Raw genomic sequence first — 102,710 nt, 5'->3', positions numbered from 1 at the left:
TACTGCCCGTTAGACTGCGATCAAAAAGGGCTGCAAGTGCTGCAGCCCTTTTTAATAAGTTTTTCCATAGAACATTTAAGAGCCGGATGAGACAAACGAAAGAGCTGGCATTAAATTCATTTTGAAAAAATATTAAAATCGTATTGCCAAAAGCGATTAATTTTGTTATGCTTTTCTTCGTTGTGATAAAAGTTATTCGTTTGACACGGAATCATTCTTTGTGATATAGTAGCTAAGGTAAATTGAATACAGTTTGAGGAAAAGAAGAAGCACCCGCTTCTCACCTGATTGACGCAAAGCGCAGTTGGCAGGTTTTACGTGAACATTTTCTGTTTATATACGTAAGTGTGGGTGTTTTCATCCGCACTTTTTTATTTGGTTAAAAACAGCTCTGATTCCGTCACGGAAGAGAAATGTTTCATAACTTGCGATTCAGCTTTGGTCCGGTGCAGCTTACAGCTTTAAAGTTGTCTGCTAAGCAGGCGCTTGCGCTTTTCTTGACCCAAACGTTGTGTTCGCATTAAACCTTGGAGGTGTCTAGCTATTAGCAAAGATATGTTGTTAAACGAGGGCATTCGCGCCCGCGAAGTCCGTCTTATTGACCAAAACGGCGAGCAGTTAGGTATTAAATCAAAATTCGACGCACTTGAAATCGCTTCTCGTGCCAATCTTGATCTTGTTCTGGTTGCACCGAGTGCGAAGCCTCCGGTAGCCCGTATCATGGACTACGGAAAGTTCAAATTCGAGCAGCAGAAGAAAGATAAAGAAGCTCGCAAAAACCAGAAGATTATCAGTATTAAAGAAGTTCGTCTTAGCCCGACTATTGAAGAGCATGACTTTAATACTAAACTTCGCAATGCTATTAAATTCCTTGAAAAAGGCGATAAAGTAAAAGCATCGATCCGATTCAAAGGTCGTGCCATTACGCATAAGGAAATTGGCCAGCGTGTACTAATTCGATTCGCACAAGCATGCAATGAAGTTGCAATAGTGGAATCACATCCAAAAATGGATGGCCGAAGCATGTTTATGGTCTTAGCACCGAAAAACGACAAGTAAGAGGAGGAATTCCCAATGCCAAAAATGAAAACTCACCGCGGCGCTGCTAAGCGTTTCAAAAGAACAGGTTCTGGTAAACTGAAGCGTTCTCACGCTTACAGAAGCCATATGTTCGCGAACAAATCTCAAAAGCAAAAGCGTAAGCTTCGCAAAGGAACTCTTGTTTCTTCAGGCGATTACAAGCGCATCCGTAACTTATTAGTAAATCTTAAGTAATATCTCGAAATTAGGAGGGAAATAATATGCCACGTGTAAAAGGCGGTACAGTTACTCGCAAACGTCGTAAAAAAGTCATCAAATTAGCTAAAGGTTATTTCGGTTCAAAACATACATTATACAAAGTTGCTAACCAGCAGGTTATGAAATCCCTAATGTATGCTTACCGCGACCGTCGCCAGAAAAAGCGCGACTTCCGCAAACTTTGGGTTACTCGCATTAACGCAGCAGCTCGCATGAACGGTCTTTCTTACAGCCGTTTAATGCACGGTTTAAAGCTTGCTGGCATCGAAGTTAACCGCAAAATGCTTGCTGAATTAGCAATCGCTGACGAAAAAGCATTTGCTGAATTAGCATCAGTTGCAAAGCAGCAGCTTAGCAAGTAATAATTTATACAATAGCCATTCCCTAGGGGGATGGCTTTTTAATTTGCTTTTGATGGACAGAAAGCTTCTTTTTCATTTAAGCTCAATACAGACTTAATACATATAAAGGAGAAAGCTCATGATTAAAACAATTGCTCTTATCTATCTGATCATGAATGTGATTGGCTTTTACCTGATGAAGCTTGATAAAGAAAAAGCAAAACGGAATGAGTTCCGTATAAGTGAGAAGAACCTCTGGATGACAGCCTTTTTGAGCGGGGCAGCGGGAATGACTTTGGGTATGAAGACCTTCAGGCATAAAACGAAGCATGTTCAGTTTAAATGGGGACTGCCTTTCTTGGCATTGCTTGAAGCAGGGCTGCTATTGTACCTGGTTATTCAATTGTCATAAACAGTCAGTGCCATCCATAAGCTTTAGGGAACAGCAGGAAAGTCATCGGGGAGAGGTGAAGGCATGAATGATCAATTGACTTTATTGTTTGCTATGGCAAAGACTGCTGGAATTCTTGCTCCCATTGCTTTTATCTTTTTTCATATCATCCGGCAGTTTCTATTTATTCCGGTACCGCTTGTCTGCATAACGGGGGGAGTTCTTTTTGGCAGTTTTTTTGGCTCTGTTTTCTCTCTTGCAGGGTTAATGATCAGCAGCATTCTATTTTATTTTCTAATCACAAAAATGCCGGGGACGCATGAAAAGCTTTCTTTATTAAAGAAGCGGTGGTTTGGAGAGTATCGGAATTTAACTGTCGGCCAGGTTGCAGTTTTAAGGCTTATCCCTTTTATTCATTATCATTTGCTGAGCTTTTGCCTGATGGAAAGAAACAAGGGATTTAATCAGTTCCTTAAAAATTCATGGATCACTAATTTGCCGCTGGCTGTTTTTTATACCGTTTTCGGAGAATTCATCAGCAGATTTACTCCTTCAATGATTGTCCTGATTGTGCTGTCACTTTCTGTTTTAGTATTTGTACTGAGGGAAAAGGTTACAGTTATTAAATGGAAGGAATTCTTCAAAACAGCATAAAAAAACGTTCGGGGCTGCCGAACGTTTTTTAAAGATGATCTTTAATTTCCTCGCCTGGAGAAGCTGTTTTGTGCATGAACTCCTTCACAGGGCTTTTCCAGTCAATTTTTGCAGTAGGATAGGCCTCGGTTATCTTTCTTTCGATAAAAAGAAAATCCTCCCTTACCATCCCTTTAAGGGCCGATGTATTGTGCGGCCAGAGGAAAATGGAGACCACATCAAAAGCATTATCAGTGGTACCCAAATACTTTTCTCCTTCAAACAAAACCCCTTTATACGTAATCAGGAAGTTCTTCCTGACATTTTCCTGGTCATCCCAAAAATAATATCGTTTCTGTTCGTGGGCAAGCTCTAGCTTTCTCTTGGAATTGAGCAGATATTTAACCGCTGTGTATATAAGAAAAAGAATCAGAGCAAACAATAGCATACGCAGGAGCCACATAGTAACCAGCCCTCCATCTTTATTTTCCTTACTATACGGATGAGATTAAAAAAAGTTTCAACTTTTTATTAATTTGTCATTTTTTTTTGTAAAATATAAAATAGGATTATTGAAATATAGATAGGATGAGAAAAATGGATTTTGAAAAGCTGTTTGACATGCAGAGACGGTTAAACCAGCATATCGAAAGAACCCATAAATTAACAAAAGAAGATTTGTTTAATAAAAAAGTTCTAGCACTAATTGTAGAATTGGGTGAATTGGCAAATGAAACAAGAAGTTTTAAATTTTGGAGCATAAAGCCTGCATCACCTAAGGAGAAAATTGTAGAAGAGTATGTTGATGGTATTCATTTTATTTTGTCGCTTGGTATCGAGTGTGGTTTTGATCGAGAAACCATCTATTCGATAGGACATGAGACTGAAAAATCAATTAGTGATCAACTTTTAGAAGTCTATGAGCTAATTTGTGAATTTCGTAATAGTCGTACATTATGTGACTATAGAGCAGTATTCTTAGCGTATTTGCAACTAGGCAAAATGCTTGGATTTACGCCTGCTGACATTGAAAAGGCGTATATTGACAAAAATGAAGAAAACTATAAAAGGCAGGCTGAAGGATACTAACTTGTAGTTCCGTCTGCAGGTGGAGAGAATATCCGTCTGATAATTCTTTTTATTAGTTCCCATGTTCTGTATAATAAGGTTAAATAAATATTAAGGGAGTCGAAATGATGGCTAAATTAGATGAAACGTTAACCATGCTTAAAGACTTGACGGATGCCAATGGAATTCCGGGCAATGAGCGCGCACCGCGCGAGGTTATGAAAAAATACATAACAGCCTATGCTGATGAAGTGTCAACAGATGGACTGGGCAGTTTGATAGCCAAAAAGACCGGCAAGGAAGGCGGTCCTAAAATCATGGTGGCCGGCCACTTAGATGAAGTTGGCTTCATGGTGACGAACATTGATGAAAAAGGATTTCTTCGCTTTCAGACTGTTGGCGGCTGGTGGTCACAGGTTATGCTCGCGCAGCGGGTGACGATTGTAACGTCAAAAGGGGATGTTACTGGGGTAATTGGTTCAAAGCCACCGCATATCTTGTCTCCGGAAGCGCGCAAAAAGCCTGTTGAAATTAAAGATATGTTCATTGATATTGGCGCTTCAAGCCGTGAAGAAGCGAAAGAATGGGGAGTAAAACCAGGTGACATGGTGGTTCCTTATTTCGAGTTTACGGTGATGAATAATGAAAAGATGCTTTTAGCAAAAGCATGGGATAACCGCATAGGCTGTGCAATCGCAATCGACGTTCTTAAAAAATTGAAAGATGCTGATCATCCGAATGAAGTATATGGTGTAGGCACAGTACAGGAAGAGGTTGGACTTCGCGGAGCCCGCACTTCTGCCCAAAAGATCCAACCGGACATCGCGTTTGGTGTAGATGTGGGAATCGCAGGTGACACACCGGGTATTTCTGAAAAAGAAGCCATGAGCAAAATGGGCAAAGGGCCGCAAATCATTCTTTATGATGCATCCATGGTTTCGCACAAAGGTCTCCGTGATCTTGTAACTGATACTGCGGATGAATTGAATATCCCTTATCAGTTTGATGCCATCGCTGGCGGCGGCACTGATTCAGGGGCTATTCATGTTACTCATAATGGAGTTCCTTCACTTTCCATCACAATTGCAACACGCTATATCCATTCTCATGCAGCAATGCTTCACCGAGATGATTATGAAAATGCGGTAAAACTAATAACAGAAGTTATTAAGAGATTGGATAAAGAGACAGTTGATAAAGTAACATTTGAATAAATAATTAAGATACTCTGATTAGTAATCAGAGTATTTTATTTGAATTTTAGTTATTTTGAATGGAAATATTAGTATATAATATAAATGTTCTAGTCTTATTAGGAGGTATTCAAGTGATTCTGTCTGGGAAAGAGATTGAGAAAAATCTAGGAGAGGAGATAATAATAACTCCTTTTGTAAAAGAACAGCTAAATCCCAATAGTTATAATTTAAGGTTACATAATGAGCTACTAATATATAATGAACATACCTTGGATATGAAAAAAGAAAATAAAACATCAAAAATAAGAATTCCTGAGGATGGGCTTATTTTATTGCCAGGAAAATTATATCTGGGAAGAACAATTGAGTATACAGAAACCAAAACTTATATTCCATTTATTGAAGGTAGATCATCAGTAGGTAGACTTGGTTTATCGATTCATATATCCTCACCATACGGTAATGTGGGATTTAAAGGATATTGGACTTTGGAAATTAGTTGCCTACAACCAATTAGAATATACCCCGAAATTAACATTTGTCAGATTTATTACCAAACAATCAAGGGAGAATTTGATTCATACAGTAGTTTGAAATATCAAAATAATAAAGATGTTCAATCTAGTAAGTTGTTTAAAGAATTTGAATAAGGAGAATGAAAAGTGTCTATTGTTCCTTTTATATTTGATGGGGAAAACAGGAATGTAACTAAAGATAAGGAAGAATTTAAAATTGAAGGTGAGTACATCCTATTACAAAATATTGACCAAAAACAAGTAGATCAATCTGATGATGCTAATACTTCTTATGATTTACGGATTGGTGGGCAATATTTGGACCATAGGGATTTACATCAAACTAAGCTTTCTGAGGGAGGAGTAATAAAACTCCAACCGCAGAATGCGATAATAATAGAGACACAAGAAGTAATATATTTACCTAAGACCCGGTTTGGACAAATTTTACCAAAGGTGAAATTACTGCAGAAAGGCCTGTCAAATACAACATCTAAAGTTGACCCAGGATATAATGGTCATTTGTTAATTACTGTGTTTAATCTAGGTAAAAACGAGATCCCTCTTCATTATGGTCAAAAATTCTGCTCTTTGGTTATTTCAGATACACAAGCTCAAGGAGTAAAAGCCTATAATAAACCACCTAAAAGGATAGATGGGAATGAAAAAAAAGGTTGGTTAAAAAGGCAGAGAGATGTAATTGAGTCAAATGCGGGTATTATTTCAATTTTGGCGATTCTTGCTACAGCTTTTTTAGGTATCTTACAAATTATTGCTTTTTTTAAGTAATATATGAATCTAAAAATAAAATTTTAATAGGTTTGAGTTTAAATATGTTAAGAATAAGTCAATCTCAATCCTGATATTTATTCATTCCTAAGTGGAGTAAAGTAAAATTAATTATTGGAAACAGCCCTCTAATTGTTATATATGTCTGACGATAGAGGGCTGTTAAATTAATTACCCAGTAATTCTCTGTTATTTCAGCCCACTCTCTAAAGTTTGAAGCATTTCCAGCTTGTCTTCTTCAGAGGAGTTTTTCCAGATTACCTCAAATAATACACCTAAGCCAGGCAGCATTTTTTCTTCCCCATTTTGAATTGCATCCACGATTGTATCTTTCAGTTCATCTTGAGAGTTGCCTGATACATTGTGTAAAATGGCATTGCGCAGGTTTAAATTCACCTTAATGCACTCCTTCCAGATTTAATTCGTTATTATCTTCTCTAATTTTGCTTTTATTATGTATTTCAAATAAGCTATAATGAAAAAACTGTACAGAAAAATTCCGGTTGTACGGGATTTTCTTTAAAAGGAGAGACCGTGTTGAAGCATATACAATCTGCAAAAAATCCAAAAGTTAAAGAATGGAAAAAACTTCTGGCCAGAAAAGAGCGTGACAAAACAGGTACCTTTTTAGTTGAAGGTTTTCATTTGGTGGAAGAAGCACTTAAAGCCAATCAAATAGAAGAAATAATCATTAGTGAAAATAAAAATATGCCTCCCGGCTGGGATTATGGCGACATCCCTGTAACAATGGTTACTGATGACATCATCGGACTGCTGGCGGATACGGAAACACCACAGGGAATTTTTGCTGTCTGCAGCCAGGAGCCATCCACTGAGGAAGTGAAAGGAAAACAGTTTTTATTAATTGATGCCGTACAGGATCCCGGCAATCTGGGTACGATGATCAGGACGGCAGATGCTGCTGGAATTGATGCTGTTATTGTGGGTGAAGGCAGCGTTGACGCATATAACCCAAAGGTGCTCCGCTCTGCACAGGGCAGCCACTTTCATTTGCCGATTTTAAGAGGAAATCTTTCTGACTGGGTCGTCAGATTGAAAGAAAGTAATGTACCTGTCTATGGAACCGCTTTGGAAAATGCCCGGGAATACACACGATATGAGTCCCTTGATTCCTTCGCACTTCTCGTTGGAAATGAAGGGAACGGGGTAAATAAAGAACTCCTCGCTAATACAGCAGCAAACCTTTATATACCGATATTCGGGAAAAGCGAATCACTCAATGTGGCGGTGGCTGCCGGAATTCTTCTTTATCATCTAAGAAAATAGAAAATGGGCGGCAATTTTATGAAAACCGTTTGAAACAGCCTTGAGAATGTAATATAATTAACAGCAAAATTATAAAAATAAAACGATGACGGAGACCAGTACCTTGCAGTCAGCCTTTTCAGGGAGAAAATGCCTAAGACTGAAAGCATTTTTACAGGAAATGCAAGAGAAGTTTCACCTCCTGAGTTGGCATCGGGACCATTGAAAAGTAATGTTGGCGCTCTGCTGAGCGAGCCGCTTCCCTTTTCGATGTAAAGATGTACCGGCATAAGCCGTTATCCCAATGAAGTGAACACGTGCATGAAGTACATATATGTGTTAAAAAGGGTGGTACCGCGAAACCTCGTCCCTTTATGGGGATAGAGGTTTTTTATTTTGGCCAAAAAAGTAAAAGTATTAATTTCAAGGAGGATTTTTAGATGCAAGAGCGTTTAAAGGAACTGCAAACTGAAGCGTTAGAAAAGATCAGCACAGCCGCTGATTTAAAAGAGCTAAATGATATCCGTGTATCCTATTTAGGCAAAAAAGGCCCGATTACTGAAGTGCTTAAAGGAATGGGGAAATTGTCTGCCGAAGAGCGTCCAAAAATGGGGGCCCTTGCGAATGAAGTTCGGGACAGCATTGCTGCCGGAATTGAGAAAAAGCAAAAGCACCTGGAGGAAGCGGCTGTTCAGGAAAAACTGGCTGCAGAAAAAATTGATGTCACTCTTCCGGGAAGACCTGTTAAATCAGGAAACCACCATCCGCTGACACGAATAATTGAAGAAATTGAAGATTTGTTCATTGGAATGGGTTATACAGTAGCTGAAGGCCCTGAAGTTGAAAAAGATTATTATAATTTTGAAGCATTGAATCTTCCTAAAGGCCATCCTGCCCGGGATATGCAGGATTCCTTCTATATTACAGAAGACATTCTTCTTCGAACCCATACTTCGCCGGTACAGGCAAGAACAATGGAGAAGCATGAAGGCAAGGGACCAGTTAAAATCATTTGCCCTGGTAAAGTATATCGCCGTGATAATGACGACGCTACTCACTCCCACCAGTTCATGCAAATAGAGGGCCTTGTTGTAGATGAAAACATCCGAATGACTGATTTAAAAGGAACATTGGAAGTCTTTGCAAAGAAAATGTTCGGTGATGACAGGGAAATCCGTCTTCGTCCAAGTTTCTTCCCGTTTACAGAGCCATCTGTGGAAATGGATATTTCCTGTAAGATCTGCGGCGGAAAAGGCTGCAGCGTATGTAAAGGCACTGGCTGGATTGAAATTCTTGGTGCCGGAATGGTTCATCCAAATGTCCTGGAGATGGCAGGCTTCGACTCTAAGAAATACACAGGCTTTGCATTCGGAATGGGTCCTGAGCGAATTGCCATGCTTAAGTATGGTGTAGACGATATTCGTCATTTCTACACAAATGATGTGCGTTTCTTGAAGCAATTTTCAATTCATGAATAATTAGAAAGCCCGGAGCTGGACAATAACTAAGGAGGATCACAAATGTTCGTTTCATATAAATGGCTGCAGGAATATGTTGATTTATCAGGCGTTACACCTGCAGAGCTTGCAGAAAAGATTACTAAAAGCGGTATTGAAGTTGAAGGCGTAGAGGTTTTGAATGAAGGCATCAAAGGTGTGGTTGTAGGGCATGTCCTTGAAAGGGAACAACACCCAAATGCCGATAAACTGAATAAATGTTTAGTTGATACAGGTGCTGGTGAGCCTGTACAAATCATCTGCGGTGCCCCAAATGTGGATAAGGGACAGAAAGTGGCCGTGGCTACAGTAGGAGCTGTTCTTCCAGGCAATTTTAAAATAAAGCGTGCCAAGCTGCGCGGCGAAGAATCGAATGGAATGATCTGTTCGCTTCAAGAGCTCGGCATTGAAAGCAAGCTGATTGCAAAGGAATACTCTGAAGGCATTTATGTTTTCCCTAATGATACAGAGGTTGGCCAGGATGCTCTTGAGCAGCTTAATCGTGACGACCAGATTCTGGAGCTTGGATTGACACCTAACCGTTCTGACTGCTTAAGCATGCTGGGTGTTGCATATGAAGTGGCAGCTATTTTAGGAAGGGAGGTAAAGCTTCCTGCACCTCAAGCTGAGACTTCTTCCGAGAGGGCATCTGATTACATTGATGTTCAGGTGGACGCAAAGGAAGATAATCCTCTTTACGTTGCGAAAGTAGTAAAAAATGTAAAGGTTGGCCCGTCTCCTGTATGGATGCAGGCGCGTTTAATGGCAGCAGGCATTCGTCCTCACAATAATGTGGTGGATGTCACAAACTACATTTTGCTTGAATACGGGCAGCCGCTGCATGCTTTCGATTATGACCGGCTGGGATCGAAGCAAATCCTTGTCCGAAGAGCAAATGATGGCGAAGTGATTGTTACTCTTGATGATGCAGAGCGTGAGTTAACATCAGATCATCTTTTAATAACAAATGGGACAGAGCCAATTGCACTTGCGGGTGTCATGGGCGGGGCAAATTCTGAAGTGCAGCCTGACACTAAAAATGTGATTATCGAATCAGCTTATTTTAAAGGTGCAACAGTAAGAAAAGCATCAAAAGACCATGGCTTAAGAAGTGAAGCAAGTGCCCGCTTTGAAAAAGGTGTGGATCCAAACAGGGTTAGAGCTGCTGCAGAAAGAGCTGTTCAACTGCTTGCACAATATGCGGGCGGAGAAGTACTTGAAGGTTCTGTAGAAGCTGATGCACTGCAAGTGAAACCTGCCGTGGTGTCTGTAACGCTTGAAAAAATCAATCGTGTCCTTGGCACGGAATTATCCATGAAAGAAGTAGAGGATATTTTTGCCCGTCTTCAATTTGCGACGAATACTGATAACGATACAATTACGGTTACAGTTCCCACTCGCAGAGGCGACATCACGATTGAAGAAGACCTGATTGAAGAAGTTGGCCGTTTATTTGGCTACGATAATCTGGTATCGACTTTGCCGATTGGATCGTCTACACCAGGGCATCTTACCCAATACCAGAATAAACGCAGATTGGTCCGCCGCTTTCTTGAAGGTGCGGGGCTTTATCAGGCAGTAACTTATTCATTAACAAATGAAGCAAAAGCGGCTCAATATGCACTGGAAGAACGCAAGCCTGTGCAGCTGGCAATGCCTATGAGTGAGGACCGCAGCCTGCTTCGGTTAAGTATTGTTCCTCAGCTTCTGGAGGTATTAAAATATAATTCGGCACGCCAGAACGACAGCCTGGCTGTTTATGAAACAGGAGCAGTGTTCCTCTCCAATGGAGAAGAGGAATTGCCTGAAGAGCGTGAGCATCTTGCCGGTGCGGTTACTGGCCTATGGCACAGCCATCCATGGCAGGGAGAAAAGAAGCCGGTTGATTTTTACGTTGTAAAAGGTATCCTTGAAGGGTTATTTGAAAAGCTGGGACTTTCTGATAAGATTGAATTCCGTCAAGCGCAAAAGGATGGAATGCATCCTGGCAGAACAGCAGAAGTATTGCTTTCCGGGGAATCAGTGGGATTTGTCGGCCAAATCCATCCGACTGTCGAAAAAGAACTTGATTTGAAAGAAACCTATGCATTTGAGCTTTCATTAAAAGCGATTCTGGAAGAAGAAGTTTCACCTTTGCAGTATGAAGCTATTCCGCGTTTCCCTTCAATCACAAGGGATATTGCACTTGTGGCAGATCAGGGAACAGCAGCAGGTGAGCTTAAAGGGATCATTAAAGAAGCTGGCGGCAAATTATTGAAAGACGTCCATGTTTTTGACTTGTACGAAGGCGAACGGATGGAGCCAGGCAAAAAATCGCTTGCTTTCTCCCTTAAATACTTCGACCCTGAACGTACTCTGACGGATGATGATGTAACAAAAGCGCATGACAAAGTATTAGAAGCTGTGAAGGAAAAAGCCGGAGCAGTATTGAGAGGATAAATTGAGGAAGGCAGCCTAGGGGCTGCCTTTTCTTTGTTTGGCCGATAAACTCTGATTATTAGCCGAAAGTACTCAAAAGGATGAAGGTCTCTTAAACTGTAAAAAAGCATCCAATCTCCTTAGATTGGATGCTTCATTATCAGTTATATTTCCTGTTATACAGCTTCATTGCCTTTTCAGTATTCGCAAAGTGCAGTTTTACAAAAGAAGGCAATACCTCTCGTCCTTTTTCCTTGATAAGCCGGGCAGCCGACTCATCAACCTTAGGACCTGCACCTTTAGTGAGCCGAAAACCGGCCTTTGTGCTCAGGTTTTCAAAGTGGCGCACAAATGCATACCGTGCCAGGATGGATGCTGCTGCAACTGCCAGATGAATTCCTTCAGCTTTTGTACTGAAAAAGACACGCTCCCTCTGTATGGTCTGCTGGTTTTTCAAATAGTTGAAGTAAATCTCTTCCTTGGCAAATTGGTCAATCAGAATGGCTTCAGGCTTTTCAGGAGAGATTTTCCCTAATACATGCCCGATTGCCTGATTGTGCAGCAATGCTTTGATTTTCCCCTGCGACATCCCTGATTGCTGAAGTTTATTATATTTTTCATTATGCAGTGTTAACAGGCTGTGGGGAACGATATCTTTGATCTGCTTTGCGATTTCAATGATTTTTTCATCTCCCAGATTTTTTGAATCCTTAACTCCAAGCTCCTTCAGCAAAGGAATTTGATCTTTCTTTACGTAAGCTGCAACCACCGTAATGGGGCCAAAATAATCCCCGGTACCCACTTCATCTGAACCAATAACAGAAAGGGAACTGATATTTTCAGGCAGGCTGGCTGCGGCAGGGCTGGTTTTTTTGCTGGGCTGTGCACTGCGGGCGGTATCTCCCCACTTTTTAGCCTCTGCTTCACATCCGCTCCCTTGGAAGAGAACCTTTCCTGATTTATAGGCAGTGATCGAACATCCTGGCACTTTTGCAGCAAATACGCTTCCTGGTGGCTGCTTGTCATTTAGGCTGCCTGAATAATGGGCCTTCATTTTTGAGATTTCACTTGTTTTTTTTAAAAGTACTACCTGGCTCATATTAATTCTCCTCATCTTTAATAACTGTTTGAATCTGCTGCTTTTTTTTGGAAGTAATACAAAGCTTTTGAACTTGAATAACTGTCTAGCTCCAGCGCCTACCCCCTCGAGGTCACAAGCCAAACCTCCCAAAAAGGCAAAGAACGCCTTTCCGGGCGGCTCGTCTTGTGCTTGTCGGGGGTGGGCAAGGCGCTTCCGCTTTTCTTAAGAACTGAGCTCATCTGACATGCTTTGACTTCCCACCAATATGCGTTCGTGTTATGATATTGATTAGGATTCTTTAAAGAAGGGGGCATGGACGTTGTCAGAGATACAAAGAAACCGAACAAGTGTAGATATTTATGGACAGCAATATGTAATAGTTGGCTCAGAAAGCTCCAGCCATGTTCGCCTTGTCGCTTCGCTGGTTGACGATAAAATGCGTGAGATCAGTTCGAAGAATCCTTCACTCGACATTAGTAAGCTGGCCGTGCTGACCGCAGTCAATGCAGTTAATGATTATATAAAGCTAACAGACCGTCTGGAACGGCTGGAAAACGAATTAAATAGAGTAAAGGACGGAAAGTAGTCATGCTGGATCTTGCAATTATCATTATTTTGGTTTTTGGTTTTTTAATAGGCTTGAAAAGAGGGTTTATCCTCCAATTAATTCATTTGACCGGATTCATTATTGCTTTCATTGTTGCCCGTATGTATTACGGTGAGCTTGCGCCTAAGCTGACCTTATGGGTGCCATATCCAAGCTTTAGCAGTGACTCGGCGATTAAGACGTTATTTGAGAATGGGGATCTTGAAGATGCTTACTATCGCGCCATTGCATTTGTCGTGATTTTTTTTGCGGTAAAAATATTACTGCAGATTATTGGAAGCATGCTCGATTTTGTTGCCCATCTTCCGGTCCTGAAACAGCTGAATGTTTGGGCTGGCGGAATTCTCGGATTTATCGAAGTCTATCTTATCATGTTTATTCTATTATACATAGCAGCACTCGTTCCAATCGAAGTCCTGCAGGGGCCGATCAATAATTCATTTATGGCAGAATTAATGGTTAAGAATACGCCTGTTCTCTCTAACCAGCTCAAAGAAATGTGGGTTGAATATATGGCTGCGTAACTTCTCTATTTCTAGAGAAGTTTTCTTTTTGAAAGACTGTTTATAAGTTTTGTGGATTTAAATCTACAAACCAGCTAATTCAACTGAGTTGGTTGGAGCGGAGGATGCTTGATCCTCGAAAATGCGTGCGGTGTTGCTCAGGGAAGGTTATTCAATGTCCTGCGGGAGGCTCCCGTTCCTCCCCGCGGAAAGCAAGTATCCGCAACGGAAAACAACGGGCAATGTTAAAAGGGAAAATAACTTATTTAAGTAAGAGGCTTTAGAGATAGCCATGATTTGAAGTTGCACTGCAAAATAAGAGATAATACGGATACGAATACAGTTACGGGCAGGTGGTTTTCATGAGTATAAATAAAAAAGATGTTGTCAGACTTTTAGAAACAATCGCTGTTTATATGGAGTTAAAAGGAGAAAATCCGTTCAAAACTGCCGCCTTCCGAAAAGCGGCACTCGCACTTGAATCAAATGATGAAAGCTTGACTGAAATTGATGATTTTACAAAGCTATCCGGCATCGGAAAAGGAACCGCTGCTGTTATAGAGGAGTACATCAAAGAAGGTAAGTCTTCAGTTCTGGATGAACTGAAAGAAGAAGTCCCTGCCGGATTAATTCCTCTGCTTCAGCTCCCGGGACTTGGCGGCAAGAAAATAGCCAAGCTATATAAAGAGCTGGGTGTCGAAAATGCTGCAGACCTTGAGGAAGCGTGCCGCAATAAGAAGGTCCGGGGACTGGCAGGCTTCGGGGAAAAATCTGAAGATAAGATACTCGCTGCCCTTGAAAATGCAGGAACCAGACCGGAACGGCTCCCGCTTGCATTCATGCTGCCGATAGCAGAAGGCATAGAAGCAGCCCTGGCTGAAATGAAGGATATAGAAAAGTATTCAAGGGCAGGAAGCTTAAGGAGAATGAGGGAAACAATCAAAGACCTCGACTTTATCATAGCTACTGACAATCCTGCTTCTGTCAAAGAACAGCTATTAAGTCTAGCCGGCATCAAAGAAGTAATTGCTGCAGGAGATACAAAGGTTTCCGTTGTCTTTCAGCACTCCTATGATATATCGGCCGATTTCCGATTAGTTGAGCCGCATGAATTTGCCACAACACTTCATCATTTTACTGGATCAAAAGACCATAATGTCAGAATGCGCCAGCTCGCAAAAGAGCGCGGGGAAAAAATCAGTGAATATGGAGTCGAAAATACAGAAACAGGTGAAATTCTTACGTTTAATAATGAAGAGGAATTTTACGCGCATTTTGGGCTTCCGTTCTTCCCTCCTGAAATTAGGGAAGATGGGAAAGAAGTAGATGAATATACGCAAGACATGGAGCTCATTTCTCTTGAAGATATTAAGGGTGATCTTCATATGCACTCAACCTGGAGTGATGGCGCTTATTCCATAGAGGAAATGATCGAAGCGTGCCGTGCCCGCGGCTATAAATACATGGCTATAACAGACCATTCCCAGTACCTGAGAGTGGCGAACGGTTTGACAGCCGAAAGGCTTCGCAGTCAGAAAGAAGAAATAAAGCAGCTTAATGAGCAATTCGATGATTTCACCATATTATCAGGGGTAGAAATGGATATTCTGCCTGACGGATCGCTCGATTATGACGATGAACTTCTGGAGGAGCTGGACATTGTCATTGCTTCCATCCATTCTTCTTTTTCACAGCCGAAGGAAAAAATCATGGCCCGCTTGAAAACGGCGCTGCAGAATGCCCATGTTGACATTATTGCCCACCCTACGGGAAGATTGATCGGCCGCAGGGAAGGCTATGAAGTAGACATGGAAATGCTCATCGAGCTCGCCAGGGAAACAAATACAGCCCTTGAGCTGAATGCAAATCCGAACCGGCTTGATCTTGCTGCCGAACATATCAGACAAGCTCAGGAAGCCGGTGTGAAAATAGTTATTAATACAGATGCACATAAAATAGACACTTTAAATCATATGGAAATCGGTGTTTCTGCGGCAAAGAAAGGATGGATCAAGAAAGAATCCGTTCTAAATGCCTTAGAAACAGAAGATTTGCTCAAATTTCTGAGAGAACGCCATTAAGAAAATTGAGCATGAAAGGGGAAAGTCCTCATGCAAGAAAGAGTATTGAAGATACTTGAGTTCAATAAAGTGAAGGAACAGCTGCTGGAACATGTTTCTTCATCCTTGGGAAGAAAAAAGGCCTTAAATATTCTTCCTTCAACTGACTATGAAGAAGTAATCCGCAGGCAGGAAGAAACAGATGAAGCCGTAACAGTGCTTAGAATTAAAGGGAATGTACCGCTTGGCGGCATTTTTGATATCCGCCCTCATGTGAAGCGGGCGGTTATTGGCGGAATGCTTAGTCCCCAGGAACTTAACCAGATATCCAGCACGATTCATGCAAGCAGGCAGATGAAACGATTTATCGAGGAATTTGCCGAGGAAGAAAGCAGTCTGCCGATCCTGTTGGGATATACAGATAAAATTATTGTTCTGGCCGATTTGGAAACATCTATCCGCAATGCGGTCGATGACAATGGGGAAGTTCTTGACAGTGCGAGCGAGACTCTCCGTTCCCTTCGAAATCAGCTTCGTACAAAAGAATCGCGTGTAAGGGAGCGGCTGGAGAGCATGATTCGGTCTTCAAACGCACAAAAAATGCTTTCCGATGCGATTATAACGATCCGAAATGACCGGTTTGTCATACCGGTTAAGCAGGAATACCGGGGCCATTATGGAGGCATAATCCATGACCAAAGTTCATCCGGCCAGACATTATTCATTGAGCCCGCGTCCATTGTTCAGCTGAACAATGAATTACAGGGCATCAGGGTAAAAGAACAGCAGGAGATTGAACGGATTCTTATAGCGCTATCAGGACAGACAGCTGAGAATAGCAGTGAACTGGAAACCATTGTAGATGTGCTCGGAGAAGTCGATTTTACGTTTGCGAAAGCCAGATACAGTAAACGCATAAAAGCTTCCAAGCCAAAAATTAATAATCAAGGGAAAATTTCATTATTCAAAGCCCGGCATCCGCTAATTCCAATTGATGAAGTGGTGGCAAATGATATAAAGCTGGGAGATGATTATTCAACCATAGTCATAACGGGACCTAATACCGGCGGTAAGACAGTTACCTTAAAAACAGTAGGGCTTTGCACATTGATGGCTCAGGCCGGTCTGCAAATTCCGGCGCTTGATGGTTCTGAAACGGCTGTCTTCGGAAATGTTTATGCTGATATCGGAGATGAGCAGTCAATTGAACAAAGCTTAAGTACCTTTTCTTCTCATATGGTTAATATCGTGGATATTCTTAACCAGGTTGATTTCAATAGTCTGGTTTTATTCGATGAGCTTGGTGCAGGCACAGATCCGCAGGAAGGTGCAGCTCTCGCGATTTCCATTCTTGATGAAGTATACAAGCGGGGTGCAAGAGTTATTGCCACAACTCATTACCCTGAACTGAAAGCCTATGGCTACAACAGAGAAGGAGTTATCAATGCCAGTGTAGAATTTGATATTGAAACGCTAAGCCCAACCTATAAGCTGCTGATTGGGGTTCCGGGCCGAAGCAATGCTTTTGAAATATCCAAACGGCTTGGGCTCAATGATCAAGTGATTGAGACAGCACGATCTTATATCGGAACAGATACAAATCAGGTTGAGAATATGATTGCTTCACTGGAGGAAAGCCGCAGACAGGCAGAGGCTGATATGGAAGAAGCCAATGACTTTTTAAAAAGCGCTGAAAAACTCCATAAAGATCTGCAAAAGCAAATGGCTGAATTTTATGAGCAAAAAGATGCTATGCATGAGAAGGCTGCAGAGAAAGCAGGCGATATCGTTGAGAAAGCCAAGGCTGAAGCAGAAGAGATTATCCGTGACTTAAGAAAGATGCGGATGGAGAAACATGCTGAAGTGAAGGAACACGAGCTAATTGAAGCAAAGAAACGCCTCTCAGATGCTGCACCCCAGATGAGCACAGCCAAAAATAAACTAAAGCCCAAGAATACTAAGCACGTTTTTGAAGCAGGAGATGAAGTTAAAGTTCTGAGTTTTGGGCAAAAAGGACATTTGCTTGAAAAGGTGTCTGAGAACGAATGGCAGGTTCAGATTGGTATCCTGAAAATGAAAGTGGCCGAAAAGGATCTGGAGTACATTAAAAGCCCAAAACCTGTGGAAACAAAACCAGTGGCAACGGTGAAAGGAAGAGATTTTCACGTCAGCCTTGAGCTTGATTTACGGGGCGAGCGCTATGAAAACGCGCTCTTAAGAGTCGAGAAATATTTAGATGATGCCCTGCTGGCTGGATATCCCCGTGTCTCAATCATTCATGGTAAAGGGACCGGTGCATTGAGGCAGGGTGTTCAGGAATATCTGAGAAATCACAAATCTGTAAAGAAAATCCGGTTTGGCGAAGCTGGAGAGGGCGGTACAGGGGTTACAATCGTTGAATTCAAATAAGCTTCCCTTCCCCTTATGATTATTCAAAGGGGAAGGGGATTTAATACCGGCGGGGAGAATATAAATGAAAGAATTTTGGGAAAATGAGTTTATCCAGACAGCTGCTTATTACAGTGTTGTCATTTTGTGTATGATTGTTTTTTTAGCCGTTTTTGAATTAGTCACCAAGTATCGCAATTGGGACGAAATAAAAAACGGGAATCTTGCTGTAGCGATGGCGACCGGCGGGAAAATTTTTGGGATCGCCAATATCTTCAGGCACTCCATTATGCATAATGATACCTTGCTGACAATGATTACCTGGGGAGTTTTTGGCTTCTTTCTTTTGTTAATAGGCTATTTCATATTTGAATTTTTAACACCAAAGTTTAGAATAGACGAAGAAATTGAGAATAATAACAAAGCTGTCGGCTTTATTTCTATGGTGCTGTCAATCGGTTTGTCTTATGTCATTGGTGCAGGTTTAGTATAAGGAGAGAATTAACATTGGAAAAGTTAGCAAAGGTTCTGCTGGTTCTTAGCGGATTATTTCTTCTTATTGGGGCCATTTATATATTTTTCATTGCATAATGTTTTTGTGAAATAGGGAAATGAAGAAATCGCCAATTCATATGGCGATTTTTTTTATTTTATTCATTAGAAGAATATTACAGATAGAGTGGACAGCCTATGCAAAAATTTCTTCCTAAGTGGAAGGTCTTATTCTAATTGTCATAGATCCAGCATTATATTATAATAAGAACGAACAGTTAGAATGTTCAAAAAGTTTAGTAGGAGGATATCGCTTTTCTGAAGTTTTAGCAAGAATGAAGGAGGGACAAAATGGCAGAAGCAAAACCATGGCTTAAGCAATATCCGGAAGAAATCCCCTCAACTTTGTCATATCCAAAACAGCCGGTACAGGATTATTTGAAAAATGCTGCAGAAGAATTTCCGGAAAAAATAGCAATCCACTTTATGGGGAAGGAATTCACATATAAATATATATACGAATCTTCCCTGAAGCTAGCTGCATATTTGCAGAGTCTTGGAATTCAAAAGGGAGACCGTGTAGCGATCATGCTTCCGAATACTCCTCAGTCCGTTATCAGCTATTACGGAATTCTGATGGCTGGCGGGATTGTTGTCCAGACAAATCCGCTGTACATGGAACGGGAACTGGAATATCAAATGAAAGACTCAGAAGCAAAAGCGATCATTACAATGGATATCTTATTTCCCAGAGTGACCAAAGTGATGCCGCATACAGAATTGAAGCATATAATTGTAACGGCAATCAAAGATGCACTTCCATTCCCTAAAAATTTAATATATCCTTTTATCCAGAAAAAACAATATGGAATCGTTGTTAATGTAAAGCATGAAGGTCATAATCATTTGCTGACAGAAATATTAAAAAGACCGGCTGAGCCTCTTAGAATCCATGACTTTGATTTTGAAGAAGACTTGGCATTATTGCAGTACACAGGCGGCACGACCGGTTTCCCTAAGGGTGTCATGCTATCTCACAGCAACCTGGTATCCAATACAGCGATGTGCAAGGCCTGGCTTTATAAGTGCAGGCGCGGCGAGGAGACGGTGCTTGGCATACTTCCATTCTTTCACGTGTATGGAATGACAACAGTCATGATTTTATCTGTAATGGATGCGCATAAAATGGTCCTCCTCCCGAAGTTTGATCCCGAAACTACCCTGAAAACCATTCATAAACAAAGGCCGACCTTATTTCCTGGAGCACCTACTATTTATATTGGGTTATTGAACCATCCGGATATAAAAAAATATGATCTATCTTCTATAGACTCCTGCATTAGCGGATCTGCTGCCCTGCCAGTTGAAGTCCAGCAGAAATTCGAAGAAATAACAGGAGGAAAGCTTGTAGAGGGCTACGGTCTGACTGAATCATCACCTGTTACACACGCAAACTTTTTATGGGACCGCCCCCGCGTCAAAGGCAGTATAGGTGTCCCATGGCCTGATACAGATGCAGCAATTTTCTCACTGGAGACAGGAGAAGCACTTCCGGCAGGAGAAGTTGGCGAAATTGCGGTTAAAGGGCCTCAGGTAATGAAAGGCTATTGGAACCGCCCCGAAGAAACGGACCAGACCTTAAGAGATGGCTGGCTGCTCACAGGTGACCTGGGCTATATGGATGAGAAGGGATATTTCTATGTAGTGGACAGGAAAAAGGATATGATTATTGCAGGAGGATTCAATATTTACCCGCGTGAAATAGAAGAAGTACTATATGAGCATCCAGCAGTACAGGAAGTGGTTGCTGCCGGAATACCGGATCCTTATCGCGGAGAAACAGTAAAAGCTTATATTGTGCTGAAGGAGGGAAAAGAGGCAACGGAAGCTGAACTGGATCAGTTTGTAAGAAAGCATCTGGCAGCTTATAAGGTTCCACGGCTATATGAATTCCGCAGAGAGCTTCCTAAGACGGCAGTTGGAAAAATACTGAGAAGGGCATTAGTGGATGAAGAAAAGAAGAAATTTAAAGAAGAAGAGGAAAAGCGGGCTTAGCTTCAGAGACCGATTTTCAATCGGCTCTTTATTTTTGAATCAATAAGCTTGTCCAGATATAAAGGAAATGTAATAATAAAATATATTTAAAGGGAAATTCTTGACACAAATGAATTGTCCTACTATTATAAAAATATGAATGATTATTCATTCATTTTAATTTAAAAATAATAAACCAAGTGGATTGGCTGATCCCGGCAGCAGGAAAGGAATTTACCCGCACTGCTGCCTGTTAGAAATCAATGCCCCGTTTATCGCAGTCTAACGGGCAGTAAGACCCCCACTTCAAGACTCAGAGGAATCAAAGGAGGATAAGTGGGGTCAAACTGCCCGTAAAGGCCCGTAAAGAAGAACAAAGACTAAGAACGCCACGTCCTGTGGCCACGTCTTTGTGACCCACTTCCTGTGGGCCTCAACTAACAATCAGTGGGGGTTAAGGAACCCCCCCACTGATTGAAGTTTCACTTTATTCTGAAAGGAGGGAGCCACATGAAAAAAACAAAGCCTAAATACCGGCAAATTATTGATGCTGCTGTAGTTGTGATCGCTGAAAACGGCTATCACCAGGCTCAGGTATCAAAAATTGCCAAACAGGCTGGTGTCGCTGATGGCACGATCTATTTATATTTTAAAAACAAAGAAGATATATTAATATCCCTCTTTCAGGATAAAATGGGCTACTTTGTTGAGAAAATTGAGGAAAAAATTGCAGGAAAAGAGAAAGCTGCAGAGAAACTATTAATGATGGTAGAATCGCACTTTAAAATGCTCTCGGAAGACAAGCACCTGGCAATTGTAACCCAGCTCGAGTTGAGGCAGTCAAATAAGGACCTGCGCCATAAAATTAATGAGGTGCTCAAAGGTTATCTCACTTTAGTGGAAAGGATTCTTGATGACGGCAGGGAGAGCGGCGAATTCTCAGCTGATCTTGATATCAGGCTGGCGCGTCAGATGATTTTTGGCACTATGGACGAAACAGTGACTACATGGGTAATGAACGAGCAGAAATATGATCTTACAGCATTGGCAGGACCTGTTCATAAACTTTTAATCAGCGGGTGCGGAAAACCTTGAAAATGTTAAAGTGCTCAATAATATAGTAGGAGGGATACGATGGAATACCTTAAATGGTCCCATAACGACTTCGTAGCAACGATTACAATTGAACGTCCGCCTGCGAATGCTCTTTCATCAGGTGTATTAAAAGAGCTTTCAGCTGTTCTGGATGAAGTTGAAGATAATAGTGAAGTTAGAGTTATTCTAATTCACGGAGAAGGCAGATTCTTTTCAGCAGGAGCTGATATAAAAGAATTTACAACTATTGAAAGCGGAGAGGATTTTTCAAGCTTAGCGACCTATGGACAGAATCTCTTTGAGCGAATGGAAAAGTTCCCTAAGCCAATTATTGCAGCCATTCATGGTGCAGCACTTGGCGGAGGCCTGGAGCTTGCGATGGGCTGTCACTTCCGTCTTGTAGCTGAAAACGCAAAGCTCGGTCTTCCGGAGCTTCAGCTTGGATTGATTCCCGGTTTTGCCGGAACTCAGCGGCTTCCCCGCTATGTAGGCACTGCTCGTGCAGCTGAAATGCTGTTCACAAGCGACCCGATCACCGGGCTTGAAGCAGTTCAATATGGTTTGGCTAACCATGCCTTTCCTGAGGAGCAGCTTTTGGAAAATGCCTATAAGATGGCAAAGAAAATAGCGAAGAAGAGCCCAGGCTCAATTAAGGCAGCTATTGAGCTATTAAACTTCGGAAAAACAGGACAATTCTACGAAGGTGTAAAGAAAGAAGCGGAATTGTTTGGAGAAGTATTTGTATCTGAAGATGGGAAGGAAGGCATATCTGCATTTATTAATAAGCGGGAGCCAAACTTCACCGGAAAATAGCAGTTAAAAGAATTGAGCTGAAAGATTACATTCATTCTAATAATCTATTATAATAGACATGTAAGCGTTTGATTTAATCTTCAGAAGATTCATTGGTTAAATCATGGTCTGTGAGCGAGCGCCCGCTCAATTTTAAAATAAGCGGGCAGTTCCAAGCAGATGAACCTTTCTGTACGCATTAAATATTTTCAATCTTTCGAAGTGAAGAAATGTTTTAATTAATGGCTTTGTTATATGACAATGCTTAATTACTAGGAGGGAAATCATGAACATCTACGTATTAATGAAGAGAACATTTGATACTGAAGAAAAAATTACAATCTCCGGCGGCAAAATCAATGAAGATGGCGCTGAATTTATCATTAATCCCTATGATGAATATGCAATTGAAGAAGCAATCCAGGTTCGTGATGCGAATGGCGGAGAAGTAACAGTTGTTTCTGTGGGAACAGAAGAAGCTGAAAAGCAGCTCCGTACCGCTCTTGCGATGGGTGCCGATAAAGCTGTTTTAATAAATACAGAAGATGACGTTGAGAATGGGGATCAGTTCACGACGGCAAAAATCTTATCTGAATTCCTGAAAGACAAAGAGGCTGACTTAATCATTGCTGGGAATGTAGCAATTGATGGGGGCTCCGGACAGGTTGGACCGCGTGTAGCAGAGATTTTGGGAATTTCATATGTAACAACGATCACTAAGCTTGATATTAATGGCAGCTCTGCCACAGTAGTGCGTGATGTTGAGGGGGATTCAGAAGTAATTGAGACATCTCTTCCATTATTGGTCACTGCCCAGCAGGGTCTGAATGAGCCTCGCTATCCATCCTTGCCAGGAATTATGAAGGCGAAAAAGAAGCCTCTTGATGAGCTTGAGCTTGACGATCTTGATCTTGATGAGGACGATGTTGAAGCTAAGACAAAGACAATTGAAATCTATATGCCGCCTAAAAAAGAAGCAGGAAAAGTTCTTGAAGGCGAATTGGAAGATCAAGTTAAGGAACTGGTGAAGCTTCTTCATACTGAAGCTAAAGTTGTCTGATCATCATAACTGATTAATAATAACGCAGGGGGTAAAACATATGGCTAGAAAAGTATTAGTGTTAGGTGAAGTCCGTGACGGTTCATTGCGTAATGTATCCTTCGAAGCTGTTGCAGCCGGTAAGACTGCATCAGAAGGCGGAGAAGTTGTAGGAGTTTTAATTGGTGATTCTGTAAGCGCTTTAGCTAATGAAATGATTCACTATGGTGCTGACCGTGTTGTAACTGTTGAAGATGAGAAGCTGAAGCAGTATACGCCTGATGGTTTTTCACAGGCTCTAATGGCTGTGATTGATTCTGAAAGTCCGGATGGCCTTATTTTTGGGCATACAGCAATGGGGAAAGATCTTGCTCCTAAAATTGCTGCCAAGCTTGAGTCTGGTTTAATCTCTGACGTAACAAGCCTTGAAGAAGCAGGCGGCAATCTGGTCTTCACACGCCCGATTTATTCAGGAAAAGCTTTTGAAAAGAAGATTGTGACAGATGGCCTTCTTTTTGCCACAATACGTCCAAATAACATAGCTCCTTTGGAAAAGGATGAATCAAGATCAGGAGATGTTGCTTCTGTTGCAGCAGAAATCAAGGATCTTCGCACAATCATTAAGGAAGTTGTCCGCAAAGCGAGTGAAGGCGTTGACTTATCCGAAGCTAAGGTTATTATTGCCGGCGGCCGCGGTGTTAAGAGCGAGGAAGGCTTTGAGCCATTAAAAGAGCTTGCTTCTGTTTTAAACGGAGCTGTAGGTGCATCACGAGGAGCTTGTGATGCTGATTATTGCGACTATTCACTGCAAATTGGACAAACGGGTAAAGTGGTAACACCAGACCTGTATATTGCATGCGGTATCTCCGGAGCTATTCAGCACTTAGCGGGTATGTCCAATTCCAAAGTAATCGTAGCGATTAACAAAGATCCGGAAGCCAATATCTTTAAGGTAGCTGATTACGGTATTGTCGGAGACCTGTTTGAGGTTGTTCCACTGTTAACAGAAGAGTTCAAAAAGCTTAAAGTAAACGCATAAAGTACAAATGGGCGGCAGATGGCCGCCCATTATACATAAAGTCCATAATAAAGAAAGCGAATAATCTGCTTTACATAGGGTAAATTACGATCGAGCAGATTATTCGCAACATAGTATAAACGATGATATACTGTCGTTAGTATTTGAGTTAAATTTTAGGAGGCATATCAAATGGCTATTACACACGCAACTGACCAAAATTTCACTGCTGAAACTGGTTCGGGATTAGTATTGGCAGATTTCTGGGCTCCATGGTGCGGCCCTTGTAAAATGATCGCTCCTGTATTGGAAGAACTTGATTCTGAAATGGGCGATAAAGTCAAAATTGTAAAAATCGATGTTGACGAAAACCAGGAAACAGCCGGCAAGTTTGGCGTAATGAGCATCCCAACTTTGATCGTACTAAAAGACGGTGAAGTGGTGGATAAAGCGGTTGGCTTCCAGCCGAAAGAAGCTCTTGCTGAATTACTTTCAAAGCATGCTTAATCTATAAGAAATTTCCCGGTGTCCCATGCGGACATCGGGATTTTTTTATCGCAGTCTAACGGGCAGTAAGACCCCCGCTTCAAGACTCAGAGGAAACAAAGGAGGATAAGCGGGGGTCAAACTGCCCGATCTAGCTGCGGCTCCTAGGGGCTCGAGGTCATAAGCCAATCAGCTGATGGGAAGAAAAGCACTCCCCACCATCTGCNNATTGAAGTTTCACTTTATCATGTGTGTTTAGCAGTTATGCTGCAGGTTTACCAGCTGATATAATAAGATGGGGATGCAGTGCTTTTATTATGCAGACTAAGCTTCATGACCAGCTTGTATGCCAAGTGATTATGAAAATTTTAAATTAATGTTATATAAAATCTTTCCTAAGGAAGCCTTTCAATTAGAAAAATATAACCTGGGAGGTGGAGTGCCATGAATGAAACGATAAAAAATAAACTGATGCTGCTGCCTGCGCAGCCAGGCTGCTATTTAATGAAAGACAGGCAGGGGACCATCATCTATGTGGGGAAAGCCAAAATTCTCAGAAACCGGGTCAGGTCCTACTTTACAGGCTCACATGACGGGAAAACATTAAGACTTGTTAATGAGATCGTGGACTTTGAGTACATTGTCACATCTTCAGATATGGAAGCATTGATTCTTGAGATGAATCTGATCAAGAAATATGATCCCAAATATAATGTAATGCTGAAGGACGATAAAAGCTACCCTTTTATCAAATTGACGGCCGAACGCCATCCCCGTCTGATAACAACCAGAAAAGTAAAAAAAGACAGGGGAAAATACTTTGGCCCTTATCCCAATGTGCAGGCTGCCAATGAAACAAAAAAGCTGCTCGACCGTATTTATCCTCTCCGCAAATGTTCAACTCTTCCGGACAGAGTTTGCCTTTATTATCACTTGGGCCAATGTCTTGCACCTTGCGTAAAGGAAGTAAGTGCAGATCAATATAAGCAAATGACAGATGAAATTGCGAAATTCTTAAATGGCGGATACAAAGAGATTAAAAAAGAACTTACTGCAAAAATGACAGCCGCTGCAGAAGAATTGGACTTTGAACGAGCAACAGAGCTCAGAGATAAAATTGCCCATATAGATGCAACGATGGAAAAGCAAAAAATGACGATGACAGATTTTACAGATCGGGATGTATTTGGCTATGCGGTTGATAAAGGGTGGATGTGTGTCCAGGTCTTCTTCATCAGGCAGGGCAAGCTGATCGAACGGGATGTATCAATGTTCCCGATTTATAATGAGCCGGAAGAAGAAATTTTAACGTTCCTCGGCCAGTTTTATACTAAAGCAAATCATTTTAAACCACGTGAAATATTGGCACCCGATTCCGTTGATGCAGTCATGGCAGAACAGCTTCTTGATGTGAAAGTGCTAAAACCGCAGCGCGGGCAAAAAAAGGACCTGGTGAAGCTTGCTTATAAAAATGCAAAAATTGCTCTCCAGGAGAAGTTTTCTTTAATAGAGCGTGATGAAGAACGGACTATTAAAGCTGTTGAAAATCTGGGTGATCAGCTTGGAATTTATACTCCTCACCGGATTGAAGCATTTGATAATTCAAATATCCAGGGGTCGGATCCCGTTTCTGCCATGATCGTCTTCATTGATGGCAAAGCGGAGAAAAGAGAGTACCGAAAATATAAAATAAAGTCCGTCAAAGGTCCTGATGATTATGAATCCATGAGAGAAGTCACCCGACGCAGATATACAAGAGTACTGAAAGAAGAACTGCCGCTTCCGGACTTAATCTTGATTGATGGAGGAAAAGGGCATGTTGAAGCTGTAAGGGATGTGCTGGAAAATGAACTCGGTCTGGATATTCCGATTTCTGGCCTGGTGAAGGATGAGAAGCACAGAACTTCACAGCTTTTATATGGTAATCCGCTTCAAATTATTCCACTTGCAAGGAACAGCCAGGAATTCTACCTGCTGCAGAGAATTCAGGATGAAGTTCATCGCTTTGCAATTACTTTTCACCGCCAGCTTCGCGGAAAAAGTGCCTTTCAGTCTATTCTGGATGAAATTCCGGGCATAGGCGAAAAGCGAAAGAAACAGCTGTTGAAGGCCTTTGGGTCTGTAAAGAAAATGAAAGAGGCATCAATTGAGGAGTTTAAAAAAATAGGCATTCCTGCGATTGTTGCAGAGGAGTTAAAGCAGAGGCTTGAGGAACAAAATGGAAACTCTGAGTCTTAAATGGATATAGACATAAAAAGTCAGACATGTTATACTAATTGAAACTTTATATCAATATCACTTTATAGCGATAAAGCGCATGTCCATATGTTTAAACTGAACTATTGGACATAATCGTTAAGTGAAGGTAGAGGTGCGAACTTCATCAGTAAAAGCTTGGAGAAGAATGAGCTTCCATGAAAAGCTTTGAAAGGGTATGTTCGCCGAAGTGGAGAAAATCTCATCATTTTTTCTGCTGGTTTTGCATTGAATAAATGCAGGATTGTCAGGACATTGCCGTCCTGGAGAGCTATCTCACTGTGTTTGCTCACATATACATTTTGGCTGCACAGCAATGGGATAGTTAAACTATTCCATTGCTTTTTTTATTGCCCAAAAGGGGTATTTTAGATTTAAGGCCATTGTCAAATACAGCCGAGTGGACTGTCTTGCTTCACTTACATAGGACGGCAATTCATAAAATTACGAGTTCTTTAGAAAGAAGGGAAAGCTGTGGGAATCATAGTGCAGAAATTCGGAGGCACCTCCGTGGGGACTGTAGACAGAATACAAAATGCCGCTAATCGGGTAATTGAGGAAAAAAACCGTGGAAACGATGTTGTTGTGGTTGTTTCGGCAATGGGCAAAACGACTGATCAGCTGGTTGGCATGGCAAGGGAGATTTCCCCATCACCAGATAAAAGGGAAATGGACATGCTGCTTACAACCGGCGAACAGGTGACCATCTCTTTATTAGCAATGGCATTAAATGCGAAAGGGCATCACGCTGTTTCTTTTACAGGGTGGCAGGCAGGTATTAAAACAGAAGCAGTCCATGGTAATGCGAGGATAGTAAATATTGATCCAGCCACCATTCAGGGGGAGTTAAATCAGGGGAAAATTGTAATTGTAGCAGGCTTTCAGGGGATGACAGAAGATGGTTCAATTACCACGCTTGGCCGCGGAGGATCTGATACAACTGCTGTTGCACTGGCTGCAGCACTTAAAGCTGATAAATGTGATATTTATACGGATGTTACAGGTGTGTTTACAACCGACCCCCGCTTTATAAAGAATGCCAGAAAGTTACATTCTGTGTCCTATGATGAAATGCTTGAGCTGGCCAATTTGGGGGCTGGAGTGCTCCATCCAAGAGCGGTTGAATTCGCTAAAAACTATGGACTTCCGATTGAAGTGCGTTCAAGCCTTGAAAAGGAAGCCGGAACAATCATTGAGGAGGAAGTAAAAATGGAACAAAATTTAGTGGTGCGCGGTGTGGCTTTTGAAGATGACATAACAAGAGTAACAATCATTGGTCTTCCTAATTCACTGACTGGGCTGTCTACTATTTTCTCGGCGCTCGCCAAAAACCACATTAATGTCGATATCATTATTCAGAGCATGACAGAAGCTCAGACAACTAACCTGTCCTTCTCAATTAAGAATGAAGATCTGACGGATACAGTGAAAGTTTTAGAAAAGCATAGAGATCAATTAAATTATGACCGCATTGAGTGGGAATCAGGGCTTGCAAAGGTTTCAATTGTCGGCTCAGGCATGATTTCAAATCCGGGTGTGGCTGCAGAAATGTTCGAAGTGCTTTCAGCGAATGAAATTCAGGTGAAAATGGTAAGCACGTCAGAAATTAAAGTATCAGCGGTTGTGGAAAACAGTAAAATGATCGATGCTGTTGATGCTTTACACGAGGCATTCAAGCTGTCTGTTTCTGCTGTTAAGGCTTAATTCCGAAGCTATAAACAATAAGCTATCAGAAATTGATAGCTTATTGTTTGTACGTATTAGATGTTACTCAGCAGGATCCTTTTTATCCCACTTCACAGTAATAAGGATTTTGCCGGTTTTCTTGCGGGGATGTTCAAATGCCTCACAAATAACTTCTTTTTGAAATTCTATCTGCTGGGCTATAAAACCAGCTTCGAGCTGAAATGTGCAGTTATTGTTTTTTTGCAAGCGGCCAGCAATCAGCGGGCTTGATAATATCATTTCAAGTTCATGTTTAGATTCGTTTGCGATGGAAAGGTTGCCCCAGCCGGCATTTGTGAAAAATTCGGCAATCTGTCCGGCTGTTTCCAGAGGATACATGCGTGCAAGCCTTTTGCCGGCCCAATATAAAATTTCGGGTGCTTCATTTCCTAAAAGGTCATGCAAAAGAACTGCCCGGATTAGTTCATACCCAAATACCGGTACAGACTGTATGTGATCTTCATTAGATTTCGCAGATGCTAATTCGCTCAATAGTCTCCCCTCTTTCTATGATTCTATTATATACAATATGCTTGGGGAGTTAATATCAATTCAGTAAAAAATAGAACGATTTGCATAGAAATAATTACTATTTCAGTATATTGGAGACCGGCAATTAGGTCATATTGAACCGCAGGATAATATATGTTTTTAACCCGTTAATATTTTTTAAAAATTTTATTAATATGGAACATTTTATGTATCCGTTTTCTTGACGCTCTATTATCTTGGGAGTAAAATGGACATGTCACATAATTGTAAGAAAATGAATAACATTTTCGAGATGATGTCCTGAGCGGGGGCTCAGCATCGTTTTTTTAAAATCAGGGGGGGAAAGTTTATGGCAGGTAATCGTGAGTTTTTTAATCGCAGATTGCATTCATTGCTTGGCGTAATACCAGTTGGATTGTTTTTGGTGCAGCACCTTGTAGTGAACCATTTTGCAACAGGGGGAGAGGAATCTTTTAATAATGCAGCGCATTTTATGGAAAGTCTTCCATTTAGAATATTCCTTGAAACGTTTGTAATCTATTTACCTTTGCTGTTCCACGCAATCTATGGCCTTTATATTGCTTTTACTGCGAAAAATAACACAAGCAGATACGGATATTTCCGCAACTGGATGTTTATGCTTCAGCGTGTTTCAGGTGTCATTACGCTTGTTTTTGTTGCATGGCATGTTTGGGAAACACGTGTACAGGCTGCCTTTGGAGCAGAAGTTAACTTTCAGATGATGGAGAACATCCTGTCGAATCCATTTATGTTCTGGTTCTATATTATTGGAGTCATTTCTGCAATTTTCCACTTTGCTAATGGGCTTTGGTCATTCCTTGTCAGCTGGGGACTTACAGTATCTCCTCGTTCACAAGTTATTTCCACTTACGTAACAATCGGAATTTTCATTGCACTATCTATTGTTGGCGTACGTGCTCTTACAGCATTTATTTAATAGACATGAGAGATTATTAGACTTGATCGGATAAAAAGGGAATTGGGCAGCTGCCCGGCTCCGCATTATTGAAAGCGCAAAGGCAAAATCAGCACTTTTGGCAGAGTAAACGCCATCGGAAGGCCTCAAGGGGACCGGTAAGCGGGTGCTGGCGCTTTTCTTACAAGTATTAAGGGAGTGAGTCACGATGGGTAAAGGAAAAGTTATAGTTGTCGGCGGCGGACTAGCCGGTTTGATGGCGACAATTAAAGTAGCAGAATCTGGGACTCCGGTTGAATTATTTTCTCTGGTACCGGTTAAACGTTCTCACTCTGTTTGTGCCCAGGGCGGCATCAACGGAGCGGTAAATACAAAAGGGGAAGGCGATTCTCCTTGGATTCATTTTGACGATACAATTTATGGCGGGGACTTCCTGGCAAACCAGCCGCCTGTAAAAGCAATGGCAGAGGCTGCACCTGGCATCATTCATTTATTTGACCGTATGGGTGTTATGTTTAACCGTACACCTGAAGGTCTGCTGGACTTCCGCCGCTTCGGTGGAACACAGCATCACCGTACTGCGTTTGCCGGTGCTACAACTGGGCAGCAGCTGCTTTATGCAATGGACGAGCAGGTCCGCCGCCATGAAGTGGCAGGATTAGTGACAAAGTATGAGGGATGGGAATTTCTAGGGGTTATAATCGATGATGACGGAGCTTGTAAGGGTGTCGTTGCCCAGAACCTGACTTCTATGGAAATTAAGTCTTTTGCTGCAGATGCAGTTATTATGGCATCCGGCGGACCGGGAATTATTTTCGGAAAATCCACTAACTCTGTCATAAACACAGGCTCAGCGGCTTCAATCGTTTATCAGCAGGGCGCTTATTACGCAAATGGGGAATTTATTCAGATCCATCCAACCGCCATCCCTGGAGATGATAAGCTTCGCCTAATGAGTGAATCTGCACGCGGTGAAGGCGGACGAGTATGGACATATAAAGATGGCAAACCATGGTACTTCCTTGAGGAGAAATATCCGGCTTACGGAAACCTGGTGCCTCGTGATATTGCAACGCGTGAAATTTTTGACGTTTGTGTTAACCAGAAGCTTGGCATTAACGGGGAGAACATGGTATATCTGGATCTTTCCCATAAAGATCCTAAAGAGCTTGATATTAAGCTTGGCGGAATCATTGAAATCTATGAGAAATTCCAGGGTGAAGACCCTCGTAAAGTGCCAATGAAGATCTTCCCTGCTGTCCACTATTCAATGGGCGGATTATGGGTTGACTATGATCAGATGACAAATATTCCTGGCTTGTTTGCAGCTGGTGAATGTGATTATTCACAGCATGGTGCCAACCGTCTTGGCGCCAACTCACTGCTATCAGCCATTTATGGCGGTATGGTAGCAGGCCCGAATGCAGTCAAGTATATCAGCGGATTAGATAAGAGTGCTGAAGATCTGCCATCATCACTATTTGACCGCCATGTAAAACAGGAAGAAGAAAAATGGAATAATATCATGTCTCTTGATGGCACAGAGAATGCATATGTCCTTCATAAAGAGCTTGGTGAGTGGATGACAGACAATGTAACGGTTGTCCGCCATAATGACAGGCTGTTGAAAACAGATGAAAAAATTGTTGAACTTATGGAGCGCTATAAAAACATTAATATTAATGACACTGCGAAGTGGAGCAATCAGGGTGCAAGCTTTACGCGCCAGCTGCAGAATATGCTTCAATTGGCACGTGTTATTACAATTGGTGCTTATAACCGTAATGAAAGCCGCGGAGCACATTATAAGCCTGATTTCCCTGAACGTAATGATGAGGAATTCATGAAAACAACAATGGCGAAGTTTGTTGATGCAAATTCCGCTCCGGCATTCCATTACGAGGAAATTGATGTAAGCTTAATTCCACCGCGTAAGCGTGACTATTCCAAAAAGAAAGGGGAGAACTAAACCATGCAAGAAACAAAAACGAAAACAGTCCGTTTTGTAATCAGCCGCCAGGATACTCCTGATTCAGCCCCTTATCAGGAAGAGTTTGAAATTGATTACCGTCCGAACATGAACGTTATTTCAGCCCTTATGGAGATTCGCCGTAATCCGGTTAACGTGAAGGGTGAAGATACTACTCCAATCGCATGGGATATGAACTGCCTTGAAGAAGTCTGCGGTGCTTGTTCAATGATTATTAATGGAAAGCCCCGCCAATCATGTACGGCACTTGTAGATCAGCTGGAACAGCCAATCCGTCTTGAGCCGATGCGCACGTTCCCGGTAGTCCGTGACCTGCAGGTCGACAGAAGCCGTATGTTTGATTCCCTGAAAAAGGTTAAAGCATGGATTCCAATCGATGGCACGTATGATTTGGGACCTGGACCGCGTATGCCTGAGAGAAAGCGCCAATGGGCTTATGAGCTTTCAAAGTGCATGACATGCGGTGTTTGTCTGGAAGCATGTCCGAATGTTAACAGCAAATCTGACTTTATCGGACCGGCTCCTTTATCACAGGTTCGCTTGTTCAATGCTCACCCAACTGGTGAAATGAATAAAGCTGAACGTCTGGAGCAAATCATGGGTGACGGCGGACTTGCCAATTGCGGAAACTCTCAAAACTGCGTACAGTCCTGCCCGAAAGGCATTCCTTTAACAACATCCATTGCGGCACTAAACCGCGATACAACATTCCAGTCTTTCAAAAACTTCTTTGGAAGCGACCAGATCTAAACTTGAAAAACCCCTTTCCTTTTGGAGAGGGGTTTTTAGTCTATATTCGCATAATCTATTATTTAACACAGATGAAAGGTTTTCAAATAATTCAAAAAACACTATAATGAAATACAACAGAGTGAATGCTCATTCATAAAAAATTGGGAGGGACCAGCATGAAAAAATTGAGCTATATAGACGATTTTAAAAAATGGGAAGAAGAATTCATTTTCTTTCATCCAGTAAAAGTCAGATTTTCTGAAACTGATATGTTTGGACATTTGAACAATACCATTCCATTTACATACTATGAAGAAGCAAGGATAGAATTTTTCAAAAGCAAGGGCTTTATGCAGGACTGGGTAAAGCATGATAGTGAAACCATACCAGTCGTAGCAGACCTCCAATGCGATTTTATCAGCCAGGTTTTCTTTGATGAAGAGATACAAATATACGTAAAAGCTGCTTCAATAGGGAATTCTTCTGTTGATCTTCATTATATGGGCAGGAAATCAGACGGTTCAGTTTGCTTCACCGGCAGGGGGACGATGGTGCAGATATCAAAGGTGACAGGCAAGGGTGTGCCTTGGACCGAAAATATGAAAGAAATGCTGAAAAGCGGGGTTAAAGTCCGAGCCTAGCGGCACAATGGCACATTTCCTGAAAATAACTTTCTCCTTTCACTAAATATAGTCACTTCGGCTGTTTTGCTGACATATGATATGGTGACTAAATATATACCCATCCCGCGGTTCATAGCTGGCGAAAGGCAAGGAGGGTTACAATACTTGAAGGAGAATGAATATACTCACAAGCCGTTACTCACCAAACGAGAAAGAGAAGTATTCGAATTGTTAGTACAAGATAAAACAACAAGGGAAATCGCTGGTGAATTGTTTATAAGTGAAAAAACGGTTCGGAACCACATTTCTAATGCCATGCAAAAGCTTGGTGTAAAGGGGCGATCACAAGCTGTTGTAGAGCTCCTTCGAATGGGAGAGCTAGAACTTTAATTTAGACCGGCTATCCTTCTGGGAGGCCGGTTATCACATTTATATAGGGAATATTTCATTATTGGATTTATTTCTGTCTTGAAATTTATGCGGAAAAAGGTGAAAATAAATGCACAAGGGCAGAAAACATCGTAAAAGCTTAAATGGGAGTGTTTATGAATGAAGCTGGAAGATCCTAAAACAAATGAAATAAATGATGTTGTAGCTGATATTGAAAAAGACTTAAGATACATATCCGGCATTATCAAGCAAAAGGGAAGGGAAATTCTAAGTGATTTTACCATTACCCCTCCTCAGTTTGTGGCATTGCAATGGCTGTTTGAAGAAGGTGATATGACTATCGGCGAGCTGTCAAATAAAATGTATCTTGCATGCAGCACGACAACAGATCTTGTTGACCGAATGGAGAAAAACAGCCTTGTGAAAAGAGTGAAAGACCCAAATGACCGAAGAGTAGTCCGGATTCATCTGCTTGAAGAAGGAGAGCGGATTATTGAAGAAGTTATTAAAAAACGCCAGGATTACCTAAAAGAGGTTCTTAAAAATTCTTCACATAATGAGGTCTTGTTCTTAAAAGATAACTTAATGAAATTACACCATGATATGCGCGGAGAATGAGGCGGTACTTTTGAAACAACCTATAGGAATAATTGACTCCGGAGTGGGGGGCTTAACGGTCGCGAAAGAAATCATGCGGCAGCTGCCAAATGAAGATATTGTATACCTCGGAGATACAGCACGATGCCCGTACGGCCCGCGGCCTGGTAAAGAGGTGAAATCCTTTACCTGGCAAATGACGGAGTACCTGCTGAAAAAAAACATTAAAATGCTTGTTATAGCCTGTAATACAGCTACTGCTGTCGCTCTGGAGGAAATACGCAGGGAACTGCCGATACCGGTTATCGGTGTCATTTTCCCAGGCGCAAGAACAGCTATTAAAGTGACGAAAAACCATATAATTGGTGTCATTGGCACAGAGGGCACAGTCAAAAGCAAGGCATATGAAAATGCGCTGATTCAGATAAACAGCAGGTCTGCCGTGCATAGTCTGGCATGCCCCAAATTCGTTCCTCTTGTAGAGAGCGGGGAGTACGAAGGTTCAGTTGCCAAAAAAATAGTGGCTGAGACGCTTCAGCCCTTAAAAGGAAAAGGAATGGATACACTCATTCTTGGATGTACTCATTATCCTTTACTAGAACCGATTATTAAAAATGTAATGGGTAAAGATGTAAAGGTCATCAGCTCAGGTGAGGAAACAGCAAGGGAAGCTAGTACCATTCTGCATCACCATGGCCTGCTTAAAGCTGTGGATGAAAATCCGGAATATAAATTCTGTACAACTGGCTCCACGGCCATTTTTTCTAAAATTGCTTCCAAGTGGCTTGGGGTTACTGTCGATGCTGTAGAAAAAATTTCCCTTTAATAAATGCAGACACCTTCTGAATTTTTTCAGAAGGTGTTTTTTAAGAAATCTCCACGTTACTTTTAGATTACTTTTTAAAAAAGCTCTGGTATCATGAAATTGAAGAAAAACTATACTTAATTGAGTTGGTGATCAATTTGCTGGCACAAGCCGAAAACTATTTAAAAAAATATTTTGGATATACTTCTTTCCGCCCCGGCCAACAGGAGATTATTCAGAATATCCTCTCACAAACCAATACTCTTGGAATTCTTCCAACTGGAGGCGGAAAGTCAATCTGCTTTCAAATACCCGCTCTTGTACTCCCCGGAACGGCCATTGTGATTTCTCCCTTAATTTCCCTGATGAAAGATCAAGTAGATGCCCTTAGCACTGCAGGCATCCCGGCTGCTTATATAAACAGCACGTTGTCTTCTGCCGAGTATCAGCACATTGTGGCTGGAATACGCAATGAAGAATATAAGCTCGTGTATGTGGCGCCGGAACGATTTGGGTCCATGGCCTTTTTGCAATTATTAAACGATATTTCAATCAATGCGATTGTCTTTGATGAAGCACATTGTATTTCACAGTGGGGGCATGACTTCCGTCCAAGTTACCGTTCCGTAGTCTCAGAGCTTAGCAATCTGCACCAGAAACCTGTAACTGCTGCTTTGACTGCAACAGCAACACGGGATGTCGCAGAGGATATCCGCAGGCTTCTAAACATCGGCGAGGAAAATACGTTTATAACTGGTTTTGCAAGGGATAACCTCTCCTTTCACGTATTGAAAGGTGTTAACAAAAGAGACTTTATATTACAGACCCTAAATAAACATAAAAACGAAGCAGGAATCATTTATACGTCAAGCCGCAGGGAGACAGACCAGCTGTACCAGTTCCTAAAAGGCAAGAACTGCTCAGTTGCTAAATATCATGCAGGCTTAAAGGAAGAAGAACGGAAAAAAGCACAGGATGCCTTCGTATACGATGAATCAAATATTATGGTCGCAACAAATGCTTTTGGAATGGGGATTGATAAATCCAATGTCAGATATGTCATCCACTATAATCTTCCGCGGAACATTGAAGCTTATTATCAGGAAGCGGGAAGGGCAGGAAGAGATGGAGAGGATAGCATATGTTATTTGCTGTTTGCTCCTCAGGATATCCAGCTGCAGAAATTTTTGATTGAGGAGAGCAGTCTGGATCCCCGGAAAATGGAGCAGGAATACAGCAAGCTAAAGGATATGGTTAATTACTGCCACACAGAAAAATGCCTTCAATCCTATATCATCGATTATTTTGATGAGAATGCCGAACCGATCCTCTGCGGCAAATGCAGCAGCTGCCTGGATGAACGGACAAGCATCGATATTACTCAGGAAGCTTTAATGATTTTTTCGTGCATTAAGCGGATGGAAGAAAGATTTGGCGTTACTTTGACTGCACAGGTTTTGAAAGGCTCAAGTAATAAAAGAATCCGAGAGCTTAATTTTAATAAACTTTCCACATTTGGGCTGATGAAAAACCGCAAAGAAAAAGAGATTTCAGAGATGATCAACTATCTGCTGGCTGAGGATTATCTGGTTTTAACAGATGGTAAATATCCGACCGTTAGGCTGTCAGCAAATGCAATTCCTGTCTTGAAAGGACAGAAAAAACTATCCATGAAAATTAGTGTGCCTGTATCTGTTCAGGAAGCAGATGAAAATATTGAACTTTTTGAGATCCTGAGGAAGCTCAGGAAAAAGATTGCAGATGAAGAAAATGTTCCTCCTTTTGTGGTGTTTGCTGATACCGCATTGAAAGAAATGTGCCGTTATTTTCCTGTGAGCAAAGACATGATGTTAAATATTAAAGGTGTAGGGCAAATGAAGTTTGACAAGTATGGGGAATATTTTATTGAGGCAATCAAAGAATTTGCCGAAGAACATAATATTTCCCCTATGCCTGCAGCAGATACGCCTTCAGTGTCAGAGGAAGTACAAGATGACCGTCCAAGCTACCAGATTACCTTTGATTATTATAAGAATGGAAATACCATAACGGAAATAGCCAAAAAGCGAAACTTTTCCCCAATAACGATTCAGGAGCATATCTTCCGCTCGATCAAAGAAGGCAATGCAATTGACTGGTCAGATATTTTCAATGAGACGGAAGAAAAGCTTGTTTTACAGGCAGCGGAAAAAGCAGGAAGAGAAAAACTGAAGCCAATTAAAGAAGAACTTCCGGATGAGATAGATTATTTTAAAATCAAAGCCGTCCTGGTAAAAGACGAACTGCAGAAGCAAAATTGAAGCTCCTTATTGGGGCTTCTTTTAATATGTCTCTATGGCAGCCATACTTCAGATTGTCCGAATTTGTCAAAAATCTATTCACACTTTTATCCCAAAAGACGGTCTAAATTACAGATAGGCTCGTATACATGTAGTACAAACTGTCTCAGGGGGGATTATGTATGTCTATAAATAAAAAAACGTCGATAGTGTCAGCTGTGCTGGTTTCATCTGTATTATTATCAGGCTGCGGATTGTTCGGAAGCCAGGGGAAAGAAAAGGTCGATCCGCCAAAAGCAGTATCTTACACCGATGAAGGCGAAAGTGTTGCTGAGGAAACAACAGGAAAAGAAACAGCTGAAAATGAAGAGGGTGTTACGGCAAATCTTAAAACAGAGCTTTACTTGATTGATAAAAATGGGTATGTTGTTCCCCAGACGATCGATCTTCCAAAAACGAATTCAGTTGCTACACAGGCGTTAGAGTACCTGGTGGAAAACGGTCCTGTTACAGAGCTTCTTCCTAATGACTTCCGAGCAGTCCTTCCGGCTGATACAAAAGTTTCTGTAAATATTAAAGATAAAGTGGCAACCGTCGATTTTTCAAAAGAATTTCAGGAATATGCTAAGGAAGATGAAAAGAAAATTCTCCAATCCGTTACCTGGACACTTACACAATTTGATTCCATTGATAAAGTTAAGCTGACATTAAACGGACATGAATTAAAAGAGATGCCTGTGAATGGCACTCCGGTCAGTTCGGCGTTAAGCAGAGCCAATGGAATAAACATGGATACAACGGAAGTAGTGGATATCACGAATACGAAGCCGGTGACCGTTTATTATCTGGGCGGGGATGAAGAAAACTATTATTATGTGCCTGTTACCAAGCGTGTAAGCAATGATATGGACAATAAAGTTGAAGCGGTTGTATCCGAACTGATAAAGGGGCCGAACTATGCATCCAATCTGGTGACAGACTTCCTTCCGGATGTAGAGCTGCTTGAAGCTCCAAAAATTGAAGAAGGAAAAGTCACATTAAACTTTAATGAGAATGTTTTCAGCAGCTTCGAAGAGAAAATGATTTCCAAGCACTTGCTGAATGCACTCGTTCTTTCACTGACAGAACAAAAGGGTATAGAAAGCGTGGCTGTCACTGTCGATGGCGAAGCAGAGATTGTCAATGAGGATGGCCAAAAACTATCCGAGCCTGTAACCCGCCCTGAAAATGTGAATACAGGAAGTTTTTAATATAGCAGATTTTGTTATACTATATAGTAACAGGAAAAAGAGGTTGGCATATAATGCCGCCTCTTCTTTGTTGGTAAAATAGGCATGCCAATATTACTGGGCAAATGCCCAGGTTCAATATAAGCAAATGAAGGGGGAAATCGCTTATGCGCGCAGATGGACGTGAACCAAAGCAGCTTAGGCCAATACATATTGAAACTGATTATTTAAAGCATCCTGAGGGCTCTGTACTCATTACAGTGGGAGACACGAAGGTGATTTGTACAGCAAGCATTGATGAAAGGGTCCCGCCTTTTATGAGAGGACAGGGGAAGGGCTGGATAACAGCTGAATATTCCATGCTGCCGAGGGCTACAGAACAGAGAAATATCAGGGAATCAGCAAAAGGAAAAATTTCAGGGAGAACAATGGAAATTCAGCGCCTGATCGGCCGTGCACTCCGGGCAGTAGTAGACCTTGATGCGCTTGGCGAAAGAACGCTATGGCTTGATTGCGACGTAATACAGGCTGATGGGGGGACACGGACAGCTTCCATTACAGGAGCTTTTATTGCAATGGCACAGGCGATGGATAAGCTTTACAGCAGCAAGAAGCTTCCAAGCTATCCAATCAATGATTTCCTTGCGGCCACAAGCGTGGGGATTCTTACTGACAAGCAGGCTGTTGTGGATTTGAATTATATTGAAGACTCCTCTGCTGAAGTGGATATGAATGTCGTCATGACCGGGAGCGGGGAGTTTGTAGAGCTTCAGGGAACCGGAGAAGAAGCGACTTTCTCTTATGGACAGCTGCAGGAAATGCTTGGTGCTGCACAGGAAGGGATATCAGAGCTGCTTGAACTTCAGAAATCGGCACTTGGAGAGAATATCTCAGGAAGCATTCAAAGCAAAAGAGAAAAGCTTGCGGGGAGGGCATAATATGCAGGAAGTCATAATAGCTACTAAAAACGCAGGCAAAGCGAGAGAGTTTGAGAGAATGTTCAAGCCTCTTGGCTATCAAGTAAAAACCCTTCTGGATTATCCAGATTTTCAGGATGTTGAGGAGACAGGCAGCACGTTTGAAGAGAATGCCATTCTTAAAGCGGAAGCCGTGTCTAAAGCTTTTGGAAGAATGGTCATTGCCGATGATTCAGGGTTGATCATTGATGCGCTTGGAGGGAAGCCGGGCATCTATTCCGCCCGCTATGCAGGCGAGGAAAAAAACGATCAGAAAAATATGAACAAAGTTCTCGATGAGCTCGAAAGCATTCCGGATGATAAGCGCCAGGCGCGGTTTTATTGCGCGCTAGCAATCGCTGCTCCCGGAAAAAGGACTGAAACAGTTGCAGGAACTTGTGAAGGCCGTATCTTAAGAGAAAAAAGAGGGACTTATGGATTTGGCTATGATCCTATTTTCTATTCAGAAGAAAAAGGCAAGGCAATGGCAGAATTAATGCCGGAGGAAAAAAGCGAAATCAGCCATAGGGCGAAAGCTCTCCAAAAGCTGGAGGAGCTGCTTCCTTCTTTCCTGGCCGGAGCAGAAAACTCATGAAAGTTCTGATTGTCAGTGATAGTCATGGGTTAACCTCAGAACTCAGCCAAATTCGTGAAATACATCCTGATATGGATATAATGATTCACTGCGGAGATTCGGAACTTCAGGCAGATGATGAATCACTAAAGGGCTACGCTGCAGTAAGAGGAAATTGTGATTTTGACGCAGATTTTCCGGAGGACAGAATAGAAGAGGCTGGAGGATTCCGCTTTTTCGTCACACACGGTCATAAATATTCCGTTAAGTCCACTTTAATGAATCTGTCATACAGGGCACGTGAATTGAAGGCAGATATCGTATGTTTTGGCCATTCACATAGTCTGGGAGCAGAAATGTCTGAGGGGATATTGTTTATCAATCCTGGAAGCATTAGGCTCCCCAGAGGCAGGAATGAACGGACATATGTCATACTGGAAAACAGGGGAGAAGATGTTACACTGGATGTGTATGACTTTTCTAATGGAAAGATTCCTGATCTGACACAAAAATTTTCACTGGTAAAAAGATATTAATTTGAATATAATAATTGAGGGAAGCCCGGTCTTCCCTCAATAATAAAAAAATATTTTACAAAGTGTTGACTTCTTAACATTTGTTTAATATAATAAATCTTGTCGTTAAGTTAATACATCTCAATCACGAAAATAATATCAAAATGTCCCAGTAGCTCAGCCGGATAGAGCAACGGCCTTCTAAGCCGTCGGTCGGGAGTTCGAATCTCTCCTGGGACGCCATTTACACATCTGGAAACACTACATATCTTACCGAATTTTTACTCACCTTTTTGGTGGGTTTTTTTGTTTTAATTTTTAATGGCAGCAACCTGCCAGTTGTTTTTAAATTGCCTCTATAAACCTCATCAGATGTTTTTATCTCCCTTATCAAAAAAATATAAAAAAAATTTTGTCATATGAAATGTGAATATATCAACAATGTAAGCGGATACACGATAACAGATTAATCTAAATTATCAAATAATTCATTAAAAGGGTGTTGACGGCTGATAAAAATGGGCGTAAGATAGTCCTCAATATAAGAAATTTACACCAACAACTATAAACTTCATCCAAGTGAAATTTATCTCGCAATATGAAAATTTGGTTTTTTTTAATCTATCAATTCAATGGTTTAAAGCGTTATTGTGTTGAGGTTAAATCTCAGAATAGGAAAAGCGTAGAAGAGGATAAGTAGTTTTATGACAGGCATTCACAGAGAGCCGGATCTGCTGAAACCCGGTAATGCCCTCCTAAAATGAACTCACCTCTGAGCGCAGTCCTGAAAGTGTATCGACTAGGGGCTGCCGGGTGTTCTTCACCCGTTATCAAAACGAACAGCACATCGCTGTTCATGAGTGCACGCATCATAAGCGTGAATCAGGGTGGTACCGTGGAACAGGTGATCAAAGCCTTTTCATCCCTTATACCTACAATCGTTAGGTTTCTTTAGGGGTGGAAGGGCTTTTTATATTGGAGTTTAAAAACATGAGGAGGTTATCAACAAATGCTGCAGGAAGCTGCCTTAACAGAAACAAAAACGGAGACATATCCTGTCACCGGCGCTGATCTGTTATTAAAAGCCTTGGAGAAAGAAAATGTTGAAGTGATTTTTGGTTATCCTGGAGGAGCTGTTCTTCCACTTTACGACAAGCTGTATCATTCAAAAATTCTTCATGTGCTGCCGCGCCATGAACAGGGAGGAATTCATGCTGCTGAAGGGTATGCCCGGATATCTGGAAAGCCTGGTGTTGTAATTGCCACTTCAGGACCAGGAGCCACTAATATTGTTACCGGTCTTGCAGACGCAATGATGGATTCACTTCCGCTGATTGTATTTACAGGCCAGGTAGCAACTGGAGTCATTGGGTCAGATGCCTTTCAGGAGGCAGATATCCTGGGGATAACCACTCCAATTACAAAATACAATTATCAGGTCCGCAGCATTGAAGATATTCCGAGAATCGTTAAAGAAGCTTTTTATATAGCTTCAACCGGCAGGCCAGGACCAGTGCTGATTGATATCCCTAAAGACATCGCTGCAGGAGTTTCGAATAGGCCTGAGAAAGAAACGGAAGTGAATCTGCCGGGCTATCAGCCGACATTAAAACCAAATTACCTTCAAATAAGAAAATTAACAGAAGCAGTCAGCAGATCGAAAAAGCCTGTCATCCTGGCTGGTGCCGGCGTGCTTCATGGAAGAGCATCCAAAGAGTTAAAAGATTACGCAGAGCAGCAGCAAATACCTGTTATCCACACACTTCTGGGCCTCGGCGGATTTCCTGCCAGTCATCCATTGTTCATCGGTATGGCAGGTATGCACGGCTGTTATGCAGCCAATATGGGACTTACAGAATGTGATTTGCTGATAAATATTGGAGCCCGTTTTGATGACAGATTAACAGGGAATTTACAGCATTTTGCACCACATGCAACAGTCGCCCATATTGATATTGACCCCGCTGAAATCGGCAAAAATGTTCCAACGTCCATCCCGATTGTGGCAGATGCAAAAGAAGCTCTTGAGCAGCTGATTCTGCAGGATGGAAAGCCGCCGGCCCATAAAGAATGGCTGGAAACCATTTTGAGGTGGGAGGAGGAATATCCATATTACTATGATAAAGAATCCGGACGTCTGAAACCCCAGCAAGTAATGGAAATGCTCCATTCAAAAACGGAAGGGAATGCCATCGTTGTAACAGATGTGGGACAGCATCAAATGTGGGCAGCCCAATACTATCGCTTTAATAAAGCAGACAGATGGGTGACATCAGGAGGACTTGGAACAATGGGATTTGGTTTCCCTGCTAGCATCGGAGCTCAGCTGGCTGATCCGGAAGCATGCGTACTCGCCATTTGCGGAGATGGAGGATTCCAAATGTCAACACAGGAGCTTGCTATCATTCAGGAAATGAATCTCCCGGTGAAAATTATTATTTTTAATAATATGGCCCTTGGCATGGTCCGGCAGTGGCAGGAGATTTTTTATGAATCCCGGTTCTCACACAGTAAAATCCCGGTACAGCCATCTTTCGTTAAATTGGCAGAAGCCTACGGGATAAAAGGATATGTCATCCAATCTAAAGCAGAGGCTGAAGAAGTATTGGATGAGGTGCTTCATAACCGTGAACCAGTGCTTATTGATTTCAGGGTTGATCCGGATGAAAACGTGTATCCGATGATTGCACCAGGAAAAGGACTTCATGAAATGGCAGGTGTAAAACCATGAAACGAATCATATGCCTGACTGTTATGAATCGGCCGGGTGTTCTAAACAGAATTACTAATCTATTTTCAAAAAGAAACTTTAATATTGAAAGCATTTCAGTCGGCCTGTCTGAACATGAAGGGATGTCGCGAATCACATGTGTGGTCCATGTTGAGGACTCCGGTGCCAGCGAACAAATTACGAAGCAGCTGAACAAGCAAATCGATGTGATAAAAGTAACGGATATCACGGATCAGTCGATTGTCGCAAGAGAGCTTGCCCTTATTAAAGTTCAGGCAGTCCCATATACAAGAAATGAGATTTACTCTTTAATTGAACCTTTCAGAGCTTCTGTGATAGATGTCAGCAAGGATAGCATGACCGTTCAGATTACAGGTGAATCTGATAAGGTTGAAGCCTTCATTGAACTCATTAAACCATATGGAATCAAAGAGCTTGCCAGGACGGGAACAACGGCCTTTCCAAGAGGAACACAGCGTACTTCCCAGCAGTCCAAGTCATACTCTATTGTTTAAAAAAACCATTATAAATATAAAAAACTTATTCGGAGAGGGAGATAAAACATGGCGAAAATGTATTATAACGGAGATGCAAATGCAGCGTATTTAAACGGAAAGAAGGTAGCGGTCATCGGATATGGATCCCAAGGACATGCACATGCGTTAAATATGAGGGACAGCGGGGTTGAGGTTGTCATCGGCCTGCGGAAAGGGAAGTCATGGGAAAAAGCAGAAGAAGACGGTTTCCAGGTATATCCGGTCGGTGAGGCAGCTGCTCAATCTGATGTAGTGATGATCTTATTGCCGGATGAACTCCAGCCAAAGGTATACAAGGAAGAAATCGAACCCAATCTATCAAGCCAGGCATTAATGTTTGCCCATGGATTTAATATTCATTTTAATCAGATCGTGCCTCCAAAAGAATGTGATGTACTGCTTGTAGCACCGAAAGGACCAGGCCATTTAGTCAGAAGAACATATGAACAAGATGCAGGTGTTCCAGCCTTGTTTGCAGTCCATCAGGACGTTACAGGGGAAGCAAAGGAACTGGCCCTTGCTTACGCTAAAGCCATTGGATCTCTACGTGCAGGTGCCCTGGAAACGACTTTTAAAGAAGAAACCGAGACAGATTTATTTGGCGAACAGGCAGTGTTGTGCGGAGGGCTGACTTCATTGGTGAAAGCAGGATTTGAGACTCTGACAGAAGCAGGCTATCAGCCGGAACTGGCATACTTTGAATGTTTACATGAACTAAAACTCATTGTTGACCTTATGTATGAAGGCGGCCTTGAAGGAATGCGCTATTCCATCTCAGATACAGCTCAATGGGGAGATTTTGTCAGCGGCCCACGGGTAGTTGACGCAAGAGTGAAAGAAGAAATGAAGGCAGTGCTGAAAGATATCCAGGAAGGGAATTTTGCAAAAGGGTGGATTTTGGAGAACCAGGCAAATAGACCGGTATTCAATGCCGTAAATCAGAGAGAAAATGAGCACCCGATCGAGCAGGTGGGAAGAGAACTCCGTAAAATGATGCCGTTTGTTAATAGCAGCAAGAAGAAAGAAGTGGTCGTAAGTGGCAATAATTAAAATATTTGATACTACATTAAGAGATGGCGAGCAATCTGCCGGTGTAAATCTTAATTTCTCCGAAAAATTAGAAATTGCCAGGCAGCTGGAGCGTTTGAACGTTGATATTATTGAGGCAGGTTTCCCGGCAGCGTCGAAAGGGGATTTTGCATCCGTACAGAATATTGCCCAGACGATTAAGAATTGCTCGGTCACAGGATTGGCAAGAGCAGTTATCTCTGATATAGATGCTGCATGGGGAGCTTTAAAGGATGGAGCTGAGCCAAGGATACATACATTCCTGGCAACCTCTCCAATCCACAGGCAGTATAAGTTAAGGAAGACGAAAGAAGAAGTGGTTGAAACAGCAGTTGAAACTGTTAAGTATGCTGCTTCCAAATTCCCGATCGTCCAATGGTCTGCAGAGGATGCTACCAGGACAGAACTGCCTTTTCTTGTAGAGATCATTGAAAAAGTCATCCAGGCCGGTGCAAGAATCATTAACATACCGGATACAGTTGGATACACAACACCACAGGAGTACGGTGAAATTTTTCAATATTTAAGAAATCATGTTCCTTCTATTGATAAAGTATCCTTGTCAGCACATTGCCATGATGACTTGGGAATGGCCATAGCGAATTCGCTGTCAGCTATAAAAAATGGAGCAACACAGATTGAGGGCACAATAAATGGAATTGGTGAAAGAGCCGGGAATGCGGCACTTGAGGAGCTGGCAGTAGCCCTTTATATCCGAAATGATCATTATCAGGCTTCAACCCGTCTGAATCTTCAGGAAATCAGCAGAACGAGCAGTTTGATCAGCAAGCTGACAGGTATGGTGGTGCCAGCCAACAAAGCAATTGTTGGCAGGAATGCTTTTGCACATGAATCAGGAATACACCAGGATGGGGTATTGAAGGAAAAAACAACGTATGAAATTATTTCCCCTGACCTAGTCGGATTCCAATCCAATTCCATGGTGCTTGGAAAACATTCCGGACGCCATGCATTTAAAAACCGCCTGAGTGAACTGGGGCTTGAAGTAGAAGATGAAGAAGCAAACCGGCTTTTCACAGTTTTTAAAGATTTGGCCGACCGCAAAAAAGAGATGACAGACGACGACCTTGCAGCAATCGTACTTGAAGAGAAGCTCTCTAAGGAGCAGAGGTTCTATGATTTGATCGGAATCCAAATCCAGTATGGCACGAACTCTGTTCCAACAGCAACTGTTACCCTGTCAGGATCAAATAACGAAGTAATCCAGGAAGCCGGTACTGGAGCAGGAAGCATTGAGGCGCTGTATAACACATTGGAAAAATGCCTGAATGGAACAGCTAACCTTCTGGATTACCGTATCCAATCCGTAGGGGCCGGAAGAGACGCTTTAGCCCAGGTTTATGTCAAGCTGAACTATGAAGGAATGGAAACAAGCGGCCGCGGTTTGGCCCAGGATGTGCTTGAGGCTTCCTCAAAAGCTTACTTGAATGCTGTTAATAGAGTCATATATATGAGAGAAAAAGTGCAGGCAGTAGAGGCAAATTGATCGGGGAAGCGGGAGATTCCGCAGACGGAGGCGGAAAGTCTCCTGTCCTTCCCCTGAAAAGCAAATGCGCCGCAGAAATAAAATATGAAAAAAATTTATAAAACAATAAATCAGACGGAGGGATTAAAATGAAAAAACGTATCGCAGTACTTCCAGGAGATGGGATCGGCAAAGAAGTGGTGAAGGGTGCAATTGAAGTCCTGCAGGCTGTTGGTGAACGGTTCGGACATCAATTCCAATTTTCATATGGCAGCATCGGCGGTTCTGCTATTGATGCAGCCGGAACACCGCTGCCTAATGAAACGCTTGAGCTTTGCAAAGAAAGCGATGCGGTCATGCTGGGAGCGGTTGGCGGGCCTAAATGGGACCGGCAGCCTCCCCACCTTCGTCCGGAAAAGGGTCTCTTAAGGATTCGCAAGGAATTAGATTTATATGCCAATTTGCGGCCAACTCAATATTATTCAAGCCTTTCCGATACTTCACCATTAAAAAATGAAGTAATTGAAGGCGTGGATATGCTGATGGTCAGAGAATTAACCGGCGGACTTTATTTTGGAAAGCCAAGCGAACGGACACAGCAAAACGGAAAAGATGCTGTTGTGGACACCTTGTTTTATCAAAAAGAAGAAATGCGCCGTGTCATTAAGCTGGCATTTGAACTTGCAGGAAAGCGGCGTGGCAAGGTGACTTCTGTTGACAAGGCCAATGTCCTGGAATCCAGCCGAATGTGGAGAGAAGTTGCAGAGGACATTGCAAAGCAATATCCTAATGTGGTTCTTGAACATATGCTTGTTGATAATGCCGCTATGCAAATGATTAAAAACCCGAAAAGATTTGATGTTGTCGTAACAGAGAATATGTTCGGTGATATTCTAAGCGATGAAGCCTCTGTATTGACCGGTTCTCTAGGTATGCTTCCTTCTGCCAGCATTTCGGAAAACGGGCCTTACTTATACGAACCAATTCATGGTTCAGCACCGGATATTCAAGGGAAGAATGCAGCTAATCCAATTGCCATGATTTTATCAGCAGCCATGATGCTCCGTTTATCCTTCGGGATGGAAGAGGAGGCTGAAGCGGTTGAAAATGCTGTTAATCAAGTGCTTGAAGCTGGCTATCGTACGAGAGATATTGTTTCATTTGGTAAAAAGGTTGTCACTACTTCTGAAATGATTGAAGAGGTGAAGGCTACCCTTTTGGATAATGAGGCTATTCTTAATATCATGGGGGCTTATGCATAAGAGCTGAGAGATGGATGCTGGACATGGTTCAGCTGATTTTAAACTTGAGACACGGCCATCATCGGCCGTGTTTCTTTTAAAAAGGAGTGGAGCAGAATGGGAAAATCAATAATAGATAAGATTTGGGAAAAGCATGTAGTCCACAGGGAAGAAGGAAAGCCGGATTTGATGTACATAGACCTTCACTTAGTGCATGAAGTTACATCCCCTCAAGCATTTTCCGGTTTAAGAATGAAAAACAGGAAAGTGAGAAGGCCTGATAAAACGTTTGCCACAGTTGATCACAATATTCCTACTGATAACCGCAAAGTCATCAATGATCCTGTTGCATTAAACCAAATGACGACTTTGGAAAAAAACTGTCTGGAATTCGGCATCCCTCTTGCCGGGCTGGATAGTCCTGAACAAGGGATTGTCCATGTCATCGGGCCGGAGCTGGGGCTAACACAGCCAGGCATGACGATTGTTTGCGGGGACAGCCATACATCCACACATGGAGCATTTGGATCAATAGCCTTTGGCATCGGCACAAGTGAAGTTGAGCATGTCCTGGCTACCCAGACTTTATGGCAGAGCAAGCCTAAAACATTAAAACTGGAGATAAACGGCGAGCTGAAAAAAGGTGTTACTGCAAAAGATGTCATCCTTTATATTATTGCCAAAAATGGAATTGGTTTTGGTACAGGCCATATTATTGAATATTGCGGGGAGACGATTGCAAAAATGTCAATGGAAGAAAGAATGACGATTTGCAATATGTCCATTGAAGGAGGCGCAAAAGCGGGGCTTGTTAGTCCTGATGAAACAACGTTTGCGTATCTTCATGGACGAAAGTATGCACCAAAAGGAGCAGGATTTGCGGATGCAGTCGAGAATTGGAAAGGGCTGGTATCTGATTCTGATGCACAATACGATAAAACTATTCAAATTGATGCCGCCGATATTGCGCCAATGGTCAGCTGGGGCACGAATCCATCAATGACTTCCAAGGTGAATGAACAAATTCCAAAACTTGAGGAATGCAAAAACGAGCTTGAACAAAAGTCACTATCAAGAGCTTTAGAATATATGGGACTGCAGGAAGGCCAAAAAATAGAAGACATTCAAATTCAGCACGTTTTTATTGGATCCTGCACGAATTCCCGGCTGGAAGACCTAAGACAGGCAGCTGAAATCATTAGAGGGAAGAAGGTTCATCCCCATGTCCGTGCACTTGTTGTACCAGGTTCACAGCAGGTCAAGAAGCAGGCAGAGGCAGAAGGACTGGACCTTATCTTTAAGCAGGCTGGGTTTGAATGGAGGGAATCAGGCTGCAGCATGTGTTTAAGCATGAATAATGATATTGTGCCAAACGGCGAGCATTGTGCGTCGACATCAAACCGTAATTTTGAAGGACGCCAGGGATCAGGGGCCAGAACACACCTTGTCAGTCCTTTAATGGCGGCAGCAGCCGCTATATACGGACACTTTGTTGACGTAGGTGCCTTGCTAAGTGCAGAGACTGTCCATTAAGAAGGAGGAGAACTAAATGAGCGGATTTAAAACACTTCAGGGAAAAGCAGCTGCAATGGATAGAGCCAATGTGGATACAGATCAGATTATCCCCAAGCAATTTCTAAAAAGAATTGAGAAAACGGGATTTGGGCAATATCTTTTTTATGACTGGAGATTTACGAAAGAAGGGCTGCCTAACCCGGAGTTTGAGCTGAATAAGACGGAAAATCAGGGTGCTTCCATCCTCATTGCAAATGAAAATTTCGGCTGCGGATCTTCCCGGGAGCATGCGCCATGGGCTTTAGGAGATTATGGCTTCAAAGTAATTATTGCACCTTCGTTTGCGGATATCTTCCATCAAAATTGCTTAAAGAATGGGCTTTTGCCAATCACTCTGCCGGCTGAAACAGTCGAATATTTGCTCGAACGAGCCAAAAACCAGCCGTATGATTTGAAGGTTGATTTGCAGAATGGAATAGTTGAAGATGAATATAACTTTTCAGCATCATTCACAATTAATGAATACTGGAAAAAAATGCTGATAAACGGCTGGGATGAAATAGAGATTACTCTTCAATTGGAAAGCAGCATTTCAAGTTTCGAAGAAAAACGGTTTGCCGTAAAGTAGATACCTATGAAAGATTCATGGCATGAAACCATGAATCTTTTTGTTTTTGTTCTATTTCATGCTACACTAACTTCAAAAATAATAGTTGAGGCGGTTTTAGCATGGGAAAGCGGGAACAGAAAAAACAAAAAAATAAAATCATTCTATTTCCCGGCCTTGAGAAACGACTGCTGGAAAAGGGGCTTGAGTCCTTTCAGCAGAAAAGGTATAAAGAATCAATCCGGTTCTTTGAAGAAGCGCTGGATATGGAGCCTGAGAATACGGATGTTCATATTGGGCTCGTTTTGGCATATTATGAAGCCGGAGCTTTGGAAAAGGCAAAAGAACTGGCTAATAAAATGCTCCAGACAGGCATAGGGGATTACATACAAGTAATGGATCTTTATTTAATGATCCTTGTGCAGCTGCATCAATACAGTGAGATTGCAGCAACAATCGAGGTTTTGCTTGAAGAAAGGGAGATTCCGAAGGAGAAATTTGAGCATTTTAACAGAATGCTTGAGTTCAGCAGAAAGATGGCTGCTTCACCTTCTGAAACTGAGATTGAAGCACCCGATCTGGAGGAATTTAACGGCAGGAAGCTCGATCTGTTTTCCTGCCAGGATCAGCATGAACAAATGCAGATTGCTGCACAGCTGGCAGTACATAACATCAGGCCTTATCTCGAAGATATTAAAGCCTATTTGGAAGCGAAGGATGGAAATCCTTTTTTTAAAACGATGCTGTTAAATGTACTTTCTGAGCATGGGTATGAAAAATATGTAACGATTCGGAAGTTTGATAAAAGCCTTCGGGTAAATCCTGCTGAACTAGCACCTGTTCATCAGCAGCCGATGCTGTTAAAAATAGTCAATAAACTGGAGAATCAGCTCGAGCAGGAAGACCCGGTACTATTTGAAAATACAAAGAGCATTGCAGAAAGGCACTTTTTCCTGCTTTATCCGCATGAAGCCCCGCCGGAGAATGCTGCGTCCTGGGCAGCGGCATACCATATGCTCTCAAATGAGTATCATGGCTTAAACAGCTCGATAAGCAAGCTAGGTAATATTTATGATGCTCCTGAAGAGGAAATAGAAGAGGCTCTTGCCTTTATAAGAAAGATAGAAGAAATTTCTTATCCCAATATTTAGCCTTCAATGTTGAAAGACAGGGAGTGTGTGTTATAATATAATGGTTGTATTATGTGTATATATACATTTTAATTAAATGGATATGACTTGAAAAAACAAGAGATATTCATAACATTCTGTCATGAATGAAATGATAATAGATTTTTGGAGGGAAATGATTGTATGTCTGCTAAATTTGAAAAGTTAGAAGGGAACCGCGGGGTTCTTACAATTGAAGTAGATGCAGAGAAAGTAACCGAAGGTTTAGACGCTGCATTCAAAAAAGTAGTTAAGCAGGTAAATGTACCTGGATTCCGTAAAGGTAAAATGCCTCGCGGAATGTTTGAAAAGCGTTTCGGAGTTGAATCTTTATACCAGGATGCAGTGGATTATCTTCTTCCAGAAGCATATGCTAATGCAATTGATGAAACTGGCATTGAGCCTGTTGATCGTCCTGAAATCGATGTTGAGCAAATCGAAAAAGGAAAAAGCCTTATCTTCAAAGCTACAGTAACTGTTAAGCCTGAAGTAAAGCTTGGCGAATACAAAGGTGTTGAAGTTAAGCCGCTTGAAACAAACGTTACTGAAGAAGATGTTAACAATGAGTTAACTTCCCTTCAGGAAAGACAAGCTGAACTGGCTGTTAAAGAAGAAGGTAAAGCAGAGAACGGCGATACAGTTGTTATGGACTTTGAAGGATTCGTTGATGGTGAAGCTTTCGAAGGCGGAAAAGCTGAGAACTACTCTTTAGAACTTGGTTCAGGACAATTCATCCCTGGATTTGAAGAGCAGCTGATTGGTACTGCTGCTGGAGAATCTAAGGATGTTGAAGTTTCTTTCCCAGAGGAATACCATGCGGCTGAGCTAGCTGGTAAGCCTGCAACTTTTAAAGTAACTGTACATGAAATTAAAACAAAACAGCTTCCTGAGCTTGATGATGAGTTTGCTAAAGATGCAGACGAAGAAGTTGAAACTTTGGATGCATTAAAAGAAAAAATTAAAACTCGCTTAGAAGAAAGCAAAAAGCATGAAGCTGAGCACCATGTCCGCGACACTGTTGTTGAAGCAGCTGCTGCTAATGCAGAAATGGAAATCCCGGCTGCAATGGTTGATACTGAAGTTAACCGCATGATGCAAGAGTTCGAACAGCGTCTTCAAATGCAAGGCATGAACCTTGAACTATACTTCCAGTTCTCCGGACAGGATGAAGCTGCACTGCGCGAGCAAATGAAAGAGGAAGCTGAAAAGCGCGTCCGCGTTAACCTGACTCTTGAAGCAATCGCAAAAGCTGAAAACATCGAAGTAAGCGATGAAGAAGTTTCAGAAGAACTTAACAAAATGGCAGAAATGTACAACATGTCTGCTGACCAGATCACACAAGCTCTTGGAAGCCTTGAAGGCTTAAAAGCAGATCTTCAAATTAAAAAAGCAGTAGATTTCCTTGTGGAAAATAGCAAGACTGTTGCATAATAGAAATAGTAGTAAACAAGGCGCGAGTTTATCGTGCCTTGTTTTATACCATCAAGACCTTACATAATAAAAATCTCCCTTGTACCTTTTGCCTCGTGAAAAGTTTTACGGCATATTGCACATGGACAGGAATACAAATACATATAAATAGATAATTTAATTATCGGTCCAGAGGGCCGACTTAATTTAGCCATTTTTGGTTAAGCTTATGAAAGTACATATAAAATTCAGCCTGGTTTATCTTTGCGAAGTCCCATCACATGCATGCATACATAATTGAAATGTTTTAAGAGTTATCATTTCCTGTCCACTGTAAAAATGTGTTACAATGCAATACATAACTGCTGAAGGTTTTGATTTTTACGAAAGTGTGAATGATTAAAGAGGCCTGTTTGCAAGTGCAATGACACAGTGTCCGCTTTCATTCCCAACCTTTCTATGGCTGAACAAAGAACTAAATGCATGTGATTTCGCAAGCTTTATATATCGTTTTGAAGTTTTTTCAAGGGGTGAAGGATTTGTTTAAATTTAATGACGAAAAAGGGCAATTGAAGTGTTCTTTCTGTGGCAAGACACAGGATCAGGTCCGCAAACTTGTTGCTGGGCCTGGAGTATATATATGTGATGAATGCATTGAGCTTTGCACTGAAATTGTGGAAGAAGAACTGGGAACAGAAGAAGAAGTGGAGTTCAAAGATGTGCCAAAGCCGGCTGAAATCCGCGATATTCTGGATGAATATGTAATTGGCCAGGAGCAGGCGAAGAAATCGCTGTCTGTTGCAGTATATAATCACTATAAACGCATCAATTCCAACAGCAAAATTGATGAAGTTGAACTATCTAAAAGTAATATTGCCATGATCGGGCCGACTGGAAGCGGTAAAACCTTGCTGGCTCAGACATTGGCTCGTATTCTTAATGTTCCATTTGCCATTGCAGATGCGACATCATTAACTGAAGCCGGATATGTCGGGGAAGATGTTGAAAATATCCTCCTAAAACTTATTCAGGCAGCAGATTATGATGTGGAAAAGGCAGAAAAAGGAATCATTTATATTGATGAGATTGATAAAGTTGCACGTAAGTCGGAAAATCCGTCTATAACTCGTGATGTATCTGGTGAAGGTGTGCAGCAGGCGCTGTTGAAAATTCTTGAAGGAACAGTTGCAAGCGTACCGCCACAAGGCGGCCGCAAGCATCCTCATCAGGAATTTATTCAGATTGACACGACCAATATCCTGTTTATTTGCGGCGGAGCCTTCGATGGCATTGAGCAAATTATTAAACGCCGTTTAGGCCAAAAGGTAATTGGCTTTGGTTCCGACCAGAATCAAAAAGAAATCGAGCCAAAGGATCTTCTTGCAAAAGTGCTTCCTGAAGACTTGCTGAAATTCGGATTAATTCCTGAATTTATTGGACGTCTTCCAGTTATTGCAAGCCTTTCCCAGCTTGATGAAGCGGCTTTAATTGAGATTTTAACTAAACCTAAAAATGCACTTGTCAAACAATACCAAAAAATGCTTGAATTAGATGATGTTGAGCTTGAGTTCGAAGAAGGCGCACTTGAGGAAATTGCTAAAAAAGCAATTGAAAGAAAAACAGGTGCCCGCGGACTGCGCTCCATTATTGAAGGTATTATGCTGGATGTAATGTTTGATCTTCCTTCGCGCGAAGATATTAAAAAATGCATTATTACGAAAGAAACGGTTATCGATAACGGTTCTCCTAAGCTTGTTTTGGAGGACGGTACAGTCGTAGAAGAAGAGCGCAAGACTTCAGCGTAATTGAAAAAATGGCCAGTCCCTGCGGGGCATGGCCATTTTTTTGCGCCTTTTTGACCCCTTTTCTTACCTTACTTTTAAATGAATTCCTTGTTTATTCCAACTCAGTCAGGGAGATACTAGCATTATTAACGAGAACAATAATGCAGGAGGGAACACAATGAGTTGGACGGGGATCGCTTTATTTATCCAATTGTTTTTTGGAATTGTCATTGGGCTATATTTTTGGAATTTGCTTAGGAGCCAGCGGACACAGAAAGTTTCTATCGACCGTGAATCAAGGAAAGAAATGGATGTATTAAAAAAGATGCGTTCCATTTCATTAACTGAACCTTTATCAGAAAAAGTTCGTCCATCCAGTTTTGCTGACATTGTGGGGCAGGAAGATGGAATTAAATCTCTGAAAGCAGCATTGTGCGGACCCAATCCTCAGCATGTTATTATTTATGGTCCACCGGGCGTGGGAAAAACGGCTGCGGCCAGATTGGTTCTGGAAGAAGCCAAGAAAAATGCAAAATCACCCTTTAAGGCAGCTTCTGTTTTTATCGAACTGGATGCCACTACTGCGAGATTTGATGAGAGGGGTATTGCGGATCCCCTGATAGGTTCTGTTCATGATCCTATCTATCAGGGGGCAGGGGCGATGGGACAGGCGGGAATTCCGCAGCCTAAACAGGGTGCTGTTACAAATGCACATGGCGGTGTGCTTTTTATTGATGAAATCGGTGAGCTTCACCCCATTCAGATGAACAAGCTCCTGAAAGTGCTTGAAGACCGGAAAGTATTTCTGGAAAGCGCTTATTATAATGAAGAAAACACTCAAATACCAACCCATATTCATGATATTTTTAAAAATGGCCTGCCTGCGGACTTCCGCCTGATCGGTGCAACTACCAGAACACCTAATGAAATTCCGCCTGCCATTCGTTCCAGATGCATGGAGGTATTTTTCAGGGAGTTAGCTGAAGAAGAGATAGTAGCTGTAGCTGGAAAAGCTGCGGAAAAGGTCAATCTCGCTGTTAGTGAAAAGGGGCTTGGCATTCTTGCTAATTATGCAAGAAATGGACGCGAAGCGGTAAATATGATTCAAATCTCTGCGGGTTTGGCAATTACTGAGGACCGTGATTACATAAAAGATGAAGATATTGAGTGGGTTGTCCAATCGAGTCAGCTTTCACCGAGAATGGAGAGAAAAATCAATTCCCATTCTGCTGTTGGCCTTGTCAACGGACTGGCGGTATATGGGCCGAACACAGGTGCTCTGCTGGATATTGAAGTTACTGTGATTCCTGCAAAGGAGAAGGGCAGCATTAATATTACAGGCATAGTGGAAGAAGAAAGCATTGGCGGCCAAGGAAAGTCAATCCGGAGAAAAAGTATGGCCAGGGGTTCAATTGAAAATGTTATTACCGTTCTGAGATCGATGGGCGTCCCGGCTGACGAATATGATATTCATGTCAACTTCCCTGGCGGAGTTCCAATTGACGGTCCTTCAGCCGGCATTGCCATGGCGACAGGGATTTATTCTGCCATTTATAAACGGCCAGTTGACAATACTGTTGCTATGACCGGGGAAATCAGCATTCATGGGTATGTAAAGCCAATCGGAGGCGTATATCCAAAGGTGAAGGCTGCCAAAAAAGCGGGAGCACAGACAGTAATCATTCCAAAAGAAAATATGCAATCCATCTTAAAGGAGATAACAGGAATTAAGATCATCCCGGTATCTCATTTGAATGAGGTATTTGAGGCAGCGCTTCAAAAAGAGTATCTCAAAGAGCAGGCTGTAACTGCTTCAATCGAATTAAAGAAAAAAGAAAGCATATGATGTGTGGCCCGGTTTGCAGTTGCTGAAAGCCCGCTGTATAAACGCCTCCGCTAATCGCGGTCAGAAACTTCGGTTTGCAGTTTAGGCTACAAACCGAAGTTTTATTTGCGTAAAGAAGGATAAAGTGTAATTATAAATGAATATCATTGAAATACGGCTTTCCGCTATTTCTCTTTAATAGACACTGCTATTTAAATACGATAGAATTGTACAAAGAAATTATTAGCAATAATGGGGTTAAAAAGATGCATTTTGGAGGTGCAATGGAATGGCGAAAAAGAAAGAAATCATCGTCCCCCTCCTGCCGCTTCGGGGCTTGCTCGTTTATCCGACCATGGTTCTGCATTTGGATGTAGGCCGTGAGAAATCGGTTCAGGCTCTGGAAAAAGCAATGGTAGATGACCATTTAATTTTCTTAACAACACAAAAGGATATATCTATAGATGAACCATCAGAAGATGATCTTTATGGAATGGGCACGCTCACACGTGTCAAGCAGATGCTCAAGCTTCCAAACGGTACAATCCGTGTTCTTGTTGAAGGGCTTAAGAGAGCGCAAATCATTGATTTTCAGGACGAAACTGTACATTATTCCGTTAGTGTGAAGGTTTTTGAGGATCCTGAGACAAAGGACGTAGAAGATCAGGCATTGATGAGGACTATGCTTGAATATTTTGAGCAATACATAAAGGTATCGAAGAAAATATCAGCCGAAACTTACTCTTCTGTAGCAGATATAGAAGAGCCGGGGCGTATGGCAGATATCATCTCTTCCCACTTGCCTTTAAAGCTAAAGGAAAAACAGGAAATACTTGAAACCATTGATGTTAAAGAGCGCATGAATCAGGTTATTGAAATCATCCATAATGAAAAAGAAGTTCTGAACCTTGAAAAAAAGATTGGCCAGCGTGTAAAAAAATCAATGGAACGTACGCAGAAGGAATATTATCTGCGTGAACAGATGAAGGCAATCCAAAAAGAACTTGGGGATAAGGAAGGCAAGACAGGAGAAATCGCTGAGCTGACGGAAAAGATTGAAAACGCCGGTATGCCTGAACATGTCCAGCTTACCGCTTTAAAAGAACTGGATCGCTACGAAAAGGTTCCATCCAGTTCAGCCGAAAGCGCGGTTATCCGTAATTATATTGAGTGGCTTGTCACATTGCCATGGTCGAAGTCAACTGAAGATGACCTGGATATTCAGAGGGCTGAGAGAATCCTGAATGAAGACCATTACGGTCTTGAAAAAGTAAAGGAACGGGTTTTGGAATATCTTGCAGTGCAAAAGCTGACGAACTCCCTTAAGGGACCAATCCTATGCCTTGCAGGGCCTCCAGGTGTCGGTAAAACAAGTCTTGCACGTTCTATTGCAACATCGCTAAATCGTAATTTCGTCCGAGTATCACTCGGCGGAGTCCGGGATGAGTCTGAGATTCGCGGACATAGACGAACTTATGTTGGTGCCATGCCTGGCCGCATCATTCAGGGCATGAAAAAGGCAGGGACGATTAACCCTGTATTCCTGCTTGATGAAATCGACAAAATGTCCTCTGATTTCCGCGGGGATCCTTCATCTGCAATGCTGGAGGTTTTAGACCCTGAGCAGAACCATAATTTTAGTGATCATTACATTGAAGAAACCTATGATCTTTCAAAGGTCATGTTCATAGCCACAGCCAATAATCTTGGCACAATCCCTGGCCCGCTGCTGGACAGAATGGAAGTTATCACGATTGCAGGCTATACAGAGCAGGAGAAGATCCACATAGCTAAAGACCACCTGCTGTCTAAGCAAATTAAAGAGCATGGTCTTTCGAAATCCCAGCTTCAGATTCGTGAGGATGGACTTCAGAAGGTAGTCCGCTATTATACCCGTGAGGCAGGAGTCCGCGGTTTAGAGCGCCAGCTGGCTACTATCTGCAGAAAAACGGCTAAAATTATTGTATCCGGGGAAAAGAAGAAAGTGATTGTGAATGCAAAAAATGCTGAAGAGTTTCTTGGGAAGCCAAAATACCGATATGGTCAGGCTGAGCTTGAAGACCAGGTTGGCGTTGCGACAGGGCTTGCCTATACAACAGTTGGCGGCGATACCCTTCAAATAGAAGTATCCCTTTCTCCCGGAAAAGGAAAGCTCGTTCTTACAGGCAAACTGGGGGATGTGATGAAAGAGTCTGCTCAAGCGGCATTCAGTTATGTTCGTTCAAAAGCTAAAGAACTGGGCATTGATGAGAACTTCCATGAAAAGCATGACATTCATATCCATGTTCCCGAAGGTGCTGTCCCGAAAGACGGCCCATCTGCCGGAATAACAATTACAACCGCCCTGGTTTCTGCTCTTTCAGGAAAACCAATCCGTAAAGAAGTGGGAATGACTGGGGAAATTACTTTAAGAGGCCGGGTGCTTCCTATTGGCGGCTTGAAAGAAAAATCTTTGAGCGCCCATCGTGCAGGATTGACGAAGATCATCCTCCCTAAAGATAATGAAAAAGACATTGAAGATATCCCTGAAAGCATCAGGGAAGAACTTGATTTCGTTTTGGTATCACATGTGGACGAAGTCTTGAAACATGCCCTGAATGGCGGTGCACAAGCATGAAAGTAACCAGCTCAGAAATAGTCATCAGTGCTGTTAAGCCTGATCAATATCCTGAAAGTGATTTGCCGGAATTTGCCCTAGCCGGCCGTTCAAACGTCGGCAAATCTTCTTTCATAAATAAAATGCTTAATCGAAGAGGACTTGCCAGAATATCCTCTAAGCCAGGGAAGACACAAACCCTGAATTTTTACCTTATTAACGAAATTCTTCACTTTGTTGATGTTCCGGGCTATGGGTATGCAAAGGTATCCAAAAAGGAACGTGAAGCTTGGGGAAAGATGATAGAAACATACTTAACAAACAGAGAGCAGTTAAAAGCAGTTGTGCTGATTGTTGATTTGCGCCATCCCCCTACAAGTGACGATGTCATGATGTACAACTTTTTAAAGCATTATGAAATTCCCTGTGTTGTAATTGCCACAAAAGCGGATAAAATACCGAAATCCAAGTGGCAAAAACATATGAAAATCACGAAAGAAACATTGGATATCGATCCGAATGATCAGATCATTATGTTTTCCTCTGAAACAGGTTATGGGAAAGACCAGGCCTGGTCGGCATTAAAAAGCTATATGTAAATAAAAATCCCGCAGCATTTGCAGCGGGATTTTTTATTTTCTCCATTCAGGTCTTTCGTCCTGGAAATGGGTATTTGAGATAACCTGTATTTCACTGCGCATTTGTTATTAACTGTATATTAATTTTGTCGAAAGGTAAGGAATCTCAAGGATACGGGAGAATATGGAGTTATGTTGGAGTCTGCAGATGATCAGTTAATGAGAACAGCTTATATACTTTTATTTCATAAATTATCATAAAATATGAATTTTGAGAATATTCATAAATGATGATAGAGTTAAAGGGCACATAAAAAAGAGAGATACTGAAGGGGGAATTTAGACTAGTGAGACATTGGTTAAAAGGAATCATAGCAGCTGCTTTTGTATTGGTCCTGGCTGCATGCGGATCAGAGGAAGCTTCTAAAAGCGGAATGGATCTAGTAGACGAAGACAAATTTACATATGCGGCTTCGGGAGAGTTCAAACCTTTTAGTTATACAAATGATGATGGAAGCATGAGCGGCTTTGATATTGATGTAGCAGAGGCTGTAGCAAAAGAACTCGGGCTTGAGCCGGTTCAGAATAAATTTAAGTTCGGCGGTATAGTGGAGGGAGTTAAGTCAGGCCGTTTTGATGCAGCGGTAGCCAGCCACACTATTACTGAAGAACGTTTGAAAGCAGTCAATTTTTCAACTCCATATTACTATTCAGGCCCGCAAATATATGTGCGTCCGGATAGCACGATTGAGACACTGTCTGATCTTGAAGGCAAGGAGATTGCAGTATCAAAAGGATCAACATACACATCAAATGCAGAGGAAGTGACAGATAACATTCAGTTTTATGACAGTGATGTTGTCGCCCTGGAAGCATTGAGCAAGGGAAAACATGATGCTGTTATCACTGATTTTGTTACAGGCAAAGAAGCAATTGGCGCCGGAATGAAAATTGAAGGCAAAGAGCTGCTTGGCCGCAGTGAGCAGGCAATTGCAGTTGCAAAGGATAATAAAGAGCTGCTCGAAAAAGTGAATGAAGCTCTTGAAACACTTCGCGAGAATGGAACACTCACAGAAATCAGCAAAAAATATATCGGTGAAGATATAACAGTTGATCCTGAGAAGGAATAACATTGCGGGCGGATGTGTATTAGACATTCGCCTGTTTTGTTTTTTTACACAGAATGAAATTGCCATCTGAAGGGGGATTTTTGTGGATTTATTTACAAAGTTTATTGATACATATCCCGTATTTTTAAAGGGGATGCTCTTAACCTTTCAATTAACCATTGTATCGGTGTTTATTGCTATTTTTATCGGGTTGTTTTTTGCTTTTTTAAAGATATCAAGAGTGAAAGTTCTGGAATGGATTGCAGACATCTATATTTTTCTTGTGAGGGGAACGCCTCTTGTTGTCCAGATATTCATTTTCTATTTCGGATTGACAGCGCTGGATATTTCACAGTTTTGGTCGGTTGTGCTTGGACTTGCTTTTCACAACGGTGCCTATATAGCCGAAATTTTCAGGGGCTCCATTCAATCCATCGACAAAGGACAAATGGAAGCAGGACGTTCACTGGGTATGACTGCCGGCCTTGCGATGAGAAGAATCATTCTTCCTCAGGCATTCCGCCGGGCTATGCCGCCTCTTGGGAATCAGTTTATTATTGCATTGAAGGATTCCTCACTGGCTTCCTTCATCGGCATGTACGAGCTCTTTAACGTGGCAACAACATATGGTTCCAATGAATATGACTACATGAGCTATTTGCTGATTGTAGCTGTTTACTATTTAGTACTTGTACTTATTTTCTCCATCCTTGTAAATATGATTGAGAAAAGAATGGCAAGCAGTGATTGAGGAGGAATGAGGAATGAGTGAATCGTACATGATCAAGGTAGAAAAATTGAACAAATCATTCGGGGATCTCCATGTCCTGAAAGACATTGACATAACAGTGAAGGAAAGCGATGTTGTTTGCCTGATTGGTGCCAGCGGGTCCGGAAAAAGCACACTGCTCCGCTGCTTGAACTTTCTTGAATTAAAGGACAGCGGCAATATCATTTTTGAGGGTGAAAAGGTTGAGAAAGAAACACATGACCTAAATAAAGTAAGAGAAAAAGTAGGAATGGTCTTTCAGCATTTTCATTTATTTCCTCATATGACTGTTCTCGAAAATGTGATGGAAGCACCTTTGCATGTGAAAAAGCTTCCTAAGGATCAAGTGAAAAAAGATGCCCAGGAGCTATTAAAAAAAGTTGGGCTTTCTGACAAGGAGAATGTATACCCATCAAAACTTTCAGGCGGACAAAAGCAGCGTGTAGCCATTGCAAGGGCACTGGCGATGAAGCCCGATATCATGCTTTTTGATGAGCCGACATCGGCACTGGATCCGGAGCTGGTGGGGGAAGTGCTTTCCACAATGAAGGAGCTGGCCCTGGAAGGCATGACAATGGTCGTCGTCACGCATGAAATGGGCTTTGCAAGAGAAGTGGCAGACTGGGCTGTCTATATGCATGACGGAAGAATTGTGGAAGTGGGACACCCGGAGGACTTGTTTAACAATCCAAGAGAGCAGAGAACCAAAAATTTCTTGGATTCGGTTCTTTAGACAGTTTGAATGGTAAAAGACAGGGAAAAGCTAAATATCCCTGTCTTTTATTTTTTCTTTGATAATAAAAAATATAATCCAATTAACATTAATAGGATTGGCCAAAACTGCCAAACATCAGAGACGCCATTTTCAAGAAGTCCCATCCACTCAGCTACTCTGTCATAAAACAGGAGCAATGCGGCAAGAATTAAGAATAAGATGCCCTGGAATAATCCTGCACCTGTTTTCTGATGCCGAAGGAGGAAGCCGAGAGCAATTATAAGAATGAATGTACCAATATGATCCGGCCAAATTTCGAGGCGGTTCACCACATGAAAATGCAGGCCAAATCCGGTTAAAATAACCCCTGGCAATATGGAGTCATAATCCCTGGCGCCATATCCCTGAGTTAAAAAAGCTGCTCCGACGATAATGAGAAGAGTCGGCCAGGAATAATAAGACTGTAAGGCAGTAAATCCGCTCTGCTGGAGAAAAAAGTAGGCTCCAAATCCGAGTAAAATAATTCCGGGGAAAATACGCTGATTTTTCATGAAAAACACCACTTCCAATAAGGTTCACTTGAATCCGGCAAGTTTTTTTGTTACTGTACATAAGGGAGTATTTGTCTATTTTAAGATTACCTTAATACAAGGCTCCTGTTTAAAATATAGTATCATATGTGTTCATTATCTGTTCACATTTAAGCATTAATTGAAAAAATAGAAATGATATAATTAATATTAATGAACTAGGCAATAATTCTGGGGGTGTCAATTTCAATGCATATCTTAGTCGTCGGTCTTAACTATAAAACTGCCCCTGTTGAAATCCGTGAACGTCTAACCTTTAATCCTTCACAATTGGGCGAGGCAATGAAGACTTTAAATGACAAAAAAAGCATTTTAGAGAATGTCATTCTGTCTACTTGCAATCGGACCGAAATTTATGCAGTTGTGGACCAGCTTCATACTGGCCGCTATTATATAAAGGAATTTTTGGCAGAACATTTCAATATGGATCAGAATGAATTTTCTCCATTCCTATTTATTTATGAAGGGGATGGGGCAATAGAGCATCTATTCAAAGTAGCATGCGGCCTAAACTCCATGATCCTTGGCGAGACACAGATTTTAGGACAGGTAAGGTCTAGTTTCCTGGGAGCTCAATCGGAAAATTCAACCGGTACCGTCTTTAACCACTTGTTTAAGCAGGCAGTAACGCTTGCTAAGCGTGCACACTCCGAAACGGAAATAGGAGCAAATGCAGTATCTGTCAGCTATGCAGCAGTGGAACTGGCTAAGAAGATTTTTGGATCACTCGAAAATAAACATGTTCTAATATTAGGAGCCGGTAAAATGGGTGAGCTGGCAATACAAAATCTTCATGCCAACGGAGCCAGCAAAGTAACAGTAATTAACCGTACATTTGAAAAAGCACAGAATCTTGCAAGCCGCTATGCGGGCCAGGCAAAAACGCTGCATGAGCTTCAGTGTGCTCTTGTTGAAGCTGATATTTTAATCAGTTCTACAGGGGCCAAAGAATTTGTTGTCACAAAGGATATGATGGCTTACGCAGAAAGAATGCGTAAAGGCAAGCCTCTATTTATGGTTGATATTGCTGTTCCAAGAGACCTGGATCCGAAACTGGCAGACCTGGACAGTGTTTTCCTATATGATATTGATGATCTTGAAGGCATTGTTGAAGCGAACCTTCAGGAGCGTAAAAAGGCAGCCGAAAAGATTCAGCTTATGATTGAAGGAGAGATTGTTGAATTCAAGCAATGGCTGAACCTGCTTGGTGTTGTTCCGGTCATTTCCGCCTTGCGTGAGAAAGCACTGGCTATACAGAGTGAAACCATGACAAGCATTGAAAGAAAGCTGCCGCATTTGAGTGATCGTGATAAAAAAGTGCTGAACAAGCATACAAAGAGCATTATCAATCAGCTATTAAAGGATCCTATTTTACAAGCCAAAGAAATGGCTGGACAGAAAGATTCCGAACAGGCATTAGATTTGTTTGTAAAAATCTTTAATATAGAAGAACTTGTTTCAGATCAGCAGAACGTGCACGCAGCAGCTAAACCAAAGCACGCATTCGCTCAATCACAGCAGACTTCCTTTCAATCATAAAAGGGGTTCTGTCCATGTTTGACATCTATATGACACGGCTGCATGAATTCACGGTGGTTCTGTATGCCTTGTGTGTCTTATTATATTTTATTGATTTTCTTCATCATAACCGGAAGGCGAATAGAATTGCCTTCTGGTTACTTGCATTTGTATGGGTGCTTCAAACGGTGTTCCTAATTCTTTATATGATTAATACAGGAAGATTTCCCGTATTGACCATTTTTGAGGGCCTGTACTTTTATGCCTGGGTGCTTATCACTCTTTCTTTGGGAATTAACAGGCTGCTTAGAGTTGATTTTATCGTCTTTTTTACAAATGTTCTTGGCTTTATCATAATGGCGATCCATACATTCGCACCTGTGCAGATTGACTCGGCTGTCAAAGCACAGCAGCTCATATCAGAACTGCTGCTGATTCATATAACAGTTGCGATACTTTCATATGGAGCCTTCTCGCTCTCCTTCGTTTTCTCATTGCTGTATCTTATTCAATATGATTTGCTGAAAAGGAAAAAGTGGGGAACGAGGCTGCTCCGGATAACGGATTTGTCAAAGCTTGAACATATGTCCTATGTATTAAATGTAATCGGTGTACCTATGCTGATGATAAGTTTAATTTTAGGCATCCAGTGGGCATACATTAAACTGCCGCATATGGTCTGGTATGACTCCAAGGTAATCGGTTCATTCATTGTCCTGGCTTTATATAGTATTTATCTCTATATGAAAGTAGGAAAGGGCTTATATGGAAAATCTTTAGCACTCTGGAATTTAGCATCATTTTTAATTGTACTAATTAACTTCTTTTTATTCGGCAAACTTTCATCTTTCCATTTTTGGTATTCATAGAAAAGCGGAGGCGACTGTTCAGCCCCGACAAGCATAAGATGGTCTGCGGCCGCGGCGCAGTTTGCCGCAGAGCAGAACAGCTTATGACCTCGAGGGGCTAGGAGCCGGAGCTGGACAAAGAAAAGCGGAGGCGGCTGTTCGCTGCCAGACATAATTGCAGGAGGCTGTCATGAGAAAAATAATTGTAGGTTCAAGACGAAGCAAGCTGGCATTAACTCAGACCAACTGGGTGATCAGCCAATTGAAAAACATCGATCCATCCTTTGAATTTGAAGTGAAGGAAATTGTCACAAAAGGTGATAAAATAATTGATGTTACCCTTTCAAAGGTCGGAGGAAAAGGTTTATTCGTAAAGGAAATTGAACAGGCCATGCTTGATGAGGAAATTGATATGGCTGTACATAGCATGAAGGATATGCCTGCTGTTCTTCCGGAAGGTCTGACAATTGGAAGCATTCCGGAAAGAGAAGACCACCGGGATGCACTCATTTCAAAAGGGCATATCAAACTGAATGACTTAAAGCCGGGATCTACAATTGGAACAAGCAGCCTGCGCAGAGGGGCACAGCTTCTGGCGCAGCGTCCTGATCTCGAGATTAAGTGGATCAGAGGAAACATAGATACCCGATTATCCAAACTGGAAACGGAAGAATATGATGCGATCATTCTTGCGGCAGCAGGACTATCCAGGATGGGCTGGGCATCGGATGTTGTTACGGAATTCCTGGAGCCGGAAATCTGTGTGCCGGCAGTTGGCCAGGGAGCACTTTCCATAGAGTGCCGTGAAAGTGATAAGGAGCTTCGGGCATTGCTGGATAAATTCACATGCCCTGAGACGAACCAGACTGTGCGTGCAGAGCGTGCGTTTCTGCATAAGATGGAAGGCGGCTGCCAGGTTCCGATTGCAGGGTTTGCAACAATTAATGAAACAGGGGACTTGGAGTTAACAGGACTTGTAGGCTCTCCTGATGGAAAAGTGATTTATAAGGAGACATTAACAGGTTCAAGCCCGGAAGAGCTTGGTGTTAAGGTGGCTGTTAAGTTAACCGAACAGGGAGCTAAAGAGCTTATCGATAGGGTAAAAGAGGAGCTTGACGGGCAATGAAACGGACTTCCCCTTTAGAAGGCATGAATGTTCTGGTGCCAAGAGGGAAAAAACAGGCTCAGTCCTTTTCAGCTCTTATCCGAAGCTATGGGGGGACGCCGGTTGAGATCCCCCTGATTGCATTCGAGCCTTTGCGGGATATAGCTTTATTTCAGGCCCATAAGCAAATTCATACTTATGACTGGGTGATATTCACCAGCAATACGGCTGTGGATGCTTTTTTTGAAAATTTTAGTCTAAGCAGCCCCTTCCCTAAAATAGCGGTTATCGGCGAGAAAACTAAGAAGTCGCTTGCCGACAAGGGATTAAAGGTGCAGTTTGTGCCCGGAGAATATGTTGCTGAAGGGTTTGTTGAGGATTTTTTGCCATTAGTAGAAAAAGGGATGAAGGTATTGATCCCTAAAGGAAATCTGGCACGTGACTATATCGCAGCATCTCTCTCAGAAAAGGGTGCAAATGTGGATGAAATTATTGTTTATAAAACTGTTTTTCCACGTGAAAGCATCAGTCTGCTAAGAGATCAGCTTTCAGGAAAAGGGGTAGACATTCTTCCTTTCACCAGTCCTTCCACAGTGGATCATTTTATGGGGGCTGTTAAGGAGCTTGGATTTCTGACTGCTGTAAAAGACAGTGTGGTGGGCTGTATCGGCCCTGTGACTAAAGAACGTGCAGAGGCATATGGCCTGCAGGTACATGCTGTTCCGGAAGAATATACAGTACATAGCATGCTTAAGAGCATTATTAGATACTTAGCAGAAACCAGGAGGGAAAATTAATGGATCTTCAATTTAATAGGCATAGACGTCTTCGTAAAAGTCCGAATATGAGAGCGCTTATCCGTGAAAACTTCTTGCGTACAGAGGATTTAATTTATCCGATTTTTGTGGCAGAAGGAGAAGGCATTAAAAGAGAAATACCTTCAATGCCGGGCATCTTCAATTTATCGCTGGATCATCTCGAAGAGGAAATGAACGAAGTCGTTTCTCTTGGAATAAAATCCGTTCTCTTATTTGGAATTCCTAAAGAGAAAGATGCATGTGGGCAGCAGGCTTATCATGATCATGGAATCGTACAGGAAGCTACCAGATTTATTAAAGCTAAATTTCCGGAAGTCATCATTATTGCTGATACTTGCCTTTGCGAGTATACCGACCATGGCCACTGCGGTTTAATTGAAAATGGGGAAGTGCTGAATGATGCATCTCTGGAACTGCTTGTGCAGACGGCTGTAAGCCAGGCTAAAGCAGGAGCAGATATTATTGCCCCATCAAATATGATGGATGGGTTTACAGCAGCCATCCGGGCAGGTCTTGATGAAGCCGGATTTGAAGATATTCCTGTTATGTCTTATGCAGTTAAATATGCATCTGCATTCTATGGTCCTTTCCGGGATGCAGCTGACAGCACACCGCAATTTGGCGACCGTAAAGCATATCAGATGGATCCTGCCAACCGCATGGAAGCCATGCGCGAAGCTGAATCTGATTTAATGGAAGGGGCAGACTTCCTGATAGTTAAGCCGGGAATGCCATATTTGGACATTGTGCGGGACGTTAAGAACAACATCAATCTGCCAATTGTGATTTATAATGTGAGCGGTGAATATTCAATGGTTAAAGCTGCGGCACAAAACGGCTGGATCGATGAACAGAAAATAGTTATGGAAATGCTTACAGGCATGAAGCGTGCAGGAAGTGATTTAATCATTACTTACCATGCAAAAGATGCTGCAAGGTGGATTAAGGAACAAGGATAAAACTGCAGATCATTAGTTAATGAAACTCCTTATTAAATAGAAAAGAGGGATGACATGCGCTCTTATGAAAAATCTAACAAGGCTTTTAAAGAGGCAAGCGAATTGATGCCTGGAGGAGTAAACTCTCCTGTACGTGCCTTTAAATCGGTTAATATGGATCCCATTTTTATGGAACGCGGACGCGGCTCTAAAATCTACGATATCGATGGCAATGAATATATCGATTATGTATTGTCCTGGGGCCCCTTAATTCTGGGTCATACGAATGAACGTGTGGTCGAGGGTATTAAGAAAGTGGCTGAAATGGGGACAAGCTTCGGAGCTCCAACTGAAATTGAAAACGAACTTGCTAAGCTTGTTATTGAGCGCGTCCCATCCATCGAAGTGGTGCGGATGGTTTCTTCCGGAACAGAAGCTACCATGAGTGCTTTAAGACTTGCCCGAGGATATACCGGCCGGAATAAAATAATGAAATTTGAAGGCTGCTATCATGGCCACGGCGATTCTCTTCTAATCAAAGCCGGCTCAGGTGTAGCAACATTGGGGCTGCCTGACAGTCCGGGAGTTCCTGAAGGTGTTGCTAAAAACACGATTACAGTTCCTTATAATGATCTTGAAAGTGTAAGATATGCCTTCGAGCAATTCGGAGATGATATCGCAGGTGTGATTGTGGAGCCGGTAGCTGGAAATATGGGAGTCGTTCCTCCACAGCCGGGCTTCCTTGAAGGCTTAAGGGAAATTACAGAGCAAAACGGATCCCTGCTTATTTTTGATGAAGTAATGACCGGATTCCGCGTTGGCTACAATTGTGCGCAGGGCTATTTTGGGGTGACTCCGGACATTACATGCCTTGGAAAAGTTATTGGCGGCGGTCTCCCAGTCGGTGCATATGGCGGAAAATCTGAAATAATGAAGCAGATTGCACCAAGCGGCCCAATTTACCAGGCAGGAACATTATCAGGAAATCCTCTTGCCATGACAGCCGGTTTCGAGACTTTAAGCCAGCTGACACCGGATTCCTACAAAGAATTTGAACGAAAAGCAGACAGACTGGAAGAAGGGCTTAAGGCAGCTGCAGAAAAATATGATATTCCGCACACCATCAACCGTGCCGGATCCATGATCGGCATCTTCTTTACAAATGAAGACGTTATTAACTATGAAAAAGCCAAAACATCCAACCTTGAATTCTTTGCAGAATACTACAGGGAAATGGCAAACCAGGGAGTCTTCCTGCCGCCATCCCAATTTGAAGGACTCTTCCTCTCAACTGCACATACAGATGAGGATATCGAAAAAACAATCCTGGCTGCTGAACAGGCATTCTCCAAATTAAAATAAGCAAAACCTGACACTCATCATTTTTGATGAGTGTTTTTTCATATTCCCATTAAGCGCTATTTTTCTAATCATAAAGTATCCTCATTCCTCATAGGATTGTTAATGACATAGTGATTAAACGCAAAGATTCGAAGGGAGGAGTCGCTTTGTCTCAGGGGAATCCATCGTGCTTACGATTTTCTTTAGAAGAATCAGTATGGTTTCAAAAAGGACAGGAAGTATCAGACCTGATTTCCATCTCGTTAGACCCCAATATAACAATTCAGGAAAGCGATCAATATGTAACAATCCAGGGAGCACTGGAACTGGCGGGTGAGTATAGACGCAGCGATGAAGAAGCATCCGAGGAAGAACAGGAGGATTTTGCAGTTACCAAGTTCGTTCAGACAATCGAAGAACGGGGAGAAGGAATTTGTGAATTCAAGCACTATTTTCCTGTCGATATCACCATTCCGAATAATAGAATCCAAAGCATTTACGATATTGACGTTTCGGTAGAGTCCTTCGATTATGTTTTGCCGGAAAGAAGCTGTATGAAGCTGACAGCTAATTTAACCATAACAGGACTATATGGTGATCAGCAGCATGTGCCTGTTCAAGTATGGGAGGAAGAAATTGAACCTGAAAGTGAAGAATTAGAGCCTCTGTACAGATCTCCTGAAGCGGTGGAGGAGACAGAGGAAGAAGAGCCGATTCTGCAGGAATGGCCGTCTTATCAGCAGGAAGAACAGGAGCAGGAGCAGGAGGAAGAAAGGGAGGAACAGGCATCCACTGAACAGGTATTCGCTGGTGCCGAGGAAGATATACGGGAAGAGGAACAGCTGGAAGAGCAGCCGGAAACAGCTGAGGTATATATCCCATTTGAGGCAGAAGCAAGAAAGCAGCCTGAAACGGAAGAGCAGGAAGTCATCAAACCTGCAGTGCCGGCAGCGCTTGAAGTAACACAAGACCAGCCGCAAGAAGAACAGACGCAAAAAACTGCACCGGAAATATCTTTCTCTTCTCAGCGCAGTGAAGAGGACACACCGCCAACTGCACAGGAAATTTATCAAATGACGGAAGCATCCGAATCGGATAGCCCCTCTTTTGAAAAGAAACCTGTCCAGGCAGCTGCACAGGAAACCCCTGAGGAAACAGAGGAATCATCATCCTCTTCAGAACAGGAAGCTAAGAAAAAGAAAATCTCCAAAAAGAAAAGCATGTCGTTAACTGAGTTTTTTGCCCGCAAGGAAGAGTCGGAAGAACATGTTAAACTCAAAGTTTGCATTGTACAGAACGGTGACACAATTGATGCCATTGCTGAAAGGTATGATATACCGGCTCAGCAGCTATTAAGGGTGAATCATCTGGAAATTAATCAGGATATTTATGAAGGGCAAGTGCTGTACATTCCTGTTGCGGTAGCCCATTAAAAGGTTAAAAGGCTGAGCAGGTATTGATAACCCGCTCAGCTATTTTCGTTTGGCCAACATATATTTTTTCATTCTGGAAAGTGAGTGGTTAAGGTGGAAGAAAAAAATCGGCTGCAGAAAGTCTCTCCCATTTTAAAACATTATTCATTAGAGCCGCATTTTGTAGAGGATTTTGGGAGAGTTCAGAAGATTTACAGCAGCAAAGGTGTGTTTGCTTTGAAGAAAATAAAGCCACAGCGTGGAGCGGATTTTATAAGGCATGTACAAACACTTTTTCAAAAAGGCTATAACAGAATAGTTCCTATTTACCCAACGGTGGACGGGAGATATGCTGTGCTCCATCAGAATGAATTATTTTATTTAATGCCCTGGATGTCCAATGAAGAAAAGGAAAACAGATTTGAGCGGCATCAGCAGATGATTAGGGAATTGGCAAGACTCCACACATTGTCCTCACGGGAAGTACCTATAAAAAAAGAAGACCGTACTGAACATTACGAAAATACCTTACAGGAATGGGAGAAGGAAAAGGAGTTTTTGGAGGGATTCATCGAGGCCTGCGAACGAAAAGAGTATTTGTCTCCTTTTGAGCTAATGTTTTCCCTATACTACCATGATGTCAGCCAGGCACTAAAATTCTCAACAAACAAATTTAAGGATTGGTATGAAAAAACAAAGGAAAGTGAAAAAGCACGTACGGTCATCATTCATGGAAAAGTTTCAACCGAACATTTTTTATACGATGATAGGGGATATGGCTACTTCACAAATTTCGAAAATGCAAGACAGGGATCGCCGCTCCATGATTTGTTGCCGTTTTTATCAAGAACACTGAAAACATATCCAAAAAGATCGGAAGAATGTGTAGAATGGATATACACATATATGAAGTACTTTCCCTTCAGGGACGACGAGATGCTGCTGTTTCAAAGCTACTTTGCTCATCCGGGTCCGATTATCAAAGCTTGCGAACAATATTATAAAGGTGAAGGAAAGAGAGGAGAAAGAAAGGCGGTTCAGCATCTGCAAAGGCAGTACTGGCTTTTAAAAAATATTGAATATGCTGTTATGAGAATCGATGAGATTGAGAGGCAAAAGCAGGAAGCCAAAGCGGCAGCAGAAGCTCAGACACAGGAAGGAGCCCAAAGCTGAAGAAAGCGGGCTCCTAAACCAATTGAAGATGAAAGGCGATAGCGATCAGGATGAACAGCGAGAGCAGCAGTACATCGAAGGTAGTAGGCAATAATATGGTTCTTATGCCTTGAAAAACACAGAACGGGATTATGAATTGTGCACATACATTCCTGAAAGTTCTTAACCAGGGAGGCAGTGTGTATGGATTATATTTTCTTCTCATTTGTGCATACCCCTTTTCCCAATGTTCTTATATATATCCTATGATTCTTTTTTCCGTAAAGTGCCTATTTTCATTTTTTCCCCTATAAGGTTCACGCACCCGGCAATGAATAAGAGCAGATTAATCAGCACTTCAATGGAGACAGTGAATAATATATAAAAAACTGGGATATCCTTATTGACTATAACAGTCTTTTTTCGGTAGTATATTTTATATAACTTTATATCGATGCTAAGACAGGGAAGAGTACAATGGCCATTTGCCTTTTAGAGAGGAAAACCGGCAGCTGAAAGGTTATCCAGGCAGAACCGTTGGAAGGTCGCCCCAGAGCATCTTTTGCGAAAGGCTTAAGCCAAGTAGTAAAAGACGGGAAATCCGTTATCTGCATAAGTGTCAATCACTATAAGAATGTCTTTTGGGGATTTTCTATAGTGGTTGAAAAAAAGGTGGTACCGCGAAACAAACTCCATTCGTCCTTTTATGGCGAGTGGAGTTTTTTTATTTTTGCTGATTGCTTTTAGAAAGGAAGTATGACATATGGATAACAATGAATTAACAATGCCGACGAAATATGATCCGCTGGCGATTGAAAAAGGAAGATATGACTGGTGGCTGGAAGGGAAGTTCTTTGAGGCAAAAGATGACGAAACGAAGCAGCCGTATACAATTGTAATCCCGCCTCCAAACGTTACAGGAAAACTTCATCTCGGCCATGCATGGGATACGACGCTGCAGGACATCCTCACCCGAATGAAGCGTATGCAGGGTTACGATGTTTTATGGCTTCCTGGAATGGACCATGCAGGTATCGCCACGCAGGCAAAGGTTGAAGAAAAGCTTCGCAATGATGGAAAAAGCCGCTATGATCTAGGCCGTGAAAAATTTGTGGAAGAAACATGGAAATGGAAAGAGGAATATGCCAGCCATATCCGCCAGCAATGGTCAAAGCTTGGATTAGGGCTTGATTACAGCCGTGAACGCTTCACCCTTGATGAAGGCTTATCAAAAGCTGTTAGAGAGGTTTTCGTTTCCCTTTATAATAAAGGCCTGATTTACCGCGGCGAGTACATCATCAACTGGGATCCGTCTACGAAAACAGCCCTTTCTGATATCGAAGTTATATATAAAGATGTTCAAGGTGCTTTCTACCATATGAGATATCCACTGACAGACGGTTCTGGACATATCGAAATTGCCACTACGCGCCCTGAAACGATGCTTGGCGATACAGCTGTAGCAGTACACCCGGAAGATGAACGTTATAAGCATTTAATCGGCAAGACGGTTAAACTGCCGATCACAGGACGGGAAATTCCGATTGTTGCAGATGATTATGTGGAAATGGATTTCGGGTCAGGTGCAGTAAAAATTACACCGGCTCATGACCCAAATGATTTCGAAATCGGAAACCGCCACAATCTTGAAAGAATCCTTGTAATGAATGAAGACGGCTCGATGAACACGAGAGCCGGTAAATACCAGGATATGGACCGCTTTGAATGCCGCAAGCAGATTGTAAAGGATCTTCAGGAAGAAGGAGTTCTTTTCAAAATTGAAGAGCATATGCATTCTGTGGGCCATTCAGAGCGCAGCGGTGCAGTAGTCGAACCATACCTTTCAACACAATGGTTTGTAAAAATGCAGCCTCTTGCAGATGAAGCCATCGCACTTCAAAATAAAGAGGAAAAAGTGAACTTTGTTCCGGAGCGATTTGAAAAAACGTATCTGCGCTGGATGGAAAATATCCGCGACTGGTGCATTTCACGCCAGCTTTGGTGGGGACACCGCATCCCGGCCTGGTATCACAAGGAGACCGGTGAGGTTTACGTAGGTCATGAAGCTCCAAAAGATAGTGAAAACTGGGAACAGGATAAAGATGTATTAGATACATGGTTCAGTTCTGCATTATGGCCGTTTTCAACGATGGGCTGGCCGGATACTGACTCTGCTGACTTTAAGAGATACTATCCAACAGCAGCTCTTGTTACAGGCTATGACATCATTTTCTTCTGGGTATCACGAATGATTTTCCAGGGTCTCGAATTTACAGGAGAGCGTCCATTCCAGGATGTATTAATTCATGGACTTGTTCGTGACTCACAGGGACGCAAGATGAGTAAGTCCCTTGGAAATGGCGTTGATCCAATGGATGTAATCGACCAGTATGGTGCCGATTCACTCCGTTATTTCCTTTCTACAGGAAGCTCGCCGGGACAGGATCTTCGTTTCAGTATGGAAAAGGTAGAGGCAACCTGGAACTTTGCCAATAAAATCTGGAATGCATCCCGCTTTGCCTTAATGAATATGGATGGATTAAAATTCGAAGAAATTGATTTAAGCGGTGAAAAGTCTGTTGCTGATAAGTGGATATTAACCCGTTTGAATGAAACAATCGAGACTGTTACAAGATTGTCTGACCGCTATGAGTTTGGAGAAGTTGGCCGAGTGCTTTACAACTTCATCTGGGATGATTTCTGCGATTGGTATATTGAAATGGCGAAGCTTCCGCTTTATGGAGAAGATGAAGCTGCCAAGAAAATGACGCGCTCCATCCTGGCATATGTTCTGGATAACACAATGCGCCTGCTTCATCCATTCATGCCATTCATAACGGAGGAAATTTGGCAGAACCTTCCTCATTCAGGTGAATCTATCACAGTTGCTCAGTGGCCAGCTGTAAACGATGAATACACAGACAATCAGGCTGCAAATGAAATGAAGCTGCTTGTTGAAATCATCCGTTCTGTCCGCAACAGCCGTGCTGAAGTGAACACGCCAATGAGCAAGAAAATTAAAATGATGGTTAGGGCTAAAGACCAGGAATTTCTTACTACACTGGAAAATAACAGTGCCTATATTGAACGCTTCTGTAATCCTGAGGAACTGGTGCTGGCTTTAGAGGTTGAAACACCTGATAAGGCGATGACAGCAGTTGTGACTGGTGCAGAAATTATCCTGCCTCTTGAGGGCTTGATTAATATCGAAGAAGAAGTGGCCAGACTGCAGAAAGAATGGGATAAATTAAATAAAGAAGTAGAACGGGTTCAAAAGAAACTTTCAAATGAAGGCTTTATTAAAAAAGCGCCTGAAAAGGTAATTGAAGAAGAGAAAGCAAAAGAACAAGACTACAGCGAGAAGAGAGCAGCTGTAGAAGCCCGCATTAGAGAGTTAAAAGGAGAATAATTAAAAGTTGCGGAAGGCGGGTCCATATTAAGGATTCGTCTTCCTTCCTGTTATAACGGAGGTGCATATAGATGTTTACTGCTTATGAGGAAGCTCTTGGATGGATTCATTCAAGGCTGAGGCTGGGGATGAAGCCTGGTCTGCAGAGAATGGAATGGATGATGGAAAAACTGGGGCATCCGGAGAGAAGAATTAAGTCTGTTCATATTGGCGGAACGAATGGGAAAGGCTCAACAGTTACATTTTTAAGATCTATTCTTCAAGAGGCGGGTTATTCGGTCGGGACCTTTACATCGCCATATTTTGAGAATTTTAATGAACGCATTTCTCTTAACGGAACTCCAATAGGGGATGACGATCTAGTTCAGCTTGCCAATGATATATATCCGCTGGCTGTTGAATTGGAACAGACTGAACTTGGCGGCCCAACTGAGTTTGAAATCATTACCGCCATGGCTTTTCAATATTTTGGTCATATAAGACCAGTGGATCTTGTATTGTTTGAAGTGGGGCTTGGGGGCAGATATGACTCCACTAATATCATCTATCCCGTGTTATCAATCATTACAAGCATCGGGCTCGATCATACAGCCATACTTGGGGATACATATGAGAAAATCGCTTTTGAAAAAGCGGGAATCATTAAACCTGGGATCAGTGTTATTACAGCTGTTAAACAGGAAGAAGCCCTCGCTGTTATTCAAGATAAAGCTTTAGGCTTAAAGTCCCCGATTTATCAGCTGGGAAATGAATTTACTATTTCGGATCATAAATCCCTGGTCAAGGGTGAGCTTTTCTCCCTTGAGACAGTATTTCAGGAGTTCCGTGATCTTGAGACAGGGATGAGCGGGAAACACCAGACTGAAAATGCATCCTTGGCTGTAATGGCAGCAGAGCTATTAAATAAGTTTTATTCGTTCTTAATAGAGGAGAAACACATAAGAGCCGGATTGAAAACAGCCTTCTGGCCCGGCAGATTTGAAATTGTGTCTCATGACCCGCTGGTGGTAATAGATGGGGCACATAATGAAGAAGGGATATCTGCTTTAACTGCTGAGCTGGAGAAGCGTTTTGGAGATCGAAGCAAAAAGATTATATTTGCTGCGCTGGCTGATAAAAAGCTTGATAAAATGATCAATAAGCTTGACTCTGCTGCAGACTCCATCACCTTTACAGAATTTCACTTTCCGAGAGCAGCATCAGCTGAAGATTTATATAATCTCAGTGACAACAGCAGGAAACAATTTCACACAGATTGGAAAGAGCTATTGAAGACTGAAGTGTGCGAATCAGGAAAAAACAGCGTCCTTGTCATAACCGGATCCCTTTACTTCCTATCAGAAGTGAAGCCAGTTCTTTTGAAACTTTTGGAAAACAAACAATGAAAATATGACAAAAGTTAGAAAATTTGATAAAATATTTTTATTATCAGACTATTTTCCTGAATAAATTGGAGGAGGGGGAAAAGATAGTTAGTTCACGAGCCAAGAAAAAAATATGGTTATTATGGATACTGCTAATTCCCGCAGGTTCCATGCTAACCTATCATTTTTACCCTCCCGATCTTTCAGGACAGGGAATCAGTTTATTTGCCTTTTTTATTTTAATGTTTCTCGTTTCTTCCATGCCGATGGTTGTCAATAATACACCAATCTTTTTAATTCAATGGGTTTCCATGGCAGTATTCTTAACCTTTGGTCTTCTTGCTGAAATGGTTATGGTTCAGGTCGGTGTCCTGGTACTTCTTATCAGACTTAAAGTACAAAAAGACCAGTTGTTTCGTCTGCCGCTTAACTCACTTTTATTCTTTACGGTCTCTTTATTGAGCGGGCTGGCTTACTTTGCAATGGGAGGCAAAACAGGCATAGATTTGATTGCTGAACCCCGGTATTTCTGGGTTGCGGCCGCCTATCCGGTTATTCATTTTACACTAAATCAGATATTAATCAGTGTAATTCAGGCTGCCTTGTACGGCAGGAGAATATCCTTTCTGGAAAAAGACCTGATTTGGGAAACGGTCACTTCACTCATAACATTCCCGATTGGCCTTATCCTTTACATTCTCTATGCTGAAGTGGGGATTCTTGCACTCCTGATTGTAGGTGTGCCATTTGTAAGTCTTTCAATCATACTTCATCTTTATTACTCAAGTGAGAAGGTGATTGATTACCTTCAAAAAGCCTCAGAAATTAGTCATAAAATGGCCGAGCATCTTGATGTTAATGAGGTTATGGAGCTTTTCATTTTGAAATTGAGCGAAATGGTTCCTGTTGATTATGCCTATATCCTTGATATCAAAGACAATGATGAACTTCACTCCATTTACCGGAAAGAGCATGAACTAATTAAGCCAAATGATCTTATGCCAACAAATAAAAATGAGGGAATCAGCGGATTGGTTTTGGAAACCGGAAAATCCGTCCTTTTTCATTCGAAAAATAAATGGAAAAGCATTGCTAAGGAGTTTTTGCCTGAAGATGCTGAGAGCATCATTTGTGTTCCCATAGTCCGAAGTAATGAAATATTGGGGATTCTGCTGCTTTCATCCACGAAAAAGAGGGCATATGAAAAGTCGCAGCTCATGATTGTCGATATATTATGTTCGCATTTTGCAATAGCGATTGAGAATGCCAGGCACTATGAAGAAGCAAAAGCCAAAAGCGAGCGCTGTGCGCTAACGAAACTATATAATTACCGCTATATAGAAGCGAAACTAAATGAAGAGTTCAGCAGATTGCATAACGGTTCAAGGGATCTCCTCTCTCTCATCATACTCGATATCGATCATTTTAAAAAAGTGAACGATACGTATGGGCATCAGAGCGGAAATGAAATCCTCTGCGAGTTGGCTGATCGGCTGACAAATTTGATTGATACGGCTGGAATTGCTGCCCGATATGGCGGCGAGGAATTTATTGTCTTAATGCCTGATACCAGCAAGGAAGATGCAATAGGCTGGGCCGAGCTTATCAGACAGACCATTGCCAATCGACCATTTATACTCAAACAGACCATCGATGGAAGAAGCAGCAGCACAAAAGTATATATTACCGCTTCTATTGGGGTAGCTGCTGCACCAGAAGATGCCGATGATTCACTGGCCCTCATACGCCATGCTGACAGAGCTTTATATGTTGGTGCTAAGCAGGCTGGGAGGAATAGGGTTGCGGAATATGTGAAGTAAAATCCTTTTGCCTGTCAAAAGGATTTTTTTGGCAGAAGTAAACCTTTTTAGCAATTCAATATATGGTTCTTACAGGTGTATTGGTCTAATATTAGTGATATACATCATTGAAGTTTATAAAGATTACACATATACTGTCAAGTATATTCAGATTCCGTTGATCATTTTTTGATTTTTTACAAATTTTAGAGGAGGAAACAAGCTGCGGGCATATAACAATATTGAGAACCTCTATAAATAGGACACTGAGGAAATCAGCTTTCTTGTGCCTACGCCGTTGCGTTAATATTTATGCTAAATCTCTTGATAATATTTTTTTTATTTGGTTCTATACTAGGTTCCTTCTACAATGTAGTTGGCATAAGAGTTCCTGAAAATCAATCAATAGTGAAGCCGAGGTCACATTGTAAACACTGTAAGCATACTTTATCATATTTAGAGCTTATCCCAATTTTTTCTTATGTATTTCTAGGTGGAAAATGCAGGCGCTGTAAGGAATCAGTTTCAGCCTTATATCCGGCTGTTGAGCTTTTAACAGGTACTTTGTTTGCTGCTGCTCCATTAATTTTGGGGTGGACTTCAGAGTTGATTGTTGCCTGGACACTAGTTTCTCTTATGGTCATTATATTTGTATCTGACTATAAATATATGATCATTCCAAATAAAATTCTCTTTTTGTTTGGAGTGATCCTAACAGCAGAACGGATTCTAATTCCCCTTTCTCCATGGTGGGATAGTTTAGTTGGTGGGGTACTTGGTTTTTTACTACTTTTATTTATAGCTGTAATCAGTAAAGGCGGCATGGGCGGAGGTGATATAAAGCTATACTCAGTTATTGGTATTGCTTTAGGTGTGAAGCTTGTTTTGGTTTCGTTTTTTCTAGCAACTTTGCTTGGAGCATTTCTAGGTGGGATAGGCATGCTTTTAGGAGTTGTGAAAAAGGGAAAACCAATTCCATTCGGTCCTTTTATTGGTATGGGAACCCTGATTGCTTACTTTTATGGCAATGAATTGATAGAATGGTACTTTCACTCAGTCTTATAGAGATACTCAGAATTGTAAAGAAGTTAATGAGTAAAAGATCTATGATTTTATTTCAAGATTTATATTATTTTGATATAAAATCAAATGCGGAAATGATAGACTCTCTGTTTACAATAATTTAGAGAAAATTCATAACCCGCTGTTTGTTTTAGATAAGAAAAGTGGAGCTGATGCTATTCTGATGGTAATTAAGGAATCCACAAAAAATAAATTAGATCCTGATATAATTTCAGTAACTAACTGAACAACCAAATGAAAAATTTGACGAAATCCTTCCGTAACAAGACGACAAAAGTCTTGTTATTTTTTTTTTTCATTATGTTAGGATGGAAACAATTCAGGAAACGGTGCGGAAGGGAGGATGAGATGTGGACAAGCCTAAAAGCGAAAAAACAATCACGATAAAGATTAATGGCAAGGACCGTCCGTTTCAGGAGAAAAAGGAAGAAATGAAGGAAAAATCATGGGATCCGAGACAGCTGGATAGACAGAAAAAGCAGGATCAAACTGAATTTTTCGCTTCCATACAAACAGCGGCCGGCAAAGAGGCGGATGACAGCTTTGACTGGATTCTGCCTGAGGAAACGGAAGATGAGGATATAAAGGAATATAAAATAGCAGCTCCTCCTAAATCACCAGCTAAAAATGGTCTGAGTACACTGGCCAGGAAATTCCGGGGAAGAAATAAGCAAGGATTCTTAACATCCATTTTTCTCGCTGTCTTTTTTGCGGTCCTTCTTGGGACAAGCTTCGGATTCATCATGCTGAAGCTGGTATTCACAGATCAGGCAGCAGAAACTGTGGTGGCGCCTCCAATCAATGAAAAACCGGCAGCAGCCAGTCAGCAGACTCCTGCAGGATCAGCGGGTTTAGAAACGATTGCAACATATGTAGTTCAAGGGGGCGTTTTTTCAAACAGCGAAGCAGCACAGCAAATCAAGGATGCCAACTCTCAAAAAGGGGTTTATAGCCAATCCATAACAATGGGAGAGCAGACTTTTCTTTTCTTAGGGGTATCAGGCAGCCTTGATGAGGCGAAGGAAATAGGAGCTGATCTTAAAAGCAAGGGAATTGATGTATTTGCTAAAGAAGTAACCTTTGAAGGCAAAGGAATTGAAGGAGTAAATGCCGAAGAGAAAAAACTGGCTGAAATTGCTCCCGCTTTATATCAAAGCCTGTCAGAAGGTGCAGCCAGTGCCACTCTTGGCAGCTCCATAACTCCTGAAACAGCTGAAAAAATAGAAAGCCACAGAAAGACAGTGAATGAACTGGAAACAAATCAAATTCAAAATAAAAGCCTGATTTCGGTAAGAGAAGAACTATTGAATGCTTCTAAGCAACTGGAAACTTACCAGCAGTCAGGTGATGCTGCATCAGCCGGTAAAATTCAGGAGCATCTGCTTGGGTTTCTTGCCGCTTATCAGTCACTGCTTCAGTCAGGCGGGCAGTAAGGACCCGGCATATTGTGCCATAAGGTTATAAGATTCGAATATTTTCTGGGAAATATCACATATTAAGCGGAGTCTGTTCGGGAAATTTAGACAGACTCTTTCTTTTTGTCATTATTTGATATAAAAATACCGTGAATTTCTTCTTTAAAATTGTTTGTCTGGCAATTTTTTGATACGATTAACCTGTATCTCCCAATATGATACATAAAGGTAAGGTGATTACATGCAAAACCTCATTTTAGCCTCCTCTTCCCCGCGGCGAAAAGAACTTCTTGAAAATCTTCATTTGCAATTTGAAGTCTCCAGCAGTGATGTCGATGAAAGTTTTGATCCAGTGCTGACACCAGGAGAGATCGTGAAGGAGCTTGCCCATAGAAAGGCAAAGGCTGTATTTAATAAGCACCCTGATTCATATGTAATTGGATCAGATACCGTTGTTGTTAAGGACGGCGCTGTTTTAGGAAAGCCAGACAGCAGCAAGGAAGCCTTTACTATGCTGAAAAGTCTGTCTGGAACCACTCATTCCGTATACACAGGTGTATCTATCATGACGCCTGAAAAAAATGCCATTACATTTTATGAAAAAACTGATGTGGTGTTCTGGGAGTTAACAGATGAAGAAATTAACTCTTATATTGGCACCGGTGAACCGTTTGACAAGGCAGGGGCATATGGGATACAAGGCATTGGCAGCATGCTTGTAAAAAGTATAAGCGGAGATTATTTTTCTGTTGTCGGACTTCCTGTCTCCAAAACGGTTCGTGAACTGAGGAAAGCGGGATATTCGCTACCTTAATATACTTCATTCATCTTCAGCTCCCTGAGCCCAGAGTTTAGGGAGGACAATATGCAAACAGATTCTCTTTTAATTAAAGATTTTCCTCAGGATGAGCGCCCTCGTGAGCGCTTTGCCCAAAATGGTCCAGAGAGCTTGTCCAATCACGAACTGATAGCAATATTACTCAGAACAGGCACGAAAGATGAATCAGTTCTGCAATTAGCGAATAGGCTTCTTACCCATTTTGAAGGACTTCGGCTGTTAAAGGATGCATCCCTGGATGAAATAACGGCCATTAAAGGAATAGGATCGGCAAAGGCAATTCAGGTGCTGGCAGCAGTTGAAATTGGCCGGAGAATTTCAAAGCTCACATATGATGACAGATATATTATTCGTTCGCCTGAGGATGGGGCAAATTATGTCATGCATGAAATGCGATTTTTGTCTCAGGAGCATTTTGTATGCCTTTATTTAAATACAAAAAATCAGGTGCTTCATAAGCAGACTATTTTTATTGGGAGCCTGAACGCTTCAATCGTTCATCCCAGAGAGGTCTTTAAGGAGGCATTTCGCAGGTCGGCTGCGTCCATCATCTGCATTCATAATCATCCGAGCGGCGATCCGACTCCAAGCAGGGAAGACATTGAAGTAACCAAAAGACTTGCAGAGTCCGGAAAAATAATCGGCATCGATGTGCTGGACCATCTGATCATCGGTGAAAATAAATTTGTCAGTTTAAAGGAAAAAGGGTATTTATAACACTATGTTTTTGTTTGACGTTAAGATATAATATTGGTTATGATTTTTGAGATGCCTTGCCTTTTTGGAGGCGGATTGTACTAGAAAAATAAAAGAAAATTCCATTAAAAAACCTTACTTAGGAAAATGAGCAATTTGTATCAGAAAGGGAGATACCATTTATGTTTGGAATCGGTACTAGAGACCTTGGAATAGATTTAGGAACAGCTAATACGCTTGTCTATGTTAAAGGAAAAGGAATTGTTGTCAGAGAGCCGTCAGTAGTGGCACTGCAGACAGATACTAAAAATATTGTAGCCGTAGGTAATGACGCTAAAAATATGATCGGCCGTACTCCCGGCAATATTGTTGCGCTGCGTCCAATGAAGGATGGCGTTATTGCGGATTATGAGACCACTGCTGTCATGATGAAATATTATATTAAACAAGCCAATAAAAATAAGGGCTTCTTCTCAGGGAAGCCGTATGTAATGGTTTGTGTACCATCAGGTATTACAGCCGTTGAAGAGCGCGCTGTTGTGGATGCAACCCGCCAGGCAGGCGCCCGTGATGCTTATACCATCGAAGAGCCATTCGCCGCAGCAATCGGAGCTAATCTGCCTGTTTGGGAACCTACAGGAAGCATGGTAGTTGATATTGGTGGGGGAACTACTGAAGTAGCGATCATTTCCCTGGGCGGAATTGTTACAAGCCAATCGATCCGCATTGCCGGTGATGAAATGGATGATGCGATTATCAATTATATCCGCAAAAATTACAACCTGATGATTGGTGATCGTACAGCAGAAACAATAAAAGTGGAGGTAGGCTCTGCCGGAGATCCGGAAGGCGTCGAAAACATGGAAATTCGCGGACGCGATCTGTTGACAGGCTTGCCTAAAACAATTGAAATTACTGCAGAAGAAATTTCCAAAGCATTGAATGATACAGTATATGCGATTGTGGATGCAGTAAAAAATACTCTTGAAAAAACTCCTCCTGAACTGGCAGCAGATATTATGGACCGGGGTATTGTCCTGACTGGCGGAGGAGCGCTTCTTCGCAATTTGGACAAGGTGATCAGTGAAGAAACCAAAATGCCTGTCCTTATTGCAGAAAATCCATTGGACTGTGTTGCTATTGGAACCGGAAAAGCTCTTGACCATATCGATTTATTCAAAACAAAAGCTAAAGAATCCAGATAATAGAGTTCTGAATAAGTAAAATAATAAAGCCCATTCACTTCTTTAAAGTGTATGGGCTCAAATTTGGTTTTTTATTGAGATTCAAATGATATCTTTGCAGATATATGTTATATTTTGTTGAGCAGTGCCTAAATGGCACAGGATTCCCTAGAAAAATACTATTCGAGGTGTAAAGGATGCCACAGTTCTTTCTGAACAAACGCCTGATTATTTTGCTTGTCAGCATTATTATTCTCGTGGCATTGATTGGATTTTCTTTAAAGGATAGAGAAAATTTGACCTGGCCTGAACAATTTTTAAAAGATACTACCGGGTTTATACAAAATGCTGTTTCCAGCCCTGTGAATTATGTGGCGGGATTCTTTGAAAATGTCGAAGACTTGCAAAATACATACAAAGAAAATAAAGATCTGAAAAAAAGGCTGGATGAACTTGCAAGACTTGAGTCTGAGGTTCAGAGGCTGAAAAAAGATAATACGGAACTTCGAGAAATTTTGGATAAGAAGGATTCTTTAAGTGAATTTGAACCAAAGCAGGCAACAGTAATAGGAAGAAATCCCGACAGATGGCATGAGCTGCTAATTATCAATAAGGGGAAAAATGCCGGAATTGAACCGAATATGGCGGTCATTACTTCAAAAGGCCTGATTGGCAAAGTAAAAAGCAGCAATACATTTACTTCAACCGTCCAGCTTCTTAGTTCAATGGATCCGACCAATCGCATCTCAGCTAAGATTCAGGCAGGCGAGAATAACTTTTTCGGTCTGATTGAAGGCTATGATGATGATAAAGGTCTTCTTTTGCTTAAGAAGATTCCTTATGATGCGAAGGTTGAAAAGGATCAAAACGTTATTACATCAGGTCTGGGCGGTGTTTTCCCTGAGAGCCTTCCGATTGGGAAGGTTGTAGATGTTGTTCCAGATGAATTTGGTCTGACTCAAACCGCATATGTTAAGCCAGGAGCAGACTTCTATGATATCGGACATGTAATGGTCGTTAAAAGAGGGGCATCCCAGCCTGAACTAATGGAAATGGTTGATGAGAAGGAGGAGGAACTGTGAGAAGATTCCTTCTTCCTCTCATTCTCCTGGCCTTTTTTATTGGTGAAAGCATATTTGTTCAAGTAACTCCGCATGATTTATTAGGCAGCGGAAAAATAGCAGTTCCCCGTTTTCTGATGGCTGCATTGCTTTTTTTGACTATTTTTGGCTCAAAAAAGCACGGAATTCTTTACGGCCTATTATTCGGGCTGCTTTTTGATATTGTGTATGTTGAAATTATCGGCATTTATTTGTTTCTATTTCCGGTCATTGCTTTTATTACAACCAAACTAATGAGAATTCTTCAGACGAATATAGCGATGGCTTCTATAATTGTTCTTTTGGGCATCACCCTTCTTGAGGCCGGTGTTTACCAGATGAACTTACTAATTCACCATACAGATATGGAATTTGCAGTCTTTCTTTCATCCCGTCTCCTGCCTACTCTGATATTGAATGCCATTTTTATTATATTAGCTGTCTACCCATTTAAAAGACTTTCTGAAAAATTTGCAGACAGCTTAAACGAATAATTGTTGAAGTGATATAATTTCACAATGCAGAGAAAGAAACCGGATTACTCCGGTTTCTTTTAAATGAATCATTTTCAGTAGGCTGTTTTTGTAAAGTTTGTGCTTTTTCATAACTTAGTTTATTGCTAAGTTGATTATCGCTGTGGGCACTTGATCCTCGAAAATGCTGACGCATTTCCTTCGTGCGGTGTTCAATCGAGGAAGCTTATTCAATGTCCTGCGGGAGGAGAGGGAAGTGTGAGACCCCGCAGGCGAAGCCGAGGAGGCTCGCATGCCTCCCCGCGGGTTCGCTGCGTGCTGGAGCGGAAATCAACGGGCAGAATTCACAAACTAAAACAAAAATCTTTGAAAAAAGAGCCTTTCAGTAAAAAAGGGATTTAGAAGGTTTCTGTCGAATTCTACCTTTATGGGCAAATAAGGATAAGGAAAATCGACATATTTTTTATGGAATTTCCCAAACTGGCTATGTTTATAGTAATAGCCTGTTTAAAAATAGAGTGCATCAGCACGAATGTGTTTCTTATCATTGAGGTGAACATCTTGTAATGAAAAAAAACCAAAACGTTACAATAAAAGGCACGAAAGATGGACTGACTTTGCATCTTGATGATTCCTGCTCTTATGGAGAGCTGAAGAAAGAGCTTGATAGAAAGCTTTCAGAAAACTCCAGATCTGTTGAAGACCGGCTTCTTTCCGTTAGGGTACAAGTCGGCAACCGTTATCTCACAGAAGAGCAGCAGGAAGAATTAAAGGAGTTAATCAGGCAAAAGAAGAACCTGATCGTCGAGTCTATAAGCTCCAATGTCATTACCAAAGAAGAAGCTGAAAAACAGAAGGAAGAAAACGAAATTGTATCTGTTGCGAAGGTAATTCGTTCGGGGCAGGTTCTCGAAACTCCTGGAGATTTGCTTCTTATCGGAGACGTAAATCCAGGAGGCACTGTTATGGCAGGAGGAAACATCTTTGTTATGGGTGCTCTAAAAGGCATAGCCCATGCCGGTTGCCATGGAAATAATGAAGCCGTGGTGGTAGCTTCGCTTATGAAGCCGTCCCAGTTAAGAATCAGCAATTGTATTAACCGTGCCCCTGACAATGATCAGGAGGAAGAAAAACGGGAAATGGAATGTGCTTATATTGATGAAAATGATCAAATTACAGTAGATAGATTACAAGTTTTGATGCATCTAAGACCTAATATAACTAGATTGCAAGGGGGAAGCTAGGATGGGAGAAGCGATTGTCATTACGTCCGGAAAAGGCGGAGTCGGGAAAACGACTACTTCCGCAAATGTAGGTACTGCTCTGGCCCTTCAGGGAAAAAGAGTATGCCTGGTGGATACAGACATTGGCCTTCGAAATCTTGATGTGGTAATGGGGCTTGAAAACCGCATTATTTATGATCTGGTCGATGTAGTGGAAGGCCGGTGCAAAATACATCAGGCTGTGGTTAAAGACAAACGGTTTGAAGATCTGCTGTATTTGCTTCCTGCTGCTCAAACAAGTGATAAGACGGCTGTTACACCCGAACAGATGAAAAAGCTGGTCGATGAATTAAAGCAGGATTATGACTATATTGTCATAGACTGCCCTGCCGGAATTGAACAGGGGTACAAAAATGCAGTTGCCGGTGCAGATAAAGCAATTGTTGTAACCACTCCGGAAGTTTCAGCTGTACGTGATGCCGACCGGATTATCGGCTTGCTTGAAAAAGAAGAAAATGTAGAGGCTCCTAAACTGATAATAAATAGAATTAGAAGCCATATGATGAAAAATGGCGACATGCTTGATGTTGATGAAATAACTGCGCATTTGTCGATTGATTTAATCGGAATTGTGGCAGATGATGATGAAGTAATCAAGGCATCGAATCATGGTGAGCCTATTGCTTTAAACCCTAACAGCAAAGCTTCGGTTTCCTACCGAAATATCGCCCGCAGAATCCTTGGCGAAGCTGTACCCCTTCAGCCTCTTGAAGAAGAGAATAAAGGTGTATTTTCAAAACTGAAAAAGTTTTTTGGAGTAAAATAATAATATCTATTGAACCAAAGCCGGGGAGCCATCTCCGGTTTATTTTTTTATTCAAGACACCACTTCAAGTCATACTCTATTTGGACAACTCATAAACTTGTACAAATAGAGTTATATAGAAATGGTGGGGATATCATGAATTCAAGAGCGGATGAAATACGCAAGAGAATCGAGCGGAGAAAAAAGGACAAAGAGAGATTCTCCAAAAAGAAAGATTCAACGGTTCTTTGGACAGAAGATGAAGAGCGGTACGGGTTTAATAAGCTGCCCTCATACGAAAGCAAGCTTGAAGAGGGAAACCACCCTTTATTTCGCAAGGAACTATTTCTTTTCAAATTGCTTGCTTCTGCCTGTATTTTTTTATTCGCTGCCATACTTTTTAAAAACCAGGCAGCGACTTTTGATCCTGCAAGAGATTTTGTAAAAACAGCAATGGAGAAAGATTTTCAATTCGCCGCAGTTTCCGGCTGGTATGAAGAACAATTTGGTAAACCGCTGGCCCTGCTGCCATTTTCAGATGGCAAAAGTGATGAGAAGAACGTTAAAGAAAACAGCGAATATGCATTGCCCGCTTCTGCAAAGATCCTGGAAGAATTTGATGATAATGGACAGAGAATAACAATCGAAACAGGAAAGGAAGCTTCCATTGAAGCAATGAGTGAAGGGCTTGTGCGGTTTGCTGGAAAGAAGGATGGTTTTGGAAATACGGTCATTATTCAGCATGGTGATAAAAGTGAGTCCTGGTATGGCAATTTGGCTGAAATTAATGTGAATTTATATCAATACGTCGAAAAAGGAACAGGTATTGGTACAGCGGGTGACGCCGGTGATGCTGAAAAAGGCTCTTTTTATTTCGCGATTAAAAAAGATGATGATTTTATAGATCCGATCCAGGTGATCCCATTTGAATAAAATAACAGGGTTAATTACACATATTCATATTCATCCTTTGTTATGGGCAGTTATCGGACTGTCTGTTGCAACTGCTCACTTTATGGAATTATGCATGCTGCTGCTGATTATCTTTGTTCATGAAATGGGCCATGCCGCTGCTGCATCCTTCTATTCCTGGAGAATAAAAAAGATTGCCCTCCTGCCATTTGGCGGTGTAGCGGAAATGGATGAGCACGGGAACCGGCCGCTGAAAGAGGAGATTATAGTCATTATAGCAGGGCCGCTTCAGCATATATGGATGATGGGGGCGGGGCTGTTATTTTATGAGCTTTCCTGGCTTTCTGCTGATATCTTTCATCTGTTTATTCAATTTAATTTAATGATATTAATTTTTAACCTGCTTCCTGTCTGGCCATTGGATGGAGGAAAGCTTGTATTCTTATGGCTTTCTCTTAATCAGGCATTTCCGGAAGCGCACAGAAAAACACTTTTCATTTCGGCTGCGGGTCTAATCAGTTTCATTATACTAACTTTGCTGACCTCTCCGGTTAACTTGAACATTTGGGTAATCCTCGCTTTTTTGGTGTTTTCGCTATATCATGAATGGAAGCAGAGCCGGTTTGTGTTTATCCGTTTTCTTCTCGAAAGATATTATGGGAAGCACAGCGACTTTCGGACATTGAAGCCAATCGTTGTCCGGGAAGAGGAATTGGTTATTGACGTGCTGGAAAGATTTCAGCGAGGATGCAAGCACCCCATCATTGTTGAAAAGGACGGGAAAGAAAAGGGTGCATTAGATGAAAATGAACTGCTGCATGCATGCTTTGCGGAAAAAGTGCTGACAGCAAAAATAGGGGATTTGCTTTATGTTTACTGAAGAGCAAATTTTGATTAACATGAATAAATAATGTTTTAAAGTGAGGAAATCGTTTTGGATAAGTTAGTTGTAAATTATGCATCAAGAGAGCGCCGATTTGTGCATTTAAAAGATAATAGGGTCGAGAAGCTATTTATTGACCAGCCGAAGCATCGTTCATCAGTTGGGGATATATACTTAGGCACTGTTGCAAAAGTAATGCCTGGATTGAATGCAGCTTTTGTAGAGATAGGTGAAGATCAAAGCGGATTCCTTCACCGGGACAAACTGGCATCTTATGTTTGTTCTGCCGAGGATTTGCAAATGAAGGAAAAACGGAGCATTTCTTCCTTTGTCCATCAGGGAGAAAGAATACTTGTTCAAGTTGAAAAAGACGCTGCTGGCACGAAAGGACCAAGATTGTCTGGTTTAATTGAATTTTCAGGAGAGTCACTGATATATATGCCAAACGGCCGTTATGTTGCTGTTTCCAAGAAAATTGAGGATAGTAAAGCAAGAGAAAACTGGCGCCAATTTGGCTATCGTGCTAAAGAAGAGAATGAAGGTCTGATTTTCAGAACATCCTGCGTCAGCAGGAAAGAGAATGAGATTATGGATGAACTGGAAAAGCTCAGGCTGGAGTACAGGGACCTTTTAAGGGAAGCGGAAATGAAAAAGAAGCCGGGAAAAGTGTATGAAGCGGATTCTTTTATTAAGGAAATTATTGAAGAGGCGAAGAAAATGGCTGATGGTGAAATCGCCGTGGACGATTTATCACTGAAGAATGTGCTAGCGAAAATCACGGGCCTGACAATTCAGCTATACACGGGCAAGAAAAATATCTTCTCTGCTTTTAATGCGGAAGCTGAGATTGATAAAGCGCTGAAACGAATTGTATGGCTTGAAAATGGGGCCTATCTTATTTTTGATGAAGCAGAAGCTTTAACAGTCATCGATGTCAATACCGGGAAGTTCGCCGGTAAACAGGACCGCAGAGACACTGTGCTAAAAACCAATGAAATGGCAGCTGAAGAAGCTGCAAGACAGATCAGGCTCCGTGATATTGGCGGCATGATCCTAATCGATTTTATTGATATGAAAGAAGCATCCGACAGGAAGCATATTCTTGCCATAATGGAAAACGCGCTGAAAAAAGATGAAAGACGCACGAATCTTGTTGGATTCTCCCCTCTAGGGATCCTTCAGATGACCCGCAAGAAAACGAGACCGGCCATTTCTGAATCACTTACCGAAAGGTGTCAATTATGCGAGGGCACCGGAAGAGTGCTGAGTGCTGAGACCATTGCCTTCAGGCTGGAAAGAGAACTGTGGGAACATCGCGGCAAAGACCATGAAGCTGTCCTGATCGAAACCACACGAGACACAGCAGCGGTATTCTCAGGGGAAAATGATGACCATAAAAAAAGAATCGAAGACAGTATTGGCTTTAGAATTATTTTTTCCATTAAGGAAAATAGCAAGCCATTTTATGAAATCCGAAAGTTTGGCAGAGTTAATGAGCTGGGATAGTTCAAAGCAGGCTGGGTTAAGCGTCCTGCCTGCTTTTTTAACAGATAAGAATGTATAACTTTGAACTTCGGTAACTGTCTAGCTCCAGCGCCTACCCCCTCGAGGTCACAAGCTTGTCTTGTTTCGGCTCCTAGGGACTCGGGATCATAAGCCGTTTCCTTCCAGAAGGAAAAACGCCTTCTTACAGGAACCGTCTTATGCCTGAGGCCCGCAGGACAAGGAAGGCTTCGTCAGCATAAACATCGCACGACCAAAGCGACAGCTTTTGGGAGGATGCGGGTCATGCAGACGTTGCCACAGGTCAAGGAAAGCTACGGCAGCGATACATCGCACGACCGAAAGCGGTAGCTTTTGGGAGGACGTGGCGATCTTAGTCTGCGTTCCTTCGTGATCAAGGCGCTTGCGCTTTTCTAAGTGCAGTATTTCCCACTTCCCTAATAACCCCATTAGCATTATAATTGTAAAGGCACGCAAAAGAGTTACTTTCAGGTGCAAACAAAGAGAATCATATAATTCTTATTGACATGATTAATCATTATATGATAGGATTTTCATGTTATGTTTGTAGCGCACCCGTGCTACAACCGCACAGAACAGGTACATAAGCCCGCATTTCGTGTCGGCGCCTGGGATGGCGAGTCTTAGTCTAAGAGGAGGTGCAGTTCATGTACGCGATTATCGAAACTGGCGGAAAGCAATTACGTGTAGAAGAAGGTCAAGCTATCTACATCGAAAAGCTTAACGCTGAAGCAGGCGAAACAGTTACTTTTGAAAAGGTTCTTTTCGTTGGCGGAGACAGCGTAAAAGTAGGAAGCCCTGTAGTTGAAGGTGCTACTGTTACAGCTAAAGTTGAAAAACAAGGCCGTCAAAAGAAAATCACTGTATTCAAATACAAAGCGAAGAAAAACTATCGTAAGAAGCAAGGTCATCGTCAGCCTTACACTAAAGTTGTGATTGAAAAAATCAACGCTTAATCAGGCGATTTAAGATGATTGAAATTACGATTATTCGTAAAGATTCCGGAAATATTCATTCGTTTGAAATTAGTGGTCATGCATACTTCGCAAACAGAGGCAAGGATATCGTCTGTGCAGGCGTATCTGCTGTGTCCATCGGTGCCATTAATGCTGTCCATGCCCTAACCGGCGTGACACCAGAAATCAGCCATGGAGAGGGCTTTCTCCGCTGTGTCCTTCCTGATCTTCAGGATGACATGAATGAGAAAGTGCAGCTTCTGCTTGAAGGCATGGTTGTCTCATTGCAGACGATTGAAGAGGACTACGGAAAGTATATAAAAATTACCTTCAAAAAGCAGGAGGTGGAATAAATGCTATTAAAATTAGATCTTCAGTTGTTCGCTTCTAAAAAGGGAGTAGGTTCTACAAAGAACGGCCGTGATTCAATCTCTAAGCGTCTTGGCGCTAAGCGTGCGGACGGACAATTCGTTACTGGCGGCTCAATCTTATACCGTCAGCGCGGTACTAAGATCTACCCAGGTGTAAACGTGGGTAAAGGCGGCGATGACACACTATTCGCGAAAGTTGACGGTGTTGTTAAATTCGAGCGTCTTGGACGTGACCGCAAGCAAGTGAGCGTATATCCTGCAGCTCAAGAGGCGTAAGCCTTTTCGAGAAAACCCTAGCCCCACAAGGTTAGGGTTTTCTTTTTTTGGCAAAAAACCCTGCCGGTGCACTTCAAATTTTATCTGATAAATTTATAGCAGCTGAAGACATAAGCTCTTCATCGCATAAGCAATATTTTCTTATTTATCATAAATTTGCTTACTGTACCTATGTTTTTTGATATACTTACAGCAAGCACAGTCTTCTGACAGCCTAATAACCATACAGGAGTGCATATATGGAAAAAGACTGGAATATGATTGAAGTGCTGCGTCATGCCCGGCATGACTGGCTGAATAAAATACAATTAATTAAAGGCAACCTTTCCCTTAATAAGATAGACAGGGCTAAGGAAATCATAGATGAAATTGTAGTGGAAGCACAGCAGGAGGCAAGACTTTCGAATTTGAATCTTCCTGGTTTTGCTTCGCTTTTATTGACTTATAATTGGGAGAACCACTACTTTCAGGTTGAATATGAGGTGCTCGATGATCCCATTGCCGGACGGTTGGATGACTCTGTCCTTTCTGAGTGGACAGGCTCTTTTTTGGCCATTTTGGACTCATCAGTTAAGCCTTACCATGATAATCATTTATCTGTGTCCATCAGGCATGAAAAAGAAGGGGCTCGTTTCTTTTTTGATTTTAGCGGAATACTAACAGATATGGATCAATTGGAGAAGTTCTTTAAAAAGAAGAACACTGACATAACGGCTGCTGTTCAGGACTTAGCTGAAGAGGAGCTTGCACTGGAATTATTTGTGCCATTCATTGCGAATGGCAGAGAGTGATTTCCGCCAAAAAAAGCAATACTAAGTGTGAAACTCTGCAGGCTGGGCACTTCTTAAGTGTAAGAAGCGGATCCGGTCAGTGCCGGTAATCTGGCTGAATGCCAGACAATCGGGACATACTGCAGACGGGAGGAATTTATATATGTTTGTCGATCAAGTCAAAGTTTATGTTAAAGGCGGGGACGGGGGCAACGGAATGGTTGCTTTCCGCCGGGAAAAATATGTGCCGAACGGAGGCCCGGCCGGCGGAGATGGCGGCAAGGGTGCCAATGTTGTTTTTGAAGTGAATGAAGGATTGCGCACGTTAATGGATTTCCGTTATCAGCGCCACTTTAAAGCTCCCCGCGGTGAGCATGGCATGTCCAAGAACCAGCATGGAAGAAATTCAAAAGACATGATTGTTAAAGTACCGCCGGGAACAGTCGTAACAGATGCTGAATCAGGGGAAGTAATCGCCGATCTGACTGAGCACGGGCAAAGAGCTGTCATAGCACGAGGGGGCCGCGGAGGCAGGGGAAATACCCGATTTGCGACACCTGCCAATCCTGCGCCTGAATTGTCCGAACATGGCGAACCGGGCCAGGAACGAGATGTTGTGCTTGAGCTCAAGCTTTTAGCTGATGTTGGTTTAGTAGGTTTCCCAAGCGTCGGAAAATCAACTTTACTGTCAGTTGTATCATCAGCAAGACCAAAGATTGCGGAATACCACTTTACGACAATTGCTCCCAATCTGGGAATGGTTGAGACTGAAGATGGACGCAGCTTTGTAATGGCAGACTTGCCTGGATTAATTGAAGGAGCCCATTCGGGAGTAGGACTTGGCCATCAGTTTTTGCGGCATATTGAAAGAACAAGGGTTATTGTTCATGTTATCGATATGGCTGCTGTTGAGGGCAGAGATCCTTTTGAAGACTATCTAACGATCAATAAAGAATTAAAAGAATATAACCTGCGTCTCACCGAAAGGCCGCAGATCATTGTGGCTAATAAAATGGACATGCCTGATGCAGAGGAAAATTTAAAAAAATTCAAGGAACAGCTTGATGAAGATTATCCGATTTTCCCGATATCCGCTTTAACAAGACAAGGGTTAAGGGATTTATTATTTGCCGTTGCAGATAAGGTTGAAGAAACCCCTGAATTCCCGCTGTCACATGAAGAAGAGGAAGACACAGGTGTCCACCGCGTTCTTTACAAGCATGAAGCTGAACAGACCGAATTTGTCATTACTAGAGATCCTGCAGGAGTGTTCGTTGTATCAGGTGATGCTATTGAGAAACTCTTTAAGATGACTGACTTCTCAAGAGATGAATCTGTCCGCAGGTTTGCCAGACAGCTGCGCGGAATGGGTGTGGATGATGCTCTTCGTGAAAAAGGAGCAAAAGACGGTGATACCGTTAAGCTGCTTGATTATGAATTCGAGTTTATTGACTAACCTTCTCGATTGACGGGGTGGAGAAATGAGAAAAGATAGATTCGATAAGAAATTTTATTTAGTTCGTGAAGATGTTCTGCCTGAAGCCATGAAGAAAACTTTGGATGCGAAGGAAATGATCGAAAGGGGAAAAGCCGAATCGGTTTGGGATGCTGTCCAGAAAGTTGATTTGAGCAGAAGTGCTTTTTATAAATATAGAGACACTGTGTTTCCTTTCCATACGGTTGTCAAAGAACGGCTGATCACTTTATTCTTTCACCTGGAAGACAGGTCAGGGACTTTATCACATTTATTGGGCGTTGTGGCTTCATCGGGGTGCAATGTCTTAACAATTCACCAGACCATTCCCCTTCAGGGAAGGGCAAATGTCACGCTTTCCCTGAATGTAACTGAAATGGGCATCGAGATTGAGGAACTCTTGACGAGGCTTCGAAAATTGGAGTTTGTAGAAAAAGTAGAGGTGCTGGGAACGGGTGCATGAGAAAATGTGCTCTGTACCCTGCCCTTTTTTCATTTTTTATTTTGTAAACCACATACATATGTTAAAGTAATAAAGTACAAAGTAAATTTTCAGTGATTTAAAATAAGTCTGAATAAGAAGGAGGTAATTACCGTGAAGTTAGGATTTTTAGGACCTAAAGCCACTTTTACAGATATTGCAGCCAGGAGCTTGTTCCCTAATGAGACAGCCGTTGCCTACCCAACGATACCTGCCTGTTTTGATGCTTTAAATGAGAATGAAATAGAGCTGGCGGTAGTTCCTCTTGAAAACGCATTGGAAGGCTCAGTGAACATTACATTGGACTATTTAATCCATGAAGTGGATTTTCCGATTATCGGCGAACTGACAGCTCCTATTCGCCAGCATTTTATGGTTCATCCAGCTAATGTTAAGGAGTGGGATAAAACAGATGTGGTTTATAGTCATTCCCATGCTATTGCGCAATGCCATAAATTTCTGCATAAAGAGCTGAAAGGGATCCCTTGTGAAAGCACTACTTCCACAGCAGCCGCAGCTCAATTTGTAAGAGAAAATCCAGACATGCGGGCAGGCGCCATAGCTAATGAATTAGCTGCAGAAGTATATGGATTGGCGATCGTTAAAGAAGATATCCATGATTTTGATTATAACCATACAAAGTTCATTGTTTTAGCCAATAAAGAATTGTCAATCAGCGAAGACCGTAAGGAATTTGCAGGACACAAGACGACTGTTATGGTGACGCTGCCGGCTGACAGGTCAGGGGCTCTTCATCAGGTGCTTTCCGCATTTGCCTGGAGGAAGCTCAACTTGACTAAGATTGAATCAAGACCGATGAAAACTGGTTTAGGGAATTATTTCTTTATCATTGACGTGGATATGAAACTGGATGACATCCTAATCCCTGGTGCAGCTGCTGAATTGGAGGCATTGGGCTGCAGTGTTAAGGTTTTGGGCAGCTATCCGTATTTTCAGCTTCGGAATAAGAACAGCAGAGTTCTGCAGGAATAAACAAAAAGGATCCGGCTAATACATATCCGGGTCCTTTTTGTATATAAAGCTATTCCAGGTTAATAAGAAATCCAGCTTCTTTTAATAATTTCTCAGCTTCATCGAGTTTTCGTTCGGAGGCTGCGGATAGGGTATGGAGGTGGATGCCGTCTGTTAATTCTGATAAGAAAGAAGCCTTTGTGGAAGTGATTTTTTCCATAAATTGCTTGACTTCCTGGCGGGTGGATACCATAACCGATGCAGTTAAGTCACCATAGACGGGATGTTCAATTCTTACATCTTTTACAGTAACTCCATGATCGACAAGCAGATTCAATTCTTCTTCAGTCCTCCCAGGGTCATGATGACAGGCAATGACCCGCTCGGCTGCTGATGCAGGAGAAGCCTGATGAAGATACATATAACCCTGGCTCGTGGCAATGATTGGCTCTTTTCTTGCTTTTAGAAGGGTGATATCCCCAACAATTACCTGTCTGCTTACATTTGTTTTTGCTGCAAGGTCGCCTCCTGTAATGGGCTGTCCGCTTTCTTTCAGCAGCTCAAGCAGAAAGGTCCTCCGCTCTTCTCCGAGCACCTTTTTTTGTTCATTCATATTTTCTCACCCTTATAATCCGATAATGTCTCATTCTAACATAAGGAACGGCAGAAGAAAAAATTAGAGCGGTACGAGTTCCCTGGCCATGATAGCAAGCTTTCTCCCCAATGCCTTTGCATCCTCTGCAGATGTATTCCATCCGAAAGAAATCCTGATAAATTCTTTGCCTTTTTTGTCTGCAACTCCCAGTGCCTCCATCGTTTTAGAAACAGTTTGCAAGCCTGTGCTGCATGCACTTCCTGTAGATATGGCAAATCCGAGCCTATTGCATTCGAGCATGATGTATTGTCCTTCCACCCCTTTTAGCCGAAGTCCCAATGTAGAAGGAAGCTGGTAAGAGCCTCTAAAATCGTATATTACGAATTTCTCCTGTGCAGGTTCAAGTTCCTTTAGCAGTACTTCTCGCAGCATTTGGAAGTGGCTGTTATGCTTGTTTAAATTTACATAAGCTTTCTGTGCAGCCACTGTCATCCCGACAACCCCCGGAAGATTTACAGTGCCAGGCCTGAATCCCTTTTCATGTGAAACTCCGGGTAAGAAGGAGCACCACCGCATGCCTGGTTTTAAATAAACGCCTCCGACCCCTTTTGGTCCGTAGAATTTATGTGCTGAAAAGGACAGGCTATCAGCAAAGCGGGCGACTTCTTTTAAATCTGATTTGCCAAACGAATGAACACAATCACTATGCAGCAAAATTTGCCTTTCTCTGCAAAGCTCGCTGATCTCAGGGAGAGGCTGCAATGTGCCGATTTCAGAATTGCCGTGCTGCATGGTAACTAAGACGGTGTCATTCCTGATGGCGGAACTTAATTTTTTCAGGTCTATACGGCCATCTGAGCCAAAAGGAATTTTTGTAATTTCATACCCTTTCTCAAGACGTAATTTCTCTAAAATACTATGAATGGATGAATGTTCAGCGATTCCTGTTATGATATGTTTTCCTGGTTTTTCAGAAGCAGACAGCAATGCAGCTATTGCAAGAAAATTGCTTTCCGTACCTCCGCTGGTAAAATAGATTCCTTCACTCTTAACGCCTAAAATGCCTGCCAATTCCATCCTGCAATTTTCAAGAAGCCCTTCTGCTGCGCTCCCGGTATCATGAAGGCTGCGGGAATTGCCAAAGTATTCAGTTGAGGCTTTTATATAGGCATCTGCGGCTTCCTTGTCAAGCGGACAAGATGCTGCGTAATCGAAATATTTAATGTACCTCACCTGCTTTCGCTTTCTAATTAAATCGTTCAAAAAGTCAGAAGTTCCTCTTAAACTATGAAAACCTCTTGTCATAATTCTAAATCTGTGTAAATATAGGTGTCAAGACACCTGTAAAAACAGGAGGTAAAAAATAATGAATGCCGACGTTTTAATTATTGGAAGCGGGGTAGCCGCTCTGCAGTTGGCAAAGAAGCTGCGCCAGGACTTAAATGTGATTATTCTCACAAAGTCGACTATAAAAAATGGAAACTCATATATGGCGCAGGGCGGTATTGCTGCTGCCCTGGGAAAAAATGATCACCCATCAAAGCACTACATGGATACACTCGAAGCAGGAAGGTTTCATAATGATTCTGATGCAGTGCTGTCCTTGACCAGTGAGGCGCCAACCCTTATAAAAGAGCTGAATCAGGAGGGGTGCCTGTTTGATATGGATTCTGAAGGATCCATTGCGTTAGGAAGGGAAGGGGCTCATTCAGAAAATAGAATTGTTCATGGGGGAGGAGACTGCACAGGAAAAACAGTCATTGATTTTATGCTGTTAAAGCAAAATCCCAACGTTCGTTTCTTAGAAGATATTCTTGTATTCCAATTGCTCATAAATGAAAAAGACGGCAGGTGTATAGGGCTAAAAGGAAAAGATTCTGCTGGTGCCATTCATCGATTCTTTTCCTCTCATGTTGTGCTCGCTACGGGAGGCTGCGGCCAGCTGTATGAATATACCTCCAATGCCGTCACTGTAACTGGAGATGGGATTGCCTTAGCATACAGGGCCGGGGCAGAGATAGCAGATATGGAGTTCATCCAATTTCACCCCACACTTCTTTATAAAGACGGCAAAGCACTGGGGCTGATCTCTGAAGCTGTAAGGGGAGAGGGCGGGCGTCTTATTACAGAAGACGGGAGCCCTGTAATGGAAGGTCTTCACCCACAGGGTGATTTAGCGCCTAGACATATAGTGTCACAGGCCATTTATCATTCACTGGAGAAGGGGAAAACCGTGTTCCTGGATATCTCTTCAATTGAAAACTTTAAATCCCGATTTCCGACCATAACAAAAATATGTGAAGAAAACGGCGTAGATTTAGGTCTTGGGAAAATCCCTGTTTCTCCCGGAAGTCATTTTTTAATGGGAGGAATAAAAACTGATTTATTGGGCCGCACCAGCATTCCCGGACTGTATGCGATTGGTGAAGCTGCCTGCACAGGCATACATGGTGCTAACCGGCTTGCAAGCAATTCCCTGCTGGAAGGGCTGTATTGCGGCAAGCGGCTAGCGGATTGGCTTAATGGACTGCCTTATAGTGAACCTGCTGAAGAAAAGCAAAGTCATAACCCTGAACTAAGGCGGCCATTTAAAGAAGATTTGCCTTCCATTGAAGAAATTAAAGTGAACATGATGAAAAATGCCGGGATTATCAAAACAAAGGAAGGGCTTTTCGCTCAGATGGCCTGGCTTGAAGGCTGCAAAATTGAAGAATGGATAAAAGCAGATCTTGAACATTTTTCAAAAGAGGAAATAACACGGGCTTTTATGCTGATTGCAGCCTATCTAATCACAGATTCTGCATTAAGGCGAACAGAGAGCCGGGGTGGTCATTTCCGGCAGGATTATCCTTTCGAAAGCCCGGAATGGCTTGGAAAAAGGATTATTCACTGCCGAAAAGCTGAAAGGAATGGTGAAAATGAACAAATTAAAGCTGCGATTGCAACTTGAACAATATTTTCTCGAAGACATTGGTGACCGCGACCTGACAAGTGAACTTATTTTTGGAGAGGGCCAGATAGGAAAAGTCATTTTTCTGGCAAAAGAGAATGGGATTTTTTGCGGTGAAGAAATAGTCAGGTCAGGATTTAAGGTGCTGAATCCTGCGGCTGAAGTCAATATAAAAGTAAGGGACGGAGAATGGATCGAGAAAGGTCAAATCCTTGCTGAAGCCTCAGGGCCAGTATCGGATTTATTAAAAGGAGAAAGAGTTATTTTGAATCTGGTCCAAAGAATGAGCGGAATAGCAACAAAAACAAATGAGGCTATCCGGGTGCTGAACAGTTCACGTACAAAGATCTGTGATACAAGAAAAACTACACCAGGCATGAGAATGCTTGAAAAATATGCAGTCAGGGCCGGAGGGGGTTTTAATCATCGATATGGCCTCTATGATGCAGTCATGATCAAAGACAACCATATTTCTTTTGCCGGCTCAATTGCGAATGCTGTGGAAGAAGTGCGGTCAAAAATTGGGCATATGGTAAAAGTCGAAGTCGAAACGGAAACAAAAGAACAAGTCCTGGAAGCAGTTGAGGCAGGTGCAGATGTAATTATGTTCGATAACAGGAGTCCGGAAGAGATAAAAGAGTGGATCAGAAGCGTGCCGAATGGGATAGTGACTGAAGCCTCCGGAGGAATAACACTCGATAACCTGCAGGCTTACAGCGATACAGGAGTTGATTTCATTTCCCTCGGCTTTCTTACCCATTCTGTGAAATCACTTGATATAAGCGTGAAGGTTATTGTGGAATAAAATTGTTGACAAAGGGGTTTGGGGCAAATGAATATTTTTCAGACAGCAGAAAAACAAGCAAATATCCTACCGGAAAAATATCGGATGATGACTGTAAAGGAATTGGAGGATCGGGCAAGGGAAATAAAAAATAGGTTTGGGAATAAGCTGTTCATTCCGGGTCATCATTATCAGAAGGATGAGGTCATCCAATTTGCGGACGCTACAGGTGATTCACTCAAGCTTGCACAGCTTTCACAGGAGAATACCGAGGCGGAATATATTGTATTTTGCGGAGTGCACTTTATGGCTGAAACGGCGGATATATTAACATCTCCACATCAAAAGGTGATTTTACCTGATATGCGTGCAGGCTGTTCCATGGCTGATATGGCTGATATCAGCCAAACAGAAAGAGCCTGGACGAAGCTGCAGAATATGTTTGGCGATACTATGCTTCCTTTAACATATGTAAACTCTACTGCGGCCATAAAGGCTTTTGTTGGCCGTTACGGGGGAGCTACAGTTACTTCTTCGAATGCTGAAAAGATGGTGGGCTGGGCCTTTGAGCAGAAGCAGAGAATTCTTTTTCTGCCTGATCAGCATCTTGGAAGAAATACAGCATATAACCTGGGTATAGCTCTTGAAGAAATGGCTGTATGGAACCCTATTACAGATCTGCTGGAATATGAAGGGCAGCTGGAGGACATAAAAGTGATTCTTTGGAAAGGGCATTGTTCTGTTCATGAAAACTTTACTATAGAAAATGTACAAGAAGTTCGCGAACAATATCCCGATATGAAAATCATTGTCCATCCCGAATGCAGGAGAGAAGTGGTGGAGCTTTCCGATATGGCAGGGTCAACCAATTACATTATCGAAGCAATTGAACACTCGGAGCCTGGATCTTCCTGGGCAATCGGTACAGAGATGAATTTAGTTAAAAGGATTATCGCACGGCATCGGGATAAGAAAATTATCTCACTTAACCCGCATATGTGTCCTTGCCTGACCATGAACCGAATCGATTTGCCGCATCTGGTTTGGTCTCTTGAAGCAATCGGGGAGGGTGAAAGCCAAAATCTGATTCAGGTTGAAGAGCCAACTGCGGCATATGCCAAACTGGCACTTGGCAGGATGCTTGAACGTCCATAAATGTGGCACAAGGTTTTCAGGCTGCTAAAATTGAAAAATAGCTCGCAGGGTAAAATATACTTCGCGGAAGCTATGCCTAAAAAAAATTCTCCACTCCAGGAGGATTTTTTTATTGCCTTACTGCCCATTGCTGTGATTGGTATATGAATGAAACGATGAATCATAATTCCCGGAAAAAAAGCATATCTTTTTGTGTAGATTGTTAGCAATTTGCCCAATCCTTCATACACTATATGGACTCATCGAGATTAACGGGCACTAATCTGCACCTTTCACATAAATGGATGAAATGCCCGTAAATGCTGATTAGGGCACAGACTGAGAAAGCCGCACCTGCGGCAAATTCTGTGTGACCACCCACATCATGTGGACCTAAGCCCAGCCATCACAGATGGAAGCATCACCTTAAGCATAGGAGGGAATTCAGAGTGAAAATCCATATCGTACAGAAAGGGGATACTCTTTGGAAGATTGCCAAAAAGTACGGCGTGAATTTTGAAGAGCTGAAAAAGATGAATACACAGCTCAGCAACCCTGATATGATTATGCCCGGTATGAAAATAAAAGTTCCTGCAAGTGGAGGCTCTATAAAAAAAGAAGCTCCTATTGGAGGAACACCGGAAGCAAAAATAAATTTGGGTGCCAAAAAGGAAATGCCAAAAGCAGAACAGCCTTTTGCCAAAGAGAAACCTATTACCATGCCGAAAGCTGAAGCACCAAAAAAGGAGATGCCAAAAGTAACGGCACCGAAGGTTGAAATTCCGAAAGAAGTGCCTAAGACTGCACCAAAAGCAGAGGCTCCGAAGGAAGTTCCAAAAAAACCTTATAAGCCCAAAATGCCAACACCTATTATGCCGGAAATTGATATAAATAATTATTACATGATGAATATTCAGCAGCCGGCACCGCAGCAAAAGCCGCTGCCGGCAAAAGAGGTAAAGCCGCAGCAGCAGAAACCTCTGCCTGCAAAAGAGGTTAAAGCAAAGGAAAAACCAGTGAAGCCTGCAGAAACAAAACCACAGCAAAAACCATTGCCAATTTCAGAATCTAAGCCGCAGCCTCAGCTCCCGCCTAAACCAGTTAATATCCTTCCGCAGGTAAAGCCGTATTCAAATCAAGAAAGCCCTGAATCGCCGGAAAGCGAATCATCTCTTTATACACATCAAGGAGGTCAATATCAGCCGATGTTTCCTTATAATCCATGTTACCCGCAAATGCCATTCCCTCAAGTGCAGGGAGCGATGATGCCG

At 42.1% G+C, this 102,710-nt stretch carries 95 protein-coding genes, 1 tRNA gene, 1 riboswitch and 5 other annotated features; of the genes, 88 read left to right on the top strand and 8 right to left on the bottom strand.

Annotation, left to right across the window (positions count from 1 at the left end; all coding sequences use genetic code 11):
* The first annotated feature begins 255 nt into the window (after positions 1-255).
* Positions 256-379 (top strand) — a sequence feature (ribosomal protein L20 leader region).
* A gap of 176 nt (positions 380-555) precedes the next feature.
* From infC to CE058_RS15140, 5 genes are all read left to right on the top strand, one after another.
* The gene (infC, locus tag CE058_RS15160; RefSeq protein ID WP_048008086.1) at positions 556-1,059 is read left to right on the top strand and encodes a translation initiation factor IF-3; all 504 of its coding nucleotides are present in this window, start codon (positions 556-558) and stop codon (positions 1,057-1,059) included.
* Between the two features lie 15 nt (positions 1,060-1,074).
* On the top strand, positions 1,075-1,275 hold the full coding sequence (gene rpmI / locus CE058_RS15155; protein ID WP_009333215.1) for a 50S ribosomal protein L35: 201 nt from the start codon (positions 1,075-1,077) through the stop codon (positions 1,273-1,275).
* Positions 1,276-1,301: 26 nt separating this feature from the next.
* Complete coding sequence (gene rplT / locus CE058_RS15150; RefSeq protein ID WP_009333214.1) at positions 1,302-1,661, top strand: 50S ribosomal protein L20; 360 nt, start codon at positions 1,302-1,304, stop codon at positions 1,659-1,661.
* A gap of 118 nt (positions 1,662-1,779) precedes the next feature.
* A complete protein-coding gene (locus tag CE058_RS15145) occupies positions 1,780-2,052 on the top strand; it encodes a DUF1294 domain-containing protein (RefSeq protein WP_163143751.1) in 273 nt (90 codons plus the stop codon).
* A 63-nt stretch (positions 2,053-2,115) separates the two neighbouring features.
* Positions 2,116-2,685: a TVP38/TMEM64 family protein gene (locus CE058_RS15140; RefSeq protein ID WP_163143749.1), complete on the top strand. Its 570-nt coding sequence runs from the start codon at positions 2,116-2,118 to the stop codon at positions 2,683-2,685.
* Positions 2,686-2,713: 28 nt separating this feature from the next.
* Here CE058_RS15140 and CE058_RS15135 read toward each other — a convergent pair whose 3' ends face one another.
* A complete protein-coding gene (locus tag CE058_RS15135; RefSeq protein WP_048008089.1) occupies positions 2,714-3,127 on the bottom strand; it encodes a hypothetical protein in 414 nt (137 codons plus the stop codon).
* 134 nt (positions 3,128-3,261) lie between these two features.
* Here CE058_RS15135 and CE058_RS15130 point away from each other — a divergent pair, with 134 nt between their 5' ends.
* The 4 genes from CE058_RS15130 to CE058_RS15115 all read left to right on the top strand — a co-directional run bounded on the left by CE058_RS15130 (position 3,262) and on the right by CE058_RS15115 (position 6,232).
* Positions 3,262-3,753, top strand: coding sequence for a dUTP diphosphatase (locus tag CE058_RS15130; RefSeq protein ID WP_163143747.1), 492 nt, complete (start codon positions 3,262-3,264; stop codon positions 3,751-3,753).
* Positions 3,754-3,860: 107 nt separating this feature from the next.
* Entirely contained in the window at positions 3,861-4,946 is a 1,086-nt protein-coding gene (locus CE058_RS15125; protein ID WP_163143745.1) for a M42 family metallopeptidase, read from the top strand.
* Between the two features lie 113 nt (positions 4,947-5,059).
* Positions 5,060-5,578: a dCTP deaminase gene (gene dcd, locus CE058_RS15120; protein WP_163143743.1), complete on the top strand. Its 519-nt coding sequence runs from the start codon at positions 5,060-5,062 to the stop codon at positions 5,576-5,578.
* Positions 5,579-5,590: 12 nt separating this feature from the next.
* Positions 5,591-6,232 (top strand): dCTP deaminase domain-containing protein, encoded by a 642-nt coding sequence (locus CE058_RS15115; RefSeq protein WP_163143741.1) that lies wholly within the window; start codon positions 5,591-5,593, stop codon positions 6,230-6,232.
* 189 nt (positions 6,233-6,421) lie between these two features.
* Here CE058_RS15115 and sspI read toward each other — a convergent pair whose 3' ends face one another.
* The gene (gene sspI / locus CE058_RS15110; protein ID WP_009333207.1) at positions 6,422-6,628 is read right to left on the bottom strand and encodes a small acid-soluble spore protein SspI; all 207 of its coding nucleotides are present in this window, start codon (positions 6,626-6,628) and stop codon (positions 6,422-6,424) included.
* Between the two features lie 141 nt (positions 6,629-6,769).
* Here sspI and CE058_RS15105 point away from each other — a divergent pair, with 141 nt between their 5' ends.
* From CE058_RS15105 to pheT, 3 genes are all read left to right on the top strand, one after another.
* Positions 6,770-7,519: a TrmH family RNA methyltransferase gene (locus CE058_RS15105; RefSeq protein ID WP_163143739.1), complete on the top strand. Its 750-nt coding sequence runs from the start codon at positions 6,770-6,772 to the stop codon at positions 7,517-7,519.
* Positions 7,520-7,595: 76 nt separating this feature from the next.
* Positions 7,596-7,873: a binding site (T-box leader), on the top strand.
* A 65-nt stretch (positions 7,874-7,938) separates the two neighbouring features.
* Complete coding sequence (gene pheS / locus CE058_RS15100; RefSeq protein WP_048011922.1) at positions 7,939-8,976, top strand: phenylalanine--tRNA ligase subunit alpha; 1,038 nt, start codon at positions 7,939-7,941, stop codon at positions 8,974-8,976.
* Positions 8,977-9,018: 42 nt separating this feature from the next.
* Complete coding sequence (pheT, locus tag CE058_RS15095) at positions 9,019-11,433, top strand: phenylalanine--tRNA ligase subunit beta (protein WP_163143737.1); 2,415 nt, start codon at positions 9,019-9,021, stop codon at positions 11,431-11,433.
* A 139-nt stretch (positions 11,434-11,572) separates the two neighbouring features.
* Here pheT and rnhC read toward each other — a convergent pair whose 3' ends face one another.
* The gene (rnhC, locus tag CE058_RS15090) at positions 11,573-12,511 is read right to left on the bottom strand and encodes a ribonuclease HIII (protein WP_163143735.1); all 939 of its coding nucleotides are present in this window, start codon (positions 12,509-12,511) and stop codon (positions 11,573-11,575) included.
* A gap of 301 nt (positions 12,512-12,812) precedes the next feature.
* Between rnhC and zapA the strand changes: the two genes are divergently transcribed.
* The 13 genes from zapA to CE058_RS15025 all read left to right on the top strand — a co-directional run bounded on the left by zapA (position 12,813) and on the right by CE058_RS15025 (position 28,967).
* On the top strand, positions 12,813-13,079 hold the full coding sequence (zapA, locus tag CE058_RS15085; protein ID WP_009333202.1) for a cell division protein ZapA: 267 nt from the start codon (positions 12,813-12,815) through the stop codon (positions 13,077-13,079).
* 2 nt (positions 13,080-13,081) lie between these two features.
* The gene (locus tag CE058_RS15080; protein WP_048011925.1) at positions 13,082-13,624 is read left to right on the top strand and encodes a CvpA family protein; all 543 of its coding nucleotides are present in this window, start codon (positions 13,082-13,084) and stop codon (positions 13,622-13,624) included.
* 341 nt (positions 13,625-13,965) lie between these two features.
* A complete protein-coding gene (polX, locus tag CE058_RS15075) occupies positions 13,966-15,684 on the top strand; it encodes a DNA polymerase/3'-5' exonuclease PolX (RefSeq protein ID WP_163143733.1) in 1,719 nt (572 codons plus the stop codon).
* 30 nt (positions 15,685-15,714) lie between these two features.
* Positions 15,715-18,072 (top strand): endonuclease MutS2, encoded by a 2,358-nt coding sequence (locus CE058_RS15070; protein ID WP_163143731.1) that lies wholly within the window; start codon positions 15,715-15,717, stop codon positions 18,070-18,072.
* Positions 18,073-18,136: 64 nt separating this feature from the next.
* Complete coding sequence (locus tag CE058_RS15065; protein ID WP_048011928.1) at positions 18,137-18,544, top strand: DUF350 domain-containing protein; 408 nt, start codon at positions 18,137-18,139, stop codon at positions 18,542-18,544.
* Between the two features lie 350 nt (positions 18,545-18,894).
* Positions 18,895-20,598: a long-chain-fatty-acid--CoA ligase gene (locus CE058_RS15060; RefSeq protein WP_163143729.1), complete on the top strand. Its 1,704-nt coding sequence runs from the start codon at positions 18,895-18,897 to the stop codon at positions 20,596-20,598.
* Between the two features lie 489 nt (positions 20,599-21,087).
* Positions 21,088-21,672 (top strand): fatty acid metabolism transcriptional regulator FadR, encoded by a 585-nt coding sequence (locus CE058_RS15055; RefSeq protein WP_048011930.1) that lies wholly within the window; start codon positions 21,088-21,090, stop codon positions 21,670-21,672.
* Between the two features lie 39 nt (positions 21,673-21,711).
* On the top strand, positions 21,712-22,485 hold the full coding sequence (locus CE058_RS15050; protein ID WP_048011931.1) for an enoyl-CoA hydratase: 774 nt from the start codon (positions 21,712-21,714) through the stop codon (positions 22,483-22,485).
* 265 nt (positions 22,486-22,750) lie between these two features.
* A complete protein-coding gene (locus tag CE058_RS15045) occupies positions 22,751-23,524 on the top strand; it encodes an electron transfer flavoprotein subunit beta/FixA family protein (protein WP_163143727.1) in 774 nt (257 codons plus the stop codon).
* 40 nt (positions 23,525-23,564) lie between these two features.
* On the top strand, positions 23,565-24,542 hold the full coding sequence (locus tag CE058_RS15040) for an electron transfer flavoprotein subunit alpha/FixB family protein (protein ID WP_163143725.1): 978 nt from the start codon (positions 23,565-23,567) through the stop codon (positions 24,540-24,542).
* Positions 24,543-24,713: 171 nt separating this feature from the next.
* Positions 24,714-25,028 (top strand): thioredoxin, encoded by a 315-nt coding sequence (gene trxA, locus CE058_RS15035; protein ID WP_035330252.1) that lies wholly within the window; start codon positions 24,714-24,716, stop codon positions 25,026-25,028.
* A gap of 423 nt (positions 25,029-25,451) precedes the next feature.
* Positions 25,452-27,245, top strand: coding sequence for an excinuclease ABC subunit UvrC (uvrC, locus tag CE058_RS15030; RefSeq protein WP_163143723.1), 1,794 nt, complete (start codon positions 25,452-25,454; stop codon positions 27,243-27,245).
* 120 nt (positions 27,246-27,365) lie between these two features.
* A riboswitch (Lysine riboswitch) is annotated at positions 27,366-27,545 on the top strand.
* 192 nt (positions 27,546-27,737) lie between these two features.
* Positions 27,738-28,967, top strand: a complete 1,230-nt coding sequence (locus CE058_RS15025) for an aspartate kinase (RefSeq protein WP_163143721.1) — start codon at positions 27,738-27,740, stop codon at positions 28,965-28,967.
* A gap of 63 nt (positions 28,968-29,030) precedes the next feature.
* Here the strand turns inward: CE058_RS15025 and CE058_RS15020 are convergent, their stop codons facing one another.
* Positions 29,031-29,480 carry a YslB family protein gene (locus CE058_RS15020; RefSeq protein ID WP_163143719.1) on the bottom strand — a complete coding sequence of 150 codons (450 nt, stop codon included), beginning with the start codon at positions 29,478-29,480 and terminating at the stop codon, positions 29,031-29,033.
* Between the two features lie 349 nt (positions 29,481-29,829).
* On the opposite strand from CE058_RS15020, the gene CE058_RS15015 reads away from it, so the two are divergent.
* From CE058_RS15015 to CE058_RS14875, 29 genes are all read left to right on the top strand, one after another.
* Positions 29,830-30,438: a succinate dehydrogenase cytochrome b558 subunit gene (locus CE058_RS15015; RefSeq protein WP_035330248.1), complete on the top strand. Its 609-nt coding sequence runs from the start codon at positions 29,830-29,832 to the stop codon at positions 30,436-30,438.
* Positions 30,439-30,625: 187 nt separating this feature from the next.
* Complete coding sequence (gene sdhA, locus CE058_RS15010) at positions 30,626-32,386, top strand: succinate dehydrogenase flavoprotein subunit (RefSeq protein ID WP_163143717.1); 1,761 nt, start codon at positions 30,626-30,628, stop codon at positions 32,384-32,386.
* A 3-nt stretch (positions 32,387-32,389) separates the two neighbouring features.
* Positions 32,390-33,157 carry a succinate dehydrogenase iron-sulfur subunit gene (gene sdhB / locus CE058_RS15005; protein WP_035330246.1) on the top strand — a complete coding sequence of 256 codons (768 nt, stop codon included), beginning with the start codon at positions 32,390-32,392 and terminating at the stop codon, positions 33,155-33,157.
* Positions 33,158-33,315: 158 nt separating this feature from the next.
* Entirely contained in the window at positions 33,316-33,780 is a 465-nt protein-coding gene (locus tag CE058_RS15000; RefSeq protein WP_048011039.1) for an acyl-CoA thioesterase, read from the top strand.
* A gap of 147 nt (positions 33,781-33,927) precedes the next feature.
* Positions 33,928-34,152 carry a helix-turn-helix domain-containing protein gene (locus CE058_RS14995; protein WP_009333184.1) on the top strand — a complete coding sequence of 75 codons (225 nt, stop codon included), beginning with the start codon at positions 33,928-33,930 and terminating at the stop codon, positions 34,150-34,152.
* A gap of 159 nt (positions 34,153-34,311) precedes the next feature.
* Positions 34,312-34,770, top strand: coding sequence for a MarR family winged helix-turn-helix transcriptional regulator (locus CE058_RS14990; RefSeq protein WP_061791493.1), 459 nt, complete (start codon positions 34,312-34,314; stop codon positions 34,768-34,770).
* A 10-nt stretch (positions 34,771-34,780) separates the two neighbouring features.
* Complete coding sequence (gene racE / locus CE058_RS14985; RefSeq protein ID WP_163143715.1) at positions 34,781-35,575, top strand: glutamate racemase; 795 nt, start codon at positions 34,781-34,783, stop codon at positions 35,573-35,575.
* Positions 35,576-35,712: 137 nt separating this feature from the next.
* On the top strand, positions 35,713-37,854 hold the full coding sequence (recQ, locus tag CE058_RS14980; protein WP_163143713.1) for a DNA helicase RecQ: 2,142 nt from the start codon (positions 35,713-35,715) through the stop codon (positions 37,852-37,854).
* Between the two features lie 161 nt (positions 37,855-38,015).
* Positions 38,016-39,083 carry a GerMN domain-containing protein gene (locus CE058_RS14975; RefSeq protein WP_163143711.1) on the top strand — a complete coding sequence of 356 codons (1,068 nt, stop codon included), beginning with the start codon at positions 38,016-38,018 and terminating at the stop codon, positions 39,081-39,083.
* A 146-nt stretch (positions 39,084-39,229) separates the two neighbouring features.
* Positions 39,230-40,000, top strand: a complete 771-nt coding sequence (rph, locus tag CE058_RS14970) for a ribonuclease PH (protein WP_048011034.1) — start codon at positions 39,230-39,232, stop codon at positions 39,998-40,000.
* A gap of 1 nt (position 40,001) precedes the next feature.
* Entirely contained in the window at positions 40,002-40,613 is a 612-nt protein-coding gene (locus tag CE058_RS14965; RefSeq protein ID WP_163143709.1) for an XTP/dITP diphosphatase, read from the top strand.
* Entirely contained in the window at positions 40,610-41,128 is a 519-nt protein-coding gene (locus CE058_RS14960; protein WP_163143707.1) for a metallophosphoesterase family protein, read from the top strand. The genes CE058_RS14965 and CE058_RS14960 overlap by 4 nt, the downstream gene beginning before the upstream one ends.
* Positions 41,129-41,273: 145 nt before the next feature.
* Positions 41,274-41,350 (top strand) — tRNA-Arg (locus CE058_RS14955).
* 431 nt (positions 41,351-41,781) lie between these two features.
* Positions 41,782-42,037: a binding site (T-box leader), on the top strand.
* Positions 42,038-42,116: 79 nt separating this feature from the next.
* Positions 42,117-43,838 carry an acetolactate synthase large subunit gene (gene ilvB / locus CE058_RS14950; RefSeq protein WP_163143705.1) on the top strand — a complete coding sequence of 574 codons (1,722 nt, stop codon included), beginning with the start codon at positions 42,117-42,119 and terminating at the stop codon, positions 43,836-43,838.
* A complete protein-coding gene (gene ilvN / locus CE058_RS14945; RefSeq protein ID WP_035330237.1) occupies positions 43,835-44,353 on the top strand; it encodes an acetolactate synthase small subunit in 519 nt (172 codons plus the stop codon). The genes ilvB and ilvN overlap by 4 nt, the downstream gene beginning before the upstream one ends.
* 48 nt (positions 44,354-44,401) lie before the next feature.
* Positions 44,402-45,424, top strand: coding sequence for a ketol-acid reductoisomerase (gene ilvC / locus CE058_RS14940; RefSeq protein ID WP_163143703.1), 1,023 nt, complete (start codon positions 44,402-44,404; stop codon positions 45,422-45,424).
* Complete coding sequence (locus CE058_RS14935; RefSeq protein WP_163143701.1) at positions 45,411-46,949, top strand: 2-isopropylmalate synthase; 1,539 nt, start codon at positions 45,411-45,413, stop codon at positions 46,947-46,949. The genes ilvC and CE058_RS14935 overlap by 14 nt, the downstream gene beginning before the upstream one ends.
* Positions 46,950-47,077: 128 nt before the next feature.
* Positions 47,078-48,190, top strand: coding sequence for a 3-isopropylmalate dehydrogenase (gene leuB, locus CE058_RS14930; RefSeq protein WP_163143700.1), 1,113 nt, complete (start codon positions 47,078-47,080; stop codon positions 48,188-48,190).
* 96 nt (positions 48,191-48,286) lie between these two features.
* Complete coding sequence (gene leuC, locus CE058_RS14925) at positions 48,287-49,702, top strand: 3-isopropylmalate dehydratase large subunit (RefSeq protein ID WP_163143698.1); 1,416 nt, start codon at positions 48,287-48,289, stop codon at positions 49,700-49,702.
* A 16-nt stretch (positions 49,703-49,718) separates the two neighbouring features.
* The gene (leuD, locus tag CE058_RS14920; RefSeq protein ID WP_163143696.1) at positions 49,719-50,312 is read left to right on the top strand and encodes a 3-isopropylmalate dehydratase small subunit; all 594 of its coding nucleotides are present in this window, start codon (positions 49,719-49,721) and stop codon (positions 50,310-50,312) included.
* Positions 50,313-50,413: 101 nt separating this feature from the next.
* A complete protein-coding gene (locus CE058_RS14915) occupies positions 50,414-51,442 on the top strand; it encodes a tetratricopeptide repeat protein (RefSeq protein ID WP_163143694.1) in 1,029 nt (342 codons plus the stop codon).
* A gap of 162 nt (positions 51,443-51,604) precedes the next feature.
* Positions 51,605-52,891, top strand: coding sequence for a trigger factor (tig, locus tag CE058_RS14910; protein ID WP_163143692.1), 1,287 nt, complete (start codon positions 51,605-51,607; stop codon positions 52,889-52,891).
* A 518-nt stretch (positions 52,892-53,409) separates the two neighbouring features.
* Complete coding sequence (clpX, locus tag CE058_RS14905) at positions 53,410-54,675, top strand: ATP-dependent protease ATP-binding subunit ClpX (protein WP_076257323.1); 1,266 nt, start codon at positions 53,410-53,412, stop codon at positions 54,673-54,675.
* A 157-nt stretch (positions 54,676-54,832) separates the two neighbouring features.
* Entirely contained in the window at positions 54,833-56,500 is a 1,668-nt protein-coding gene (gene lonB / locus CE058_RS14900; protein ID WP_048011022.1) for an ATP-dependent protease LonB, read from the top strand.
* 268 nt (positions 56,501-56,768) lie between these two features.
* Positions 56,769-59,096, top strand: a complete 2,328-nt coding sequence (lon, locus tag CE058_RS14895) for an endopeptidase La (protein ID WP_048011021.1) — start codon at positions 56,769-56,771, stop codon at positions 59,094-59,096.
* Complete coding sequence (yihA, locus tag CE058_RS14890; protein ID WP_048011020.1) at positions 59,093-59,674, top strand: ribosome biogenesis GTP-binding protein YihA/YsxC; 582 nt, start codon at positions 59,093-59,095, stop codon at positions 59,672-59,674. The genes lon and yihA overlap by 4 nt, the downstream gene beginning before the upstream one ends.
* A gap of 326 nt (positions 59,675-60,000) precedes the next feature.
* Entirely contained in the window at positions 60,001-60,783 is a 783-nt protein-coding gene (locus tag CE058_RS14885; protein WP_048011019.1) for a transporter substrate-binding domain-containing protein, read from the top strand.
* Positions 60,784-60,865: 82 nt separating this feature from the next.
* Positions 60,866-61,513 (top strand): amino acid ABC transporter permease, encoded by a 648-nt coding sequence (locus CE058_RS14880; protein ID WP_035332627.1) that lies wholly within the window; start codon positions 60,866-60,868, stop codon positions 61,511-61,513.
* A 13-nt stretch (positions 61,514-61,526) separates the two neighbouring features.
* Positions 61,527-62,264 carry an amino acid ABC transporter ATP-binding protein gene (locus CE058_RS14875; RefSeq protein ID WP_163143690.1) on the top strand — a complete coding sequence of 246 codons (738 nt, stop codon included), beginning with the start codon at positions 61,527-61,529 and terminating at the stop codon, positions 62,262-62,264.
* Positions 62,265-62,311: 47 nt separating this feature from the next.
* Here the strand turns inward: CE058_RS14875 and CE058_RS14870 are convergent, their stop codons facing one another.
* Positions 62,312-62,797 (bottom strand): LiaI-LiaF-like domain-containing protein, encoded by a 486-nt coding sequence (locus CE058_RS14870; RefSeq protein ID WP_048011016.1) that lies wholly within the window; start codon positions 62,795-62,797, stop codon positions 62,312-62,314.
* Positions 62,798-63,025: 228 nt separating this feature from the next.
* Between CE058_RS14870 and hemA the strand changes: the two genes are divergently transcribed.
* From hemA to ysxE, 8 genes are all read left to right on the top strand, one after another.
* Positions 63,026-64,375 (top strand): glutamyl-tRNA reductase, encoded by a 1,350-nt coding sequence (gene hemA, locus CE058_RS14865; RefSeq protein ID WP_163143688.1) that lies wholly within the window; start codon positions 63,026-63,028, stop codon positions 64,373-64,375.
* Positions 64,376-64,389: 14 nt separating this feature from the next.
* Positions 64,390-65,223, top strand: coding sequence for a cytochrome c biogenesis protein (locus CE058_RS14860; protein ID WP_035332624.1), 834 nt, complete (start codon positions 64,390-64,392; stop codon positions 65,221-65,223).
* A gap of 169 nt (positions 65,224-65,392) precedes the next feature.
* Entirely contained in the window at positions 65,393-66,328 is a 936-nt protein-coding gene (gene hemC / locus CE058_RS14855) for a hydroxymethylbilane synthase (RefSeq protein WP_163143686.1), read from the top strand.
* Complete coding sequence (locus CE058_RS14850) at positions 66,325-67,104, top strand: uroporphyrinogen-III synthase (RefSeq protein ID WP_163143684.1); 780 nt, start codon at positions 66,325-66,327, stop codon at positions 67,102-67,104. Before hemC ends, CE058_RS14850 begins: the two co-directional genes overlap by 4 nt.
* Positions 67,104-68,084: a porphobilinogen synthase gene (gene hemB / locus CE058_RS14845; protein ID WP_076257335.1), complete on the top strand. Its 981-nt coding sequence runs from the start codon at positions 67,104-67,106 to the stop codon at positions 68,082-68,084. Before CE058_RS14850 ends, hemB begins: the two co-directional genes overlap by 1 nt.
* A 54-nt stretch (positions 68,085-68,138) precedes the next feature.
* Complete coding sequence (gene hemL / locus CE058_RS14840; RefSeq protein WP_163143682.1) at positions 68,139-69,425, top strand: glutamate-1-semialdehyde 2,1-aminomutase; 1,287 nt, start codon at positions 68,139-68,141, stop codon at positions 69,423-69,425.
* A gap of 146 nt (positions 69,426-69,571) precedes the next feature.
* A complete protein-coding gene (gene spoVID / locus CE058_RS14835; RefSeq protein ID WP_163143680.1) occupies positions 69,572-70,837 on the top strand; it encodes a stage VI sporulation protein D in 1,266 nt (421 codons plus the stop codon).
* 93 nt (positions 70,838-70,930) lie between these two features.
* Entirely contained in the window at positions 70,931-71,989 is a 1,059-nt protein-coding gene (gene ysxE / locus CE058_RS14830) for a spore coat protein YsxE (RefSeq protein WP_163143678.1), read from the top strand.
* Between the two features lie 13 nt (positions 71,990-72,002).
* Here ysxE and CE058_RS14825 read toward each other — a convergent pair whose 3' ends face one another.
* Positions 72,003-72,194 (bottom strand): hypothetical protein, encoded by a 192-nt coding sequence (locus tag CE058_RS14825; protein ID WP_019380294.1) that lies wholly within the window; start codon positions 72,192-72,194, stop codon positions 72,003-72,005.
* A 224-nt stretch (positions 72,195-72,418) separates the two neighbouring features.
* Positions 72,419-72,675 (top strand) — a binding site (T-box leader).
* Between the two features lie 56 nt (positions 72,676-72,731).
* Between CE058_RS14825 and CE058_RS14820 the strand changes: the two genes are divergently transcribed.
* From CE058_RS14820 to pheA, 22 genes are all read left to right on the top strand, one after another.
* A complete protein-coding gene (locus tag CE058_RS14820; RefSeq protein ID WP_163143676.1) occupies positions 72,732-75,377 on the top strand; it encodes a valine--tRNA ligase in 2,646 nt (881 codons plus the stop codon).
* A 71-nt stretch (positions 75,378-75,448) separates the two neighbouring features.
* A complete protein-coding gene (locus tag CE058_RS14815) occupies positions 75,449-76,762 on the top strand; it encodes a bifunctional folylpolyglutamate synthase/dihydrofolate synthase (protein WP_163143674.1) in 1,314 nt (437 codons plus the stop codon).
* A 149-nt stretch (positions 76,763-76,911) separates the two neighbouring features.
* A complete protein-coding gene (locus CE058_RS14810) occupies positions 76,912-78,561 on the top strand; it encodes a sensor domain-containing diguanylate cyclase (RefSeq protein ID WP_163143672.1) in 1,650 nt (549 codons plus the stop codon).
* A gap of 291 nt (positions 78,562-78,852) precedes the next feature.
* Positions 78,853-79,605, top strand: coding sequence for a prepilin peptidase (locus tag CE058_RS14805; RefSeq protein ID WP_163143670.1), 753 nt, complete (start codon positions 78,853-78,855; stop codon positions 79,603-79,605).
* A 368-nt stretch (positions 79,606-79,973) separates the two neighbouring features.
* Positions 79,974-81,056 (top strand): hypothetical protein, encoded by a 1,083-nt coding sequence (locus tag CE058_RS14800; protein WP_163143669.1) that lies wholly within the window; start codon positions 79,974-79,976, stop codon positions 81,054-81,056.
* A gap of 223 nt (positions 81,057-81,279) precedes the next feature.
* Positions 81,280-81,852 (top strand): Maf family protein, encoded by a 573-nt coding sequence (locus CE058_RS14795; protein WP_163143667.1) that lies wholly within the window; start codon positions 81,280-81,282, stop codon positions 81,850-81,852.
* A 51-nt stretch (positions 81,853-81,903) separates the two neighbouring features.
* Entirely contained in the window at positions 81,904-82,593 is a 690-nt protein-coding gene (gene radC, locus CE058_RS14790; protein ID WP_163143665.1) for a RadC family protein, read from the top strand.
* A gap of 161 nt (positions 82,594-82,754) precedes the next feature.
* Positions 82,755-83,777, top strand: a complete 1,023-nt coding sequence (locus tag CE058_RS14785; protein WP_035331317.1) for a rod shape-determining protein — start codon at positions 82,755-82,757, stop codon at positions 83,775-83,777.
* A gap of 176 nt (positions 83,778-83,953) precedes the next feature.
* Entirely contained in the window at positions 83,954-84,838 is an 885-nt protein-coding gene (gene mreC / locus CE058_RS14780) for a rod shape-determining protein MreC (RefSeq protein WP_163143663.1), read from the top strand.
* Entirely contained in the window at positions 84,835-85,350 is a 516-nt protein-coding gene (gene mreD, locus CE058_RS14775; RefSeq protein WP_163143661.1) for a rod shape-determining protein MreD, read from the top strand. The genes mreC and mreD overlap by 4 nt, the downstream gene beginning before the upstream one ends.
* Before the next feature lie 545 nt (positions 85,351-85,895).
* Positions 85,896-86,573 (top strand): septum site-determining protein MinC, encoded by a 678-nt coding sequence (gene minC, locus CE058_RS14770; RefSeq protein ID WP_048010999.1) that lies wholly within the window; start codon positions 85,896-85,898, stop codon positions 86,571-86,573.
* A gap of 1 nt (position 86,574) precedes the next feature.
* On the top strand, positions 86,575-87,378 hold the full coding sequence (minD, locus tag CE058_RS14765) for a septum site-determining protein MinD (RefSeq protein WP_048010998.1): 804 nt from the start codon (positions 86,575-86,577) through the stop codon (positions 87,376-87,378).
* Positions 87,379-87,513: 135 nt separating this feature from the next.
* Positions 87,514-88,290: a M23 family metallopeptidase gene (locus tag CE058_RS14760; RefSeq protein ID WP_163143659.1), complete on the top strand. Its 777-nt coding sequence runs from the start codon at positions 87,514-87,516 to the stop codon at positions 88,288-88,290.
* Positions 88,283-89,149, top strand: a complete 867-nt coding sequence (locus tag CE058_RS14755) for a M50 family metallopeptidase (protein WP_048010996.1) — start codon at positions 88,283-88,285, stop codon at positions 89,147-89,149. Before CE058_RS14760 ends, CE058_RS14755 begins: the two co-directional genes overlap by 8 nt.
* 54 nt (positions 89,150-89,203) lie before the next feature.
* Complete coding sequence (locus tag CE058_RS14750) at positions 89,204-90,658, top strand: Rne/Rng family ribonuclease (protein WP_163143656.1); 1,455 nt, start codon at positions 89,204-89,206, stop codon at positions 90,656-90,658.
* A gap of 572 nt (positions 90,659-91,230) precedes the next feature.
* Positions 91,231-91,310: a sequence feature (ribosomal protein L21 leader region), on the top strand.
* Between the two features lie 13 nt (positions 91,311-91,323).
* On the top strand, positions 91,324-91,632 hold the full coding sequence (gene rplU, locus CE058_RS14745) for a 50S ribosomal protein L21 (RefSeq protein ID WP_035331309.1): 309 nt from the start codon (positions 91,324-91,326) through the stop codon (positions 91,630-91,632).
* Positions 91,633-91,646: 14 nt separating this feature from the next.
* A complete protein-coding gene (locus CE058_RS14740) occupies positions 91,647-91,985 on the top strand; it encodes a ribosomal-processing cysteine protease Prp (protein WP_163143653.1) in 339 nt (112 codons plus the stop codon).
* Positions 91,986-92,279, top strand: coding sequence for a 50S ribosomal protein L27 (gene rpmA, locus CE058_RS14735; RefSeq protein ID WP_009333115.1), 294 nt, complete (start codon positions 91,986-91,988; stop codon positions 92,277-92,279).
* A 239-nt stretch (positions 92,280-92,518) separates the two neighbouring features.
* Complete coding sequence (locus CE058_RS14730; protein WP_163143650.1) at positions 92,519-93,070, top strand: sporulation initiation phosphotransferase B; 552 nt, start codon at positions 92,519-92,521, stop codon at positions 93,068-93,070.
* Between the two features lie 142 nt (positions 93,071-93,212).
* Positions 93,213-94,505 carry a GTPase ObgE gene (gene obgE / locus CE058_RS14725; protein WP_035331304.1) on the top strand — a complete coding sequence of 431 codons (1,293 nt, stop codon included), beginning with the start codon at positions 93,213-93,215 and terminating at the stop codon, positions 94,503-94,505.
* Positions 94,506-94,530: 25 nt separating this feature from the next.
* Positions 94,531-94,986 (top strand): ACT domain-containing protein, encoded by a 456-nt coding sequence (locus CE058_RS14720; protein ID WP_035331302.1) that lies wholly within the window; start codon positions 94,531-94,533, stop codon positions 94,984-94,986.
* A 132-nt stretch (positions 94,987-95,118) separates the two neighbouring features.
* Entirely contained in the window at positions 95,119-95,997 is an 879-nt protein-coding gene (pheA, locus tag CE058_RS14715; protein WP_163143645.1) for a prephenate dehydratase, read from the top strand.
* Between the two features lie 49 nt (positions 95,998-96,046).
* Here the strand turns inward: pheA and CE058_RS14710 are convergent, their stop codons facing one another.
* Entirely contained in the window at positions 96,047-96,589 is a 543-nt protein-coding gene (locus tag CE058_RS14710) for a transcription repressor NadR (RefSeq protein ID WP_163143643.1), read from the bottom strand.
* A gap of 63 nt (positions 96,590-96,652) precedes the next feature.
* Entirely contained in the window at positions 96,653-97,834 is a 1,182-nt protein-coding gene (locus tag CE058_RS14705; RefSeq protein ID WP_226618278.1) for an IscS subfamily cysteine desulfurase, read from the bottom strand.
* Positions 97,835-97,937: 103 nt separating this feature from the next.
* On the opposite strand from CE058_RS14705, the gene nadB reads away from it, so the two are divergent.
* The 4 genes from nadB to safA all read left to right on the top strand — a co-directional run.
* Entirely contained in the window at positions 97,938-99,521 is a 1,584-nt protein-coding gene (gene nadB / locus CE058_RS14700) for an L-aspartate oxidase (protein ID WP_163143640.1), read from the top strand.
* Positions 99,490-100,326, top strand: a complete 837-nt coding sequence (nadC, locus tag CE058_RS14695) for a carboxylating nicotinate-nucleotide diphosphorylase (protein WP_163143637.1) — start codon at positions 99,490-99,492, stop codon at positions 100,324-100,326. The genes nadB and nadC overlap by 32 nt, the downstream gene beginning before the upstream one ends.
* Before the next feature lie 27 nt (positions 100,327-100,353).
* Positions 100,354-101,460 carry a quinolinate synthase NadA gene (gene nadA, locus CE058_RS14690; RefSeq protein WP_163143634.1) on the top strand — a complete coding sequence of 369 codons (1,107 nt, stop codon included), beginning with the start codon at positions 100,354-100,356 and terminating at the stop codon, positions 101,458-101,460.
* A 428-nt stretch (positions 101,461-101,888) separates the two neighbouring features.
* The coding region (gene safA / locus CE058_RS14685; RefSeq protein ID WP_163143631.1) for a SafA/ExsA family spore coat assembly protein at positions 101,889-102,710 on the top strand (822 nt) is incomplete at its 3' end.

Source organism: Bacillus sp. 22-7 (genome assembly GCF_010628845.1).
Lineage (GTDB): Bacteria > Bacillota > Bacilli > Bacillales > Cytobacillaceae > Cytobacillus > Cytobacillus firmus_B.
The sequence above is the reverse complement of the archived record's forward strand: the minus strand, read 5'-3'. Positions and strand labels throughout refer to the sequence as shown.

Coding starts and splice junctions, on each gene's coding strand:
- hemC (WP_163143686.1), top strand. CDS start 65,393: ATGAGAAAAATAATTGTAGGTTCAAGACGAAGCAAGCTGGCATTAACT.
- CE058_RS15000 (WP_048011039.1), top strand. CDS start 33,316: ATGAAAAAATTGAGCTATATAGACGATTTTAAAAAATGGGAAGAAGAA.
- rplT (WP_009333214.1), top strand. CDS start 1,302: ATGCCACGTGTAAAAGGCGGTACAGTTACTCGCAAACGTCGTAAAAAA.
- CE058_RS15055 (WP_048011930.1), top strand. CDS start 21,088: ATGAAAAAAACAAAGCCTAAATACCGGCAAATTATTGATGCTGCTGTA.
- rnhC (WP_163143735.1), bottom strand. CDS start 12,511: ATGAGCCAGGTAGTACTTTTAAAAAAAACAAGTGAAATCTCAAAAATG.
- CE058_RS14960 (WP_163143707.1), top strand. CDS start 40,610: ATGAAAGTTCTGATTGTCAGTGATAGTCATGGGTTAACCTCAGAACTC.
- CE058_RS14795 (WP_163143667.1), top strand. CDS start 81,280: ATGCAAAACCTCATTTTAGCCTCCTCTTCCCCGCGGCGAAAAGAACTT.
- sdhA (WP_163143717.1), top strand. CDS start 30,626: ATGGGTAAAGGAAAAGTTATAGTTGTCGGCGGCGGACTAGCCGGTTTG.
- CE058_RS14860 (WP_035332624.1), top strand. CDS start 64,390: ATGTTTGACATCTATATGACACGGCTGCATGAATTCACGGTGGTTCTG.
- minD (WP_048010998.1), top strand. CDS start 86,575: ATGGGAGAAGCGATTGTCATTACGTCCGGAAAAGGCGGAGTCGGGAAA.
- CE058_RS14760 (WP_163143659.1), top strand. CDS start 87,514: ATGAATTCAAGAGCGGATGAAATACGCAAGAGAATCGAGCGGAGAAAA.
- sdhB (WP_035330246.1), top strand. CDS start 32,390: ATGCAAGAAACAAAAACGAAAACAGTCCGTTTTGTAATCAGCCGCCAG.
- rpmA (WP_009333115.1), top strand. CDS start 91,986: ATGCTATTAAAATTAGATCTTCAGTTGTTCGCTTCTAAAAAGGGAGTA.
- nadA (WP_163143634.1), top strand. CDS start 100,354: ATGAATATTTTTCAGACAGCAGAAAAACAAGCAAATATCCTACCGGAA.
- CE058_RS14875 (WP_163143690.1), top strand. CDS start 61,527: ATGAGTGAATCGTACATGATCAAGGTAGAAAAATTGAACAAATCATTC.
- CE058_RS14870 (WP_048011016.1), bottom strand. CDS start 62,797: ATGAAAAATCAGCGTATTTTCCCCGGAATTATTTTACTCGGATTTGGA.
- rpmI (WP_009333215.1), top strand. CDS start 1,075: ATGCCAAAAATGAAAACTCACCGCGGCGCTGCTAAGCGTTTCAAAAGA.
- infC (WP_048008086.1), top strand. CDS start 556: ATGTTGTTAAACGAGGGCATTCGCGCCCGCGAAGTCCGTCTTATTGAC.
- CE058_RS15130 (WP_163143747.1), top strand. CDS start 3,262: ATGGATTTTGAAAAGCTGTTTGACATGCAGAGACGGTTAAACCAGCAT.
- polX (WP_163143733.1), top strand. CDS start 13,966: ATGAGTATAAATAAAAAAGATGTTGTCAGACTTTTAGAAACAATCGCT.
- CE058_RS15070 (WP_163143731.1), top strand. CDS start 15,715: ATGCAAGAAAGAGTATTGAAGATACTTGAGTTCAATAAAGTGAAGGAA.
- hemA (WP_163143688.1), top strand. CDS start 63,026: ATGCATATCTTAGTCGTCGGTCTTAACTATAAAACTGCCCCTGTTGAA.
- ilvC (WP_163143703.1), top strand. CDS start 44,402: ATGGCGAAAATGTATTATAACGGAGATGCAAATGCAGCGTATTTAAAC.
- leuC (WP_163143698.1), top strand. CDS start 48,287: ATGGGAAAATCAATAATAGATAAGATTTGGGAAAAGCATGTAGTCCAC.
- lonB (WP_048011022.1), top strand. CDS start 54,833: ATGAGTTGGACGGGGATCGCTTTATTTATCCAATTGTTTTTTGGAATT.
- pheS (WP_048011922.1), top strand. CDS start 7,939: ATGCAAGAGCGTTTAAAGGAACTGCAAACTGAAGCGTTAGAAAAGATC.
- tig (WP_163143692.1), top strand. CDS start 51,605: ATGTCTGCTAAATTTGAAAAGTTAGAAGGGAACCGCGGGGTTCTTACA.
- hemL (WP_163143682.1), top strand. CDS start 68,139: ATGCGCTCTTATGAAAAATCTAACAAGGCTTTTAAAGAGGCAAGCGAA.
- CE058_RS15050 (WP_048011931.1), top strand. CDS start 21,712: ATGGAATACCTTAAATGGTCCCATAACGACTTCGTAGCAACGATTACA.
- CE058_RS14965 (WP_163143709.1), top strand. CDS start 40,002: ATGCAGGAAGTCATAATAGCTACTAAAAACGCAGGCAAAGCGAGAGAG.
- trxA (WP_035330252.1), top strand. CDS start 24,714: ATGGCTATTACACACGCAACTGACCAAAATTTCACTGCTGAAACTGGT.
- leuB (WP_163143700.1), top strand. CDS start 47,078: ATGAAAAAACGTATCGCAGTACTTCCAGGAGATGGGATCGGCAAAGAA.
- CE058_RS14820 (WP_163143676.1), top strand. CDS start 72,732: ATGGATAACAATGAATTAACAATGCCGACGAAATATGATCCGCTGGCG.
- CE058_RS15145 (WP_163143751.1), top strand. CDS start 1,780: ATGATTAAAACAATTGCTCTTATCTATCTGATCATGAATGTGATTGGC.
- uvrC (WP_163143723.1), top strand. CDS start 25,452: ATGAATGAAACGATAAAAAATAAACTGATGCTGCTGCCTGCGCAGCCA.
- minC (WP_048010999.1), top strand. CDS start 85,896: ATGAAAAAAAACCAAAACGTTACAATAAAAGGCACGAAAGATGGACTG.
- rph (WP_048011034.1), top strand. CDS start 39,230: ATGCGCGCAGATGGACGTGAACCAAAGCAGCTTAGGCCAATACATATT.
- CE058_RS14805 (WP_163143670.1), top strand. CDS start 78,853: ATGCTAAATCTCTTGATAATATTTTTTTTATTTGGTTCTATACTAGGT.
- ilvB (WP_163143705.1), top strand. CDS start 42,117: ATGCTGCAGGAAGCTGCCTTAACAGAAACAAAAACGGAGACATATCCT.
- CE058_RS14990 (WP_061791493.1), top strand. CDS start 34,312: ATGAAGCTGGAAGATCCTAAAACAAATGAAATAAATGATGTTGTAGCT.
- CE058_RS15045 (WP_163143727.1), top strand. CDS start 22,751: ATGAACATCTACGTATTAATGAAGAGAACATTTGATACTGAAGAAAAA.
- CE058_RS15040 (WP_163143725.1), top strand. CDS start 23,565: ATGGCTAGAAAAGTATTAGTGTTAGGTGAAGTCCGTGACGGTTCATTG.
- CE058_RS15065 (WP_048011928.1), top strand. CDS start 18,137: ATGAAAGAATTTTGGGAAAATGAGTTTATCCAGACAGCTGCTTATTAC.
- nadB (WP_163143640.1), top strand. CDS start 97,938: ATGAATGCCGACGTTTTAATTATTGGAAGCGGGGTAGCCGCTCTGCAG.
- leuD (WP_163143696.1), top strand. CDS start 49,719: ATGAGCGGATTTAAAACACTTCAGGGAAAAGCAGCTGCAATGGATAGA.
- hemB (WP_076257335.1), top strand. CDS start 67,104: ATGGATCTTCAATTTAATAGGCATAGACGTCTTCGTAAAAGTCCGAAT.
- CE058_RS14810 (WP_163143672.1), top strand. CDS start 76,912: ATGCTAACCTATCATTTTTACCCTCCCGATCTTTCAGGACAGGGAATC.
- CE058_RS15015 (WP_035330248.1), top strand. CDS start 29,830: ATGGCAGGTAATCGTGAGTTTTTTAATCGCAGATTGCATTCATTGCTT.
- radC (WP_163143665.1), top strand. CDS start 81,904: ATGCAAACAGATTCTCTTTTAATTAAAGATTTTCCTCAGGATGAGCGC.
- CE058_RS15125 (WP_163143745.1), top strand. CDS start 3,861: ATGGCTAAATTAGATGAAACGTTAACCATGCTTAAAGACTTGACGGAT.
- lon (WP_048011021.1), top strand. CDS start 56,769: ATGGCGAAAAAGAAAGAAATCATCGTCCCCCTCCTGCCGCTTCGGGGC.
- CE058_RS15080 (WP_048011925.1), top strand. CDS start 13,082: ATGCTGGATCTTGCAATTATCATTATTTTGGTTTTTGGTTTTTTAATA.
- CE058_RS14710 (WP_163143643.1), bottom strand. CDS start 96,589: ATGAATGAACAAAAAAAGGTGCTCGGAGAAGAGCGGAGGACCTTTCTG.
- CE058_RS14740 (WP_163143653.1), top strand. CDS start 91,647: ATGATTGAAATTACGATTATTCGTAAAGATTCCGGAAATATTCATTCG.
- CE058_RS15135 (WP_048008089.1), bottom strand. CDS start 3,127: ATGTGGCTCCTGCGTATGCTATTGTTTGCTCTGATTCTTTTTCTTATA.
- CE058_RS14730 (WP_163143650.1), top strand. CDS start 92,519: ATGGAAAAAGACTGGAATATGATTGAAGTGCTGCGTCATGCCCGGCAT.
- mreC (WP_163143663.1), top strand. CDS start 83,954: ATGCCACAGTTCTTTCTGAACAAACGCCTGATTATTTTGCTTGTCAGC.
- nadC (WP_163143637.1), top strand. CDS start 99,490: ATGAACAAATTAAAGCTGCGATTGCAACTTGAACAATATTTTCTCGAA.
- CE058_RS14815 (WP_163143674.1), top strand. CDS start 75,449: ATGTTTACTGCTTATGAGGAAGCTCTTGGATGGATTCATTCAAGGCTG.
- CE058_RS14720 (WP_035331302.1), top strand. CDS start 94,531: ATGAGAAAAGATAGATTCGATAAGAAATTTTATTTAGTTCGTGAAGAT.
- ilvN (WP_035330237.1), top strand. CDS start 43,835: ATGAAACGAATCATATGCCTGACTGTTATGAATCGGCCGGGTGTTCTA.
- obgE (WP_035331304.1), top strand. CDS start 93,213: ATGTTTGTCGATCAAGTCAAAGTTTATGTTAAAGGCGGGGACGGGGGC.
- CE058_RS14975 (WP_163143711.1), top strand. CDS start 38,016: ATGTCTATAAATAAAAAAACGTCGATAGTGTCAGCTGTGCTGGTTTCA.
- CE058_RS14850 (WP_163143684.1), top strand. CDS start 66,325: ATGAAACGGACTTCCCCTTTAGAAGGCATGAATGTTCTGGTGCCAAGA.
- CE058_RS14915 (WP_163143694.1), top strand. CDS start 50,414: ATGGGAAAGCGGGAACAGAAAAAACAAAAAAATAAAATCATTCTATTT.
- CE058_RS14825 (WP_019380294.1), bottom strand. CDS start 72,194: ATGAGAAGAAAATATAATCCATACACACTGCCTCCCTGGTTAAGAACT.
- CE058_RS15060 (WP_163143729.1), top strand. CDS start 18,895: ATGGCAGAAGCAAAACCATGGCTTAAGCAATATCCGGAAGAAATCCCC.
- pheT (WP_163143737.1), top strand. CDS start 9,019: ATGTTCGTTTCATATAAATGGCTGCAGGAATATGTTGATTTATCAGGC.
- rplU (WP_035331309.1), top strand. CDS start 91,324: ATGTACGCGATTATCGAAACTGGCGGAAAGCAATTACGTGTAGAAGAA.
- CE058_RS14785 (WP_035331317.1), top strand. CDS start 82,755: ATGTTTGGAATCGGTACTAGAGACCTTGGAATAGATTTAGGAACAGCT.
- yihA (WP_048011020.1), top strand. CDS start 59,093: ATGAAAGTAACCAGCTCAGAAATAGTCATCAGTGCTGTTAAGCCTGAT.
- CE058_RS15140 (WP_163143749.1), top strand. CDS start 2,116: ATGAATGATCAATTGACTTTATTGTTTGCTATGGCAAAGACTGCTGGA.